Source organism: Acinetobacter lactucae (assembly GCF_001605885.1).
GTDB classification, from domain to species: Bacteria; Pseudomonadota; Gammaproteobacteria; order Pseudomonadales; family Moraxellaceae; genus Acinetobacter; species Acinetobacter lactucae.
Genome location: NZ_LRPE01000010.1, coordinates 1 through 115,343, shown reverse-complemented (window position 1 = coordinate 115,343; position 115,343 = coordinate 1). Strand labels below are relative to the sequence as shown.

At 38.8% G+C, this 115,343-nt stretch carries 107 protein-coding genes and 3 pseudogenes (1 of these 110 running past the window's edge); 37 read left to right on the top strand and 73 right to left on the bottom strand.

Annotation, left to right across the window (positions count from 1 at the left end):
* From AWW73_RS05165 to AWW73_RS05150, 4 genes are all read right to left on the bottom strand, one after another.
* Nucleotides 1-387, bottom strand: the start of a protein-coding gene (locus tag AWW73_RS05165) for an acyl-CoA dehydrogenase family protein (protein WP_016144017.1). The gene continues 741 nt to the left of window position 1, outside the view; the window shows 387 of its 1,128 coding nt (coding positions 1-387); it begins with the start codon at nucleotides 385-387; the stop codon falls past the left edge of the window.
* Between the two features lie 11 nt (nucleotides 388-398).
* The gene (locus tag AWW73_RS05160) at nucleotides 399-2,048 is read right to left on the bottom strand and encodes an AMP-binding protein (RefSeq protein WP_062848973.1); all 1,650 of its coding nucleotides are present in this window, start codon (nucleotides 2,046-2,048) and stop codon (nucleotides 399-401) included.
* A 77-nt stretch (nucleotides 2,049-2,125) separates the two neighbouring features.
* Nucleotides 2,126-3,016, bottom strand: a complete 891-nt coding sequence (gene mmsB, locus AWW73_RS05155) for a 3-hydroxyisobutyrate dehydrogenase (protein ID WP_016144015.1) — start codon at nucleotides 3,014-3,016, stop codon at nucleotides 2,126-2,128.
* An 11-nt stretch (nucleotides 3,017-3,027) separates the two neighbouring features.
* Nucleotides 3,028-4,545, bottom strand: a complete 1,518-nt coding sequence (locus AWW73_RS05150) for a CoA-acylating methylmalonate-semialdehyde dehydrogenase (RefSeq protein ID WP_062848972.1) — start codon at nucleotides 4,543-4,545, stop codon at nucleotides 3,028-3,030.
* 166 nt (nucleotides 4,546-4,711) lie between these two features.
* Here AWW73_RS05150 and AWW73_RS05145 point away from each other — a divergent pair, with 166 nt between their 5' ends.
* Nucleotides 4,712-5,593, top strand: coding sequence for a LysR family transcriptional regulator (locus AWW73_RS05145; RefSeq protein WP_016142532.1), 882 nt, complete (start codon nucleotides 4,712-4,714; stop codon nucleotides 5,591-5,593).
* 332 nt (nucleotides 5,594-5,925) lie between these two features.
* The gene (locus AWW73_RS05140) at nucleotides 5,926-6,579 is read left to right on the top strand and encodes a TetR/AcrR family transcriptional regulator (RefSeq protein WP_062848971.1); all 654 of its coding nucleotides are present in this window, start codon (nucleotides 5,926-5,928) and stop codon (nucleotides 6,577-6,579) included.
* Nucleotides 6,580-7,350: 771 nt separating this feature from the next.
* On the opposite strand, the gene AWW73_RS05135 is transcribed toward AWW73_RS05140, so the two are convergent.
* The gene (locus tag AWW73_RS05135; RefSeq protein ID WP_062848970.1) at nucleotides 7,351-8,730 is read right to left on the bottom strand and encodes a flavin monoamine oxidase family protein; all 1,380 of its coding nucleotides are present in this window, start codon (nucleotides 8,728-8,730) and stop codon (nucleotides 7,351-7,353) included.
* 480 nt (nucleotides 8,731-9,210) lie between these two features.
* Nucleotides 9,211-10,401: a saccharopine dehydrogenase family protein gene (locus tag AWW73_RS05130; RefSeq protein WP_050589392.1), complete on the bottom strand. Its 1,191-nt coding sequence runs from the start codon at nucleotides 10,399-10,401 to the stop codon at nucleotides 9,211-9,213.
* Nucleotides 10,402-10,704: 303 nt separating this feature from the next.
* On the opposite strand from AWW73_RS05130, the pseudogene AWW73_RS18400 reads away from it, so the two are divergent.
* Nucleotides 10,705-10,911 (top strand): annotated as a pseudogene (locus tag AWW73_RS18400) (LysR family transcriptional regulator); the annotation flags it as partial.
* A gap of 55 nt (nucleotides 10,912-10,966) precedes the next feature.
* On the opposite strand, the gene AWW73_RS05125 reads toward AWW73_RS18400, so the two are convergent.
* From AWW73_RS05125 to AWW73_RS05105, 5 genes are all read right to left on the bottom strand, one after another.
* Nucleotides 10,967-12,400, bottom strand: a complete 1,434-nt coding sequence (locus AWW73_RS05125) for an amino acid permease (protein WP_062848969.1) — start codon at nucleotides 12,398-12,400, stop codon at nucleotides 10,967-10,969.
* A 371-nt stretch (nucleotides 12,401-12,771) separates the two neighbouring features.
* Nucleotides 12,772-14,211 carry an amino acid permease gene (locus AWW73_RS05120; protein WP_062848968.1) on the bottom strand — a complete coding sequence of 480 codons (1,440 nt, stop codon included), beginning with the start codon at nucleotides 14,209-14,211 and terminating at the stop codon, nucleotides 12,772-12,774.
* 162 nt (nucleotides 14,212-14,373) lie between these two features.
* Nucleotides 14,374-14,733 carry a RidA family protein gene (locus AWW73_RS05115; RefSeq protein WP_062848967.1) on the bottom strand — a complete coding sequence of 120 codons (360 nt, stop codon included), beginning with the start codon at nucleotides 14,731-14,733 and terminating at the stop codon, nucleotides 14,374-14,376.
* A 10-nt stretch (nucleotides 14,734-14,743) separates the two neighbouring features.
* Complete coding sequence (gene alr / locus AWW73_RS05110) at nucleotides 14,744-15,847, bottom strand: alanine racemase (protein ID WP_062848966.1); 1,104 nt, start codon at nucleotides 15,845-15,847, stop codon at nucleotides 14,744-14,746.
* A 19-nt stretch (nucleotides 15,848-15,866) separates the two neighbouring features.
* Nucleotides 15,867-17,132, bottom strand: coding sequence for a D-amino acid dehydrogenase (locus tag AWW73_RS05105; RefSeq protein WP_031947066.1), 1,266 nt, complete (start codon nucleotides 17,130-17,132; stop codon nucleotides 15,867-15,869).
* 136 nt (nucleotides 17,133-17,268) lie between these two features.
* Between AWW73_RS05105 and AWW73_RS05100 the strand changes: the two genes are divergently transcribed.
* A complete protein-coding gene (locus tag AWW73_RS05100) occupies nucleotides 17,269-17,736 on the top strand; it encodes an Lrp/AsnC ligand binding domain-containing protein (RefSeq protein ID WP_001247568.1) in 468 nt (155 codons plus the stop codon).
* A 40-nt stretch (nucleotides 17,737-17,776) separates the two neighbouring features.
* Here AWW73_RS05100 and AWW73_RS05095 read toward each other — a convergent pair whose 3' ends face one another.
* Nucleotides 17,777-18,922, bottom strand: coding sequence for an acetyltransferase domain-containing protein (locus AWW73_RS05095; protein ID WP_062848965.1), 1,146 nt, complete (start codon nucleotides 18,920-18,922; stop codon nucleotides 17,777-17,779).
* Between the two features lie 74 nt (nucleotides 18,923-18,996).
* Between AWW73_RS05095 and AWW73_RS05090 the strand changes: the two genes are divergently transcribed.
* Complete coding sequence (locus AWW73_RS05090) at nucleotides 18,997-21,087, top strand: TonB-dependent receptor (RefSeq protein ID WP_062848964.1); 2,091 nt, start codon at nucleotides 18,997-18,999, stop codon at nucleotides 21,085-21,087.
* Between the two features lie 45 nt (nucleotides 21,088-21,132).
* Here AWW73_RS05090 and AWW73_RS05085 read toward each other — a convergent pair whose 3' ends face one another.
* The 6 genes from AWW73_RS05085 to AWW73_RS05060 form a co-directional block, all read right to left on the bottom strand.
* Nucleotides 21,133-21,510 (bottom strand): nuclear transport factor 2 family protein, encoded by a 378-nt coding sequence (locus tag AWW73_RS05085; RefSeq protein ID WP_057067789.1) that lies wholly within the window; start codon nucleotides 21,508-21,510, stop codon nucleotides 21,133-21,135.
* Nucleotides 21,511-21,538: 28 nt separating this feature from the next.
* Nucleotides 21,539-21,916, bottom strand: a complete 378-nt coding sequence (locus AWW73_RS05080; protein WP_062848963.1) for a ribonuclease E inhibitor RraB — start codon at nucleotides 21,914-21,916, stop codon at nucleotides 21,539-21,541.
* A gap of 128 nt (nucleotides 21,917-22,044) precedes the next feature.
* Entirely contained in the window at nucleotides 22,045-22,710 is a 666-nt protein-coding gene (locus tag AWW73_RS05075; RefSeq protein WP_062848962.1) for an RluA family pseudouridine synthase, read from the bottom strand.
* Between the two features lie 111 nt (nucleotides 22,711-22,821).
* On the bottom strand, nucleotides 22,822-23,523 hold the full coding sequence (locus AWW73_RS05070; protein ID WP_062848961.1) for a DUF1003 domain-containing protein: 702 nt from the start codon (nucleotides 23,521-23,523) through the stop codon (nucleotides 22,822-22,824).
* Between the two features lie 682 nt (nucleotides 23,524-24,205).
* Nucleotides 24,206-25,405, bottom strand: a complete 1,200-nt coding sequence (locus tag AWW73_RS05065; RefSeq protein WP_062848960.1) for an MFS transporter — start codon at nucleotides 25,403-25,405, stop codon at nucleotides 24,206-24,208.
* A 197-nt stretch (nucleotides 25,406-25,602) separates the two neighbouring features.
* A complete protein-coding gene (locus AWW73_RS05060) occupies nucleotides 25,603-26,187 on the bottom strand; it encodes a TetR/AcrR family transcriptional regulator (protein WP_062848959.1) in 585 nt (194 codons plus the stop codon).
* Between the two features lie 249 nt (nucleotides 26,188-26,436).
* Between AWW73_RS05060 and AWW73_RS05055 the strand changes: the two genes are divergently transcribed.
* The gene (locus AWW73_RS05055) at nucleotides 26,437-27,138 is read left to right on the top strand and encodes an SDR family NAD(P)-dependent oxidoreductase (RefSeq protein ID WP_062848958.1); all 702 of its coding nucleotides are present in this window, start codon (nucleotides 26,437-26,439) and stop codon (nucleotides 27,136-27,138) included.
* 79 nt (nucleotides 27,139-27,217) lie between these two features.
* On the opposite strand, the gene AWW73_RS05050 is transcribed toward AWW73_RS05055, so the two are convergent.
* Genes AWW73_RS05050 through AWW73_RS05020 form a run of 7 tightly spaced genes read right to left on the bottom strand, consistent with a single transcriptional unit; the run spans nucleotide 27,218 to nucleotide 33,400 of the window.
* On the bottom strand, nucleotides 27,218-27,676 hold the full coding sequence (locus tag AWW73_RS05050; protein ID WP_062848957.1) for a hypothetical protein: 459 nt from the start codon (nucleotides 27,674-27,676) through the stop codon (nucleotides 27,218-27,220).
* A gap of 25 nt (nucleotides 27,677-27,701) precedes the next feature.
* The gene (locus AWW73_RS05045) at nucleotides 27,702-28,058 is read right to left on the bottom strand and encodes a hypothetical protein (RefSeq protein WP_062848956.1); all 357 of its coding nucleotides are present in this window, start codon (nucleotides 28,056-28,058) and stop codon (nucleotides 27,702-27,704) included.
* A gap of 13 nt (nucleotides 28,059-28,071) precedes the next feature.
* Nucleotides 28,072-28,482 carry a hypothetical protein gene (locus tag AWW73_RS05040; protein WP_062848955.1) on the bottom strand — a complete coding sequence of 137 codons (411 nt, stop codon included), beginning with the start codon at nucleotides 28,480-28,482 and terminating at the stop codon, nucleotides 28,072-28,074.
* A 9-nt stretch (nucleotides 28,483-28,491) separates the two neighbouring features.
* Nucleotides 28,492-28,977 (bottom strand): hypothetical protein, encoded by a 486-nt coding sequence (locus tag AWW73_RS05035; protein WP_062848954.1) that lies wholly within the window; start codon nucleotides 28,975-28,977, stop codon nucleotides 28,492-28,494.
* A 27-nt stretch (nucleotides 28,978-29,004) separates the two neighbouring features.
* On the bottom strand, nucleotides 29,005-29,370 hold the full coding sequence (locus AWW73_RS05030; RefSeq protein ID WP_032064048.1) for a lipoprotein: 366 nt from the start codon (nucleotides 29,368-29,370) through the stop codon (nucleotides 29,005-29,007).
* The gene (locus AWW73_RS05025) at nucleotides 29,370-30,611 is read right to left on the bottom strand and encodes a hypothetical protein (protein ID WP_062848953.1); all 1,242 of its coding nucleotides are present in this window, start codon (nucleotides 30,609-30,611) and stop codon (nucleotides 29,370-29,372) included. The genes AWW73_RS05030 and AWW73_RS05025 overlap by 1 nt, the downstream gene beginning before the upstream one ends.
* An 8-nt stretch (nucleotides 30,612-30,619) precedes the next feature.
* A complete protein-coding gene (locus tag AWW73_RS05020) occupies nucleotides 30,620-33,400 on the bottom strand; it encodes a DUF2345 domain-containing protein (protein WP_062848952.1) in 2,781 nt (926 codons plus the stop codon).
* A 261-nt stretch (nucleotides 33,401-33,661) separates the two neighbouring features.
* Here AWW73_RS05020 and AWW73_RS05015 point away from each other — a divergent pair, with 261 nt between their 5' ends.
* Complete coding sequence (locus AWW73_RS05015; RefSeq protein ID WP_062848951.1) at nucleotides 33,662-34,354, top strand: tetratricopeptide repeat protein; 693 nt, start codon at nucleotides 33,662-33,664, stop codon at nucleotides 34,352-34,354.
* Nucleotides 34,355-35,033: 679 nt separating this feature from the next.
* Nucleotides 35,034-35,318 carry a hypothetical protein gene (locus tag AWW73_RS05010; RefSeq protein ID WP_062848950.1) on the top strand — a complete coding sequence of 95 codons (285 nt, stop codon included), beginning with the start codon at nucleotides 35,034-35,036 and terminating at the stop codon, nucleotides 35,316-35,318.
* Between the two features lie 103 nt (nucleotides 35,319-35,421).
* On the opposite strand, the gene AWW73_RS05005 is transcribed toward AWW73_RS05010, so the two are convergent.
* Nucleotides 35,422-35,841, bottom strand: coding sequence for an NUDIX hydrolase (locus tag AWW73_RS05005; protein ID WP_062849000.1), 420 nt, complete (start codon nucleotides 35,839-35,841; stop codon nucleotides 35,422-35,424).
* A gap of 115 nt (nucleotides 35,842-35,956) precedes the next feature.
* Between AWW73_RS05005 and AWW73_RS05000 the strand changes: the two genes are divergently transcribed.
* Nucleotides 35,957-36,301 carry a hypothetical protein gene (locus tag AWW73_RS05000; RefSeq protein ID WP_062848949.1) on the top strand — a complete coding sequence of 115 codons (345 nt, stop codon included), beginning with the start codon at nucleotides 35,957-35,959 and terminating at the stop codon, nucleotides 36,299-36,301.
* A gap of 230 nt (nucleotides 36,302-36,531) precedes the next feature.
* Here the strand turns inward: AWW73_RS05000 and AWW73_RS04995 are convergent, their stop codons facing one another.
* The 12 genes and pseudogenes from AWW73_RS04995 to AWW73_RS04950 form a co-directional block, all read right to left on the bottom strand.
* A complete protein-coding gene (locus tag AWW73_RS04995; RefSeq protein WP_062848948.1) occupies nucleotides 36,532-37,032 on the bottom strand; it encodes an NUDIX hydrolase in 501 nt (166 codons plus the stop codon).
* Between the two features lie 268 nt (nucleotides 37,033-37,300).
* Nucleotides 37,301-37,810 carry a GNAT family N-acetyltransferase gene (locus AWW73_RS04990; RefSeq protein ID WP_062848947.1) on the bottom strand — a complete coding sequence of 170 codons (510 nt, stop codon included), beginning with the start codon at nucleotides 37,808-37,810 and terminating at the stop codon, nucleotides 37,301-37,303.
* Nucleotides 37,811-38,217: 407 nt separating this feature from the next.
* Nucleotides 38,218-38,793, bottom strand: a complete 576-nt coding sequence (locus AWW73_RS04985) for a DUF4126 domain-containing protein (RefSeq protein WP_062848946.1) — start codon at nucleotides 38,791-38,793, stop codon at nucleotides 38,218-38,220.
* 122 nt (nucleotides 38,794-38,915) lie between these two features.
* Nucleotides 38,916-39,050, bottom strand: coding sequence for a zinc ribbon-containing protein (locus AWW73_RS19065; RefSeq protein WP_001983336.1), 135 nt, complete (start codon nucleotides 39,048-39,050; stop codon nucleotides 38,916-38,918).
* A gap of 522 nt (nucleotides 39,051-39,572) precedes the next feature.
* On the bottom strand, nucleotides 39,573-40,172 hold the full coding sequence (locus AWW73_RS04980) for a hypothetical protein (protein WP_062848945.1): 600 nt from the start codon (nucleotides 40,170-40,172) through the stop codon (nucleotides 39,573-39,575).
* A gap of 106 nt (nucleotides 40,173-40,278) precedes the next feature.
* A pseudogene (locus AWW73_RS19310) lies at nucleotides 40,279-40,350 on the bottom strand (hypothetical protein); the annotation flags it as partial.
* 152 nt (nucleotides 40,351-40,502) lie between these two features.
* Complete coding sequence (locus AWW73_RS04975; RefSeq protein ID WP_062848944.1) at nucleotides 40,503-40,964, bottom strand: hypothetical protein; 462 nt, start codon at nucleotides 40,962-40,964, stop codon at nucleotides 40,503-40,505.
* A gap of 78 nt (nucleotides 40,965-41,042) precedes the next feature.
* Entirely contained in the window at nucleotides 41,043-41,261 is a 219-nt protein-coding gene (locus tag AWW73_RS04970; protein WP_062848943.1) for a hypothetical protein, read from the bottom strand.
* A 76-nt stretch (nucleotides 41,262-41,337) separates the two neighbouring features.
* Nucleotides 41,338-43,944 (bottom strand): Fe/S-dependent 2-methylisocitrate dehydratase AcnD, encoded by a 2,607-nt coding sequence (gene acnD / locus AWW73_RS04965; protein ID WP_062848942.1) that lies wholly within the window; start codon nucleotides 43,942-43,944, stop codon nucleotides 41,338-41,340.
* Nucleotides 43,944-45,101 (bottom strand): bifunctional 2-methylcitrate synthase/citrate synthase, encoded by a 1,158-nt coding sequence (gene prpC / locus AWW73_RS04960; protein ID WP_004795430.1) that lies wholly within the window; start codon nucleotides 45,099-45,101, stop codon nucleotides 43,944-43,946. The genes acnD and prpC overlap by 1 nt, the downstream gene beginning before the upstream one ends.
* A gap of 269 nt (nucleotides 45,102-45,370) precedes the next feature.
* Nucleotides 45,371-46,255 (bottom strand): methylisocitrate lyase, encoded by an 885-nt coding sequence (gene prpB / locus AWW73_RS04955; RefSeq protein ID WP_005071840.1) that lies wholly within the window; start codon nucleotides 46,253-46,255, stop codon nucleotides 45,371-45,373.
* Nucleotides 46,248-46,958, bottom strand: coding sequence for a GntR family transcriptional regulator (locus tag AWW73_RS04950; protein ID WP_001153627.1), 711 nt, complete (start codon nucleotides 46,956-46,958; stop codon nucleotides 46,248-46,250). Before AWW73_RS04950 ends, prpB begins: the two co-directional genes overlap by 8 nt.
* Nucleotides 46,959-47,003: 45 nt before the next feature.
* Between AWW73_RS04950 and AWW73_RS18385 the strand changes: the two are divergent.
* A pseudogene (locus tag AWW73_RS18385) lies at nucleotides 47,004-47,126 on the top strand (hypothetical protein).
* Nucleotides 47,127-47,473: 347 nt separating this feature from the next.
* A complete protein-coding gene (locus AWW73_RS04945; RefSeq protein ID WP_062848941.1) occupies nucleotides 47,474-48,688 on the top strand; it encodes an amino acid aminotransferase in 1,215 nt (404 codons plus the stop codon).
* 48 nt (nucleotides 48,689-48,736) lie between these two features.
* Here AWW73_RS04945 and dld read toward each other — a convergent pair whose 3' ends face one another.
* The 4 genes from dld to lldP all read right to left on the bottom strand — a co-directional run bounded on the left by dld (nucleotide 48,737) and on the right by lldP (nucleotide 54,348).
* On the bottom strand, nucleotides 48,737-50,443 hold the full coding sequence (gene dld, locus AWW73_RS04940; RefSeq protein ID WP_062848940.1) for a D-lactate dehydrogenase: 1,707 nt from the start codon (nucleotides 50,441-50,443) through the stop codon (nucleotides 48,737-48,739).
* 317 nt (nucleotides 50,444-50,760) lie between these two features.
* Nucleotides 50,761-51,912 carry an FMN-dependent L-lactate dehydrogenase LldD gene (gene lldD, locus AWW73_RS04935; RefSeq protein WP_002009553.1) on the bottom strand — a complete coding sequence of 384 codons (1,152 nt, stop codon included), beginning with the start codon at nucleotides 51,910-51,912 and terminating at the stop codon, nucleotides 50,761-50,763.
* Nucleotides 51,909-52,661: a transcriptional regulator LldR gene (gene lldR, locus AWW73_RS04930; protein WP_002120807.1), complete on the bottom strand. Its 753-nt coding sequence runs from the start codon at nucleotides 52,659-52,661 to the stop codon at nucleotides 51,909-51,911. Before lldR ends, lldD begins: the two co-directional genes overlap by 4 nt.
* A 19-nt stretch (nucleotides 52,662-52,680) precedes the next feature.
* A complete protein-coding gene (gene lldP / locus AWW73_RS04925) occupies nucleotides 52,681-54,348 on the bottom strand; it encodes an L-lactate permease (protein WP_171254632.1) in 1,668 nt (555 codons plus the stop codon).
* 372 nt (nucleotides 54,349-54,720) lie between these two features.
* Here lldP and AWW73_RS04920 point away from each other — a divergent pair, with 372 nt between their 5' ends.
* Nucleotides 54,721-56,091, top strand: coding sequence for a phosphohexomutase domain-containing protein (locus AWW73_RS04920; RefSeq protein WP_062848938.1), 1,371 nt, complete (start codon nucleotides 54,721-54,723; stop codon nucleotides 56,089-56,091).
* 27 nt (nucleotides 56,092-56,118) lie between these two features.
* Here AWW73_RS04920 and AWW73_RS04915 read toward each other — a convergent pair whose 3' ends face one another.
* The 19 genes from AWW73_RS04915 to tviB all read right to left on the bottom strand — a co-directional run bounded on the left by AWW73_RS04915 (nucleotide 56,119) and on the right by tviB (nucleotide 78,542).
* A complete protein-coding gene (locus tag AWW73_RS04915) occupies nucleotides 56,119-57,780 on the bottom strand; it encodes an LTA synthase family protein (RefSeq protein ID WP_081409498.1) in 1,662 nt (553 codons plus the stop codon).
* A 394-nt stretch (nucleotides 57,781-58,174) separates the two neighbouring features.
* Nucleotides 58,175-59,971 (bottom strand): acyltransferase family protein, encoded by a 1,797-nt coding sequence (locus tag AWW73_RS04910; RefSeq protein WP_062848936.1) that lies wholly within the window; start codon nucleotides 59,969-59,971, stop codon nucleotides 58,175-58,177.
* Nucleotides 59,972-60,311: 340 nt separating this feature from the next.
* A complete protein-coding gene (gene galE, locus AWW73_RS04905) occupies nucleotides 60,312-61,331 on the bottom strand; it encodes a UDP-glucose 4-epimerase GalE (protein ID WP_062848935.1) in 1,020 nt (339 codons plus the stop codon).
* Nucleotides 61,324-62,994 carry a glucose-6-phosphate isomerase gene (pgi, locus tag AWW73_RS04900; RefSeq protein WP_062848934.1) on the bottom strand — a complete coding sequence of 557 codons (1,671 nt, stop codon included), beginning with the start codon at nucleotides 62,992-62,994 and terminating at the stop codon, nucleotides 61,324-61,326. Before pgi ends, galE begins: the two co-directional genes overlap by 8 nt.
* Entirely contained in the window at nucleotides 62,991-64,253 is a 1,263-nt protein-coding gene (locus AWW73_RS04895; RefSeq protein ID WP_062848933.1) for a nucleotide sugar dehydrogenase, read from the bottom strand. Before AWW73_RS04895 ends, pgi begins: the two co-directional genes overlap by 4 nt.
* A gap of 117 nt (nucleotides 64,254-64,370) precedes the next feature.
* Complete coding sequence (gene galU, locus AWW73_RS04890) at nucleotides 64,371-65,246, bottom strand: UTP--glucose-1-phosphate uridylyltransferase GalU (RefSeq protein WP_062848932.1); 876 nt, start codon at nucleotides 65,244-65,246, stop codon at nucleotides 64,371-64,373.
* 24 nt (nucleotides 65,247-65,270) lie between these two features.
* Nucleotides 65,271-65,891: a sugar transferase gene (locus AWW73_RS04885; protein WP_062848931.1), complete on the bottom strand. Its 621-nt coding sequence runs from the start codon at nucleotides 65,889-65,891 to the stop codon at nucleotides 65,271-65,273.
* A gap of 12 nt (nucleotides 65,892-65,903) precedes the next feature.
* The gene (locus tag AWW73_RS04880) at nucleotides 65,904-66,734 is read right to left on the bottom strand and encodes a glycosyltransferase (protein WP_062848930.1); all 831 of its coding nucleotides are present in this window, start codon (nucleotides 66,732-66,734) and stop codon (nucleotides 65,904-65,906) included.
* A gap of 108 nt (nucleotides 66,735-66,842) precedes the next feature.
* Nucleotides 66,843-67,943, bottom strand: a complete 1,101-nt coding sequence (locus AWW73_RS04875) for a glycosyltransferase (RefSeq protein ID WP_062848929.1) — start codon at nucleotides 67,941-67,943, stop codon at nucleotides 66,843-66,845.
* Nucleotides 67,944-67,952: 9 nt separating this feature from the next.
* Nucleotides 67,953-69,017 carry an EpsG family protein gene (locus tag AWW73_RS04870; RefSeq protein ID WP_062848928.1) on the bottom strand — a complete coding sequence of 355 codons (1,065 nt, stop codon included), beginning with the start codon at nucleotides 69,015-69,017 and terminating at the stop codon, nucleotides 67,953-67,955.
* Nucleotides 69,017-70,153: a non-hydrolyzing UDP-N-acetylglucosamine 2-epimerase gene (wecB, locus tag AWW73_RS04865; RefSeq protein ID WP_062848927.1), complete on the bottom strand. Its 1,137-nt coding sequence runs from the start codon at nucleotides 70,151-70,153 to the stop codon at nucleotides 69,017-69,019. The genes AWW73_RS04870 and wecB overlap by 1 nt, the downstream gene beginning before the upstream one ends.
* Before the next feature lie 20 nt (nucleotides 70,154-70,173).
* Nucleotides 70,174-71,280, bottom strand: coding sequence for a glycosyltransferase (locus AWW73_RS04860; protein WP_062848926.1), 1,107 nt, complete (start codon nucleotides 71,278-71,280; stop codon nucleotides 70,174-70,176).
* 93 nt (nucleotides 71,281-71,373) lie between these two features.
* A complete protein-coding gene (locus AWW73_RS04855; RefSeq protein WP_062848925.1) occupies nucleotides 71,374-72,774 on the bottom strand; it encodes a lipopolysaccharide biosynthesis protein in 1,401 nt (466 codons plus the stop codon).
* Nucleotides 72,761-74,014, bottom strand: a complete 1,254-nt coding sequence (locus tag AWW73_RS04850) for a glycosyltransferase (RefSeq protein WP_062848924.1) — start codon at nucleotides 74,012-74,014, stop codon at nucleotides 72,761-72,763. The genes AWW73_RS04855 and AWW73_RS04850 overlap by 14 nt, the downstream gene beginning before the upstream one ends.
* Nucleotides 74,015-74,113: 99 nt before the next feature.
* Nucleotides 74,114-74,602, bottom strand: a complete 489-nt coding sequence (locus AWW73_RS04845; RefSeq protein WP_062848923.1) for an acyltransferase — start codon at nucleotides 74,600-74,602, stop codon at nucleotides 74,114-74,116.
* The gene (locus tag AWW73_RS04840) at nucleotides 74,599-75,687 is read right to left on the bottom strand and encodes a DegT/DnrJ/EryC1/StrS family aminotransferase (RefSeq protein WP_062848922.1); all 1,089 of its coding nucleotides are present in this window, start codon (nucleotides 75,685-75,687) and stop codon (nucleotides 74,599-74,601) included. The genes AWW73_RS04845 and AWW73_RS04840 overlap by 4 nt, the downstream gene beginning before the upstream one ends.
* A gap of 1 nt (nucleotide 75,688) precedes the next feature.
* On the bottom strand, nucleotides 75,689-76,267 hold the full coding sequence (wbpD, locus tag AWW73_RS04835) for a UDP-2-acetamido-3-amino-2,3-dideoxy-D-glucuronate N-acetyltransferase (protein WP_062848921.1): 579 nt from the start codon (nucleotides 76,265-76,267) through the stop codon (nucleotides 75,689-75,691).
* Complete coding sequence (locus AWW73_RS04830) at nucleotides 76,264-77,214, bottom strand: Gfo/Idh/MocA family protein (protein WP_061874714.1); 951 nt, start codon at nucleotides 77,212-77,214, stop codon at nucleotides 76,264-76,266. The genes wbpD and AWW73_RS04830 overlap by 4 nt, the downstream gene beginning before the upstream one ends.
* A 32-nt stretch (nucleotides 77,215-77,246) precedes the next feature.
* On the bottom strand, nucleotides 77,247-78,542 hold the full coding sequence (gene tviB / locus AWW73_RS04825; RefSeq protein WP_062848920.1) for a Vi polysaccharide biosynthesis UDP-N-acetylglucosamine C-6 dehydrogenase TviB: 1,296 nt from the start codon (nucleotides 78,540-78,542) through the stop codon (nucleotides 77,247-77,249).
* A gap of 360 nt (nucleotides 78,543-78,902) precedes the next feature.
* Here tviB and AWW73_RS04820 point away from each other — a divergent pair, with 360 nt between their 5' ends.
* The 5 genes from AWW73_RS04820 (at nucleotide 78,903) to AWW73_RS04800 (ending at nucleotide 84,300) form a co-directional block, all read left to right on the top strand.
* Nucleotides 78,903-80,003, top strand: coding sequence for a polysaccharide biosynthesis/export family protein (locus tag AWW73_RS04820; RefSeq protein WP_062848919.1), 1,101 nt, complete (start codon nucleotides 78,903-78,905; stop codon nucleotides 80,001-80,003).
* A 4-nt stretch (nucleotides 80,004-80,007) separates the two neighbouring features.
* Nucleotides 80,008-80,436 carry a low molecular weight protein-tyrosine-phosphatase gene (locus tag AWW73_RS04815; protein ID WP_062848918.1) on the top strand — a complete coding sequence of 143 codons (429 nt, stop codon included), beginning with the start codon at nucleotides 80,008-80,010 and terminating at the stop codon, nucleotides 80,434-80,436.
* Between the two features lie 18 nt (nucleotides 80,437-80,454).
* Nucleotides 80,455-82,638 (top strand): polysaccharide biosynthesis tyrosine autokinase, encoded by a 2,184-nt coding sequence (locus AWW73_RS04810; protein WP_062848917.1) that lies wholly within the window; start codon nucleotides 80,455-80,457, stop codon nucleotides 82,636-82,638.
* A 191-nt stretch (nucleotides 82,639-82,829) separates the two neighbouring features.
* Nucleotides 82,830-83,555, top strand: coding sequence for a BamJ family beta-barrel-assembly machinery protein (locus AWW73_RS04805; protein WP_062848916.1), 726 nt, complete (start codon nucleotides 82,830-82,832; stop codon nucleotides 83,553-83,555).
* A 49-nt stretch (nucleotides 83,556-83,604) separates the two neighbouring features.
* On the top strand, nucleotides 83,605-84,300 hold the full coding sequence (locus tag AWW73_RS04800; RefSeq protein WP_061874709.1) for a BamJ family beta-barrel-assembly machinery protein: 696 nt from the start codon (nucleotides 83,605-83,607) through the stop codon (nucleotides 84,298-84,300).
* 48 nt (nucleotides 84,301-84,348) lie between these two features.
* Here AWW73_RS04800 and murJ read toward each other — a convergent pair whose 3' ends face one another.
* Both murJ and ampD read right to left on the bottom strand, forming a co-directional pair.
* The gene (gene murJ / locus AWW73_RS04795) at nucleotides 84,349-85,899 is read right to left on the bottom strand and encodes a murein biosynthesis integral membrane protein MurJ (RefSeq protein WP_171254631.1); all 1,551 of its coding nucleotides are present in this window, start codon (nucleotides 85,897-85,899) and stop codon (nucleotides 84,349-84,351) included.
* Nucleotides 85,900-85,971: 72 nt separating this feature from the next.
* Entirely contained in the window at nucleotides 85,972-86,541 is a 570-nt protein-coding gene (gene ampD / locus AWW73_RS04790; protein ID WP_016143958.1) for a 1,6-anhydro-N-acetylmuramyl-L-alanine amidase AmpD, read from the bottom strand.
* A 171-nt stretch (nucleotides 86,542-86,712) separates the two neighbouring features.
* On the opposite strand from ampD, the gene nadC reads away from it, so the two are divergent.
* Entirely contained in the window at nucleotides 86,713-87,558 is an 846-nt protein-coding gene (gene nadC, locus AWW73_RS04785) for a carboxylating nicotinate-nucleotide diphosphorylase (protein WP_062848914.1), read from the top strand.
* Here nadC and AWW73_RS18380 read toward each other — a convergent pair.
* The 6 genes from AWW73_RS18380 to AWW73_RS04765 form a co-directional block, all read right to left on the bottom strand.
* Nucleotides 87,555-87,722 carry an ABZJ_00068 family colistin stress protein gene (locus AWW73_RS18380; RefSeq protein WP_057104676.1) on the bottom strand — a complete coding sequence of 56 codons (168 nt, stop codon included), beginning with the start codon at nucleotides 87,720-87,722 and terminating at the stop codon, nucleotides 87,555-87,557. The genes nadC and AWW73_RS18380 overlap by 4 nt on opposite strands.
* A 463-nt stretch (nucleotides 87,723-88,185) precedes the next feature.
* A complete protein-coding gene (locus AWW73_RS04780) occupies nucleotides 88,186-90,354 on the bottom strand; it encodes a phosphocholine-specific phospholipase C (protein WP_062848913.1) in 2,169 nt (722 codons plus the stop codon).
* A 21-nt stretch (nucleotides 90,355-90,375) separates the two neighbouring features.
* Nucleotides 90,376-90,600, bottom strand: a complete 225-nt coding sequence (locus AWW73_RS18900) for a hypothetical protein (protein WP_050589390.1) — start codon at nucleotides 90,598-90,600, stop codon at nucleotides 90,376-90,378.
* Between the two features lie 42 nt (nucleotides 90,601-90,642).
* Complete coding sequence (gene rph / locus AWW73_RS04775; RefSeq protein WP_002120794.1) at nucleotides 90,643-91,359, bottom strand: ribonuclease PH; 717 nt, start codon at nucleotides 91,357-91,359, stop codon at nucleotides 90,643-90,645.
* Nucleotides 91,360-91,534: 175 nt separating this feature from the next.
* The gene (locus tag AWW73_RS04770) at nucleotides 91,535-92,698 is read right to left on the bottom strand and encodes a fatty acid desaturase family protein (protein ID WP_062848912.1); all 1,164 of its coding nucleotides are present in this window, start codon (nucleotides 92,696-92,698) and stop codon (nucleotides 91,535-91,537) included.
* 33 nt (nucleotides 92,699-92,731) lie between these two features.
* Nucleotides 92,732-93,757 carry a ferredoxin reductase gene (locus AWW73_RS04765; RefSeq protein ID WP_062848911.1) on the bottom strand — a complete coding sequence of 342 codons (1,026 nt, stop codon included), beginning with the start codon at nucleotides 93,755-93,757 and terminating at the stop codon, nucleotides 92,732-92,734.
* A gap of 173 nt (nucleotides 93,758-93,930) precedes the next feature.
* Here AWW73_RS04765 and AWW73_RS04760 point away from each other — a divergent pair, with 173 nt between their 5' ends.
* The gene (locus tag AWW73_RS04760) at nucleotides 93,931-94,569 is read left to right on the top strand and encodes a TetR family transcriptional regulator (protein WP_057104679.1); all 639 of its coding nucleotides are present in this window, start codon (nucleotides 93,931-93,933) and stop codon (nucleotides 94,567-94,569) included.
* A 136-nt stretch (nucleotides 94,570-94,705) separates the two neighbouring features.
* Nucleotides 94,706-95,353: a TetR/AcrR family transcriptional regulator gene (locus AWW73_RS04755; RefSeq protein ID WP_002120773.1), complete on the top strand. Its 648-nt coding sequence runs from the start codon at nucleotides 94,706-94,708 to the stop codon at nucleotides 95,351-95,353.
* Between the two features lie 87 nt (nucleotides 95,354-95,440).
* Here AWW73_RS04755 and AWW73_RS04750 read toward each other — a convergent pair whose 3' ends face one another.
* Complete coding sequence (locus AWW73_RS04750; protein WP_062848910.1) at nucleotides 95,441-96,058, bottom strand: thiol:disulfide interchange protein DsbA/DsbL; 618 nt, start codon at nucleotides 96,056-96,058, stop codon at nucleotides 95,441-95,443.
* Between the two features lie 180 nt (nucleotides 96,059-96,238).
* On the opposite strand from AWW73_RS04750, the gene ubiG reads away from it, so the two are divergent.
* The 12 genes from ubiG (at nucleotide 96,239) to AWW73_RS04690 (ending at nucleotide 107,191) form a co-directional block, all read left to right on the top strand.
* Nucleotides 96,239-96,952: a bifunctional 2-polyprenyl-6-hydroxyphenol methylase/3-demethylubiquinol 3-O-methyltransferase UbiG gene (ubiG, locus tag AWW73_RS04745; RefSeq protein WP_005804826.1), complete on the top strand. Its 714-nt coding sequence runs from the start codon at nucleotides 96,239-96,241 to the stop codon at nucleotides 96,950-96,952.
* Nucleotides 96,949-97,650 (top strand): HAD family hydrolase, encoded by a 702-nt coding sequence (locus AWW73_RS04740; RefSeq protein ID WP_081409491.1) that lies wholly within the window; start codon nucleotides 96,949-96,951, stop codon nucleotides 97,648-97,650. Before ubiG ends, AWW73_RS04740 begins: the two co-directional genes overlap by 4 nt.
* Before the next feature lie 69 nt (nucleotides 97,651-97,719).
* Complete coding sequence (locus AWW73_RS04735; protein ID WP_009387635.1) at nucleotides 97,720-98,466, top strand: YciK family oxidoreductase; 747 nt, start codon at nucleotides 97,720-97,722, stop codon at nucleotides 98,464-98,466.
* Nucleotides 98,467-98,684: 218 nt separating this feature from the next.
* Nucleotides 98,685-99,098, top strand: a complete 414-nt coding sequence (locus AWW73_RS04730) for an RcnB family protein (RefSeq protein ID WP_009387402.1) — start codon at nucleotides 98,685-98,687, stop codon at nucleotides 99,096-99,098.
* Between the two features lie 239 nt (nucleotides 99,099-99,337).
* Nucleotides 99,338-99,667 (top strand): RcnB family protein, encoded by a 330-nt coding sequence (locus AWW73_RS04725; protein ID WP_057104754.1) that lies wholly within the window; start codon nucleotides 99,338-99,340, stop codon nucleotides 99,665-99,667.
* Between the two features lie 121 nt (nucleotides 99,668-99,788).
* Nucleotides 99,789-101,144 carry an amino-acid N-acetyltransferase gene (gene argA / locus AWW73_RS04720; RefSeq protein WP_031947001.1) on the top strand — a complete coding sequence of 452 codons (1,356 nt, stop codon included), beginning with the start codon at nucleotides 99,789-99,791 and terminating at the stop codon, nucleotides 101,142-101,144.
* 334 nt (nucleotides 101,145-101,478) lie between these two features.
* Nucleotides 101,479-102,447, top strand: a complete 969-nt coding sequence (locus AWW73_RS04715; protein WP_062848908.1) for a sulfonate ABC transporter substrate-binding protein — start codon at nucleotides 101,479-101,481, stop codon at nucleotides 102,445-102,447.
* Nucleotides 102,448-102,519: 72 nt separating this feature from the next.
* Nucleotides 102,520-103,503, top strand: coding sequence for a sulfonate ABC transporter substrate-binding protein (locus AWW73_RS04710; RefSeq protein WP_062848907.1), 984 nt, complete (start codon nucleotides 102,520-102,522; stop codon nucleotides 103,501-103,503).
* 24 nt (nucleotides 103,504-103,527) lie between these two features.
* Nucleotides 103,528-104,703, top strand: coding sequence for an FMNH2-dependent alkanesulfonate monooxygenase (gene ssuD, locus AWW73_RS04705; RefSeq protein ID WP_005071784.1), 1,176 nt, complete (start codon nucleotides 103,528-103,530; stop codon nucleotides 104,701-104,703).
* On the top strand, nucleotides 104,700-105,497 hold the full coding sequence (gene ssuC / locus AWW73_RS04700) for an aliphatic sulfonate ABC transporter permease SsuC (RefSeq protein ID WP_002120785.1): 798 nt from the start codon (nucleotides 104,700-104,702) through the stop codon (nucleotides 105,495-105,497). The genes ssuD and ssuC overlap by 4 nt, the downstream gene beginning before the upstream one ends.
* A gap of 13 nt (nucleotides 105,498-105,510) precedes the next feature.
* Nucleotides 105,511-106,311 (top strand): ABC transporter ATP-binding protein, encoded by an 801-nt coding sequence (locus tag AWW73_RS04695; protein WP_062848906.1) that lies wholly within the window; start codon nucleotides 105,511-105,513, stop codon nucleotides 106,309-106,311.
* Nucleotides 106,312-106,570: 259 nt separating this feature from the next.
* Complete coding sequence (locus tag AWW73_RS04690; RefSeq protein WP_005071782.1) at nucleotides 106,571-107,191, top strand: TetR/AcrR family transcriptional regulator; 621 nt, start codon at nucleotides 106,571-106,573, stop codon at nucleotides 107,189-107,191.
* A 36-nt stretch (nucleotides 107,192-107,227) separates the two neighbouring features.
* Here AWW73_RS04690 and AWW73_RS04685 read toward each other — a convergent pair whose 3' ends face one another.
* Complete coding sequence (locus tag AWW73_RS04685; RefSeq protein WP_062848905.1) at nucleotides 107,228-107,794, bottom strand: 5'-methylthioadenosine/S-adenosylhomocysteine nucleosidase family protein; 567 nt, start codon at nucleotides 107,792-107,794, stop codon at nucleotides 107,228-107,230.
* A gap of 80 nt (nucleotides 107,795-107,874) precedes the next feature.
* Nucleotides 107,875-109,008, bottom strand: a complete 1,134-nt coding sequence (locus AWW73_RS04680) for a TDT family transporter (RefSeq protein ID WP_062848904.1) — start codon at nucleotides 109,006-109,008, stop codon at nucleotides 107,875-107,877.
* Between the two features lie 207 nt (nucleotides 109,009-109,215).
* On the opposite strand from AWW73_RS04680, the gene ribF reads away from it, so the two are divergent.
* From ribF to AWW73_RS04655, 5 genes are all read left to right on the top strand, one after another.
* Nucleotides 109,216-110,217 carry a bifunctional riboflavin kinase/FAD synthetase gene (ribF, locus tag AWW73_RS04675; protein ID WP_062848903.1) on the top strand — a complete coding sequence of 334 codons (1,002 nt, stop codon included), beginning with the start codon at nucleotides 109,216-109,218 and terminating at the stop codon, nucleotides 110,215-110,217.
* 61 nt (nucleotides 110,218-110,278) lie between these two features.
* Nucleotides 110,279-113,116 (top strand): isoleucine--tRNA ligase, encoded by a 2,838-nt coding sequence (gene ileS, locus AWW73_RS04670; RefSeq protein ID WP_062848902.1) that lies wholly within the window; start codon nucleotides 110,279-110,281, stop codon nucleotides 113,114-113,116.
* Nucleotides 113,109-113,639 (top strand): signal peptidase II, encoded by a 531-nt coding sequence (lspA, locus tag AWW73_RS04665; RefSeq protein WP_031946992.1) that lies wholly within the window; start codon nucleotides 113,109-113,111, stop codon nucleotides 113,637-113,639. The genes ileS and lspA overlap by 8 nt, the downstream gene beginning before the upstream one ends.
* A 1-nt stretch (nucleotide 113,640) precedes the next feature.
* Nucleotides 113,641-114,123, top strand: coding sequence for an FKBP-type peptidyl-prolyl cis-trans isomerase (locus AWW73_RS04660; RefSeq protein WP_016142606.1), 483 nt, complete (start codon nucleotides 113,641-113,643; stop codon nucleotides 114,121-114,123).
* Nucleotides 114,124-114,260: 137 nt separating this feature from the next.
* Entirely contained in the window at nucleotides 114,261-114,803 is a 543-nt protein-coding gene (locus tag AWW73_RS04655) for an NADPH-dependent FMN reductase (protein ID WP_062848901.1), read from the top strand.
* Nucleotides 114,804-114,847: 44 nt separating this feature from the next.
* On the opposite strand, the gene AWW73_RS04650 is transcribed toward AWW73_RS04655, so the two are convergent.
* Nucleotides 114,848-115,159, bottom strand: coding sequence for an ankyrin repeat domain-containing protein (locus AWW73_RS04650; protein WP_062848900.1), 312 nt, complete (start codon nucleotides 115,157-115,159; stop codon nucleotides 114,848-114,850).
* Nucleotides 115,160-115,343 lie beyond the last annotated feature (184 nt).

Genomic DNA, 115,343 nt, shown 5'->3' with positions numbered 1-115,343 from the left:
GCCAGTATGTGGTTCAGTTAAAGCAAAAGCACCGATCATTTCACCTTGTGCCAAAGGCTTTAAAAAGCGCTCTTTTTGCTCATCGGTACCAAATTTTAAAATAGGTACACAGCCAACCGAGTTGTGTACGCTCATGATGGTCGAGGTTGCACCATCGGCTGCGGCAACTTCTTCAAGCGCCAGTACATAGGCTAAGTTACCCGTGTCAGAACCACCCCATTGCTCTGACACAAGCATACCCATAAAACCGAGTTGACCCATTTGAGCCAAGGTGTCTTTCGGGAATGTTCCGTCTCGGTCCCAATCACTGGCATTGGGTTTGATTTGTTCTTGGGCGAAACTTTTCGCCATATCACGAATAAGTAATTGTTCTTCGGTAAATTGCATTATTATTTCCTTTACCCTGCTTTAGCTTGTTGTTTAGCAATTTCTTGATTACGCAATAAAAAGCGCTGAATTTTGCCACTTGGAGTTTTAGGTAATTCACTCACAAATTCAACTAAACGTGGGTAAGCATGTGCAGAAAGTCGTTTTTTTACAAACTGACTGAGTTGTTCAGCAAGTGTCTCAGAAGGTTGAGAATCTGCGGCTAAAATCACGAATGCTTTAACGATTTCTGTACGGTCTGGGTCAGGCACTCCAATCACTGCTGCTTCAACCACCGCTTCATGCTCGAGTAATGCACTTTCTACATCGAAAGGCCCAATACGATAGCCCGATGTGGTGATTACATCATCACTACGACCCACAAAGCTCATGCTGCCATCGGCATGAAGCTCGGCAGTGTCGCCAGTTAAATAGTAATGACCAACGAAAGGTGATTTACGGCTTTCTTTATAGCCGCCGAACCACATCATTGGAGACTGGCTAATATCGACTGCTAAAATTCCTGGGGTGTCGGCTGGAAGTTCTTCACCTTGTTCATTGACAATCGCAACGCGATAGCCCGGACTTGGGAAACCTGCTGAACCGGCATGAATTTCATGTTTTAAACCATGATGATTACACACCACCATGCCGACTTCAGTTTGCCCATAGTGGTCATAAATCGGAGCATCAAGCACTTGTTTAAACCAGCGAATTACTTCTGGGTTGAGTGGCTCGCCTGCACTACTCACCACACGGAACTGACCTTTTAACGGCGCCATTTGTGCTGGGTCAGCTGCCATCATCATGCGATAAGCCGTTGGTGCACCTGCCAAGTTGTTAATTTTATAATCTTTCACAATTTGGCATAAACTATCTGTGCTGAAACCACCTTCATAGAACAAGGTAGCGTGACCCAAGAATAACGGCCCAGTAATCGCATAGTACAGACCATAAGCCCAACCCGGATCGGCAATATTCCAAAACGAGTCTTCTTCGGTTAAACCAATGGCATCTTGCATATATCGACCAAAGGCAATCAGTGCTTTTAAAGGCACTTCCAATGGTTTAGCAGGACCTGTAGTACCTGAAGTAAACATGAGCAAGAAAGGATCTTGGATGCTACGCATAACCAAATCACATTGATCGGACTGCTGCTTCACTTCATTCCAGAAATTAAAATCACCTGCTTTGAGCGGAGTACCTGGTGCATCGGCCACCGTCACAATTGCAGGGCAATTTTCAATTTCATCAAGCTTGCTACGGTTGCCCATGTCGGTCACCACCAGCTTACTTTGTGCAAGCTGAATACGGTGCTCAATCGCTTTTGGGCCAAATGCAGTAAATAGTGGTTGATAGACTGCACCAATTCGCCAAGCCGCAAAAATAGTCACGATCAGTTCAGGTGTTCTTGGTAATAGCCCTGAAATACGGTCGCCTGCTTTTACACCTTGTGATTTTAAAAAGTTGGCAAATTGACTCGACCATTCTTTTAGTTCACGGAAGGTATATTGCTCTTTTCGTCCGTCTTTTCCTTGCCAATACAGCGCAATTTTGTCGCCATCTGCGTGTCGATCACAGCATTCATAACAAGCGTTTAAGGCATCAAGTGAACCTGATAACATTTTTTTTGCAGTACTTTCCAAATCGAAAGCCTGTGCAGCATTTTGATAATCCATCATATCTTTTCCCTCAGTCCGGATTTGTTGTTATTCACGACAGGGTTTAATTTGTTTAAAGCCATCCTTTGGCTTTACCGTTATGCCTCTTGGGGCAGGTATTGCTGAATAATGCTCGAAAAATCAAGATTGGCATTACCGCGCATACACATTTGCTGATAAAGCTGCTGTACCATACCACCCAATACAACTGGCTGTTTAACTTGGCCTGCGGCTTCAACCGCGAGTCCTAAATCTTTCAGCATCAGCTGAGTCGCAAAGCCATCTTGGTAACCTCGAGATGCTGGTGCATTTTCATTAATATGCGGCCACGGGTTACATACATCCGAGCTCCAGCAACGACCGCTTGAGGTGTTAATGACGCCGGCCAATGCTTGGGGGTCGATGCCGAGTTTCACACCAAGTGCCATACCTTCGGCCACCGCAGCCATTGAAATACCCAAAATCAGGTTATTGCAGATTTTGGCAATTTGGCCTGCACCGACATCACCACAATGAACTATGTTTTTGCCCATGTGGCTAAGCACAGGTTTTACTTCGTTAAAGGTTTGATCATCGGCACCCACCATAAAGGTTAAAGTTCCTGCTTGAGCACCAATGGTTCCACCAGAGACGGGTGCATCACAGATTTTAATATTTTTGCTTTGCGCAACAGCGGCAATGTCTTTAATAGTCTGCGGGTCAATGGTACTGCTATCAATGCATAAGCTACCTGCTTTTAGCACTTCCAATACACCATTTTCACCCAAGTAAACTTCTTTAACGTGCTTTGCCGCAGGCAACATACTAATGACCACATCAGCTTGTTTTGCTGCTGCCTGCGGGCTGTCACATACCACACCACCTGCCTCGGCGAAGTGCTGAATCGCGACTTCACTGAGGTCATAACCATAAACTTTGATTCCGGCTTTGAGTAGGTTTTGGGCCATTCTGCCGCCCATATTACCTAGACCGATAAAGGCGATATTCATCCGTGATCCCCTTAACGTAAACTAATAGTTGTATTTACACCGCCAACTTCATGGCTATCTTCAAACCAGCGACTGGTAATGGTTTTGGTCTGAGTATAGAACTGCACAGCTTGTTTGCCGTATGGTCCCAAATCACCCAGTTTCGAACCTCTTGAACCCGTAAAACTAAAGAAAGGCACTGGCACAGGAATTGGAATGTTGATGCCGACTTGACCAATATCAATTAAGTTTTGGAAAGTACGTGCAATCGCACCGCTTTGTGTAAATAGACCTACACCGTTACCAAATGGATTGGCATTGATAAGCGCAATGGCTTCATCAAGTGTGTCTACACAAATAATTGAAAGAACTGGACCAAAGATTTCTTCTTTATAAATACGCATGTCGGTATTTACGCCACTAAAAATCGTTGCACCCACGAAGTTACCTGACTCATAACTTTGTACTTGAACATCACGACCATCGAGCAGCAACTCTGCCCCTTGCTCAACACCGCTATTAATTAAGTCAAGCACTCGCGCTTTAGCACGTTTTGAAATGACTGGGCCAATGTCAGTATTTGGTTCATGGCCTGCGTTTACTTTTAAAGTTTTAGCTTTTTCAACTAACTCTTGAATCCACTGTTTGCTGTCGCCAACCATGACTGCAACAGACAATGCCATACAACGTTGCCCTGCTGCACCAAACGCTGCGCCGACTAGAGCATTTAAAGTTTGCTCTTTATTGGCATCAGGCATGACCACAACATGGTTTTTTGCACCCATCATCGACTGCACGCGTTTACCATGTTCTCCTGCAAGGTTATAAACATGTGTGCCAACCGCAGTTGAACCTACAAATGAAATCGCTTTAATGTCTTTATGTGTACACAAACGATCAACCACTTCTTTGCCGCCATGCACAACGTTGAGTACGCCCGCTGGAATACCTGCTTGAATCGCAAGTTCAACCAGCATCATTGTTGATAACGGGTCTTGTTCTGATGGTTTTAAAACAAACGTATTGCCGCACACAATTGCCATTGGGAACATCCAAAGCGGAATCATGGCAGGGAAATTAAACGGCGTAATACCCGCACAGACACCCAAAGGTTGTTGCAAAGTATACGTGTCTACACCACGCGCGACACCTTCAACATATTCACCCATTTGTAAGGTGCCGATCGAACAAGCATGTTCAACCACTTCTAAACCACGTTGAATATCACCCTCAGCATCTGCCAAGGTTTTGCCCTGTTCAGCAGTCAGTACTTGTGCAATTTCTTTCATGTTGGCACGGATCAAGTCTTGTAACTTAAGCATGATGCGCATACGTGTCTGAATTGGGGTTTGACGCCAAGAAGCAAAAGCATCCTGTGCAGCTTGAATAGCAGCGTCAACTTCTTTAACCGTTGCAAATGGTACACGACCAATCACTTCCTGAGTTGCAGGGTTAACAATGTCTTGCCATTCCTGCGTTTCAGATTCAATAAAATTTCCATTAATGAGTAATTTAGCGGTTTCCAATTCGATTTTTTGGATTGTGTTCATAACCTCTCCGTAGGCCATATTTTTATTGTGTTCAATTATTAGAAAATACTTTTTAATCGTATTTTCTTTATTCCAGTTTCAATTGAGACTAGCAAAGAAAACTTTGACCACCAACGGAAATTCATGCACGATTGTTGTGCAAATATGCACAAGGATGACAACAAAAATGAAAGTGGATTGGGATCATCTACATTTTTTTCTGGTTTTAGCTCGGACTAAAACCCTAACCAATGCTGCGCGGATTATTGGTGTCGAGCACAGTACGGTGGCTAGACGGATTCAGGCACTAGAACTTGCTTTGGGTACAACGTTGTTTAAACGTGAAGCGACGGGTTATGAGCTAACACTCGAAGGGATGGCACTTGTTCCTCGAGTTGAGCAAATGGAACAAGCTTTCTTACAAATTGAGAAACCGCATCAACCCTTGCAAGGTCGTGTGCGAATTGGCACACCGGAAGGTTTTGGTACTGCATTTTTAGCTCGGTTATTGGCTGAGTTCTCTATTCAATATCCATTACTCACCATCGACCTGATTCCTGTACCTAAAATGATTAAGCTCTCACACCGTGAAGCAGATATTGTGGTGTCAATTGACCGTCCCACTTCTGGGCCATATATCATTACGCGGTTATCAGACTATTGTTTAAAAATTTATGGTAGCCAAAATTATCTGGCTCAGAACCCACCTATTCGCGGTTTAGAAGATTTAACCCAACATCGCTTTGTGAACTATATTGATGATCTGGTGTATAGCCCTGAGTTGTACTGTCTAGAACGTTTACCTTTAAAGTTGAATGCCAACTTCCGTAGCAGCAGTATTTTGGCCCAACAAATTGCGGTGAGTGCTGGTGCAGGGCTTGCGATTTTGCCCAAGTTTTTAGCAGATGATAAGCCTGAACTCGAAGAAGTATTAGAACAGCAAGTTCGCTTTACCCATACGTTTTGGATGCTGACCTTTGTTGATTTACAGCATGAACCGCGCATTAAGTTAGTTTGGGATTATTTACGCAAACAAGCCGATAAATACCAACATTTGTTAGTTGATTAAAGATTTAAATACCTATTAGAAAGTTTTTTAAAACATTTGAGCAAATGGGCTGCTCGCACAACACAAATCTCTTCAAGTAGGCGCAAAGTTTGGTCTAGATGATAGTGCTTACTGAGTGTAGGTTTATCACCGCTTAGGATTGATTTGTCTAAATCGTATCGACGTAATGTATACTTTTTATAGTATGTCAGAAATTACTGTCACGGTTTACAGTGGTCTGAGCTATAGATACTTGATTTCTGCCAAATCGATAGTGCGTATCTTTAAGTGACTGTTAGTCTATAATAACAGTTGTTTTTTTATAATAGTCAAATGATGAGTTGCCAGATTTTATGAAGGATTCACCGTCTCGTTCTAAAAAAGTTTCTACTTCTGCAAAAATGACTCGTAGAGGAAGACCTGTAGAAGATAGGGAGGCAAAACGAGCCGAGCTACTCAAATCAGCCATATCTGTCATAGCTAGCGAAGGTTATGCTGGTACCTCCATTCGAAAGGTGGCTCAGCATGCTGGCTGTACAACAGGGGCTGTAACTTATAATTTTGCGAATAAAGAAGAAATGGTCGTAGAGGTGACGAAGTGCCTATTTGATGAATTTGATATCCTATTGGATGCTGGAGAGCATAGCACAGATATATTTGGCATGCTTCAGGGCTGGCTTGATAGGTCTAAAGCGGATAATCCTGAGTTGTGGTCGGCGCTATTTCAGCTCTTTGCCCATGCTAGACATGAGTCAGCGTTCTCCACTATTATTCGCAAGCGTTATTCCCAATTTAAAAAAGTATTGGCATCTAGGCTTGAAAAAGGTCAAGAGACTGGAGTAATCAGAGATGATATTCCTGCTGAGATTCTTGCTGATCAGATCTCTGCTATTAGTGATGGTTGGATGCTGATGCTGCCTTTAGAACCGCAGCGTTTTTCTGGTAAACAAGGTCAGGCATTGCTTGATGCAGTGATCACTTTAATAAGCCCATATAAACAACAATAAGCCTATTTTTTAAAAAGCAGCATGGAATAAGCAAAGTTGAAAGCTGAACTAATAGTTGATCTGTTGAACCCTCGCCAACGTCTTAATTGATCAGTTACTTTCAGTAATTTTTGCGGATAGGCTGACTACTTAGGATGGCATGATCAAGCAAACCATCCCATAAAATCTTAGTAAAAAATATCCTGCTCTCCTGAGTTGTTAATCATTCTAGAATCACAAGCTCTTAACACTTGATAATTAGCCTTATTAGTACAGTCTGTTTGTGTATTTAGAGCGTTCAAGCACAGTAAGCGTAGTACAAGACCACCACAATCAGAGCCCAAGTTGAAAGAGCTGCAATATAGAAAATTGTATGTTATTCATCGTCATCAGGGATGTGGAAGAAGTCGTAAATAGTAGAGATTGCAACAACCCAGCATTCAAGCCCAAGGAGAGTGTTTTTCTTTTTGAAAAACTTCCAGCCATAAACCGCAGCAGTCAGTATAAGTAAAAAAATCAGCGGCTAGGAAAATAAGGATTTTGGTGTTTTCCATAACTATTTCGTCATTATTTTCAATAAGAAAAATTCAGATTGAAGAGTGTTTTCTGTAAATTGCCATCAATGAGTCGGGGTTGATGGCAGGACAATTTTATCCAGCTTTCACTAGCTTGGATGAAACCGTCCAAACACTGATGAATACTACCTTCAGACTTGAGATCTAGCTGGCCATATTTATATCCATATGGCCAGATTAGTCTAATGAGGCGGTATTGATAAGTTCTCACTCGCTTTTAACCAGCGGTTCCAGAAATCAATGAAGCGACTCGCTCTGCAGTGCGTTGGCCGGTTAGTACCGCGCCATTCATAGTGCCGGCCCATTCGCCAGCGGTTTCCGTTCCTGCCCAATAGATTCTCATATGAGGTTCGATAAGAGCACTACCATGGGTCACTGTTGCGTAGGGAGCTACCGCAGGATTGGGACCACCTGGTGCGAATGACTCTTCACCCCAGCAATGATCAACATAATCAATGGGATTACAAGCTTCAGGACCATATAGGTCGTTAAGTTGCTGGATTACTCGGTTGCGTCGAATCTCGGGACTGAATCGGTCAAACACTCTTGGATCACAGAAGGCCATTAGAATGCCAGGTCCGTTGTTGTCAGGCGAAACATCAAATGTGATAAATACTGTTCCGGTATCCGTGACCCCTTCTCCTGATAAATCATTAGCACGCCAGAAAGGCTTTTCATAGGCGATAAAAGCCTTACTGAGCACACCCATATGCCAAGACTTTGTTAAGCCTACGGCTTTGTTAGGTAGCATTGGCTCAAACTCAATATTGGCACGATGAGCGGGGGCAGTGGTAACAATGGCATATTTGGCGTTAATCACTTTAGTGTCTGTAAAGACCGTTACTCCATTGTCATCTTGGCTGATTCGTCGAACAGGAGTATCAACAATCACTCTGTCACCGAGGTGAGAAGCAAGGCGTAAGGCGATCTCTTGAGTGGTTTCAGTTATCCGATCTTGTTGTTGCCCACCTTCAACGTCCAACATATGGTCAATGCTACCTGCTGCGCGGATATAGCGTAATGCGTGCAATAGAGAAACATCCCCTGGACTACAGCCCCATTGAACTTTGCTAATAACGGCCATCATTGCTCGGGTGCCACTTAGTGCATGCTTCTTGTCGAGCCACTCGCCAAAAGAAATCGAATCAAGCTGGTCAGCACCAGGGGTATTCCAGGGTGCATCGACGTCAATTTTGGCGATCAGTTTCTCCACGGCCTTCAAAATCCTAGCTGTATCGAGTATGGTCAAAAGCGAGGCTTTAGGAACTGAACCTTTGTAAGTATGGCGGCACCCTTTCATCCACAGAAGGTTTTTGCCTTCGTTAAACTGGCTGGTTGTGGTGCATCCCATTCTCTTGGCAAGATCATTAATCGCTGTGTGTTTTGGTGATACCCATGTGGCGCCAAGGTCGACTTTGACGCCTGCAACTTCGCCGGAGAAGGAACGACCACCGACACGATCACGACCTTCTACAACCAAGACAGATTTTCCTAGGGACACTAGTCGCTCTGCTGCGCTCAAACCAGCAAAACCGGCACCAACGATAACGACATCTACTGAAGCAGCTTCTGAGTTAGGATTAAGTGATTTGGACATTGCGCTCTCCATTATTTGCATCGTCATGATCTTTTTGAATAGCAATTGGCTTAATTGAGGGCAAGAATTAGGATAAGGCCTTTCCAACCGCTTATTGTTTGATCAACCTATCATTTATTTTTAATTATCACAACAACTGTTTTTAAAATTAAATATCGGTATCTATCTATTGTTAATAGTTTAAAAAATTGAATAGTAATATGGATTTACGACGAAATTTTATAGTAGATAGAAAAACTTTCTAGGGCTTGTCGGGCATCAACCTTAGTTGATGTGATAGCTGTAGTATAGGAATCGCTTGCCCTTTTCCTAGCAAAAATAGGACAAGCCATGAAATTCATTGAGAAGACACCGCGATGAAAAAGGAAACATATGAAAAACGTGTATAACCCTTCACCCTTCAGTTATTCACTGTTCTCCTCTCCTTCGAGGTCAAATTGCATCTGTTTTGTGTTTCACTTGTATGACACAATCTCCGTTCTAGCTTCGCCGAACCTCTAACAACTCTTCAATAGAAGTCGGTATAAAAGGTACTCGACAATAAGGCAGAAAGGCCTTAAAAAAGTCATCGGGATCAATAATGGTTTCTGGAGCATGAACACCCGGTTGACTGATTTTTTTATCTAGATAAAGGCGCAAAGCCACTGCCATTGGTATACCTGTACAAGCCCCCAAATCGAAAGTAGGAAGAGACATTACTGCACACGCCACAGTAGAGGGTTTACCGTTCTTATGCCCTTCAGCCAAGGCAAATGCCTCAGGTAAATCTATCTGACGCTGTAGCTTGCCAAGAAAAATGCGTAAAAACCCTCCTAGGCTGATTATTCCAGCAACACGTTGCTGTGCAAGACAATCAGCAGCCTCATCAACAGTTAGTTCACCCTTGTCCACTTTTTTGGCCAGAGACTCTAAAAAAATACGTACTTCTGTACCCAACACCATAAGGTTTGGTGCTTCGGTAAGTTCGGTGAAGTTATATCCGAGTGTTATCGCCTCAGGGTGGCCAACACGATACAGTTTTCGTTTCCCAAGACCAGGATAGTTCACTAGCACAGGTTCAAGCGGTTTTCGATACTGTGGCTTACCATGCGAAAAAACAGGAATACTACCAGTTAACTGTTCTAGCCAATGCACAAAAGCAGCAGGAGTTTGCTCCTTTTTCTGTTTAAATTCTTCCTCAGCAATCTTACCGTCGACGTTCCAGCCAGTGATCAGACGGTCGACAGAATCAAGCTCTCTATATGCCTTGACAGCCAACAAGTTAGTTATCCCTGGACTAGCCCCAATTCCAACTACGGCGACAGTACCACTTTCACGTGCCTGATGGTCGAGCTTGAGCATGTCCAGTGTGGGCTCAGCATCGTCACAAATATCAAAATATGGACGGCCGGCCGCAATTGTCGCCTTAAGCACATGGAGACCAAACCGGAAAAAAGGACCTGACGTGTTAAGCACTACATCGGCAGTGCCTATAGCACGAGCCAAGGCTTCCTCGTCCATGATGTCTAGTTTCATGGGAACGGCTTTAGTACCGATGTCTTTTGCCGCTGAGTTTGCTGCTGATAAGTTAATATCAGCAATCGTAATTTGGTCAACTTCGGGAAAATCTCGTACTGCATACAGCGCAGCGCGCCCCATTACGCCTGCACCTCCTATTGCAAGAACATGCATAACATTATCCTTTAAAAAAACAGTTGTTATGATAAATCTATCAGCTTCCAATAATTATCGCAACACATGTTATTTTAAATTAATAAATATTCCCGTACTCACTTATCTAGGTAGGATGTTGTAGAGTGAATGGGGGCAAAACGCTTGATGAGGGCATTACCCGTCTGGAAGATGATACTTAGTTCTGTGGTAACTAGGTTTTTGCACTAGCTCTGTTCACCTATGAACAAAGTGTTCAATTACCTAGCCACTATCGAGTATGCCAATGAGTAGGCCCGCGCATGAAAAAAGAATCACTCGGAAAGTGCAGGTGTAGGTTTAGCCATATTACCCAAATTTCTAGCAGAGGATAAATCTGAGCTTGAAACCGTTTTAGCTGAACAAGTCCGCTTTACCCACACGTTTTGGATGCTGACCTCTGTTGATTTACAACATGAACCATGCATTAAGTTAGTTTGGGATTATTTACGCAAACAAGCCGATAAATACCAACATTTGTTAGTTGATTAAATATCAAATAAAAAAGCCAATCACTGATGATTGGCTTTTTTGAAACTATGAATCATTAATCAAAAGTTTCTTGACCCAATTTTCTTATACGTGGCTTATAGAACACAAAATAAGTTACGCTTAAAACCACTAACCATAGTGGACTCACATATACCGCTTTTAATGTATCTGGCTCGAGTGCCAAAATCACCAAAGTAAACAAGAAGAATGCAATCACAGCATACGCCATTAGCACACCACCCGGCATTTTAAAGGTTGATGCTGCATGAAGCTCAGGACGCGTTTTACGATAACGTAAATAGCACGCCATGATCAAAATCCAGACGCTAATAAATAAAATGACACAGAGTGAACTTGCCAGAGTAAATGCTTCCATGGTGTTTGGAACAAAGTACTGAAGCACTGCCCCGCCCATAATGAAAATACATGAGAAGATTAAACCATTTGATGGCACTGCACGTTTTGATAAACGTCCCAAGGCACTTGGTGCCTGACCATCTTGCGACAAACCGAACAGCATACGACTGGTTGAAAACACGCCGCTGTTCATTGAAGACATCACCGAAGACAGTACTACCAAGTTCATAATGATGGCTGAAACAGGAATACCCGCATTTAAGAACAACTCAACAAACGGGCTTTTATCTGCACGGATATGATTCCAAGGTGTCACTGACATTACGACAAAGAGCGCCAACACATAGAACAGGATAATACGTACCGGAATCGCATTAATCGCTTTTGGCAGATTCGTTTGCGGATCTTTCGTTTCAGCAGCAGTAGTACCAATCAGTTCAACGCCAATGAAGGCAAACACGGCAATCTGAAAACCTGCCAAAAATCCGCTTACACCTTTTGGAAAGATACCGCCATGAGACCAGACATTACTGATGCTCACAACATCACCGTGAGGAGCTTGGAAATGAGTGAGGATCATGTAACCGCCCACTCCAATCAAGCCAATAATCGCCAAAATCTTAATCAGCGCAAACCAGAATTCAACTTCACCAAATAGCTTAACGGTAAGAAGGTTAAGCCCTAAAATGAATAGTACACAGCCTGAACTAATCATGGCTTGTTGCATGGGTGAGAAACTGGCGCCTTCGGGCAGCCAGAAACTTAAATAGTTAATGACCGCAGACAAATCAGCAATACCGACCAGTACCCAGCCTAACCAATAAGTCCAGCCTATATAATAGCCAGCCCATGGTCCGATCAAATCATAAGCCATATCGACAAATGATTTGTAATGTAAGTTGGCAAGCAGTAGTTCACCCAATGCACGCATCAGAAAAAAGAACATACCACCAATTATCATGTAGATAACGAGGATTGAAGGACCTGCGAGGGAGATGGTTTTGCCCGAGCCCATAAATAAGCCGGTTCCAATTGCACCGCCAATTGCAATCATTTGTAGATGGCGATTATTTAATTTCCGTTGTAAATGATCAGGGGAGCTTGCCTCATCAGAATGATGAACCATTGTCATATTAGAAGTCCTTTTTATATTTTGCTTAATTAAAATCAGCAACCTATAGGGAGAAAAACGAACCGTATATCGTGGGTTGCTGAGTCTATACCTCAGGACAAGATGTTCAAGTATATTTTTTCCTTAATTGATAAATCGTTTGTCCTGATTTTTTTAAGTGACATTATTTATGTACTGCCTTCACGGCAATTTTAATTAATCGATCTGGGTACTCCAGATTAGCCGAAGTGTAGCATGTGATCCTGCTAGATGTACTTGTGCCACCCCCTCCAAATTGCTCTATTGATCCAAAAATAAACAATATTATTCCGATAAAAAATCCAATAAAAATAAAAAAAGCCAATCATGATGGATTGGCTTTTTAATAAGACTTAATGATCGTTGACGAGTTCATGTCCTAGCTTTTTCATGCGTGGTTTATAGAGCACATGATATGTGACGCCTAAAATAACCAACCATACTGGACTGACATATAAAGCCTTTAAAGTATCTGGTTCTAGCGCCAAGATGACTAAAGTGAAAAGCATAAATGCCAAAACAACATAACTCATCCAAACGCCACCCGGCATTTTGAAGGTTGATTTTTCATGTAATTCAGGACGTAATTTACGGTAGCGCAAATAGCACACCATAATGAGACTCCAGACACTAATGAATAGAATCACACAGAGTGAACTTGCCAAAGTAAATGCTTCCATGGTGTTTGGAACAAAGTACTGAAGTACCGCCCCGCCCATGATAAACGTACAAGAGAAAATCAAACCATTTGAAGGGACTGCGCGTTTTGATAAACGACCAAATGCTCCCGGTGCCTGACCATCTTTTGATAAACCGAACAGCATACGACTGGTTGAAAACACGCCGCTGTTCATTGAAGACATCACTGAAGATAGAACCACCAAGTTCATGATGATGGCAGAAACAGGAATACCCGCATTTAAGAACAACTCAACAAACGGACTCTTGTCTGCACGAATGTGGTCCCAGGGGGTTACTGACATCACAATAAAAAGTGCCAACACATAGAACAAAATAATACGTACCGGAATCGCGTTAATTGCTTTCGGTAAGTTCTTTTGGGGATCTTTGGTTTCAGCAGCTGTTGTGCCGACCAATTCAACCCCGACAAAAGCAAATACGGCAATCTGGAATCCTGCCAAAAAGCCGTCTGTACCTTTCGGGAATAAACCACCATGCGACCAAACGTTACTAAAACTTGCAACAGCGCCTTGTGGAGCTTGGAAATGACTGAAAATCATATAGCCACCCACTCCGATCAGGCCAATAATTGCCAAAATCTTAATGAGTGCAAACCAGAATTCGATTTCACCAAATAGGCGTACAGTCAGTAGGTTAAGCCCCATCACAAACAATACACAGCCTGCACTAATCATGGCCTGCTGTATTGGTGAGAAACTTGCACCATCTGGCAACCAGAAGGACAAATAGTTAATGACTGCTGAAAGGTCCGCAATACCGACCAGCACCCAACCTAACCAATAGGTCCAGCCCAAATAATAACCAGCCCAAGGACCGATCAGGTCATGAGCCATATCAACAAAAGATTTGTAATGCAGATTTGCAAGGAGCAACTCACCCATTGCACGCATTAAGAAAAAGAACATTCCTCCAATAATCATATAGATCAAAAGGATTGAAGGACCTGCGAGGGAGATAGTTTTGCCCGAACCCATAAATAGGCCGGTTCCAATTGCACCGCCAATAGCAATCAGTTGTAAATGACGGTTAGACAGTTTTCGTTGCAGATGATCAGGAGAATTGTCTGTATCTGAATGACGAGCCGTTGTCATATTAAAATTCCTTTTTGAATTCCTTTGTTAAGATCAGCAACCTATGGCGAAAATCGAACCGTATGCCATAGGTCACTGAATCTGTTCACCAAAAAATGACTGGATAAACCGTATCTATCTTCCTTCTGTTAGATACATCATCATTTTTGGAGTAAAAACGAATTACTTTTGTGCTGCCGTCACGGCAATTTCAATGAGCCAGTCTGGATTAACCAAATCGGCCTGAATTGTGGCACGCGATGGCGCAACACACCCTTTTAACCAGTCAATCCAAATGGCATTTACAGTTGAAAAGTCAGAAAGATTTTTCAAATAGAGCTGTGCAGAGAGCAAGCGAGATTTGTCGGTATTGGCTAATGCCAAAAGTTCATCAATCGTTGCAAGAATTTCACGAGTTTGGCCTGCCACGTCTTGCTCGATATTTTTAGGTACTTGACCTGACAGATAAACCACTTTGTTAAAAACAGTCACGGCGCTCATGACTTCGTTAGTGTTAATCTTTTGTATATCTGAATTTGACATTCGGATTTCCTTATACCTGATTAATAAATTGAACACGGGCGGTGACGGCACACATCAGCTCATAGCCCACCGTACCGGATGAAACTGCGACATCATCAATAGGTAAAACGACGCCTGTACTTGATTGGCCCCAGAGCACGACTTCACTGCCAACTTTGGCACTGTCAATGCCCGTTAAATCGACTGCCAACATATCCATGCTGACACGGCCAATTGTGCGAGTGCGAACAGAGTCCACTAAAACAGGCGTTCCTGTTGGTGAAATACGCTGATAACCATCGGCATAGCCGCAAGCGACAATCCCAATCGTCATGGGCTGCTCTGCGACAAAGTTTGAGCCATAACCTACGCTTTCATTCGGTTCTAAATGTTGAACAGAAATAATTTCACTGCGTAAGCTCATGGTCGGTTGTAAGCCCCAATCCGCAATACTATGCGTCGGGTAGTCTGGCGAGCTGCCATAGAGCATGATGCCGCTACGTGCATAGTCTGATTTGAGCTGATCTTGATAACGCAGAATTGCCGCACTATTACTTACCGACCTTTCACCCGGTAAATCTTTAATAATTTCTTCAAATGCAGTGATTTGATAATCGATGCCCTTCTGGCCAAAACGATCGCCATCTGCATCTGAAAAATGCATCATGTGGGTAATCTTGGATACGTTCGCTAAATTGTTCAAACGTTCCCATGCCTGAACATAGTGTTGTGGTTTAAAACCAAGACGGTTCATACCACTGTTCATTTTTAGGCAAACATCAAATTGGGCTGGATAAGGATGCTTTTCTACCCACTCGATTTGCGCTTCACTATGAATAGTGAAACTGAGTTGATACTGCACACAATCAAATAAGTCTTGAGGAGAAAAAATCCCTTCGAGCAACAAAATTGGACCTGTCCAACCTAGAGCACGAATTCGTTTTGCTTCATCAAGATCAAGTAAAGCAAAGCCATCTGCTGCTTTAAGTGCTTCATAAACACGTTCAATTCCATGTCCATAAGCATTGGCTTTTACAACGGCAAAGACCTTACTGTTTGGCATAGCCTTGCGTACCACTGCTAAGTTATTTTGTAAGGCTTGACGGTGGATCACTGCGGTAATAGGACGAGGCATAATTAATTCCTAACGCCCGTTATGCAGCATGCGCGTGTGAATAACGCTGAATTGAAAGACCATCGGTACTGATATCAGTCTTATGATTCAATACGATGTCACTAATTAATTTTCCTGAACCACACGCCATGGTCCAACCTAAAGTACCGTGACCTGTATTCAAGAACAGATTTTTAAAGCGAGTTGCGCCAATAATTGGGGTACTATCTGGAGTCATTGGACGTAGACCAGTCCAGAAAGATGCCTGTGCCATATCGCCGCCCGGGAACAAGTCCTGAGTCACCATTTGCAAGGTTGCACGGCGGTCTTCATTTAAACCTAAATTGAAACCGCTTAGCTCTGCCATTCCACCTACGCGAATACGTTGATCGAAACGAGTAATCGCAATTTTGTAGGTTTCATCAAGCACTGTAGATTGTGGAGCAAAAGCAGGGTCAACAATAGGAATCGTCAACGAGTAACCTTTCACAGGATATACAGGTAACTGTAGATCGAGTGGTTTCAAGAAATCACGTGAATAGCTACCAAACGCTAGGACATAACGGTCAGCAGTTAAGACCTTACCATTGACCTGAACGCCCTTAATTTCATCGCCTTCTACAATCAATTTTTCTACGTTTTGGTTGAACTGGAAGTTAACACCCAACTCTTTGGCAATTTGAGCTAAAGCATTGGTAAATAAATAACAGTCACCTGTCTCGTCATTTGGCAAGTGTAAACCACCAACCAGTTTATCTTGTGCATTTGCCAACGCTGGTTCTACACGACCAAGTTCGTTGCCATTTAATAATTCGTAGCTTACGCCGCACTCTTGTAGCACGCTAATGTCGCGTTGAACCGCTTCCATTTGTGCTTCTTTACGGAATAACTGTAACGTGCCTTTAGCGCGGTTTTCGTAGTTAATACCTGTATCTTTTCTTAACTCACGTAAACAATCACGGCTGTATTCAGCCACGCGCATCATACGTTCTTTGTTCACAGCATAACTTTGTGGATTACAGTTTTTCAGCATTTGAGCCATCCACTGTAACTGCCACATGCTGCCATCTAAATTAATCGCAAGCGGTGCATGATGTTGAAACATCCATTTCACAGCTTTAAAAGGAATTCCTGGTGCTGCCCAAGGGGTCGAATACCCTGGCGAAATTTGACCTGCATTACCAAAGCTTGTTTCTTCAGCAGGGCCTGCCTGACGATCGAGAACAGTGACCTCAGCTCCTTGTTGAGCTAGATAATAGGCACTTGCCACTCCGATAACGCCGCTACCTAATACAATTACGCGCATTTCCATTCCCTCACGCACACCAGTTTATTTAACTAGTATATTTCTGCTTCAATAGTTTATTTCACTGTTTTTCAGGGTATAATCTAGGTAAATTTATGTTTTTCTCGCGAGAATTTTAAAAAAAGAGGAAATATCTATGCGCCCCTTAGATCGTATAGATCGCATGATTCTGGACATTTTGCAGCGCGAAGGACGAATTGCGATTAGTGAATTGGCATCGAGAGTCAACCTGTCTACCACCCCCTGTTCAGAGCGTGTAAAACGCCTTGAGCGCGATGGTATTATCATGGGTTATTACGCCCGTCTAAACCCAGCTTACGTAGACCGTAACCTACTGGTCTTTTTAGAAATTAAGTTATCTGCCAAATCTGGTGATGTATTTGACCAAGTGGCTAGAGACTTGGTTGAGATTCCTGAAGTGCTCGAATGTCACCTCATTTCAGGCGAATTTGACTACCTTGTAAAAGCACGTTTAAAAGAAATGAGCGCATACCGCCGTTTATTGGGAGATCTATTAAAAAAGCTCCCCGCTTCGGCGTCTTCACACAGTTATGTCGTCATGGAAGAAGTGAAAGAAACTCTGTATTTAGATGTAAGCAAGTAAAGCGAGCATTATTGAACTCGCTTTACCCACGTTTTGGAAATTAAAAATATTTTAAAATCGAAATATGCTTGTTTTGATGTTTAAATTTCGAGAACCACTTAACCGCTGGATAAAGTGCAAAAGACAGCGCAATCGTAATTAGCCACAGCATCCACACATGGTCCACCGACAAATAATTTCCATAGTTAGCTCCCCAGACACTGAGTGCGAAAACATACATCAGTTTCAACACATATAAGTGCAATAAATAAAAGAACATCGGCACCGAACCAAATACGACCAATGGCTTTAAAAACGAGTATTGCTGCATACGTTCAAAAGCAACGAGCACTAGCAAGCCAATTCCAACATTTAGCAAAATAAATAATAAAGATGGTGGATACTTAGTGAGGTTAAAAAAGCTCATTAACGTTAGTTGTAATGACTCAAAATGTTGCCATGGCTGGTCACCATAGACATTGATAAAACGCAGTAAAACAAATAATCCGATACTTGCTAAACCAATACTGAGTAAAGCGCGGGTTCTTTGCTTTGCAGTATATTTTGAGCTAAAGAACTGACCTAAAGCATAGCCCAGTAAAATCACACCAATCCAAGGTAAAACGGGATAGCTTGTACGCAGTTTTATGCCCGCAAACTCAAGCCAGCCACGATCATGTAAAACGAACCATATATTTTGTAAGACGCCTTGTGAGAAGTGTACTGAATCTAATAAATTGTGCCCAAAAACAATCACCAACCCTGCGCCCGCAATGACTGGTAACGGTAAACTCACACAGCACGCTAGCACCACCATGCTAATACCAATCGCCCAAATCACCTGTAAATAAATGACTTCAGGTGGAAAAGTCGCTGTCCATGCAAAATTCACAAGCGTAAGTTCTAGCACAATCAAAAATAAGCCACGTTTTAATAGAAAAGCACGCGTTTGCTGTAAATCTTGTTTTTTTGATTGAAATAAAAAAGCGGAAATTCCGGTTAAAAGTACAAAAACCGGAGCGCAAATATGTGCCAATAATCGACTGCCAAATAAAGCCGGTTCTGTTACTGTTACGTCCATTGGATCGATAACTTGTTTATGTAAATAGAAAGTTTCCCTTACATGGTCAAGCAACATAATGATGATAACCAAACCACGCAATGCATCAATCGACTGTAAACGTTCAATATTTTTTTCTATAGGCATAGCGGTAATCAATAAAATAATGTAACGTTATATTATTACATTTATTTCCTTTTGTCTTTTATGGCTGATGATTTATGCGACACAAATTAGGATTGTTGTCTTCGTTGGGTCTTTCTTTTATATCAACACTCACTTGGGGAGAAGAAACATCAACGGTACTTGAGACCATACGTGTTCAGGCGGAAAGCACCCGAGAAGATGTGAGCCAAAATAGCTCGGCGACTAAATTTACTCACGATGTTTTAGATGTCCCTTTTAACCGTGCTTATCTTTCTAAACAAATAATGGAACAACAAGACGTTCAACGGATTGATGACGCATTAACTTTAGTGAGTGGAGTTTTTCATCAAAATAGTTTTGGTGGCGGCTTTTGGGATAATTACTCTTTCCGTGGTTTTAGTACCGACCCCAATTTAGGTGCCTCTATGATCCGTAACGGTTTGAGTGTCAACCGAGGGATTAGTGCTCCAAAAGATGTCGTCAATATTGAATCTTTAGAGTTTTTAAAAGGGCCAATGGCGGCTTTATATGGCCGCGGAGAAACAGGAGGTTTGCTTAACCTCAACAGTAAAAAACCACAGTGGGAAAGCGAAAGTGAACTTAATCTACGTGCCAATACTCAAGAACAATATCGAATTAGTCTGGAACACACCGGACCGATTAACGATGAACTTGCCTATCGTGTAGCAGTGGCTCATGAAGATAATCAAAGCTTTCGTGATCATGTCAGCAGTGAACGCTGGTTCTTTTCACCACAGCTCACATGGAAAATTTCAGACCAAACGCAACTCGACTTTGACAGTGAATTTACAGAGCACAAAGGAACCTTTGACCGTGGTGTAAGCACCGTCAATCATAAGTTTGTGATGGACCCGAAAACCTTTACAGGTGAACCAAACGATGGTGATTTGAAAATAAAAGATTACTTTTACCAATTACGTCTGAGTCATGAATTCAACCCTGACTGGAAGCTAAATAGTGCTGTCAGTTATAAAGACGCCCAAATGGTCGGCTTTGCAACCGAACCTCGCCGTATGCAAGCCGATGGACGTACTTTAGAACGTCAACGTCGCTATCGTGATTATACAAGTGAAGATGTTCTGGCTCAGACAGAGTTACTTGGCAAGGTTGATACCTCATGGGCTCGCCATGAAATTTTGCTTTCAACTGAGCTTGGTCAACTCGACTATAAGCAAAACCAGCTTCGTCGCAATCACAGCACAAGCTCAACAAACACAATTGATATCTACCAATCTGAATACGGCAAATATTTACCCAACCTCGACCCTTTTACCAATACTAAAGAGCGTCAGCGTTATTTTGCACTGAATGTACAAGACCAGATCTTTTTCAATGATCAATGGAGTGTGCTATTTGGCAACCGTTTTGATCAGGTCGAACAAGACTTTAAAAATCACCTGACGCAGACTGAAAGCAACCAGACGCTTCACCAAAATAGTCCGCGTTTTGGAGTAAATTTTAAAGCTTCTGACCAATGGGCGTTTTATACCAACTATGGCCGCTCATTTGCCATGAATAGTGGAATGAACAGAAATGGGCAGACTTTTGCTCCTGAAAAAGGTGAAAGCTACGAAGTTGGCACCAAATATAAAATAAACGACCAAAGTGTGCTGAGTCTCGCTTTGTTTAAAATGAAAAAACAGAATGTACTGACAACCGATCCAATCGACAGTAATTTTCAAACCGCAGCAGGTGAAGTGAGTAGTAAAGGGATTGAGTTTGACTTAAATAGCCAGATCAATGATCGCTGGTTCGTCAATGCTAACTATAGTTATACCGATGCTCAAATAGAAAAAGACCAAGACTTGGCAAAAGGCGCCCGTCTGAGCAATGTTCCAAAACACCAAGGCTCCGTAAGCACCAATTATGAGTTTCTACAAGAAGGCACAAGAAAAGCTGGTGTGGGTGCTAACCTCACCTATGTTGGTGAGCGCAGCGGACATAATCTTGATAATGGCTTTAACTTACCGAGTTATACGTTGGTGAATTTAAATGGCTACTATGCCCCCTCTGACCGCTTACGCTATCAGCTGAACGTAAACAACCTGTTTGATAAAACTTACTATGTTTCAAGCTATAGTGATTTATGGGTTCAACCAGGTGAACCACTTAATGCTTCAATCTCGGCACAGTGGAAATTTTAATTCATCCATAAATAAAAAAGCCCGAATTATTTCTCGGGCTTTTCATTAAAACATACCATTTTCATTGATGAGGGGGTCGGGCTGTACTTGACCGATATCCCAAAACTCAGCAATTTTACCCTTTTCAAAACGGCAAATATGAACCACGGCCAAGGTGGTTAAACCATTCATTTGCATTTCAAGTTTTGAATGCACAGCAACCAAATCACCCTCTTCAATGACATGTTGAACATCAAAGACTTTGTTAGGCGTTTCAATTGCACTTTCACGCATCCCTTCCTTCAAAGAAGTCGCATCACCTGCAAAATAAGGGTTGTGATGCTTGAAGTTCGGCGCAGTGTAATTGCTATAGGCTTCATCAACTTCACCAGCTGCGGCAAGCTCTAAAAACCGTACTGCAATTTGCTTTTGAGATAAGTTCATATTTATCTCCTACTCTTTATTTTAGACCTTACTGCAACAGGTCATCTTCTTCGTCTTCCTCGAAGATATAAGCCATACAGCCCCAGCCATCATATTCGCCCTGAAATTTCTCAGCGATGCTAGCAAACCATTGTTCCAAATCAACAATATCTGAGTACTCAGGTTCCATGTTGACAAAGATGGTAATCACCCATTCATTTGGCTCAACAGAATCATCTTGGAAAAGTGAAACTTTTTGTTCTTGGTAAAGCAAATAGAGTGCGCATTGCTCTGCATTTTTCTGATCTTGAAAAGCAATAGAAAATTCAATTTCATGCAGCTCGGTTAAATCATCCCCATCTTCAGCCATTTGCCAAAGTACGTTGCCGTTATCGTCATCTGGAAATTGTTCGTAGTCACGAGTCATAAAGTGATCCTTGTTGTTGTCGCAGTATTAATATTATTCGACATCCAGAATACCCGACTTTTATTGCAGTTTGGGTATATATTCCGTTCCCAATTGCATCAAATTAAATTTTTAATTGTATATAAATTTTAAAAAGGCACCTGTGATTCAATCGCCACATCCGTTCCATTTAATGGATGCTGGAAAGCCAAATATGCAGCATGTAAGGCCATTCGGTTTAAGTGAAAACGTTTAGGCTCAGGATGATAAAGCTTATCACCCATAATCGGATGACCAATATGCATCATGTGGACGCGTAGCTGATGCGAACGCCCTGTTACCGGTTCAAGTAATACTCGACTTTGATCAGTATTTTCATCATAAACCAAAGGCTGAAATAAGGTTTTGGCATGTTTGCCTAACTCAAAATGTACAATTTGTCTTGGACGATTTTCCCAGTCGGTAATGAGTGGAACTTCAACGCTGCCCTCTTCTGCGACTTGGCCTTGTACCAAAGCAATATAATGTTTTTTGACTGTTCTGGCCTGAAACATTTTACTTACCGCAACTTCTGCATCACGATGTTTAGCAAACATAAGTAAGCCTGATGTCGCCATATCTAAACGATGAGTGACCTTAGCCAAAGGGAACTTTTCCAGCACCCGTAAATAAGCGCTGTCATGATGTTTAGGTAAACGACCCATGACCGACAACAGGCCAGCAGGTTTATCAACCACAATTAAATCGTCATCTTCAAATAAAATTGAAAGCGGATCTTGTGGCGGAGCGTAAACAAAATTGTCGTTTAAAGGCATGGTCGTAGAAACAGCAATGGAGCATGGCGTCAAATCATAAAGAAATTTCGGACCTACCGCAAAATAATCTATAGCGCTCTACTCATGTTCCACGTGAAACTCGGAAAAACTTTATCGTTTTTTATTCATTTCAGCCAAAAGATCAAGCTGAATTTCTTGAATATGTGCAAGCCTTTCCCACTGATGCGACAAAAGGTGATCCATTTTTTCATGCAAATGGCGAATTTCAAGCTCAGCTTTTAAATTAATTTGATAGTCATGTTGGGAACGCAGCCGATCTTTAGCTTCTTGGCGATTTTGGCTCATCATAATAATAGGCGCTTGAATTGCAGCTAAACATGACAACACTAAATTCAGCAAAATAAAGGGATAAGGGTCAACAGGACGTACGACCATCACCACCGTGTTTAGAATAATCCAACCTGTCAAAAATAAAGCAAAACAAATCAGGAAAGCCCAACTACCACCAAAGGTTGCGATCTTATCTGCTAGCTTTTCTCCAAATGTCCAATTTTGATCAAAATCTGATTCGGTATTTCGGCTAATTAGCTCGTGGCGTTGCATACTGCCAATGACTTCATTTTCTAAATTAGATAATTCACCCTTTTCCGAGCGTAATAGCGACTGCACATATTTAATTCGATAATCTGCCAGATCGGCCCGACAAATAAAGCTTAAGTAATTCCAATCTGGATAGTCTTTTAAAATTTCGTCACTGATCACATTACGAATGACTTCACCAGACACCAGATCTTTTAAAGGAAAATTTTTCCCACAAACGGCGCACTGCCGAAATTGATTTTTATTCTCCATATTATTCAGCTCGTTATTATGATAACAAGGTTATTATATAAACAATTTTGGCTGATCACATCGTAAATAAAAATAGCGCTCTAACCTAAAATCTGTAAAGTCGCTGGTACTATTTTTCGAGAGACAGACATCACAGGCTTCATATGATGAGATTTGAATGTCAGGAGGTAGCGCAGAAAGATAAGGCTTATTAATATATTATATTTTTGCAAATTATTATTTTTATTATAGAGAATTTTTTAGGGTGTCAAGGGAAACCATCTATGGTTTACTTCAACAATTATAACTTTGTAAGTTAGAACCTTTTGCCTATAAACTTTTGATCTATAGCGTCCTAAGCCGAATCGAGACCTTTTGGGTGAGTACACACTAACGTTATACGTTTTGGTGCATGCTACTCTTTTCGATCCCTATCACACCCTTGAGATATAGTTTAGCCAGCACCCTGCGGGATTGTTTTTCTAAGAAAAGCTAATTTTTAATATTTTTGGGAATTTTTACGTCATTATACAAATTTAAAAGAAATTATTCCCATTTACCTATAATTAGTTATATTTAAATTCCACTTTATTTGTGTTTTTCGGTTTATTTTACCAAGTCATTAATTATTTTGAGCGACAGTACATCAAGCTATAAAAATTAAGTTACCCTTCACTTTTTAACCATGAAGGGCAAAAATCTTTTATGAAGAAATAAAATCATGTTTACGGGCATGGTAAACAGTACATAACGCAATCAGGGCAAAAGCCAGCATGAACCACGGAAAATAGGCTGCCCCAAAACTTTCAAGCAATCCACCACCAACCATTCCACCGAATGCGATAGCAAAGTTAAATACCGTGACCAACATAGACTGCGCCACATCTGCTTCGTGACCCGCAGTATTTGCCAGAGCTGTTTGTAATAGTGTGGGTGCCCCACCAAAAGTGACTCCCCATAACACAACACCCACCAATACAACAAAACTTGAATAACTATAAACACCTAACAGCACTGTTGCGATAGCAAAGATAAATAAGCTTAAAAGCGTTATTTTTCTTAATGAACGATCAATAAACATCCCTGTAATGAGAATGCCTACAATTGAAGAAATGCCGAATATAAACAGGATAGTCTCAACGTTGTATGTCTGCCCTGTCGAGACCAAAAAGGGTGAAATATAAGTATAGAGAATGCTATGTGCCAATATCCAAAGAAAGACGACTGCTAAAACAGCTCTAATGCCCGGCATTAAAAGAACTTTTAAAATGGGTAACCTTTTTTGCGCTGACTGCCCTACAAAATCAGGAATGCTAAAACGAATCCAGACAAATAAAATCAATGCCAATAAAGACATGATCCAAAACACGCCACGCCATTCAAACAATGTTCCCAACCACGCACCCAAAGGAACTCCTATTGATAAAGCTATCGGTTGCCCAACCCCAGCGATTGCTAAAGCTCGTCCCTGATACGATGCAGAGACCATGCGTCTTACATAACCCGCTAAAAGCCCCCAAATAACACCCGCTGCCATCCCTGCAATAAAACGAGCAATTAAAGTCAGAGTATAGTCATTTGATAAGGCAGTAATCGCGTTAAATAAAAGTAACCCTGCAATAGCACTGAGTAATAAGGGTCTCCGATTCCAACTACGGGTAAGGCTAATCAGCGGTATTGCTGCTAAAACAGAACCTAAGGCATACGCTGCTATAAACTGCCCTGCATAAGCTTCTGAAATATGTAAGCCTTGACTGATTTGGGGCAAAAGCCCTGCTGGCATGGTTTCTGTCATGATGGTCAGAAAGCCTGCAACTGTAAAAGCCAATAGTTTCCAAATTGGTAATTGAGTAGAGAATTCATCAGTTAACTGATGAGATGTTTCATTACTCTTAGTATTCATAAAGCTTTACTCTCAAATTCTTTTACAGCGTACTTACTCTGCTCTGCATCGCTATATGTTTGTTTTATCAGGTTAGGATGGGAAGACATTTGTTCCCCATGTGAACTAAAGTCATCATTATGGAATGATCATTCCAATTTAAGTTAAATAAAAACCTTAACTATTCAGCTCAACCATAGTTAAGGTTTAAATGAGTTTTATAAAACGTTTAAAGCAACCTCGACCACATCCATTAAACATTGCTTTCTTTGTTCAAGTGGGCTGCCTTTCCCTAAAACACGTAAACCTTGCATGGTGTTTAGAAAGAAACTTGCTAATGCGCGTGGATTTTGGGTAGAAGAAATTTCACCAGATTGTTGAGCTTTAATTAACAAACTCTCTAAAGCATGTTGAAGTTTCTGTAGGTTACTTGCAACGAATTGAGAGACATCTTCATCATGTCCAGCCAGTTCCAAACAAGCATTTGCAACGAGACAGCCTTTGTGTTCTGGATCACTTAGCTCATCTTCAACAATATTAAGAAGTAATTGTCGAATAAGTGCTTTCGAAGAACCTGAACCAGACAATAGCTTCACATTGTTAAGCGTGGTTAAAAGCTCATAACGCTGTAACGCTTTTTGATAAAGACCCTGTTTGTTTTGAAAGGTGCTGTAAAGGCTACTTCTTGATAGTCTCGTACCGTCAACCAAATCTTGCACTGAAGTTGCAGCATAACCACGACGCCAAAAAACTTGCATTGCAGCATCAGCAATTTCATCAGTTTCAAATTCTTTGGTTCGCATAAATACACTTAACAGGAACGATCGTTCCAATTAATTTATGACAGGAAGATAGAGAAGTCAAATTAATAATTCTTTCAACAGCGCATGTTTAGCCGAATAACTCATGTAAAGTTGACTCCCTAATCCCCGCTTTTAAGCATTTTTATTCTTTGGGCACTATTCTTAGAGATAACTTTTGCGCTTGAATACATTATAAAAACATATTATAAACTATTCCTAACCAAATGATTGGTTTTTTGGAACTTTATAATGAACAACAATATTATAATTTTTGGTTATGGAACAGGTATTTCCAAAGCCGTGGCACATAAGTTTGGTAAAGAAGGCTATAAAATCGGTTTAGTGGCACGTAATGCTGAAAAACTCGGAAAAGCCATTTTAGAACTTAAAACACAAGGTATTGAAGCTTACGCTTTTACATGTGATTTAGCAGTTCTTGAAGATATACCAAATCTTATTAAACGTATTAAAGATCAATTCGGAGAGATTAAAAATATTCATTGGAATGCTTTCCATGATATTGAAGGCAACATATTAAAAACCCCTCCACTAGAGCTTACCAAAAGCTTTCATATTCGCGTTTCAAGCTATATTGCTACGGTACAAGCTTGCCTACGTGATTTAGAAAAGAATAACGGTAGTATTTTATCAACCAATGGAATTTTTGCATTCGATGCAGTGGGAATAGATTTAGTTGCCAAAGAATATTCATCTTTAGCAATTGCCGCTGCCGCTCAATATAAAACCACTAATTTACTTGCTCATAGTCTTGCTGACTCAAATGTTTACGTAAGCCAAGTGATTGTGAATGGCTTCGTAGATGGAACAGCAGGCGCACAAGATAAGACCTACACAGTACATCCAGAAACCATTGCGGAGCAGTTTTGGTACTTACACCAGCATAAGCAAGAAACTGTCTCTCTTTGTGGTGAAGCAATTCAAGCTGCTTAAAATTGTTTGTTAGGAAAGAACAAGCGTAATCAATTACGCTTGTTCTACTTTTTGAAATTTATACTTTTTGGGTGCAAAATTATTTTTCATACTCTGAAGGATCAATTTTGTATTTTTTAAATAAAATAGAGCGTACAGAATCATTGATACTGTCATCATATTTAATGATTAAATAAATATCTTTCTTGGTTAAAGGAATAGTTTTTAAAATATCATTTAGCTCTGTACTTCTAATGGAGCGTACTTCACTTGGTTGCTTAGATATTTCTGGATCTTGTTCTTCAAACTTAAAGTCTACACCTTGTAAGTTAAAATAAACCATAACTCTTCTATTTAAAGAATCACTATCATCATATAAAACTGTTCCTGCTGGAAGGATTGTATATGATGCATAGTTATCAAAATTTGATGCTATCCGCAAAGGTTTTTCTAGAACATGAATTTCTGGTGTTTTTGCAAGCTTCCAAAAGTAATAGTTTAATAAGGACTGAATGATGAAAAGTAAAATTAGTATGGTAATTAATAAATTCTTTTTCATATCTACTTCTTATTAAAAATATCTTTTATTCTTTAACTATAAATTCATAGGTTTTATTTAGCTTGTCATCGCCTCGCCCATAAAAATATGCATTCACTACAATTTTGTATCTTCCTTTATATTTAGGAATACCCTCTATTTTTATATGATTGTATCCATCTATATCATCTACTGGAGCAATCTTAACTCCATGATTTTCTGGAATATTAGAGGTTAATTCAAAATGTTGCTCAGAGACTTTACCACCTGTAATTTTTAATTGCTGGGTATATGTTTGCCCTACGTAAGCAACTGGAAGACTTTCAGGTTCAACCGTATATTTATCCCGACATCCGCCTGTAAGTAAAAATGGAATTACGCAAACTATCCAGAAAAATTTCATAGTCTTAATCAAATTATTTTTCTTCCCATACAATTGGAAATTTTTCCGATTTAGAGACATTACCAATCATTGTAGAAAAAATTGCTTGGCATTCTAAGTTAATTTTTTTAACTGAACTTATATCTATAGGTTCACAGCTTCTATTATCACTATTTGAGCAGAATTCTACAGATACATCAATTTTGTTATTTTCAATTTTATCTATATAAGCATCCAATATTTGATTGTTATTAGCAGTATTTTTGCAAACAATTTTTTTTGATGAAGATTCTTTTACTTTATCTAGAACCTCATTATTTTTAAAATTAATAGAAAAATTTAACTTTTCATTACTTTTCAGGATATGATCTATTGTGAAATGTGAAATTTCTTCACTACATCCAGTTAAAAAAATTAGCCCGGATAAGTAAAGAATTTTTTTCATTTAAATATTCTATTTAAAAATGGATTTTCTTATAGTCTCTTTTGATATTAAAATATCATCTGCTACAACTTTACTACTTTGTAGTAAGCCCCCAAAAATCACTCTACAAGACATATTGTTAGTTAATAATTTTTCCAATTGATTCTTATCGATACATACATTCATTGATTCATCTTCGCAAACTTTGAAGTATCCAGACAAAATATGTTTTCCATTCTTTAATTTTTCTCCTTCGACTGAGATAGCACCTACAATAAGATAATTTTTAATATTATTGCACTTAAAATGTGAATATTTATAATTTCCGTCTTGATAAATATTTTTTAAATCATCAGTTATGTCTAAATTAAATTTAAAAATATCACCACTCATACCATCCATATGAGAATAAGTTAAGTTCTTAAGGGCTATATCCTTAAAATTTTCTTTCTCATTTTTGGCTAAAGGACTACAACCTGACAATAAAATGGATAAAATAATTAAAAAATTTCTCATAAATTATTTATAAATCTTTGAAATATTTTATTTAGAATTAACCTTGTAAGTATATTCCTTTGTAAATTTTCCATCGCCACTACCATATATTCCACCAGAGATTTTAATTTTAAAATCACCACTATATTTTGGAACCCCATAAATAACTAAATGATTATATGCATCAGAAACATCTTGATTTATTGGTTTAACAACAACTCCCATATCCTCTTTAAAATCTGTAGTTATTTGTACAGTATAAGGTATAACCACACCTCCACTTACATCTATTTTTTGATTATATAACTTACCCACTGTACCTGCAGGGATTTGATTAGGCTCAACTGGATAATCCTTCTTACCACACCCAGAAAGTACAATAGTAAGAAATAAAAATATAAAAGACTTATTCATTAAAAAATTTCCTTTTTAATAATCATCGCAAAAAAAACTTTTTTTTCAAAATTATACAATGATAATTTTGACTTAATCACTTGAGTGTTTACTCCCCATGAGAATGCTTTGAGTTTTACATCAGTTTTATAGGGGTCCGTTGAAGAAGTTATAGCTTTTCCATCAGGTTGTTTTAACTTATCTGTCCAAACAATCCAGTGGTCTGGTAGACTTTGTGTTCCTGAACTTGAACCACTATTTAATAAGCTTGCGGATATCAAAGTAACTATATAATAATCTGGACCAGCATACTTATTAATCTCACCAATTAAAGTAGGATTATAGCCAGTTATATAAAATGGAAAAGTCTTTAGAATTTTAAACCCTGAACTTTTAAACCAACTTTCCATTTCCCACCAAGCGGTGATACCTGCAACTTCTTGACTAGGATCTTTTAATTGGAATGCTTTATTCTCAGATTCTCTTAAGCTAGCTAAAGTTATCCAATCAATTGGTGGAATTTTAGGTAATTCACCATCATAAAAATTCTTTACTCGCCGACACCCACTTAAGGATGGCTTAATCTCTAAATTACCAATTTTTGTAAGTCCCTTCTCCCAAAGTTGTTTTACTGCTAGTTTATATTTAGTAGGGCTTAAATTAATAAGGCAGAAAAAATATGCAGCAGGACCACATAAAGAAGCATAAGATTGGTCAGGTAATGGTTCATTTAAACGGGCCTGTAAACCTGCTTCAATCTGTATCTTTGAAAATGGATCCTTAGCTTCTCCAGGCTTACAGCCCGGATCTATACATTGAAAAATTCTTTCTCTACTCAAATTGAGCTGGAATGTGTTTTTCGAATTATTGTCTTTGATGACTTTAGTCACATAATTAGCTTCATTATACTGTAACTTACTTATATTATTATTCTGGCTAAAATTTGCGGAAGTATAAGATTCAACCTTATCTGGCACAATATAATTACTTAATACTAAAGCTTCTTTTCCACTGATACTTAATCTATATAAGTCAATAATAATTACACAATCTCTTATACCTTCAATACCTAACTTACTTCCATCTATCTCAGCAGATCTTGTTTGATAAAGATTATTTCCTACTTTTTTGAATTCATTACTCGTAAAAAGTATCGAAGTTTCTGCTTTATTTTTTACAGTATTGTAAACGTACAACCTATACTTTAATAAGCTAGGTTTTACATTTGTTTCCAAAACAACATACGGATAATACTTTGCCATTATTATTTTTACTCTATATCAATTTTTTCATCTTTAAATAAATGAAGTGATATCTCTTCCGGTTGGTAGGATTTAAATAGATCTGTATATCCCTTTTCATCCGTACGACCTTCTACAATATCCCCATTAGGTAAGAAAGCGATATATTTGTGATTTGCAAAGTTATTGCCATCTTTATCTTGCAAAAAATATCTCAAGTTATATTTATTAATCTCACCTAATACAGGTAACGCAGGAACATTAGCATTCGCACTCCCGCCTCCCATAAACAAATGCTGCCCAGCCTTCACCTCAAACTTGCCACCAGTAGTCATAAAAATGCCTGAACCAGTAATTTTGACTTGAGAGCCGCCTGCGGTGAGTACAATTTCTTTCGCTGCTGTGGCCTCAATTTTGTCTTCTGCTGAAATAATCTGAACAGCTTTTCGGGCTATTAAATCTGCTCCGTCACCTTGTGCTTGTATTTCAACTTTGCCTTTACCTGCATAGAGTCTCGCCCCTTCTTGCGCGGCAAAAAGGCTGATCTTGTTTTGGGCATGTGCAATCAAGTTCTTTTGGGTAGATAGGTTGATGCTGTCTCCGGCAGTTTGGTTGAGCTGCCCATCTGCACTTAAGTGAATGTCTTCGTTACTGCTCAGCGCGATGCTATTTGGGCTCGCCAACAACATAATCGCCTCTTTAAAGGTTTTGGCTTTTGCGTTGTCTTGCTGTTCAAGTTTTTCAATAAAGGATTTTAGGTTTTCTAAATTTTCTAATGGGTCAGTTTGCTGATTTTTAGCAACTTCACTGAGTGCCTTGGCATTGCTAAGGCCTCCTTCGATTTGCTGTTTAGCCTCAGCCGCGTCTAGGTGTACACCTTGAGCTTGGTCTTGTTTATGGGTACTGATGAGTAAGCCACTGCCTGCTCGAACTGCACCCCACTGGTCTGTTCGTAGCTCGAAACCCTCACCTCGACCATCACTTTCGGCTTTGTCTTTTGGGTGGCTTAAGTTACCCAAGTTGAGTTGGCTAGCCGCATGGCTGCTTTGGAGCTGGGCACTGATCTGACCTGTAGTGTCGTCAAAACGTAACTGGTTAAAGCCTTTGCCATCGACTTCTTCGGAGCGGATGCCGCTGAGTTTTTTGGTGTCAGGTAGCTGCCCTTTCTGGTCGAACTGGGTTGGGTGACGTTCAGCTTCGTGAATACGTCCCACCACAAATGGACGGTCAATATTGCCGTCAAAAAAGTCGATGACCACAATCTCACCGACACGTGGCAAGAAGCGTGCGCCATAACCTGCACCTGCCCATGGGGTGAGTACATCGACCCAAGCGGAGTCGGTGTCATTGTCGTTACTTCCCGCTCCACCGTCATGACTATGGTCGTCAGCTCGGGTAAATAGGAAGCGGACTTTAATGCGTCCCCACTGGTCGACATGAATGCTTTCACCTTCCAGCCCCACCACTCTAGCGCGCTGTGGGTAAGCTGCTGGTCGGTGTTCTAGTGGGCTATATTCAGGCACAGCTTTAATGTTGCGACGAACCACGTTCAGCTCAGCATAGTGGCGCTGCTCAGGGTTTTGGCTATCGAGTTGGGCTGCCTTAAGCTTGTCTTTTGGTAATAAGTGCTCAAGTTGCTGTTGTAATTCTTTCGGTAAATTATTCTGGTTGTAGTAGTGCTTGCTTAAGATTAAGAACTCTTTATCAGCACTGTCATGCTGGTCGAGTTCGGGATGGTCATTCAGCTCAAACCAGTAACCCACTTGTGCATCGCGGACGTTGCCCGAAACCATAAACTGTTTAGAACTCAGGTGATGATAAGCATTGATGTGTTGGTTTAACTGTTCGATCTGGCTATTGCCCGATGCTGTCGCTTGGTCTTCACCGTTTAAGTCTTGCATCCAAGCGGGGCTGACGTGCCATGCATCTTCAAGGTTCAGGCTGGCATTGTCATAGTGTTCACTGTGCTGCTGCTTACCTTGAACACTGCCACTGCCTTCTTCTTGTTGTAGGGCATCGGCTTGCCAGCGTTGTACATGTACCGAAGTCGGTTGTAAGCGGCGCTCAGCTTTAACTTGGGTAATGGTATCGAACTGTTCTGTGGCACTGCTGCGTTGATAACGTAGGCTACGACGGTCAAGCGCCTGATAATTTTGGTTATCGTCAATTAAACGTAGTACTTGTGGCTGAATAGAAGCATTTGGATCTGCAACAAAAAGCTGAGATTCATCGACCAGCCAGTTAATGCCTTCACTACGCCATAGACGAGTTAAAAAGTCATAATCGCTTTCATTTGACTGCATCACAAATGGACGCACATCGTAATCTTTCGTTAAACCTGCTGTGTCGAGCGTTAAACTTGAGGCAAATAACGGGCTTTTGCCTTGCCATTCTTTAAACAGAATTTCGCTAATATCTCGCACGCTTTTGTTCATAAACACGCGGCTATTACGGCGTTTATGCCAAAGTGCAGTTGGATCTTTTAAAGTTAAATTATAAATGGTGAGTGAGCCGTCGCTTTGACCTTGGCTCGCTTCGGTAATAATGCCCGTGGTTCTAAAAAACTGACCTGTGTCAGTGACCTGATCGACAGCAACCTGACAACCAATAAATTGTTTTAATGCAATATGCGCGTTTGTCGACAGACACAGCAACTCAGCAACGCTGCCTTTGTTGAGGGTATGTTCGCCCTCAATGCGTTGCAAGAAGACTTGCTGATTTAAAGACTGATTTGAGAATTGGATATGAACAGCGCGATTTTGTGAAACAAGGCCTAAACGCTCCAATATACTCGACACACTCATCTGCATTTTTATTATCAATCAAACTTATATTTAGACCGCATTTTAATTAAAAAAAGACTAATCTGTCTATCTATACTAATTTTCAAAATGTAACTAGTCTAAATATGCTGTTTTAGGTTAATTTGTTATTAAATAGGTATTTAAACTGTAAAATCAGATCATTTTAAAGCCCTATAAACCACCAAGATACATTTAATATTTTTCATGCATAATCAAACAGATAGCAAGAAAAATAAATATTCAAATTAATAAAATTCAGGATGAGATATGAAAATAAAAAAGTCTGCTTTTTATATATTTACCGTGATTTTCTCATTTCATTCTTCAGCATTTGCGGAACCGAGTGTCGCCGATATTCAATATCGTGCACAGCAAGGACAACCGATTGCGCAATATCATCTTGGCATCATGCTTTTAACTGGTGAACAAGGTGTTGTTAAAAACTATGAACAAGCTTTTAAATGGTTAACTGCTGCTGACCAAAATGGAAGCGTGGGGGCAAAATATAGTTTAGGAATGATGTATTTCACGGGTACAGGCGTGGAAAAAGACATGAAACGCGCTTTTGACTATTTTGCTAAAGCTGCGGACAAAGGCCATGCCAAAGCGCAATATAACTTAGGGGTGTTATACGACAGGGGCGAAGGAACAGCGCAAAATTATGTGCAGGCGTTTGAATGGTTTAGTCGTGCTGCCGAGCAAGGCTATCCACCCGCAGAATATAATTTAGCTCAGCTATATAATAAAGGTCACGGCGTCACCCAAAGTGATGAGCAAGCGCTTAAGTGGTACACCAAAGCGGCTGAGCATGGCGAAAGTGATGCCCAGTACAACTTGGCCCAGATGTATTTAAATGGTGAAGGCACGCCGAAAAACCTACAACTGGCAAAGAAATGGTTCCAGCAAGCTGCCGATGCAGGCGATGTAGATGCCAAAGAAGTTCTTAAAAGTTTAGAATAAAGGTGCACCCATAATATTTTTGTTTATAAGATGATGAATTTCCATTATTAATAAAACTGCACATACAATTCATTTTATTATTTATTTTTTCTAATTAAATATAAACATTAATTCTATTATTTTTAAAATACATTTAGTTTTATTATTAAATCAAAAATATTTTAAATATTAAATTGACGCAATTAAAATCACCGATTATTATCTCGTTGCTGGCCTACATTTGCCAGTCGGTTATGACAGACCGCGAATAACAAAGACGATATGCAAAATTCTTATTTTGTGTGTCGAGAACTCGTTCGCCCCCTTTTTCTCTATGGTAGGGCGGAAGGGGGACACCTTTGTGTGTGCTGGTTCCTTTGTTTCCAGTCTGTCAACCCTCTTTCGTTCTACCACCATAATCAATTGACGGTGATCTGGTGGTAGGACTCCATTTTTTAAGGAGTTGACCATGATACTTATCAAATTTATTCCCTATCCAATTTAATCATTTTATTTATTTAAAATTTGGGTTTTCTATTGCCTATTTTTTTAAATTTATAAAGTATTTTTATTTTAAAACTTAAATTATTTTATTTTCCTGTGTTTATGGGAGGATTAATTATTACCTAAAAATTATTTTAAACCCTAAACCAATTATATTCTTATTCTACTCATAGATATAAATCATTATGAGAATAATATGACAATTTATAAACCTATTTTGGCTTTAAGTTTCATTCTAGGTAGTTTGGGTGTTTCGGGTTGCAACCTCCACACTCAGCAGGAGTTTGAAAAAATTTGCCTGTCGGGTGGGCACAGCAAGACCAGTTGCGAATGTATTTACCAGCGACTTGAACAAGCTTACTCCCCTAAGCTTATGCAGCACCTAGAACATGTCAGTTTGCAAAGCCCTGTTCTCCCACAGGACTTTGCCCCTACTTTTTTCAGCGTCATGCAGCGGTGTGACAAAAGTAGTCTGGGTTAAGCGTTTGGCTTGACCCCTTTATCTCTGTGTTGCAATGGTGTTTTACTTTAAATCAGCGCAAAAGATTAAAGTCTGTTGTGGCACAGAGGCCTAAGTTGTTTAGTTAGTTGAGCTTATATTTAGATTTAATAAATTCAAATAATTCTTTAAAAAGAGGATGCCATTCTTCTGTTGGAGGACTCAAAAAAGAGTGCCAGAAAAACTCGAAAGTTAATCCATTATCATCTTCACAAAAATGTGACCATTTATCTTTTAAAGCCTCATGTGTACTACATACAAAAACATGCCAATCAGGCCCTACCTCTGAAGGAATATGCTTACCTAGGTATGAATGAATTTGAGCATTCTTTATTCCAGATTCTTCATAAAGTTCGCGCAAAGCGGCATGTTCTAACTTTTCTTGATGTTCCACAGTACCTTTAACGATTTGAATTCCTGCTAAGGGATGTCTAAATACTAAAATCTCCAAATTATTATTTATTTCCCTAAATACCACAGGAACCACTTTTTCTATTAAAGCCATCATTATTTTCTTCTTTAAATTTAAGTGGATATTATAAAACGTAGTAAAATCTCAGCAATTTTATAATCAATCAAGCTATTCTGTGCTTACATTAAATTTTTGAACATTTATTAGAATGAACTATACATGGGATGAATTTGAGCAAAGACTCATTACCTATAGAGATGTAACTATTGATCTTGCAAGAATCTTAGATGCGTATGAACTTCAAATAAAAGAACTTCTTCAACAAATTCAATTATTAACTTATGAGGATTCTCTACCTATATTTAATCAGTTATATGAGATACAGGCTCATTTAGCTACAGCTAAGTTTCGCTATGACCTCGAATTAAACGAAACTTTAGATATATTTGTTTATCATTTCGATAGAGACGACAAAGAGCTTATAAGCCAATATTGGTATCAAAAATTAAAACAAAACAAGGATATTCTTTGGCCTTTACCTCAAGACGAATAGTCTCTTGTACGTTTTAACCTACAAACTTTTAGGGATTTTGCGGATTGGCGACTTACCGCTTTTTTCCTATGATGAGTTCATACAGGAACAGGATGTTCCGGAACACAAAACAACAATAATAGGTTCATGCATCAGGATCGTGAGATACGACAGGAGTCATATCTAGCAACCAAATACGAAAAAGCTCGACAGGATGTCGGGCTTTTTTTATATCGGAATGTTGGGAAATTTTAGGGATTAAAAATTTCAGGCAAGCTATCTGCAAGAATATTAGGGATATTGTTTGGATAAACAATCTCATCGGTTTGGCTAAGCTCATCAAACGTCCACCAACGACTTTTACTAATCACAAGCTTTTCATGTTCTGACCAGTTTGCTGTATTCACTTCTTCATTTTTAATAAAAATAATAAAAAGCCTTTCTTCAGAAATCACAACTTCTGCACTTGGTAGCATCATTTCAAAATTGCGTGTTGCAACATGAGCACCTACGTTTTGCCTGACTACACCTAGTTCTTCATAAAGCTCTCGGCAAGCTGCTTGCTCGAAGGTTTCCCCTTCTTCAAGCCCACCACCGACGGTTGCCCAATATGATTGTCCGGCCAAAGCATCATTTGTATGAGTGAATTGAAATAACAAAATTTTATGATTTTCATTAATCACTAATAGTCTTGAAGATTTTCTAATACGCATTTGATTTTTTCTTAAAGTAACAAGGTGGCTATTATTCATATTCAATTTGAAAAGTTAAATCATTTCTGAATGTACGTTTTAACCTACAAACTTTTAGGGATTTTGCGGATTGGCGATGCCCTGCTTTTTTTCTATGATGAACTCATACAGGAACAGGATGTTCCGGAACATAAAACAACAATAATAGGTTCATGCATCAGGATCGTGAGATACGACAGGAGTCATATCTAGCAACCAAATACGAAAAAGCTCGACAGGATGTCGGGCTTTTTTTATTGCCATTTAAAAATGCTCTAAAAGAAAATTCTTATACTGTTTTATTCACCACATACCGTTGAACTACTTGGTTGAGAGTAATTTCAGAATGAAGACGACCATTGTTTGCTTGAATGGTTTTTGCAGAAGCTAAATTAGATTTATAGCAATGTATATGTAACTCCGTTAGGCCTAACTTCCATGCCTCCTGAATTGTAAGCTCTAACAATTTCGAGCCAAAATTCTGTCCACGTTTAGAAGGACGAATACCTAAACCAATATGCCCACCGCAATATTCAATCTGTTCATTGAGTTTAAGTCGCAAGTTAGACGCGCCAATAATTTCATTACCTTCTACTAACCAATATGTAATGTTGGGAACATGCCCTTCTTCTAGGAATTCCCCTTTTTCATAATCTCTCAGTTTATTCAAAAATGATTCAAAATTTGTATGGTCAAACTCCGTTGTCAAAGGATGACGATCTTCATCTGCTAATTCATTAATATAGTTGTTATAGCTCTCTTTAAATCTTAAATGAGGTTTTACCAACATAACGGTCATTTATTTATTACTCCCGATAAAATTGTTCTTTTTACAACCAAACTTAAACATAACATATTGTTATCAATAGCAACTCTTATTCCTCTCAACATCTTAAATGATTAGGTATAAAAGTAAGCCCCTTATATTCGCCCCTGTTGTAACTACAAAATGCCCTACACCACATTTTTAATGTACGTTTTAACCTACAAACTTTTAGGGATTTTGCGGATTGGCGACATCCTTCTTTTTTCCTAATATGAACTCATACAGGAACAGGATGTTCCGGAACACAAAACAACAATAATAGGTTCAAGCATCAGGAGCGTGAGATACGACAGGAGTCATATCTAGTACCCAAATACGAAAAAGCCCAACAGAACGTTGGGCTTTTTTTATTGCTATTTAAAAATATATTTAGGCTAAACCTATAGAGGACTATGCGCCTGTTCTTGCTTTTTATGGCGTATCCAACGTACCGCTAAAATAACCGCAATCAGCACCACTACGGCAACAAGCGCAGGCACTACCATGGCTGAAACTGAAAGCAAGATTGCTCCAACCCACTCTCCTGTCGCAACGACAAAATTACCCAAGCCACCCGTAGTTGCAGTTGAAACACCGCGTGCAGCAACGGTACTCATTTGCACCACACCTGCCGTACCACCACCGACAATTATGGCTGCTGCCCAACTGGCAAACTGAGACATTTCTCCGCTGCTAACCGCCATTGTCGCTAATGTACCCGCAATCATCGCCGCAGGAGTTGCAACTGTGTCTAAGGCATTATCGACCCACGGAATATAGTAAGCTGCTACTTCACACACCGTTGCCACGCCTAAAGCCAAACACACCGATGGCAGAGCTAACCATTCAAAACCTTTTGATGGCTCAAACCATCCCATCATGGTTGCAATGCTCATGACCAGTAGCGGCACAAACACCCGAAAACCGCAGGCAGCGCTCAGCCCCACGCCAATACATAAACCCAATATAGTTTCCATAACGGTTTCCTTCTCATGCCCATCACGGGTCTTGTTATGTAAGTCTTATTTTTAAATTAACAAAAAGCCCCATCAGGTGACAGGGCTTTTTGTTAAATGCGAACGCAAATATTATTTCATTCTTAACGTTTAAATTGCGTGCAGTAGCATTTCGTGCAAGGTGGTAAAGGGTCGGTGTTAATTTCTAAAAACACTCTATGTCCGCACTGAGCACAGAAATAGAAGCCTGTTCCGGGTTTTTCGCCAGCTGTTACCATGATTACATTCCTATAATCGTATATATATTAAACAGGAATATAACCCACTTAAAGTGAATGTCAATTGTCCATTTCGCCCGATGATGATGGCATAAATGCAAAAAATGTTATTTGTACGATTTATCTTACACAGATTTAGGGATTTAGCGGATTGGCTGTCCCCTGCTTTTTTTCTATGATGAACTCATACAGGAACAGGATGTTCCGGAACATAAAACAACAATAATAGGTTCATGCATCAGGATCGTGAGATACGACAGGAGTCATATCTAGCAACCAAATACGAAAAAGCTCGACAGGATGTCGGGCTTTTTTTATTGATATTTAAAATGATGTTTAGGCTAAACCTATACAGGACTATGGGGCTGTTCTTGCTTTAATTTTGATTATTTATTGACTTTTTTGACTGGTAATAGCAACGAAAAAGCCAAAATATTTTATAAAATTTTCTCTAATTCAGAAAAATCTATTTAACTCTCTACCCTACAAATAATTGAATAGAAAACATACTAGTGAATTTCATCATTTGTAGACAGATACAAATATCTTTTCACTTCTTTTTGATACATTTAATGCCATAGATTGAGTTTCAGGAAATTGCTGAGTTATAAAACTTCGGGCAGATTCATATGTTGAATAATCAAAATCAACTAATGAAATAGTATCATCAAATATCAGCCCATTAGGATATTTCTTTTTATTAAATTTTATATAAAACCATAAATCACCCTCAGAATTTGGAGGTAATATATAACTACTTTTTTCATCCGGAAAACTTATATCAAAACCACCATTATATCTTTTCTCAGAAATATCATTTTTATTGGCTAATTGTATTTTATCATTTATTTTAACTCCCACATGATATTGTCCTAAGTTTTTATTATTACATGCTATTTTTAAAGTAAATCTATCAATAGGTTGAGCTCTACATTTTGTCATCACATTTGGTATAAGCAATAAAATCTGTTTATTTGCTTCAATTGCGATCTTTTTCTTTTCTAATATTAACTTAGGCTCTTCGATTCTTTTGAATGTAATCTCATATGTTACAACAACAGTTACGACTGAAGCTATTAATCCACTTATTAATCCAGATAGCACAGATGCGCCGATACTCATAATTCTATTCCATATCTTTATCAACAAAAAAGTATTTATATAGTGATAAAAACCCCATCATCAAGACAGTATTTTTATTCAATTTCAATTATTTACATACTAAATATCAAGCCACTCGGCCTTCTAAAAAGTCCTGTGCAAAACGCTGTAATACACCACCCGCTTCATATACAGAAACTTATTCTGTATCTAAATACATTCAAGTATCAGGATCGTGAGATACAACAGGTGTTGTATGTAGTAACCAAATACAAAAAATTCCGACGGGATCTCGTTTTTTTATTTATCAAAATTATTTATTACATTAATAGTTATTTGTCATTTTCAAACTCACCACATTGAATTAATACACACTACAGTTAAAAAAAACATTGCAAAGAAGAAACAATAATTATTACAAACAATCTTAATTCCATTCTTTTTGAAATTAAAATATCTATTTTCAATATCAACTAACTTATTTAAGGCTTTACTTTTCTCATCTACTGACAAATCACTTCGCTCAACTTCATTTTTATATTTAAAAATCAGTTTTTTAAATGGCTTATTTTTTTCCTCTTCCGATAACTCTCCTGACTTTTTCCATAACTCAGAGTTTGAAATATAGTAGAAAAAGAAAAGAATAATTCCTATAAATGCTAATATCTTTATAAACTTTTGCTCATTAGGAATACCTATCCAACCGATTGTTGAAATAAATAACCAGATACTATGTTCATTTAATTTTTCGTAATAATCAATTACAGCCTTATTTAATAATTCAATTTTTTCAAAAATATTTTCAACAGACATATTTTTACTTAGCCCAAAATTAAACTTAATATTAAAAACTCTTACCCTGAATACTTTTATCGAATTTTAATAATTAAATTATTCATATAAAGTTTTAGCGTATCTCATAATATAAGAATTTAGACCATCTCCATTTCTAGCTAGTTGTTTCATATCTTCAACTCGGGCAGCTCCCGCACTTCGATAACTATAAGTATAAATTTTAAAAGTTCTATCAAACTGCACTCTTATATATGTATCACCAATTTCATATGCAAAAACGCCAGAATCACCGTCTAAATCTAAGTATCTTTCCATTCTTATTCTCAACAAAAAACCCCATCATCAAGATAGGGCTTTTTTTGAACAATATCAATAATGTTTAACTAAGGTATTAAGCCACTTGGCCTTCTAAAAAGTCTTGCGCAAAACGCTGTAATACACCGCCCGCTTCATATACAGAAACTTCTTCTTCTGTATCTAAACGGCAAGTCACAGGCACTTCAACAATCTCTTCTTTACCATCCGCTGTGGCACGTTCAATCACTAAAGTTAAAGTCGATCGTGGTGCAATATTACCAATTACGCTATAAAGCTCTGTACCATCTAGTTTTAAAGTCTTGCGGTTTACACCCGGTTTAAACTCAAGCGGTAACACGCCCATACCCACCAAGTTAGTACGGTGAATACGCTCAAAACCTTCTGCCACAATCGCTTCTACACCTGCAAGGCGTACACCTTTCGCAGCCCAGTCACGGCTTGAACCCTGACCGTAGTCAGCACCCGCGATAATGATTAACGGTTGCTTACGGTTCATGTAGGTTTCAATTGCTTCCCACATACGCATCACTTCGCCTTCTGGCTCTACACGCGCTTTTGAACCTTGCTTAATGGTACCGTCTGAACGAACCACCATTTCGTTATAAAGTTTCGGGTTGGCAAATGTTGCACGTTGTGCAGTCAAGTGGTCACCACGGTGCGTTGCGTATGAGTTGAAGTCTTCTTCTGGTACGCCCATTTTGTGAAGATATTCACCCGCAGCCGAGTCCATCAAAATCGCGTTTGACGGCGACAAGTGATCGGTGGTGATGTTGTCACCCAAAATCGCAAGCGGACGCATGTTCGCCAAAGTACGTGGTGCAGCCAACGCCCCTTCCCAATATGGTGGACGGCGAATGTAAGTACTTTGCGGACGCCAGTCATAAAGCGGACTTTCAGCTTCTTGAGTTACACCTAAGTCAAACATTGGAATGTAGACTTTACGGAACTGTTCAGGTTTCACGGCTTCTTTTACTAAGGCATCAATTTCAGCGTCAGATGGCCAGATGTCTTTGAGGTAAATCGGGTTACCTTCTTTGTCATGACCTAACGCATCTTTTTCGATATCAAAACGAATCGTACCTGCAATTGCATACGCCACAACAAGCGGTGGAGATGCCAAGAACGCCTGTTTTGCATATGGATGGATACGACCATCGAAGTTACGGTTACCAGACAATACTGCTGTTGCGTACAAGTCACGGTCAATAATTTCTTGCTGAATAGCTGGATCTAACGCACCCGACATACCATTACACGTCGTACAAGCGTAAGCCACAATACCAAAACCAAGTTGCTCTAAGTCTTTTAGAACACCCGCTTCTTCAAGGTAAAGTGCAGCCGCTTTTGAACCCGGTGCAAATGATGATTTCACCCAAGGTTTACGAACTAAACCTAGCTCATTTGCCTTACGTGCCAACAAACCTGCCGCCACAGTGTTACGCGGGTTAGAAGTGTTGGTACATGAAGTAATTGCAGCAATAATAATTGCGCCATCTGGCATTAAACCATCAGAACGGTTTTCAACAACACCTGCAATACCTTTTTCCTTAAGGTCCGCAGTTGAAACACGTGCATGTGGGTTTGATGGGCCAGCAATGTTACGTGTGACTGTTGATAGATCAAAACGAAGTACACGTGGGTACTCTGCTTTGGTCATATCAGATGCCCAAAGGCCAATTTCTTTTGCGTACTGTTCAACCAATGCCACTTGAGCATCTTCACGGCCTGTTAGGCGTAAGTAGTCAATTGTGTTTTGGTCGATATAGAACATCGCAGCCGTAGCGCCATATTCTGGTGTCATGTTCGAAATGGTTGCACGGTCGCCCACAGACATGCTGTCAGCACCTTCACCAAAGAATTCAAGGTATGCACCCACCACGCGCTCTTTACGCAAGAATTCAGTTAGAGCAAGTACGATATCTGTTGCAGTAATGCCTGCTTGACGCTGACCTACAAACTCAACACCAATAATGTCTGGCAGACGCATCCAAGATGCACGACCCAACATTACGTTTTCAGCTTCTAAGCCACCCACGCCCACAGAAATTACGCCCAAAGCGTCTGTATGTGGTGTATGTGAGTCTGTACCAACGCAAGTGTCTGGGAATGCTACGCCATCACGCGCCTGAATGACCGGAGACATTTTCTCTAGGTTAATCTGGTGCATAATGCCGTTCCCCGCAGGGATCACATCGACATTTTTAAATGCGGTTTTAGTCCACTCAATAAAGTGGAAACGGTCTTCGTTACGACGGTCTTCAACAGCACGGTTTTTTTCAAAAGCGTCTGGGTCAGCACCACCATATTCCACTGCTAAAGAGTGGTCGACAATGAGCTGAGTCGGCACAACGGGGTTGACTTTAGATGGGTCACCGCCTTTGTCGGCAATCGCATCACGCAAACCTGCAAGATCAACCAGTGCAGTTTGCCCCAAGATGTCATGACACACAACGCGCGCTGGATACCAAGGAAAGTCCAAGTCCTGACGGCGTTCAATTAACTGCGTTAAATAGGCAGTTAAGTTCTCGGCATCGGCACGGCGTACCAATTGCTCTGCGAGTACTTTAGAGGTGTAAGGCAGTTTTTCGTATGCGCCTGGCTGAATATCTTCAACGGCTTGACGCACGTCATAATATTCGAGCTGGGTACCTGCCAGCGGTTTACGGTATTTTGTGTTCATTAACCACGCTCCGCCAATGGTTTAAATTCGAGGTTTTCAGGGCCTGTGTAGTTTGCGCTTGGACGAATGATTTTGCCGTCTTGGCGTTGTTCAATCACGTGCGCTGACCAACCTGCTGTACGTGCAATCACAAATAACGGTGTGAACATTGCAGTTGGAACACCCATTAAGTGATAGCTTACTGCACTGAACCAATCGAGGTTCGGAAACATGTTTTTCACTTCTTTCATCACTGCTTCTAAACGCTCAGCGATAAGGTACATTTTGGTGTTCTCTTGCGCTTCAGCCAAGTCGTGCGCCACTTTCTTGATCACTTCGTTACGTGGATCAGAAACTGTATAGACAGGGTGACCAAAACCAATTACGACTTCTTTATTTTCAACACGTTTACGGATGTCAGCCTCTGCTTCATCTGCGTTGTCGTAACGTTGTTGAATGACGAATGCAACTTCGTTCGCACCACCGTGCTTAGGTCCGCGAAGCGCACCAATACCGCCTGTAATTGCCGAGTACATGTCAGAGCCTGTACCTGCAACCACACGTGACGTAAATGTTGATGCGTTGAACTCATGCTCAGCGTACAAAATAAGAGATGTATGCATTGCTTGAATCCATTCTTCAGATGGCTTTTCGCCATGAAGCAAATGTAAGAAATGCGCTGCAATTGAGTCGTCATCTGTTTCAACTTCAATACGACGGCCGTTGTTGCTGAAGTGATACCAATAAAGCAACATTGAGCCTAGGCTTGCCATTAATTTATCAGCAATGTCTTTTGCGCCAGCTTCATTGTGGTCTTCGTGTTCTGGTGTTAAACAACCTAAAACTGAAACACCTGTACGCATCACGTCCATTGGGTGTGCAGACGGTGGTAATTGCTCAAGTGCTGTTTTAAGTGCTGCTGGTAAGCCACGAAGTGCTTTTAATTTTGCTTTATAGGCTTTCAACTCAGCTTTGTTTGGCAGTTTGCCATGTACGAGCAAGTGAGCAACTTCTTCAAACTGGCTACCCGCTGCAAGGTCAAGAATGTCATAGCCACGATAGTGTAAGTCGTTACCGCTACGTCCTACGGTACAAAGTGCTGTGTTGCCTGCAACTTGTCCGCTCAGTGCAACTGATTTTTTTGGTTTGAAGCCTGTTGTTGTTTCATTTGAGCTCATAAGATTTTCCTTTCCTATCTATCTGAATTTATTTATTAAGCACGACGGAGTCGTACCATTTTCACTTCTTATTTCAGGATTAACCTTCGGTTCGACCTATTTTTGTTTTGGCAAAAGTAGGCAAAACCATTGTCATCTGCAAAACTCGTCCACAACCATCGAATATCCTATCCATCGCAGAACCATTTTTAAAAAATGTAGTCCTGTCTCAAACAGTTGCAGATGACGCCTCCGAGTATCAGATTCCAATTAATCAACTTTTTAATTTATTACTTCTTTTTAGCAAAAGCGTTGTCTAAGTAGTCTTCAAACGCATAGTAGTTGATGCGTTCATATAACTCTTTACGCGTTTGCATAATATCAATCACATTCTTTTGTGTGCCTTCTTTACGCAAGGTTTCATACACAGTTTCGGCTGCTTTGTTCATGGCACGGAAAGCAGAAAGCGGATAAAGCGCAAGGCTTACATCGGCAGATGCTAACTCTTCAGTGGTAAACAGTGGCGTAGAACCGAACTCGGTGATGTTTGCCAAAATTGGTGCGCCAGTCTTCTGAGCAAATTGCTTGTACATATCAAGCTCAGTAATTGCTTCAGGGAATAACATGTCTGCACCCGCTTCAATGTACGCACCTGCACGGTCAATTGCAGCTTGTAAGCCATCTACAGCCAATGCATCGGTACGCGCCATAATTACGAAGCTATCATCACCACGCGCATCAACCGCAGCCTTAATACGGTCAACCATTTCTTCTTGAGTCACAATGGCTTTGTTCGGACGGTGACCACAACGTTTTGCGCCCACTTGGTCTTCAATGTGCATTGCCGCAGCACCAAACTTGATAAGTGCTTTTGTAGTTCGAGCAATGTTAAATGCAGAAGCACCAAAACCTGTGTCCGCATCGACCAATAAAGGAAGATCACATACATCGGTAATACGGCGTACGTCGGTCAACACATCATCAAGGTTACTGATTCCCAAATCAGGTAAGCCTAAAGAACCAGCGGCTACACCACCACCTGATAAGTAAATCGCTTTATAACCTGCACGTTTTGCCAAAAGTGCATGATTGGCGTTGATGGTTCCAACCACTTGTAATGGCTTTTCTTGGGCTACTGCATCGCGAAATAGCTGACCTGCGGATTGTTTAGCCATTGTTATGTTCTCCTTGTGCTTGTAGCAGTGTTTGCTCAATAATTTTGTAAGAAGCATTGATATGTCGATGCATGAGCAGCTCGGCAAGTTCACCATCGCCTTCTGCAATTGCATCTAAAATACGGATATGTTCGTCCCAAGCTTTGCTCGGTCGATCAGGCGTGTTTGAAAACTGAATTCGGTACATACGGATGAGGTGATAAAGCTCATCACATAGCATTTTTTCTAGGGTTTTATTGCCACTACTTTTGATAATGCAGTAGTGAAAATCGTCCTGCCCTTCTTGCAAGTAATATCCTTTACCTGCTTTAAAGTTTTCATCTTCGGCATGCATACGCAAAACATCACGTAACGCCAAAATTTGCTTTTTATCAATATGCTGTGCAGCAAGTTTGCAAGCCAAACCTTCTAAAGACGCACGAATCTGGTAAAGCTCTTTAAATTGTTGCAGTGACAGCGAAACCACGCGCGCGCCCACATGTGCAGTACGCTCAACCAAACGTTGCCCTTCAAGGCGATGAATCGCCTCACGCAAAGGCCCGCGGCTAATGCCATAAGTCCGTGCCAGTTCAGGCTCAGAAATTTTGCTACCTGCCGGAATTTGACCCAAAACAATCGCCGTCTGTATTTGTTTAAATACATTCTCGGTCAGTGTTCTTCCCTGACTTTGTAGAGGCTCTGGTGCGAAGGTCAAATCTTGCATATTGTCGACAATTTTTAATCAATTATGAGTTTTATAGCGGGGTGAATGAAAAAAATCAAGGTGATTGTTGACACTTTATAGAACGCATCAGGTCAATTTTTATCGTTTGACCACTTATATCACCTTATATTTAAACCATTAAATCACTTTCAATTTAATATTTATTAGACAATAACTTAGATTCAATTTATCTATGGTTTTATGGCTCTTTTTCAGTTGCTTTTCGGCCTCTAATCTTTTGTTTCAAACTTTAGTCTACAACCAATGTATTACAGCAAGATTGTAGACAATCTGCTTGAATGAAAGCATAAGTTAGAAATTAGTATCTATTTACCGTAATTTCTTTTAAATCTTTTTATCATTTTCAGCCAGAAAATATCGATATTAGTGAAATTATCAGGTGCTTCACGGTAGCTTTATTGATACATTATTGAGCATCGACATAGTTATGGCGTATTTTTCGAGACAGAAAAAACCCAGCACTATGCATATTGTTGAATGAAAGGACTTTTTTGATGTTTCAACATATCCCCCCATACGCAGGCGATCCAATTCTCTCTTTAATGGAACAGTTCAATGCTGATACTCGTTCTGAAAAAGTAAACTTGAGTATTGGTCTTTATTATAACGAAGACAGTATTGTTCCTCAGTTAGAGACCATTATTGAAGCGCAAAAACGTATCGAGCCTAAAAACGGTAAAACCAAACTTTATTTGCCAATGGAAGGCTTCAAACCTTACCGTGAAGCAATTCAAGCACTTTTATTTGGTGCAAACAGCCCAGCAGTTAAAGCTGGTCGTGCTGTAACCATCCAAACACTTGGTGGTTCAGGTGCATTGAAAGTTGGTGCGGATTTCTTAAAAACTTATTTCCCAAATTCAGACGTTTGGGTAAGCCAACCAACTTGGGACAACCACGTTGCGATTTTCAATGGCGCTGGTATCAAAACTCATTTCTACCCATATTTCGATAACGAAACGCGTGGTGTAGATTTTGACGGTATGCTTTCTACACTTAAAACTTTGCCTGAGCAAAGCATTGTGTTGTTGCACCCATGCTGCCACAACCCAACAGGTGCTGACTTAAACCCAGCGCAATGGGATCAAGTGATTGCAGTATTAAAAGACCGTAACCTTATTCCATTCCTAGATATCGCTTACCAAGGTTTTGGTGACGGTATGGAAGAAGATGCGTATGCAATCCGTGCTTTAGACCAAGCGGGTCTAAACTTCATTGTGAGCAACTCGTTCTCTAAAATCTTCTCTTTATATGGCGAGCGCGTTGGCGGCTTAACTTTCGTATGTGATGATGCAGAAGCTGCTCAGTGCACATTCGGTCAGTTAAAAGCGACTGTACGCCGTATTTACTCTAGCCCTCCTACAACAGGTGCTTGGTTAGTTGATGAAGTGTTAAATGACGCTGCACTTAACCAGCAATGGCAAGGTGAAGTGAAAGAGATGCGTGAGCGTATTATTAAAATGCGTAGCATCTTGAAAGACGAACTCACTAAAGCATTACCAGACCGTGACTTTAACTACCTTGTAAACCAAAAAGGTATGTTCAGCTACACTGGTCTAACCGCTGAGCAAGTGGATATCTTGCGTGAAGAATATGCAATCTACTTAGTACGTAGTGGTCGTATTTGTGTAGCAGGTTTAAACATGAACAATGTTTACACTGTTGCTAAAGCAGTTGCAGAAGTGCTTGCTAAATCAACAGAAGCGGCATAATACATCTATTAAAAAAGGCGCTTCGGCGCCTTTTTTTATGTCTCGATATTAAGATTTAGCTTTGCCCCAATACTTCAGTTTTGAGGTATGTCCAATACCCACATTAAAGCTATTGGTTGGGTCGAGTTTTTGGTAGAAATTGGCCAATGCAGGTTTAGCAATGTAGAGATGCCCGACATTATGCTCTGCCGGATATTCAGCACGGCGTGCATTGAGTAATTTCCACATTTGATGTTCCATTTCTAAAGGGTCATGGCCTTTTTTAAGAATATAGTCTTGATGGAAAACATGACAAAAGAAATGCCCATAATAGAGTTTATGGAGAATTTTCTTTTCCATCTCGGCTGGCAGTTGCTCTACCCATTCGCGGTCATTACGACGTAACGCAATATCAAGCGCGACAATATCTTCCACTTCACTACGGTGCGTATCGCGATAACGAATTGCCGCTCCTGCAATCGCAAAACGGTGTAAAAAGGCTTTTCGCCCTTCCTCTTCGCTACATACGAAATAGTGACCTGACTGATGCACTGCAAAATATTCTTTTAAAAACTGCTCGGTCTGTGCTTTTGAATTATTTTCGACACGTAAAACTAAATGGTGCTCATAACGATCCCGATATTCGGTCATACGTTTAGGCAAATGACTCGGTAAAAAGAACGTAATGGCCTGTAAAATATGATCTGTTAAGCCTTTAATTTTAAATTTTTCTAAGAAGCCATCGACTTTATCTTTCATCGCAAAAGCTTTGGGAACATTGGCTGTACCGAACTTTTCAATAAATAAGAACGTGTCTTTTCCGTACTTTTCACCAATCAAGTAAGCATCTCGGTGAATATATTCTCCCGCAATCGGTAGGCTTGGCAGTGAGGTCAGTAAATAACGACGAATGGCTGTTAAGTCATCGGCATCATTAGTACCAATATAAAAGACATTGCTCTCTACTTTTTCATAGGTATCAAGGCGTACGGCAAACACACAGACTTTACCAGCCGAACCTGATGCTTCAAACAATCGTGACGGGTCTGCATTAAAACGAGCAGGCGTATCCTCATCCACTTGCGTCACATCGTGGGCATAGCGATGATCTGATGCCTGCTTTTCACTATCATCTAAAATATCTACGGCTTGGTATTGCTGCTTCTCTAAACGAGTCAAAATTTCTTCGGGTGTCGAGCCTAAATTTACGCCTAAATGGTTCACCAGTTCTAATTGACCAGCAGCATTGACCTGAGCATATAACGCCAGTTCAGTGTACGCAGGACCACGGCGCACCAAGGCCCCCCCAGAGTTATTACACACACCACCCAGTACCGATGCACCAATACAAGATGAACCAATTACTGAATGCGGCTCGCGGTCATAACCTTTTAAAATTTGCTCTAAATTATCTAAGGTTGCACCCGGTAAACAAATCACTTGCTTACCATCATGAATAACTTGTATGCCCTTTAAGCGACGCGTACTCATGACTAAAACAGGACGGTCATAGTCATCGCCATATGGCGTTGAACCACCGGTGAGTCCTGTATTTGCCGCCTGCATAATAACAATACAATCTGCATCAATGGCAGCTTGAAGCACCTGCCATTGTTCTAGCAAGCTCCCTGGCACCACTACAGCAAGCACTTTCCCCTCCCCAAAACGGCGGCCTTGACGGTATTGACGCGTGCTTTGATCGTCGGTCAAAACATGAGAACGCCCTACAATATTTTGTAAGCGTTCGATCACTGCTTGAGGAGAAGATGTTTGCATGATGGTTTCCTTTTGGTCATCCATATAATATCTAGCTGTAATCCACGCTAAAACCAGATCAGCACGACGGAGCTTACTATTTGTAATTTATAATTTAATTAGCTCATTCTCTAATTCGAATCAGCCCTATATTTACTATCGTGGTTGGCGGCAGGGATGCCGCCTGTTGAGCAACCGTACAAGGAAGTGCGGTTTGCTCAACAAAAGGTTTTTGGTTACTTTTGACCTTTCAAAAGTGACAAATGCCTATACACAAAATATTAGCAAATCATCAAATTTTGAGGCTGTGCTTATTACTTCACTTAAAAAGTTATTTCTTAAAAACCTTGTTTCATCGCTTGCACTAAACAATCCGCATTAATATCCGAAATAGACTTAGCACCCGTGAGCGTCATCGCAACACGCATTTCTTTATCAATCAAATCAAGTAAGTTCGACACACCTTGCCCACCTGCTGCTGCCAAGGCATAAACAAACGCACGGCCAAGTAAAACCGTATCCGCACCGAGCGCCAACATCCGCACCACATCTAAACCATTACGAATGCCTGAGTCAGCCAAAATCGCCAAATCACCTTTTACCGCATCAGCAATTGCAGGCAATGCACGAGCAGAAGACATCACACCATCTAACTGACGACCACCGTGATTCGATACCACAATGCCATCTGCACCAAAACGCACAGCATCTTTGGCATCTTCAGGGTCTAAAATACCCTTAATCACCATTGGGCCATCCCAAAACTCACGAATCCACTCAAGGTCTTTCCATGAAATTGATGGGTCAAAGTTTGAGCCTAACCAGCCGATATAGTCTTCAAGTCCAGTTGGTTTACCTAAATATTTAGAAATATTGCCCAAGTCGTGCGGACGCCCCATTAAGCCCACATTCCATGACCAGTGCGGATGGAACACAGACTGCATATAACGACGCATCGCTGCATTTGGTCCACTCATACCGGAATGAGCATCACGGTAACGCGCCCCTGGCACAGGCATATCTACAGTAAACACCAGTGTTGAACAGCCTGCCGCTTTTGCACGCTCCAAAGCATTACGCATAAAACCGCGGTCACGTAACACATAAAGCTGAAACCACATCGGGCGATTAATTGCAGGTGCAACTTCTTCAATCGGACAGACAGAAACCGTTGAAAGCGTAAATGGAATGCCCTTTTTATCGGCTGCCATCGCAGCTTGCACTTCACCACGGCGCGCATACATGCCCGTTAAACCTACAGGCGCTAATGCAACCGGCATCGACAAAGTTTCATTAAACAGTTTTGTCTCTAAACTCAACGCTGACATGTCATTGAGCACACGTTGACGCAATGCAATTTCTGACAAATCTTGTACGTTCCGCTTTAAGGTATATTCCGAATACGCTCCACCATCAATGTAATGAAATAAAAATGGCGGTAAGCGACGTTGTGCCGCCGCACGATAATCATTGCCAGAAGAAATAATCATTTTGAATCAACTCTATTTAAACGATTTGCACGTTTCTGGCGAGCTTCGTCTTCATCCAGAGAACGTACATGATTAATCACAAATTCAATATGACCGCAGACAGCTTGGCGTGCGGCCTCGGGATCTTTACGATCAATAGCATCCATCACTTGAAAATGCTGCTCGCTCAGCAAGTCACCATTGACTGGGTCGTTATAAACTTTTTTACGTCCCAACAAGACGTTGTATTGCAGCAAATCAAACAAACTACGCATCATTTGAATCAGCACCACATTGTGAGATGCTTCAGCAATCGCTAAGTGGAATTCAGCATCCGCCACCGCAGCCTGTGCTGAGTCACCCGCATTTTGGTGGCGACTAATTTCATTAAAATAATGATGAATTTTGGCGCGGTCTTCAGGCGTTGAGCGTAATGCGGCATACCAAGCAGTGCCGCCTTCAAGTAATAACCGCGCCTCTTGCACATCAAAACGGTAGAGCGGATCTTCTTCAATCAGGTTACTAATCGGGTTCACAATCAGTTGCTGTGGCCACTGTTCAGGTAACTGTTGAATATAAGTCCCATCGCCACGGCGGCTACTGAGCACCCCTTGACTATTGAGCTGTTGAATCGCTTCACGCAAAGAAGGACGAGAAACTCCTAAGCTTGTTGCAAGCTGGCGCTCGGCAGGCAAACGGTCACCTTTTTTCATGTGACGCTCTTCAATTAATGCCTGCAATTTCATGACCACTTGATCGGAGATTCTCATTGCGTTTCCTTCACTAGAGTTATGGAATCATCCACGGAACCAGATAAGCCTGAACCGTAATAATGATGCCAACAAAGACAGTGAATATGATGCTATGTTTTACCGTGAAACGGAACAAGTCAGATTCTTTTCCAACTAAGCCTACCGCTGCACAAGCAATGGCAATCGATTGTGGAGAAATCATCTTACCTGTTACACCACCGCTGGTATTCGCAGCTACAAGCAACACTTCTGGAATACCAATTTGCTGAGCCGTAGTCGCCTGTAGTGCCGAGAACAGAGCATTTGAAGAGGTATCTGATCCCGTAAGGAACACACCAAGCCAACCCAAAAATGGCGAGAAGAAAGTAAACGCATGACCCGTATGCGATAAAGCCAAAGCTAAAGTTGCAGATAAACCTGAATAGTTCGCAATAAAAGCAAATGCCAGCACCATACCAATTGAATAAATCGGTGTTTTCAACTCATTGAGTGTTTCGCCAAAAGTCGTTACAGCTTCACTCGCTTTCATTTTCAAGAAAATAGCAGTGATGATTGCGGCAATAAAAATGGCAGTACCTGTAGCAGAGAACCAATCAAACTTATAAATCGCTTCGTATGGCTTCATCTCTGCCACAATTGGTGGCATTTTTTCGACCAATTTATGCAAATACGGCACTTCAAGTTTAAAAATCCAGTGCTCAAGAGCACCATCTTTTGCAAATAAAGCTTTAAATGGCTTAACACTCCAGATGGTGACCATCACTGTTAAGATGGCAAATGGAGACCACGCCTTTACAATTTTTCCAATGCTATAACGTTGAACCGTAGTAGATTGCTGAGTCAATACTTGACCTGCTTCAGGTTCAAAACGGAAAATATGTTTTGGTTTCCAAACGCGGAATAGTAAAGTCAGGCTCACCAAGGACGCAATTGCTGCGGTAATATCTGGTAACTCAGGGCCAATGAAGTTAGATGTAAGATATTGGGCAATCGCAAAAGCACCACCACCCACTAACACTGCAGGCCAAGTTTCCTTAACACCACGCCAGCCATCCATAATCGCCATAATCCAGAACAATACGATAATGACTAAAAATGGCAACTGACGACCCACCATTTGGCTAATTTCCATGGTGTCTACACCAGAAACCTGCCCCGCCACAATAATTGGAATACCCATTGCACCAAATGCCACTGGCGCCGTATTTACAATCAAACATAAACCAGCAGCATAAAGTGGTTTAAACCCTAAACCTACAAGGAGTGCAGCCGTAATCGCAACTGGAGCACCAAAGCCTGCAGCCCCTTCTAAGAAAGTACCAAAGGCAAAACCAACCAATAACATTTGCAGACGTTGGTCTTCGGTAATCGACAAAATGCTTGAGCGAATAATCTCAAACTGGCCTGTTTTTACCGAAATTTTGTATAAAAAAACTGCCCCAATAATAATCCATGAAATTGGCCATAGACCATAGAAGAAACCGTAAATGATTGACGCAAAGGCCATTTGACCCGGCATTTGATAGAAAAAGAGAGCAATCAATAATGCAATAATGACTGTGCCTGTACCCGCAATACTGCCTTTCAAACGAAATACAGCCAATGCCAAAAAGAAGAAAATAATCGGGATTAATGCAACCGCACTGGACAGCCAAATATTATTTAAAGGGTCATAAAGTTGTTGCCACATATTGAGCATTGTCATCTCCTTGAAATGCCGGGGCGAATTTTTGTACCTTAAAATTTTAAACATTTATCACAATTGGTATGACCAATTAAAATTTAAGTGCAAATGTTATTCCTTAAACCACAGATCGCATCATAAGAACAATTATTTTGGAGGTCAATAATTAAATAAACTTCAAAATTGGTATTACCAATAGAAATAAGTAAAATCAAGCTATTTTGAACTTATGGATTTTCTTATTAGACTAAAGTCGTAAAAACATTCTTACAAATTTAGATTGAGCCTATAGAAATGAAGCGTAAAACTTGAATATAAAAACTATAAACATCCCTGTTTCATGATCTATGTATAATGTGCACACAACTCAAACCACATGTATTGAATTGAATAATGACTACTTTAACGTGTTTTAAAGCTTATGATATCCGAGGCAAACTCGGCACCGAATTGAATGAAGAAATCGCCTATAAAATTGGCCGCGCTTACGGACAAATCTATAAACCAAAGACTGTTGTTGTAGGTTGTGATATTCGTCTAAGCAGTGAGTCTTTAAAACAAGCGACCATCCGCGGTTTAAATGATGTGGGTGTGAATGTGCTTGACTTAGGCATGACGGGTACTGAAGAAGTTTACTTCGCTGCTTTTCATTTAGATGTACAAGGTGGTATTGAGGTTACTGCTAGTCATAACCCAATGGACTATAACGGCATGAAACTGGTTCGAGAAAATGCTCGTCCAATTAGTGCAGATACAGGTCTAAAAGAAATTCAGGCTTTAGCAGAAATTAATAACTTTGAGGAGGTTAGCCAAAAAGGTACAACACAAAGTTATAACATTTTGCCTGAGTTCGTTGACCACCTAATGACTTATATTGAACCTGCAAAAATCCGCCCCCTTAAATTGGTGGTAAACGCAGGTAATGGTGCAGCTGGTCACGTCATTGATGCTATTGAAGAAAAATTTAAAGCGCTTAAGGTACCTGTTGAATTTATTAAAATTCATCATGAAGCAGATGGTACGTTCCCAAATGGGATTCCTAACCCAATTTTAATTGAAAACCGTGACAGTACCCGAAATGCTGTAATTGAACATAAAGCCGATATGGGAATTGCATGGGATGGCGATTTTGACCGCTGTTTCTTGTTCGATGAAAAAGGTCAGTTCATTGAAGGCTACTATATTGTTGGTCTATTGGCTCAAGCTTTCTTGATTAAACAGTCAGGCGAAAAAATTGTTCATGACCCACGTTTAGTGTGGAACACATTCGATATTGTAGATGAATTCAAAGGCATTGCCGTACAGTCAAAATCTGGTCATGCATTCATTAAAGATGTCATGCGTGAACACAATGCTGTATATGGCGGTGAAATGAGTGCCCATCACTATTTCCGTGACTTTGCTTACTGCGACAGCGGTATGATTCCGTGGTTACTCACCGTTGCCCTACTCTCTGAAACAGGACAATCTCTTTCAACCCTCGTTGAAAATATGATTACCAAGTTTCCTTGCAGTGGTGAAATCAACTTTAAAGTGGCTGATACACAGATCACTATTCAAAAGATTTTTGATTTCTATGCTGATCAAAATCCACAAATTGATCGTACCGATGGTGTAAGCCTCGACTTTGGCGCATGGCGTTTTAACGTCCGTGCTTCAAATACTGAACCCTTATTACGTCTCAATATTGAAAGCCGTGCAGACCGCCAAGCTCAGCCAATGCAGCATTATATAGATGAGTTAACTGGGCTGATTCAATCTTAATAATTCCTCCATATCAGAGATGGAAAATTATTTTTCCATCTCTTCTTGAGTATTCTGCATAATCTTATATGTATGATTATGCCCATCTAATACATCCTTATTTAGATTTTCATAATCTTTTAATAATGCTTTCTTATCAAAATTACATGTAGGATTTTCATTAATAAATTTTTGATGGATAGCACTATAACAACTCGAAAAGTCATCAACAAATTGATAGTAATCTGGCAACTGTAGCCCTGCTAGCTTTAACAATTTTGGAGCAACGAAACTTGCAGCAAGATAAGGTTGCTTTAAAGACTTCTTATCTAATTTATAATTACTCCACACTACAAATGGTGTCTGATAATTTTTTAAATTAGTTCGCTCAGGATCATCTTTAAAAAAATCATAACTATCATAAACTTCTTGTAGATTCGGCAAATGATCGCCAAAAGCAATTAAAATTGTTGGTCGATCTACTGTCTTTAAATATTCAGCGAGCTCTTTTAGCTTTTGGTTAGCACGCGCAGTTCCAGCAGTATAAGTACTTAATTTTTGCTTTTCAGTTTCAGATAGCTCTTTATTAAGTTTATAATTTTGTTTACCAAATCGATCATCGTTGTACATTGGGTGATTTTCAACAGTAATCGCATAAATAAACTTTGGCTGTAGCTCATTCTCTTTTAAAGTAGACTTAATTGAATCAAAAATAAGATCATCAGTAACCCAGCCACCCAAATTAATAACTTTCCCTAGATCTTTATGGGCAATCATATTTTCAAGCGATATAAATTTCTCAAACCCTAAATCTGGATATACCTTATTACGATTATAGTAGTAACTATAATTATTATGCATTGCAACTGTTTGATAACCAATTGAATTTAAATAATAAGGTAGAGCATAAATTGGCTTCTTTAGCTTAGAGACATATAACAACTCATTTGGGAAAAAAGTTGTATTGAGACTCGTCAGGACTTCAAACTCGACATTAGCAGTACCTCCCCCAAAAGAAGGAGACAATAAATTAGAGACCTGATTTTGATGAACAAAAGATAGTAAATCTTTGGGTAAACCACTATCTAAATGATGAGAATCCCAAAAAGACTCTTCCATAATAACAACAATATTCGGATATTCCCTCTTATTCTTCTCTAATGATTGAACCAAATGATGTTGTTGCAAAATTTGCTGTATTTCATGTTCAGACACTTTTTGATTAGGCAATAATACACTCGTTACATTATCCAATACTTTAGAAATGTAAAAAGTCACAAAACCATAATCTTGAATTTTCCGATAATCACCGATCCAGTCATTTCTAGTATTTGGAAATTCCTGTAGGCTTGCACAAATCATAGGCTTATTTTCAGAAAAACAAGCACCCATAGGATTCCTAATGAAATTTAAATAAATTAAGCTACTACTCAATAAACTAAAAATAATAATATTTGGTACATAGGAATGAAATGTCGCCTTACTTTCTTTTCTTATTGCGATTAGCAGGGTAATAAGAAAGAAAATAATTGAACTAAAGAAAATAACTTGTAAATGCCACGGTGTTGCTTTCATTGCCTCAGGCACAAGAAAAATATCTTCAGGACTTAAATTACTAAATAAATATTGTTGCTTCTTTTTATTAATAAAATTTAAAAATATAACAAATAATTGGCTCAGCAATAAAGCAGTATATCTCCGGCCCGTCACTATAAAAAATAGCTGAATGACTGCATAATTAAATAAGATTGAAAACAAAGCCCTATCTGAACTCAAATATGTATAAAACTTAATTAGGCTCAATTGCATATCCCATGCAATATACAATCCCAAACAAGTTGAAAGAAAAGCAACGAAAACAAAGAGAAGCTGTTGACGCAGAAAAACCATAACTTAAGCGAAAGGACAAAAGGCAATGGCGAATATTACCATAAAAATTAGTTGCTCACTTGGTAGGTTTATGAGTTTTCAAGAACGAAAAAATATACAAATATTTGAATTATAAAGAAATAAATATGAAATTTTAACTAAAAAATAAGCCTATAGCTACTAAGTAGCTATAGGTAGTTAATGATATTAAAAAAATAATTTATTTTAAGTTAATTCATTTTTCCTTATCTGAATAAGAAGAAAAGATTTTTTCAAACACGGGGATTAGCAATTTAGCTCCAGTGAGGTTCAAGTGATTACTATCAAAGTAATATGGATATTTATTTTCATCACTAATTATACAAGTAGGCTTACAAAGTATTTGCTTCACATGATCTATTTTTAAATTGCTATACTTAGATTCTAAGACTTCAAGTTTAGTAAAGAAGATAGCATTATCATCAAGGTACTTATGTACATCATATTGTGCAGTAGCATTATTCTCATAAAGAATTTTTGGTACTGGTTCTTTATAAATAGGTACAGGCATAATAAAATCAATTGAAATATTTTTATGTTTAAGAAGGCTTTCTATTTTTTCAAGTAACTTATCATCTAAGGCTGGTGATGAATAATGCATTACAATTCGCCCTGTCTTTAGTCGAGCAGCTTCTTTAAGTAAAACATCTACAGTGAAAGGTCCTTCAATTAGAGGAGTATTAGAAACTACAAAATAAGTATTATATTTGTTCTTGGCAGCTTCTTCAGAAAATGCCATTTTAATTGAATCTGAATGACTGTTTCCTACCAATAAAATTGATTTTTCAAAATTTTCATTGTTGATTTTACATGTGACAGCTTTGGGATCAGAAATACGTTTAAGTTTGCCACAGCGATACGTTGCACGGTCTTTTAAACCTGCAAAAATATTTTTCTCTTGCTGATTATAAAAATAGGTTTGAGTAATTTTCGTTATACCAACCAATGCAACTATTGAGATGATAGAAACTAGATATTCTCTCTTTATATTCTTAAAGTTTCTAGTTTCAATCAATTTGTGCATTAGAATTGAAGCTACTACAATTAGAATAAATAAAGAAATCTTATCTAATAAATTTTCAGGATGTAAATTTGTACCCGTAAAAGGTTTGTATAAATAGAGAACAATAATGGGAAAGTGAACAAGATAAATAGAGTAGGAATAGTCACCAATTTTTGAAAGAAGTAAACCTAATTTACTATTTTGTAAAAATTTAGGTAATCCAAAACTCAGAACTAGGGCTGTTGCAATACAAACAATTAATGCGTGTACACCAGGATGTGCATTTAATCGATTTACAGAATTTCCATCAATATGAAGAAATGGTACGGCACAAATTATAGCTAAACCAATTAATCCCAAAAAACTGTAATTATTAAATTTAATATTACCATTAATGGTTAAATAATAAGCTACCACAAACCCAATTAAAAACTCCCAAACACGTAATGGCATCATAAAAAATGATGTTTGAGGAGCAATACCTAGGATAAAAATACAGCTTAGAAGTGAGCCAATTAGTGCAATCGGAAGTAAAAATTTAGACTTTTTAAAGAAAAATACTAAAAGAGGTACTATTAAATAAAACTGGATCTCAGCACCAAGAGACCACAGATGAAGTAGGGGTTTAAAATCTGATTTACTAAAATACGAGTTTTGTAGCCAGAAACCAAAATTGTTAGCAAAGAATATACTGTATATTGATTGAGTTAAAACGGCTTCCTGTTCAGAAGGAAGAACAACAAATATAGCTGCGATTAATGTAAGAATTACTGTTGCAAAATATGCAGGTAATAAACGCTTAGCTCGTCTTTCAAAGAACTTTTTTGCCTCTCCAGGTTTGTATAGAATGGCCATTAAAAAGCCACTTACTACAAAAAAGACATCAACACCAAGAAAACCACTTTGTATACCAGTAACTTCAAGATGGAACAGCACGACAAAAATAACAGCAAAAGCTCTTAAAATTTGTATATCAATTCTTTTATTCATATATCAATATCAATTATAAAAAAATATTTTCAGAATTCTATCAACTACCTTGTTCTTTTTCACTAGATTACTTAACCTAGAACAAGCTTTATGGAATAGATTTAAAAGATATAAGTAAAACGTTAAGTCGTCCTACTCGATTATATAGAGTTGCTTAATCTAGAGTCATACTATCGAAATTTGTCATTTTTGAATCTCTAAGAGTGCTCCTTTACGCCTAAAACTATATTCGTATAAGTAAAATATTGTTTTAAAAGCCTAGATGGAATAAAAATGTAGTGATAAAGCAAATCTCATAACTATCTAAACTCTATCACCATCATTATTTAAGCAATATAAACTAATTTTTATAACCTGTTGGATTCTGCTTCTGCCAATTCCAGCTATCCTTAAGCATATCTTCTAAACCATATTGCGGCTGCCAACCTAGCTCAGCAATTGCACGAGCGTTATCAGCAAATGATGTTGCTACATCGCCTGCTCGACGTGGTGCAAATTCAAAAGCAACAGGCACACCGTTAACTTGCTCAAATGTATTTTTAACTTGCAAAACTGATGAACCATTACCTGTGCCAATATTCCATGCACGGCAACCTGTCGCTTCTAATCGATTATTTAGAGCACATAAATGAGCATTCGCTAAATCGACGACATGGATATAGTCACGTACCCCAGTCCCATCTACAGTATTGTAGTCGTTACCATAAATAGATAGCTTTTCACGGCGACCTACAGCAACTTGAGTCACATAAGGCATTAAATTATTTGGAATACCTTGTGGGTCTTCACCAATACGGCCACTCTTATGTGCACCAACTGGGTTAAAATAGCGTAGTAAAGCTATCGACCATTTAGAATCTGAATTTGACAGTTTTTGCAGCAATTGCTCAACAATCAGTTTAGTATAGCCATAGTTATTACTTGGCATACCTGTTGGCATATCTTCATTTAATGGAGATATATTGGCCTCGTCATATACTGTCGCAGAAGAGCTAAACACAAGCGTATAGACACCTGCTTTTTCCATCGACTTAACGAGTTGAATACTACCAGCAATATTATTATCAAAATAAATCAGCGGTTTTTCCTGACTTTCACCTACTGCCTTTAAACCTGCGAAGTGAATTACAGCATCAATTGAATGATCTTGAAACACGCGATCAAGTTCATTTGCATTACGAATATCACCCTGAACAAAAGCTAAACTCTTTTGGGTGATATCTTGGACTCTCGTTAACGACTCTTCAGAACTGTTTGATAGATTGTCAAAAACAATAACTTCATGACCAGCGTTTAAAAGCTCTACACAGGTATGTGAACCAATATAACCAGCACCACCAGTAACTAGGATTTTAGCCATCTACTTTTCCTAATAATATTTTAATTAATCCACGTGTTGAGGCATCTAATGATGAAAGATCATTTTGAACCCCATTTAAAATAGGTAATAGTTGATCAGCAATCTGTTTGCCTTTTTCGACGCCCCATTGATCAAACGGGTTAATATTCCAAATTACAGACTGCACAAAAACTTTATGCTCATATAAAGCAATTAACATTCCCAAACTATATGGATTCAACTCTTTCAATAACAGGGTTGAACTCGGTTGGTTACCTTCATATTGTTTGTAAATCGGCAGTTTTTCTAATTCAGTTGAGTCTAAAGCTTCATTACCAAAGGCCAATAATCTGGATTGGGCCAAACAATTCGATAATGCAAGATGATGCTGCTCGACTAAAGCCTCTGCATTTTCAACATAGGTAAAATGGTCAGCGTTATAGCGTTGGACTGGGGCAATAAAGTCACAGCTTACTGCTTGAGTTCCTTGGTGTAATAACTGATAGAAGGCATGTTGAGCATTTGGTCCAACTTCACCCCATACAATTGGGCACGTATCGAGTTCGACTTTTTGACCATCACGTTGTACCGATTTACCATTAGATTCCATTTCAAGCTGCTGCAAATAAGCAGCAAAATACTTTAATCGACCATCGTAAGGTAATACGGCATGAGTTTGGATATTTAGAAAATTATTATTCCAAACACCTAATAATCCCATTAAAACAGGAATATTTTGCTCATAACTTGTATTTTGAAAGTGCTCATCTATTACATGAGCACCCGCCAAAAGTTGTTGGAAGCCTTCAACACCAATCGTTAGAGCAATAGGCAAGCCAATACAGGACCATAAGGAATAACGGCCGCCGACCCAATCCCAAAGTAATAACTGATTTTCTGGGGCAATTCCCCATTCAGTCATTTTATCGGCCTTTGTTGATACCCCAACAAAATGACTTTTTAAAACTCGGGCATGTGTTCCCAAAGTTTTTTCAAGCCACTGTCGTACCGTTTGGGCATTTGATAAAGTATCAATCGTTCCAAAAGATTTTGAAGAAATAATAAATAGTGTTGTTTCTGGACGAAGTTGGTGGAGCAACTCCGACAACTGACTACCATCCATAGTCGATACAAAGTGAACATTTAAAGGTTTAGCCGTTTTCACTTTAAAATCTGACAACGCATGGGTGACCATTTGTGGCCCTAAATCAGAACCACCCACACCAATGTTCACAACATCTTGAATCACTTCACCGGTTGCACCGCGATATTGACCAGCATGAATCTTTTCCACTAAGGCATACATACGTTGTAACTGGTTATGGACTTGAGCCGTTAACTCTGGAAACTTCGAATAGTCAACTGGCAAGCGTAGTGCCCAATGCATTGCTGCACGTTGCTCTGTACAATTTACTTTGTCTTGTGAAAAAAGACGTTCAATCCACTGATTTAATTGCTTAGTTTTTGCAAGAGCAGTCAATTGTTCCAAAATATCTTTAGTAACACGATGCTTACTATAATCAAAAAATAATGGATCAAATTTTATAGAATATTGTTGAAAGCGATCTGGTTCTGAAGCGAACAATTCTTTTATGTGTAATTTTGAATTTTTCTCGCCCATTAACTGTAATTTTAGTAAAGGTGAAACCAATTCTTTAGGAAATTTCTCGATAGATTTACTCATAATCGACCTACTCCTTCATAAGCAAAGCCCTTAGCCTTTACATATGCTGGGTCATAAATATTACGCCCATCCAAAATTAAAGGATGTTGCATCAATTGTTGTAACTTCTTAAAGTCAGGACTCCAATACTGCTTCCATGCCGTAACCAAACATAAGGCATGTGCGCCTTGAGCAGCCTCATATTGATCATGACAAAGTACTAAATCTTTACGGTCACCATATGTAGCGGCAATTTCATCTAATGCTTGAGGATCATGCAAACGTACTGTTACACCTTGCGCCCACAATGCAGCTAATAAAATATGAATTGGCGAGTTATGTATGCTTGAGGTATTTTCTTTGAAGGATGCACCCCAAATAGCCACGGTTTTACCATTCAAATTACAATGATAATAATTCCACAGCTTACGGAATAAAATTTCTTTTTGTTGTTCGTTGATCGCCCATACCTGCTCCAACAGTCGACTTTTCGCCCCAGTTTCAGAAACAGTACTTGAAAGTGTTAAAATATCATGCGAAAAGTTTTCACCACCAAAACCGACTCCAGCGGACAAATAAGCCGCACCAATACGTGTATCGGCCGCAATACCATGCTTCACATTAGCGATATCAATACCGAGTTTCTCTGCCACCATAGCTAAGTCATTCATATAACTAATGCGGGTCGCCAACATGCCTGAAATACTAAGTTTAGTAAACTCAGCGTCCAAGATCGGCATAAATAAATATTGATAACTAAAACGGAAAAATGGGCGTAACAGCTCTTGCATTGTATCCCGTGCATGATTGGACTCAACACCAACAATGACATGCTTTACATGCAATACACTATTAATAGCATTTCCTTCTTGAATTACATCTGGGAAATAGACCCACTCGTCTTTTGGTAAATATTGTTTTAACTGATCAGTTCCATGTAAGCCAAACGTAGAACCATTTACCATTAATCTAGGGTGAACGATAGGACGTTGGCTTAGCTTCTCAACTGTATTTAAAGCAAGCTGAATTTGTGTAGGACTAAAACAGAATAAATAAACTTCAACATCAAGTGGAATAGCAGAAAAAGGACTTTCTTGTAGAAAGCCCGATTTTCTTTGTTTATTCAAATAATTATTAACTTCTTGATCTTGATAAGAAAGTACAGAAATATTTTCTTCGCAGGTGACACTTGTGCACCAATAAATCTGATTGCCATATTCAGCTAGTAATGCTGCCATTACACCAGCGTGTAAGGTAGTTCCAAACACTGCGATTTTCATTGCACACCTGATTTTTTAATATTCTATAGATTTCTCTTCCCATACAGGGAAGAGAATATATTGATTGTTTATTATATTCAGCAGTTTTTACAAATACTTAAGCAGAACTACACAATACTACAACTTAAGCTCTTGAATTAGCTGTTTAAATTCTGGGCCTAATTTAGGATGTTGAATGCCATAATGTAATACAGCTTTTAAATATCCAAGTTTACTACCACAGTCAAATGTTTGGCCTTGCATACGATAGGCTTCAACAGTATCTGTTTCTTGTAACATCGCAATCGCATCTGTTAACTGAATTTCATTACCTGCACCTTTTGGGGTGTTTTCCAAAAGCTGCATAATTTTTGCAGGTAATATATAGCGACCCACCACAGAAAGATTAGAAGGTGCAGAACCAACAGCAGGTTTTTCAACAATGCCTTGCATAGCAATACTTTCGCCCTCATTAGGAGTATGCGCTACATCTACAATCCCGTATTGATCCACAAGGTTATCAGGTACTGCTTCTACCATAATCTGTGCAGCTTGAATTGCATTATAACGTGCAATCATACGAGATAAATCATTTCGGCCCGAGTCGTCTTTCACCAAAACATCCGGTAATAACACAGCAAAATCATCTTGACCAACAATACTCTTTGCACATAAAACCGCATGCCCTAACCCTAAAGGCTGGGGTTGTCTTACACTTACAACACTCACGTGGGGTGGAACAATTTGTGTAATTTCTGCAAGTAAATCAAATTTCTTTTTTTGCTCTAATGTAGTTTCTAATTCAAAGTTTCGATCAAAATAATTTTCAATCGATGCTTTTGAAGAGTGAGTCACTAAAATAATCTGCTCTATTCCAGCATCAACTGCTTCACGCACTACATATTCAATGGCTGGACGGTCAACAACGGTTACCATTTCTTTTGGAATTGACTTACTTGCTGGTAAAAAACGTGTACCTAAACCAGCTACTGGTAAAACTGCTTTTTTGATCATACGGTAGTTTTCAAGATATAAAATTTACTTTACAGACGAGTCGATATTTTCTTGGGTATTATTGCCTTTAAACAAAGAAGGTCCAACATGCCCTGGTGCATTAATGCCTTCACGCTTAGTCATCACTTTGACTGTTTTAAACATAATTTTAAAGTCGACCCAAACATTATGATTATCGACATACCAAACATCACATTTAAATCGTTCCTCATAATCTAGTTCATTACGGCCACTTACCTGAGCCAAACCAGTCATTCCAGGACGTACTTCTAAACGACGTGCCTGCTCTGGTGAATATAATGCAACAAAGTCTTTAAGCATTGGACGAGGTCCAACTACGCTCATGTCACCTTTAAGTACATTAATCAATTGCGGCATTTCATCTAGGCTTGTAGAGCGCAATTTTTGACCAAATGGAGTAATGCGGGCTTCATCTGGTAATGGATTTCCTTGTTCATCAAAAGCATCTTTCATTGAACGGAACTTAATCATTTTAAATAATTTTCCGTCTTTCCCAGGCCTTTCTTGATAAAAGAATATGGGTGATCCTAAATTTTTACGGACCTTATAAGCAACAATCAGAAATATTGGCGACAGAACGGTTAAAGCTATTAAAGAAATGACTATGTCTACTAAACGCTTCATATTTTCATTCACTCATTTTTTAATATCTTTACGAAGAAAGGTATTATAAATTTTACCCAATAAATTTGCTGGTAGCAGTCTAAACGCAGACCGTACCAGAAACAGCATGTTAGCATATAGAGGATTTTGTAACTTTAGTTGTTTTTTTAAATCTAGTAACTGTTTTTCACTTTTAATATATTGGAAACCTTTACGGCGTCCATGCATACCATTATCGATACGAGCATAGACCAATACGTCTTGTACATTCTGAACCTTATAATCTTTGGCAATCACACGTAAAAAGAGATTGTAGTCTTCCATCCATAAATGGTGTTGATATCCACCTACCTCTAAAATCTTCGATTTTCTATAAGCAATTGTCATATTATTAAAAGGACTTTGTTTTTTTGCGTATTGGCGAAGCTCTAAGTTTGTCAATGGAACATTTCGCATACCAGAAGGTGAAGAGATATCATCAATAAACTCTATAATTTGACCACCTAAAATTACTAATTCAGGATCACTTGATAAAATTTTAATTTGCTTTTCAAAACGATCCGGAACACTGATATCATCAGTATCCACAATACAAACTATTTCATTAGTGCATTGCTTTAGACCAATATTTTTTGCTTTACCTGTACCTACATTTTCAGCAAGTTTAGTAACTTTTAAAATATCTTTTAATTTCTCTTCCCAATATTTAATTATTAGATCTAACTCAGGAGTTAATGGGCCATCTTCTACCATGATAATTTCAGAAGGTTTCACTGTTTGATTATTCCAAATACTTTCCATACACGCATTAAAGTGATCTGGCTGCTCTTTAAAATAAATGGAAATTAGTACAGAAAATTTCATTAATTAATATCCTGATAAACATAGATAATGGTACATAGCATTCATATAAAACCTAAGAAGCAAACTTAAATGGAATTTAAACTTAATAAATTTCATTTAATTAAAAAATTACAATACCTTTTTTATAGAATCAATAAGCTTATCCTCTTGATCCTCCCAAGTCATGTCATTTTCATATTTACTATATTTATTAAAAGAAACTTTAGTATTGAACTGTAATTTCTCTTTAATATCATTAGGTGAGTATTCATCAACAATAATAACACTAGAATTATCTTGTAAATCCTCAGCCATTTTTGTCTTTTTAGATAAAACAATTCTTTTTTCAAAGAAAGAACATTCAAAATACTTATTAGAAATTGCATAAACAGCATTGAAATCATTTGTAGGATAAGCCGCCCAAACTAAATCCGACTTTTCATAAATATATTTAAGATCAGAAGGCTTATATCTTCCAAAAAAGAAAACCTGCTTTTCCAATTTATAAAAGTTAACAGCCTTCACTAATTTATCAAGATCCGGACCATCTCCAAAGACAAAGAAACAAATATTTGTATCTTTTATCGCTAATAATATATTTTCAATAATATCAAAATACCGAACCACTCCAATCCACGCTACATTTTTAGAGCCTTTAGGAATTTTATCATCATAACGCTTTATCCAATCTGGTTCAGTTGATGTACTATTAAGCAATTCAGTCGATGGATAATTTTCAAAGATATAAGACTTTACTTTTTTTGAATAGAGAGGTTTAAAGTGTCGTGAAGCAAAAATTGTCAAGTTTACGAACTTTAAACATATTTTCTCAATATAGAGAATTATTTTTCTTATTATATTATTGGATAAAGTGGGTAAATCTAAACAGTCATAGATTATCTTTACTTTCCAATTCCAAATGAGCTTTAGCATCACGGCACAAATTAATGAGTCCCAGTGACTTGCAAAAAAGACATCAGGCTTTTCTTTCTTACAAACTGAATAGATATGAATAAAAAAAAGAGGAAGTTTTAATAATTTTTTTAGTTGATTTCCATAACCTATATTGGTATCTAAAATATAAGTTCCTTCTAATTTCTCGTTTAGGTCTACTGAACCTCGATTCCAAGCGACTACAATAACGTTAAAGTATTTCTTAAAAGAATTTTTAAATCGCTCAGTTCTAGAGTTAATTGGCCAAGTTGTATCTATCAGTAAAAATTTTTTCATCTTTAGTTTCTACCAAAAAAATGTATAAGGTTGGGCTTTTAAAATCAAAGATGCTGTATATAAAAAATACAGTAAAATAAATACTGAAGACATTACTCTTTTTGAACCCATATTTTTTTCAATTAAAAGATTGTAAACTTTAGCCAACCATGGAATAGTAACTACACTTATAAGCAAAAATAAATAACTAACACGCCAAGCCATAATTACAACATGGGAAAAAATAACCATCAGCAAGGCCCCAATTATATATAATTTGCAATAATACATATCAAAATATTTAGGAATATGCTGTTGACATTTAAAGATCAAAAAGACCACCCCCATAGCTAATATAATACGAGGATCATATATAGCCATAGGATACCCATAATCATCTGAAGCAAGATAACTTAATAGAAAATCTGACAATCTAGTTAAATGTAAAATTTCGAATATTTTTAGCAAAATTTGAAAGGGAGAAACAAAGACTAACATTGCAAAAGCAATGATTGTGGCATAAAATAATTTTTTCAAACTCACTCTAGCTAAAAATACTAAAACCAATATTAAAGCTGAAGAGTGGAATGAAGCGGCAATAACCAAAGCCAATAATGCTATAAGCCATCTTTTTTTATAATAAAGAATCATAAAAAGCAAACCAAAAGCCGCTGCAACAGAAGTACGACTTGTTTGCATATTCATTGCTAAAAAATATGGCATCCAAATTAATAAAGATAATATTTTATAAGGTGAGTATTTATAAATTATATATGTAACTGGAATTAATGCTAAAGTAGCCATGGCGACAATAATATATTGCTCACCAAGACCCAAAGAATGACCTAAAAAAGAAAGTAGTCGAAAGCCAATTTCTGCATGTATCTCAGGATCTATTACCTTTTCAAAAGTATCCGTTGCTGAATATAACCGTAAATAAGCATCATAGTCACCTGTACCAGTTCCTCCTACCCTAAAAGCAGAGAATATCAACATCCATAAGCTTAAAATAATGAAGAAAATTTTATCTATTTTTTTACCATCAAATAGAGTACCAAACATGACGGCAAATAATAAGGTAAAATAAGGTACCATTAAAAATTTTCCTTAATAAAATCAATTATTCTCTGGCTCGCCAAACCATCTCCATATGGATTATTTGCACGAGACATTTGCTGATAAATTTTAGGATCATCTAATAATTCTTGGACAGCCAAGGTAATTGCCTGATAGTGTGTGCCCACCAATTTTACTGTACCAGCATCAACAGCTTCTGGACGCTCTGTTGTATCACGCATCACTAAAACTGGCTTACCAAGTCCTGGTGCTTCTTCTTGTACTCCCCCACTATCTGTAAGTACTAAATAAGCATGCTGCATCAGATAAACAAAAGGCTCATAACTTAATGGAGCAATGAGATGAACATTATTCAAACCACCTAATAATCGCTTCACAGGTTCTTGTACATTCGGATTAAGATGAACTGGATAAATAAAATGAGTTTCAGGGTTCACCTTAGCAAGTGAAGATAAAGCTTTACAAATATTCTCGAATCCTTCTCCAAAATTTTCTCGACGATGACCAGTAATTAGAACATAGCGTTTATCTATAATTGTGTCTTTTAAACCTGCTTGTTCTAGAATTGAACGAATAGAGATCTTCATTTCACTAGAGTTTTCTATTTTCTTTACCACCCACTGCAAAGCATCTATTACAGTATTTCCTGTAATTTTAATTTTTTCTAAAGATATATCTTCATGTAATAAAGCTTTTTGATTTCGCTCTGTAGGAGCAAAATGAAGTGCAGCTAGTCGTCCCGTTAATACACGATTTGCCTCTTCTGGCCATGGTGAATACATATTGCCTGTACGTAAACCAGCTTCTACATGTCCAACAGGAATTTGCTGATAAAAAGCAGCTAAGGATGCTGATAGAGTAGTTGTTGTATCTCCATGTACTAAAATCAAGTCTGGGCGAAAATCTTTGAGAACATCGCGAAGACCTAGCAAAGCACCCGCTGTAACATCATACAAATCTTGTCCAGCTCTCATTAAATTTAAATCATAATCAGGTTGAATTTCAAACAACTTTAAAACTTGATCAAGCATTTCTCGGTGCTGGGCAGTTACAGCAACTCGAGATTCAAAATAATTATCTCCAGCTAATGCTTTAACTAATGGAGCCATTTTAATAGCTTCTGGACGGGTACCAAATACTGATAGAATCTTCATAATGTATCAAAGCTCAATAACTAATATAGATGTTTAGAAAGTTTTTCTTTCCATAAATCAAGTGAGAAGTCTTTTTTAATCTTAAGATGAGCAGCATCAGACATCTTTACATACTCAGTTTGAGAAAGGGATAGTGCACGCATCATAGCTTTAGCTAAATCAAAATCCGTAGCGACAATACCATTCACACCGTCTTCTATTATAACTTCATAACCATCACCTGGATAAATAATTGGTACAAGACCAAAAGACATTGCTTCAAGCAAAGCATAATTAGCTAATATTACATCTGCAGGTAAAATAAAAAATTTATAATCTTTCATTATATCTTTAATATTTTTAACAAACCCATAAACATCAACAAAATCATTTAATTTTAACTCATTATATAATTTCAATGTTTTTTCAGAATATGGGGTACCTCGTGGAGCATAAACATTATTTGAAATGGAATTAAATCCATATATAGCCGCCGAATAGTCCACCCGATTATCCCTTAAATCAGCCAAAGCCTGTACCAAAGACATAACGTGTCTACCCTCAATTACCGCATTAGCATATAAAAAACTTTTCCTTTCTTTATTAACTAGGGCAGGATTAATTTCCGAGACCGGAACGCAGTTATATATTTTTTCTATTTTATCCAACAACTTAGGATTTATATCTTTTATTGTTCTTATATGATGATGTTCTTTTGCATAAATGGTATTTGCGAATACCAAGCAAAGCCTTGATAAATGCATCTTCGCATTAATAATAAGGCGCAAAAATAAAGAATTATTATTTGCATCTTGTTTATCGCCAACGAGCTCTCCACCAATAAGCCAAAATCTGACATTAACACTCAACAATCTAGCAACTAATATATAAAAGATTGATAATATAGAATAATCATAACAATCAATATTTTTCGGACGAAACTTATATAATACAGTTAAATAAGTATATACTCGTTTAAATTTATTTGTTCCTGCATAATAAAATTCTTCAGTAATAGAGGAATCATTATTATTGCTATCGGCATTTAACAGCACCTTAGCATTAACGCCTATATCTTTATATGAATCTAATAAATACTGATATTTATGCGGAAAAAAAGGTAATCCAACAATTAGTAACTTTTTCATAGCACAAAAGCCTTAATGAACTGACGTCTAGTACCTAATACAGTCAGAATTTTCATAACACGGTTCTCTAACAGAATAACTAGAACTTCGAAATTAACCCAACCGCAATAAAGATTTTAACTTTATGTTTTTAAACAAATAAAAACCAAAGAGTAATGCGAAAAGCCACATCCCTATTCGCATATAAATATCAAATGGAGCAAAAACATTGATTATAGACAAAACCATCAACAAAGCTGTAACAACATAGGCTTTCTTGGTAACGAAATCTCTCCAAACTTTTTTAGAAAGTTCAGTTCTAAATAGATAGAAACACCAAAAAGCCAAAGCAGTCGATATAGCAGCCCCACTAGCACCATACATAGGTACTAGAATATAATTACTCACTAAACTGACTAACATCGCCAAAATAGAAGCTAGCATAGAGAATTTTGTCTTACGCGCAATAGTGATCCCTATTGCCGTTGTTTCCGATAAGGTAAAGAATAACGGCCCCAACAAGCAGATACACATTAAAAATTGAATTTCTACATAGGTTTTAGGTAATAAGAATGGTAGTATCCATGAAAACATACCTGCGAGAACAACGACAAAATAGATCGCAGCGAGAACATATTCTGAAATATCATCAATTTTCTTATAATCGACATTTCCCTCACTAATCCATTTAAAAACCATTGGTGACCAGATGGTATTAAAAATACTAGAAATAAGTGTTGCAACAGCAGCAATACTCATTGCAACAGAATAGACACCCAACTCTGCATAAGTTGACATACTACGTAAAAATAGCCTATCCATTACATTTAAGCCCCAAGATGCCAGTCCACCTACAACTAGAGGTAATCCGAAAGCTAAACTTACTTTAAACTGATGCCAATCAAATTTAACTTTTATCGCTGGCAACCACTCTTCTCGTGTATTCCATACATATACAAAAAAAGCAGCCATTAATGACAAAGCATTTGCCGTTAAAAGCGTATAACTATTTTTATCAAAATTAAACCAGACGACGCTAAGCACAAATACCAAAAATAGTATTTTAGGTAACAACTGACTCATAGAAAAAGCTAGAGCCTTTTCTTGCATTCGTAAAATAAGAGACAGAAAACGTGCTATTAAAGCGACAAGAAAACAAATAATACTTAATACACTTAAATATATACTTGGTATGCCATACAATAATTTAGATACAATAGATGTATCATATAAAGTTATAGCTAAAAGCGATATAGAACCAAGTAATAAGCCTGGCCAAATTACAACTTTAAATAATAAAAATTTATTATCTAATTCATGATACTCGCGTACATAAGCCTGATCTAGCCCTAAACAAAATAGTAATATAAAAAAACTAGTACAGACTTGGAGCATTGAAATACGACCAACATCTTCAACAGAATAAAACCATGTAATCATTGGCAAGGTAATTAAACCGATGAGTCCTGAACCGATTGGCCCAATAGCGTATGCTAAAATCTTAGATTTGTTCATTTAAAGCCAATTCTTCAATAATATGAACAAATTCATGATAATTCTTCTCTGAATTGAACCTATCTTCAACTGTTTTACGTGCATTCTCTCTATATGAAGTAATATTCTTTGAAAATAAAACAGTTTCTAAACCAGTTATTATTTCTAAAATATCCGCCTTTGAAGACATTAAAAAACCATTCTGTTCATTAACCAAATCGGAAATACCACCAATATTAGGTGCTATAGTTGGAATTCCATAACTCATAGCTTCCATAATTGAAACTGGCACTCCTTCAGATTCACTAGCATTAATAAAAACACTAATATGATTTTTAAGTAACCAATTATGCACTTCTCTATTACTTAATTGACCTAAAAAATTAGCTTTTAAATTCCCATTTTCTTTGACTATATTTAATGCTCGTTGTTTTAATTCATCAAATAAATCACCACCACCTATATGTGTCCACTTCACTTTTATATTATGTTTAATTGAAAAATCATTTATAGCATCCATAATCTTATCAATTCTTTTTAATGACACACAATATGATAACGACAAGATATTTAATTCATTATAAATATTAGTATATTCAAAATCCTTTATAGGCAAAACAACACCTAGCCGCGCCACTGCCAACCTATTCAATGGGTAATTATATTTATCTTTATAATAATTACGAGCGCGATCTGACAATAAAAATACTCTATCGACATCATGCCTAAATTGTCTTTTTAATGGCATATAATTATTAAGATTACGCTCCTCATAGACATCAAATCCATGTGCTCTAGATATAACTTTACTAACCATACCTTTACGTTTTAAACAACAAGCAGCGTAATAAGAAACATCATTCCAGTAAGAATAAATTATAATTTTACCATCAATATTTTTAATACTTTCCTTAAGGTACTTACTATACTTTAATGTACCTGAAACTTTAGCTAAAGCATAATATATATTAGTAAAATTAGTTTTCTTTGAAAAAAAAAGGTATTTGAGTTCTTTCCAAAAAATTTTAGAGAAAAAACCTAATAAAACAAAGTATAGCTTCTCTAATTTACTAACATTAGGAGGAAGGTCGTTCAAAATACTAATACTTTTAGGATATAAACGTTTTAAACCTTGTCTATTACTTGGGTATATTAATACTTTTTCGAATTTTGTATTATCCCAATAAGAAATCTCTGACTCTATAAATTGCTCTCCTCCCTCATACGGAAAGTTCACTGTCAATATTACTAAACTTGTCATTCGATATTACCGTTGAATATGCAGAAAACAATAAAATTTAATCTTGTTTTTTATATAAAAGGATTTATAGAATTCTTTATAAATCCTTTTATATGGCAATCAATTAGAAATAATTTTTGCTGGAACCCCTGCTATAATTAAATTATCGCCAAAGGATTTCGTTACTACAGAATTGGCTCCAACGATAACATTATTACCCAAACTTACTCCTTCACGGATAAAAACATTATCCCCAATCCAACAATTATCCCCAATTTTAATATCTTTCTCAATATGTTGACTATTTCCGTCTATATTTGTAGTTGGTTTTTCTTTTGAGTGAGTAATAGCTTTAATAGAAACATTATATCCAATTGCACAACCTTGCCCAATAGTAACTGTTGAATTTTCTCCTGAAGATAAATGAGCCTGATTTAAATAAGTATAGTCACCTATAAATAAATTTTTCGGCGATATATTAAGAATACAATTTATACCAATAGTTGCTTTTTTGGATACACCTGTAAACTTTGAAATTCTATATTGATGTGTTTTATACTGAGCCCATGTAATAATTTTTACAATTAGACGTGCTATTAAAGTACTCATACTGTACCCTTTAAACTTTTTACAATAATTTTTTGCTCTTGCTCACTCAAATAAGGATGCATAGGCAAACTCATCACTTTTTCCGCAATCGCATCCCCAATAGGGAGATGAATCTCACTATCAGCTACAGCAGGTTGCTTATTTAGTGGAATCGGATAATGCACAGCGGTAGGAATACCTTGAGCTTTTAATTTCTCTTGTACTTCTGCGCGGTTATCAACTTGAATTGTATATTGTGCCCACGCACTGGTATTATGCGCTTCAAGATACGGCGTTGTATGAATACCAGCCTGATTAAATAACTGATTATAAATTTCAGCTACTTTTTGACGTGCTTGCATTTCATCATCCAAAATTTCCAATTTTGGTAATAAAATAGCTGCTTGCAAGGTATCTAAGCGACTGTTCACCCCAACACGAATATGGTGATAACGCTTATCTTGGCCATGACGTGCAATCTGACGAATCACTTTAGCTAGTTCATCATCATTGGTAAAGATAGCACCACCGTCACCATAACAACCTAATGGTTTGCTTGGGAAGAAACTCGTGCAAGCAACAGTACTTAGGTTACAGCTTTTACGACCTTTATAGGTTGCCCCAAAACTTTGCGCAGCGTCTTCAATTACAGGAATGCCATATTTTGCAGCAATCGCATTGATTGCATCAAAGTCTGCACACTGCCCATATAAACTTACAGGAATAATAGCCTTAGTTCGAGGTGTAATTGCAGCTTCTAATTTTTCAACATCTAAATTATAAGTCTTCGGGTTTACATCAACATAAACAGGTTTTGCACCTAAGAGTGCAACTGTTTCAGCAGTAGCAATATAAGTGAAACCTGGAGTAATCACTTCATCACCAGGCCCAATACCAAAAGCCATTTGTGCAATTTGTAGGGCATCTGTACCATTTGCACAAGTAATACAATGTTTAGCACCCACATACGAAGCTAGCTTTTCTTCTAGCTCAATTACTTCCGGCCCTAAAATGTATTGACCATGTGTCAATACATTTTGAATGCCCGCATCAATTTTATCTTTAATTCGATTTTGTTGTGCTTTTAAATCAATAAAGTCAATCATATTAACCTTGCTTTGTTAGTGTCGTTCCATCGAGTTGATAAACCGCTCCTGTATGAGAACAGATAGCCTGAGCTTGCCCCTGTAAAGGTAAATCAAGCTGCTCACCGAATTCACTCATCCAACCGATCTGTTTAGCCGGTACACCCACCATCAACGCATAAGCTGGTACATCTTTATTCACTACAGCACCAGCCCCAACGAAAGCATAAGCACCAATGGTAACACCGCAGACAATAGTGCAGTTTGCGCCTAGCGTAGCGCCCTTTTTCACTAAGGTATCTCGGTATTGGTCTTTACGTTCTATGAGAGAACGTGGGTTATATACATTTGTAAACACCATACTTGGGCCACAAAATACACCCTCTTCCAAAAAGACATTATCGTAAACCGATACATTATTTTGGACTTTACAGTGGTCACCAATTACAACGCGGTTACCCACAAATACATTTTGGCCTAAAGATACACCTTTACCGATTTTGGCTCCTCCGCAGACATGAACAAAATGCCAAACACGGGAGCCCTCACCAATTTGTGCACCATCATCGACTATGGCAGTTTCATGTTGATAAAAGCTCATGCTTTTTTCACCTTCGCCAATAATGGATGTGGATTTGCAGGATTTTCTACAATTGGAGAAACGCGAATCACTTCAACCGTCTCAATCGCTGCACGGTTTTCTTCAACCCCATAACCTTTACCTTCCAATACACGTTGGTAACTCTGTGTATGTAAATCGGTAAAGCCACCTGAAAACTCAAGCTCTTCATTTTCAATGGTAATACTACGATAAGTCAGCTTTTCACCTTGTACCGCATTTTCTGGTAGGTTATTGGCATCAATTGACAAGAACCAACGTACACGCGCACGCTCATATTCTAAATAACCCGACGCAGTTTTTTCATCACGGAAATGCACTTCATTTTTAACAATTTTGCCAAAAATAAAATGCAACATGTCGTAAAAATGCACACCAATATTAGTTGCTACACCACCTGATTTATTATCTACCCCTTTCCATGATTTTAGATACCATTTACCACGAGATGTAAGATAAGTAAGGTCTACGTCAAATACTTTATCTGCTGGTGCAGCTTGAACTTTATCACGCAAGGCAATAATTGAAGGATGAAGGCGTAATTGTAAAATTGAATTTACTTTAGCACCATATTGCTTTTCATATTCAGAAAGCATATTTAAGTCTTCTGAATTAAGCACTAATGGTTTTTCGCAAATGACCTCAATGCCATTTTTCAAAGCATATTTCATATGCGGAGCATGCAGATAGTTTGGTGAGCAGATTGCCACATAATCTAGCTTTTCACCTTTTAGTTTTTGGTCTTCTACATAAGCTTCAAATTCTTCAAACTCGGTAAAAAACTCAGCTTCTGGAAAATGGCTATCCATAATCCCAACCGAGTCATTTACGTCCATAGCAACTGCTAAGGTATTACCAGTTTCTTTAATAGCTTTTAAATGACGTGGTGCGATATAACCAGCAGCACCAATAAGTGCAAATTTTTTCATGATCAAAACTTCAATTCAATAATAAGATAAAATTAGAGACGGAATACAGTAAAACCAGCATCTGACATTTCAGTGCGGTCAAAAAGACTCTTAACATCAGCCAACACAGGCTTTTCACCTTTCGTATAATCACGCAATTCACTTGCTGAAAGTGAGCGGAATTGATTGTGACCTACCGCAACAATGACACTATCTACAGGATTTTGAGCGTCAACTTTTCCAAGCTCAAAACCATATTCATTTCTCACTTCATCTGCATCTGCCCACGGGTCTGCCACTACAACTTGTGCACCCCAGAACTCTAACTCTTTAATAAGATCTGCTACTTTACTATTACGAATATCAGGACAATTTTCTTTAAAAGTTACTCCGAGTACACCAACTTTTGCGCGGGGCACATCAATACCATTTTGAAGCATAAGCTTAATAGTATTACGAGCAACATAACGCGCCATATTGTCATTAATACGACGACCAGCAAGAATTACTTGTGGATGATAACCAACTTCTTCTGCTTTATGAGTCAAATAGTAAGGATCTACACCAATACAATGCCCCCCCACTAAACCAGGACGGAATGGTAAAAAGTTCCATTTACTACCTGCGGCCTCTAACACATCTAAAGTATCAATACCAATACGATCAAAAATGACAGACAGCTCATTTACTAAAGCAATATTTAAGTCACGTTGCGTGTTTTCAATTACTTTGGCAGCTTCTGCAACTTTAATACTAGATGCTTTATGAGTGCCAGCAGTAATAATGCTTGCGTACACTGCATCTACAGTATCTGCTACTTCAGGTGTACTACCACTCGTAATCTTTTTAATTTTAGTCAATGTATTAACTTTATCACCGGGATTAATACGTTCTGGGCTATAACCAGCAAAGAAATCTTGATTAAATTTTAATCCAGAGATTTTTTCTAAAATAGGAATACAAACTTCTTCTGTAGCACCTGGATATACCGTCGATTCATATACAACAATATCACCTTTTTTTAAAGCTTGCCCGACAGTTTCACTCGCTTTTTTTAAGGGAGTTAGATCAGGACGGTTCACTTGATCTACGGGAGTAGGAACAGTTACAATAAAAAAATTACTTTTTTCTAAATCCGCTAGATTTGCACTAAAACTTAATTGTTCTGCTTTTTGAAGTTCTTCTGGTGTCACTTCCAGCGTATGATCTTGTCCACTCTTTAATTCATTAATACGATTTTGATTAATATCAAATCCAATTACTGGCCCTTTTTTGCCAAACTCAACTGCCAATGGCAAGCCTACATATCCTAAACCTATAATCGCTATTCTTAAATCGGCAAGTTGCATAAAAGTTAGCCTTATTCCTTACAAATTGTATATATTAAATAATGATACATGTTGACCGAATATCGTCGTGCGTAACTATATCAGTTTTTTTTTAATCCCCGTAACTCATTTGTATAAATGTGTTTACAATACAAATGCCGCCTGTTAAAGAATATATTTTTAGTCTCCCTTTTTAACATTCCAATCGATTTTTTATACTCAACTTGACCTATATATATAAACTAAACATACAAAGCTCTACTATTTTTCGGTGTTTTTTGATTTCTTTTCAGCTAGAATCTGTTCATCCTGCGTTTAATAGATACTTGTTACTATGCAGTGGACGATATCAATTAAAGATAAATACACAAAGGGTTGCGTGTGAAGTATTGCCAGTTTTTTTCTATTCTTGCCTTAAGTTTGAGTGCTGCCAGCTGTGCGGTTACTTCGGGTTTACAAACTTACGATATTCCAAGTGAAGGGATTTATAAAACAGATCTCGGCACCACAGTTAATGTCGTTAAAATTTCTCAAGAAACAATACCAGCAATTCAACCTGCTCAAATTGACTATCAACGCGACTATGCAAGCTTATTTAAAACTCAGCAATCTATTTATCGCCTGAGTCCAGGAGATGTTCTCTCTATTCAACTGTGGGCGTACCCTGAAATTACTCCTCCTATTAATGGGATTAGTAACGAGCAATCTATTCAAGCTAACGGCTATCCAATTGACCAAACCGGTTACATTCAATTCCCTCTAGTTGGCCGTTATAAAGCTTCTGGAAAAACGCTTGCTCAAGTAAACCGCGAGCTTCGTAGTCAGCTTGCTCGTTTTTTGAAGAATCCAGACGTTGTAGTTCGAGTAGTCTCTTATGAGGGTCAGCGCTTCTCAGTACAAGGTAGTGTTACTAAAGGTGGTCAATTTTATTTAAGTGATCAACCTGTTAGTATTTATACTGCATTAGGGTTAGCTGGTGGTGTAACTACAACTGGCGATAACACTTATATTCAACTCATTCGAAATGGCCGAACCTATAACTTAAATACGATCGATTTAGAAAAAGCTGGATATTCCTTACATAAACTACTCGTTCAACCGAACGATACCATTTATGTAAGCAGTCGTGAAAACCAGAAGATCTATGTAATGGGGGAAGCTGGAAAAAGTCAAGCCTTACCAATGCGTGATCAAGGTATGACTTTAAGTGATGCATTAGGTGAAAGTTTAGGTATTAATCCAGCTTCTGGTAGTGCAAGTAAGATTTATGTAGTTCGTACTAATCCAAACGATCATACTACTGAAATTTATCATTTAAACCTATTAAGTATTGGTGACTTTGGTTTAGCTAATCAGTTTAGACTACGTAGTAATGATATTGTCTATGTTGATGCGACAGGCTTGACACGTTGGCAGCGCGTGGTTAACCAGATTATTCCATTCTCAAATGCTTTATACAATATAGATCGTTTGGGACAATAAAATTATGCAAATCAAAAATATTTTGGTGGTTTGTATTGGAAATATCTGCCGTAGCCCTATGGCTGAATACTTCTTGAAACAACAATACCCCCAATTAAATATTGAGTCTGCTGGCATCTCTGGACTCGTAGGGCATCAAGCAGATAATAAAGCGCAACTTTGTATGCAGCGCCTTGGTATCGATATGATGCCTCATATCGCAAGAAAGCTAAATGCCGAACATATTAAAAAAGCTGACCTTATTTTGGTCATGAGTCTCAACCAGCAAAAGCATATTGAACAAACTTGGCCCTTTGCAAAAGGTAAAATCTATCGCTTAGGGCATTGGCAGAACAAAAATGTGCCAGATCCTTATCAGCATGATCAAGCGGTTTTTGATGAAACCTGCCAACTTATTCAACAGTGTATTGCTGACTGGAAACCTTATATTTAACGCCAAGATTTTAAGCTTATGAACCAAAATACCAATACCGAAGATACAATTGATTTAAAAGAATTGTTTTTTTCACTAATTGCCCAATGGAAACTAATTGCGCTCTGCATTATTTTGAGCCTCGTATGCGCTTTATTGTATTTACGCGTAACGCCAGATACCTATTCGGTAGATGCTTTGGTTCAAGTTGAAGATAGTAAAGGGGCTTCTGCCGCTCTTTTAGGTGAACTATCGAATGTTATGGAGCAAAAATCACCGGCCCAAGCAGAGATTGAAATTTTACAATCACGTCTGGTTTTAGGCTCTGTAATTAAAAACTTACATCTTGATATACAAGTTTCCAGTACGGACGATACCCTTTCTCATCGCTTATTAAGTGATACTGATTATAAAACTGAATACACTAAAGACGCTGTTTTATTTAAAGATGGGCTAAAAAGTTTTGAAATACGTCAATTTGAAATTCCAGCTTACTATTTAGATAGAAATTTAATCCTTAATTTTGATAAACAATCCGTGCGTTTAAGTGATGCTAGTACTGAGCAGACAATTCTAACTGTACCACTTAATCAGTTAAATCAAGTCACAGGACCACATGGTACTTGGAAAGTTGCTGTTTTTACTAAAGATCAATTTGATACTCCTTATAATATTAAGCATTTATCTTTACCTGCAGCAGTAGGGTCAATTAGTTCAAATTATTCTGTAGCAGAGCAAGGCAAACTAACAGGTGTTCTAGGACTGACTTATCAAGGGCAAGATAAAGAACATATTACTAAAGTTTTAAATGCGATTTTGGCAACTTATAGTGCTCAAAATATTGAGCGTCGCTCAGCAGAATCAGCTCAAACATTAAAATTCTTAGATGAACAACTGCCCGATTTGAAGAAACAACTAGATGATGCGGAGCGTGAATTTAATAAATTCCGTCAACAATATAATACAGTTGATGTGACTAAAGAGTCTGAGCTATATTTAACTCAAAGTATCACTTTAGAAACTAAAAAAGCTGAGCTTGAACAAAAGCAAGCTGAAATGGTCGCAAAGTATACTGCCGAACACCCTGCAATGCGTGAAATTAATGGACAACTCGCAGCCATTAATAAACAAATTGGTGAGCTTAATAGCACATTAAAACAATTACCGGATGTACAGCGCCAGTATTTACAGCTTTATCGTGAAGTTGAAGTAAAAACTCAACTCTACACGGCTCTTTTAAACTCATACCAACAACTTCGTATTGCTAAAGCTGGTGAAATTGGTAATGTACGTATTGTTGATACGGCTATTGAACCTGTTCAGCCTATTAAGCCGAAAAAGCTTTTGATTCTTATTTTATCTGTTTTTGTTGGTGGAGTTATTGGAGCTATAATTGCGTTACTACGTAATATGTTACGTACAGGTATCAAAGATTCAGGACAAATAGAAAATGAACTAGATCTACCAGTTTATGCAACAGTTCCACGCTCTCCAATTCAAGAAAGTCGTATTAAAATTTTAAAGAAGAAGAAGAGTATTCCTATTCTTGCTGTTAAAAACAGTGATGATATTGCTATCGAAAGCTTACGTAGCATTCGTACAGCCATTCATTTTGCTTTAACAAATGCTAAGAATAATATCATCATGATTGCTGGCCCTTCTCCTGAAGTAGGCAAATCATTTATTTCGACTAACCTTGCAACGATTTTTGCGCAAGGTAATAAACGCGTCTTGCTCATTGATGCTGACATGCGCCGTGGTTATATGCATAAGTACTTCGATGTAGATGTAAAACCTGGTCTTTCTGAACTACTAAGTGGACAGGCAGACTTTCAGCAGGTTCTTCACAAAACTCAAGTTGCTAATTTAGATGTGATTACTCGTGGTAAGAGTCCAACAAACCCTTCAGAAATCTTAAGCTCTAGTCAGTTTAAAGATTTGCTAGAAAAGGTTCAAAGTGAATATGACCACATCATTATTGATACTCCACCTGTCCTTGCAGTAACCGATGGTATTATTATTTCGCAATATACAGGTGTAAACTTAATTGTTGCCCGTTATGCTAAGTCGCAAATGAAAGAGCTTGAATTAACGCTTAATCGCTTTGAACAAGCAGGTGTTAAAGTCAACGGCTTTATTCTCAACGACATTCAACGTGCGAGTGCGGGCTACGGTTATGGTTATAACTACGCTTACGCATATAAAGCGCAAAAAGAAGATTAACCGAAAAGTGGTAAGAGAACCGGATCAAATGATCCGGTTTTTTATTTAAGGTTTTTTTAAGTCTATCCCTACTAAAACTAACTAAAATATATAAAAAACCACTCGTTTTTTTTCTTAAACATTCTATGCTTAAGCATGCTAAGATCAAAAGCAGCCTTTTTAGACTCAAATGATTATTTTTGGAACCTTTTATGAGTAAAGCCTTACCCATTGCTGTCGCTGTAGTTTTAGGCGGTGCTGCACTTGTACCAGTTTATTATGCAAGCCAACATCCGACCACAGAAGTCGGAAGCAAAGCAAATAAAAATGCCTCTCCAATTGAAAAAATCAGTTATGTTCTTGGGTACGAAGTTGCTCAGCAAACTCCACCAGAGCTAGACACAAAATCATTTGTGAAGGGGATTCATGATGCTCGTAATAAGCAACCAAGTGCTTATACTCAAGAAGAGTTAAAAGCTGCTGTTACTGCTTATGAAAAAGAGTTGCAGCAAAAAATGCAACAAGAAGATAAACCAGAACAAGCTGCTGGAGCAGCGTCTGAATCTGCAGACGTTCAATTCCTTACAGAAAATAAAACAAAAGCTGGTGTAAAAACTACAGCGTCTGGTTTGCAATACATCATTACTAAAGAAGGCACAGGTAAACAACCAACTGCGCAATCTATGGTTAAAGTACATTACGAAGGCCGTTTAATTAATGGTCAAGTTTTTGATAGTTCTTATAAGCGCGGTGAACCAGTTGAGTTCCCACTCAATCAGGTTATTCCGGGTTGGACTGAAGGCCTTCAACTCATGAAAGAAGGCGGTAAAGCGACGTTCTTTATTCCATCTAATCTTGCTTATGGACCTCAGGAACTTCCTGGTATTCCAGCAAACAGTACGCTGATTTTTGATGTAGAACTCATTTCAGTGAAATAAAAACATTCAGGAGAGTAAAACAGTACTCTCCTTTTTTTTGGAAAACGGCATGAAAAAAATCGGTTTAATTATTGCAACATCAACAATGAGCTTATCTGTTTTTGCTGCTGCACCTATCACTAATAAAAGCCCAGCAAAAGAACAGTTTAGCTATAGTTATGGCTATCTAATGGGTCGTAACAATACTGATGCGTTAAAGGATCTAAATCTTGATATTTTTTACCAAGGCTTACAGGAAGGTGCTCAGAGTAAAACAGCACGTTTAACCGATGAAGAAATGGCGAAAGCGATTAATGATTATAAAAAAACTTTAGAAGCTAAGCAGCTGGTTGAGTTTCAAAAAGCAGGTCAACAAAATGCTCAGGCTGGCACTGCATTTCTAGCTGATAATGCAAAAAAATCGGGTGTAATCACAACTAAATCAGGTCTCCAATACCAAGTGTTAAAAGAAGGGACAGGTAAAAAACCAAAAGCCGCATCACGTGTGAAAGTGAATTATGAAGGTCGTTTACTCGACGGCACTGTATTTGACAGCTCAATCGCACGTAATCAACCAGTTGAGTTCCAGCTTAGCCAAGTGATTGCAGGCTGGACTGAAGGTCTACAAACGATGAAAGAAGGTGGTAAAACTCGTTTCTTTATCCCTGCAAATCTTGCTTACGGTGAAGTCGGTGCAGGTGACACGATTGGCCCGAATAGTACTTTAATTTTCGATATTGAATTACTACAAGTTTTGCCAAAATAAATGTATTAGATATAAAAAAAGCGATCATTTAAGATCGCTTTTTTATTTTTAGTGTTTTAAATCTCTAGGTCGAAAACCTGTAAGGATCAAACCGATCAGGTAAGCAATTATCCCAACCACGCATAGCCCTACAACTTCTGCAACACGAAGCCACTGTGAAAGCTCGCCGTTATACCAGTTTAGCCCAAACCAAAGTGCTGCAATCATGGCAAGGTTTGCTAAACCATATTGAAGTCCTAATTTTTTCCAATGTGAACCAAATCGGAAAATATTACGCTTATGCAAATAGAAGTAGAGTAGACCTGCATTCACCAAAGCTGAACCTGAAGACGCTAGTGCAAGTGCCATGTGTTCTGCATGCCAATCAATAAGCTTAAAGAAGCTAATAAATACAACGTTTAAAATAGCATTGGCTGCAACTGACATTAAGCCTACACGCACTGGTGTTTTCGTGTCTTGTTGTGCATAGAAACCAGGCGCAAATACTTTAATAAGCATGAAAGAAATTACACCAGCACTCATACACTGCAATGCTAGAGCTGTCATTTGGGTATCACGTAAATCAAACTCACCACGCTGGAATAATGCTTGAATAATCGGTGTTGAAAGCATAAATAAAGCAATACTTGCTGGTAATCCTACCAATACGATGACTTTTGCAGCCCAGTCGATCATACTACGAAACTTTGCTTGATCTTGCTCTGCATGACGAGCAGAAAGTGAAGGTAAAATTACTGTACCAATCGCAACACCGATTAAACCTAAAGGTAGCTCAGTCATACGCTCTGCACTATATAGCCAAGATACCGAACCATCTTGCATGAATGATGCCCAAATCGTATTTAACAGTAGGTTAATCTGAGTCACAGATACGCCAAATAATGCCGGAAGCATGAGTTTTAAAATACGTTCTACACCCTCATGCTTAAAATCAACTTTAGGTGGAATCAGCAGATTTTTACGCCACAATTCGGGAATCTGTATGGCTAACTGTAATACACCGGCCACAACAACTGACCAGCCTAATGCTTTGATTGGTTCAGCCATATACGGCGTAAGCCACCACGCCCCTGCAATCATCGCTACATTGAGTAAAACTGGCGAAAAAGCTGGTGAGGCAAATGAACCATAACTATTTAAGATACTACTGGCAAAAGCCGTGAGCGACATAAACATTAAATAGGGAATGGTCAAACGGAACATGCTGACAGCTAAATCGAACTTTGCAGGATCACTGTGAAAGCCAGGTGCGTACATATAAATGATTGCAGGTGCTAAAACCATAGCCACGAAAGTGAGTAAGGTCATGACTGTTAATAAACAGCCAAATACGCGACTAATTAAAATCTGTACTTCAGCGTGTGCTCGGCCCGTTTTATATTCAGTTAATACGGGAATAAATGCCTGAGAAAAAGCCCCTTCGGCAAATAGTCGTCGAAAGAAGTTGGGAATACGAAAAGCGACGACGAAGGTATCGAAATCTTTACCTGCACCAAACACGTTGAGCAATACGACGTCACGTACTAACCCTAATACTCGTGACAACATCGTCATTGCACTGACAATAAAAGTCGATCGCCACAATGCCATCGCACTCACCTACAGCTATATTCGAAAGACGCTATTGTAATGAAACTAAAAAATCTTTTCGTTGTGAAATGATGAACAAACTCAACTTTTTTTCTGAGCAAGTAATTGTCTAAAGTGCTGCCATTTAAAATGAGGACCCGGATCGGTTTTTCGGCCAGGTGCAATGTCTGAATGCCCGGCAATATGGTTTTTAATTTCTGGATAAGCTTGACGAATAACGGTAACAACATCTGTTAATACTTGATATTGTACTTCTTCAAAAGGTAAATCATCACTTCCTTCAAGTTCTATACCAATTGAATAATCATTGCATTCTATTTTGGATAAATAGCTAGAACGGCCTGCATGCCATGCCCGATCATTAAAATTAACAAACTGTAGAACTTCACCAGTTCGTAAAATCAACAAATGCGTAGAAACTTGCATGCCTTCAATGGTCTGAAAATAAGGATGAACTGACCAATCTAACTTGTTTTGAAAAAACTGCTCAATATAGCCGCCTCCAAATTGAGACGGTGGCAAACTAATATTATGAACCACAATCATTTGAATTTCGGTACCAGTCGGACGCTGGTTAAAATTTGGAGAAGGGATTTGTCTCGCCCCTTTTAATTGTCCATCTATAACTTCATACGCTGTGATTTGCTTCATTGAGACGCCAATAAATTGCTTGCCAATTATTCTAGTTTAAAACAGTTATCTACTTTTCAAAGTAGTAAATGCGATTGTTTATCGCGATTAATCTCATAAAACAGCTTATTTTTCAGGTCGACGATGCTAATATATCGCAAGTTTTAGGGTCATCGACAAAATGGAAACCGTATGAGCATACCTCAGTCTTTGCTTGAACAATCAATTCAAATCAATATTCAACAAGCATTACAAGAAGATATTGGGGACGGTGACATTACCGCTATGCTCACACCTGAAGAGGAGCAAGCCACTGCAACCATTATTAGCCGTGAAGATATGGTTTTAGCTGGTCAACCTTGGGTAAATGCACTCATCTCAGCTTATGACAATACTGTTCAGGTGACTTGGTTAAAACAAGAAGGTGAGTGTGTTGCGGCAAACGAAGCGTTTTTAAAACTTGCAGGTTCTGCACGTAGTTTACTTACTGTAGAGCGCCCTGCTTTAAATTTTATTCAAACTTTATCTGCTGTTGCCACTAAAACAGCCGAATATGTACAGCATCTTGAAGGCTTAAATACAAAACTTCTCGATACGCGAAAAACCTTACCGGGCTTACGTATTGCACAAAAATATGCCGTAGCTGTCGGTGGCGGACAAAATCACCGTCTCGGTTTATTTGATGCATTCTTAATTAAAGAAAATCATATTATGGCAGCAGGTGGTATTGCCCAAGCAATTGCAAAAGCACATCAAATTGCGCCAGGCAAACCTGTTGAAGTCGAAGTCGAAACTTGGGATGAACTAAACCAAGCGCTTGAAGCTGGTGCGGACATTGTCATGCTAGACAATTTTAGCCAACAGCAAATGATCGATGCCGTAAATCATGTGGCAGGTCGCTGTAAACTCGAAGCTTCGGGCAATATCACCATTGAAAACTTACGCGAAGTTGCTACCACTGGTGTTGACTATATTTCTATGGGTGTCCTGACTAAAGACGTTAGAGCTGTTGATTTATCAATGCGTTTTAATGCTTAGATAAAATCTGCGTCATTATTGGTATTTTTTTGCGACTTGGTCATGTTTGCCGCTTGTGTTTTTTGCCATGCTGACTGAGTCGCTTGTGCCCCACTATCACGTGGGTCGGCAGCCATTAAAACAAATGTAACTACTGCTAATAATACAATAAAACCTTGTAGCATAAATTTTCCCCATTACTTTAAAAAATCAGGGTTTCAAGGTAAAAGATAAATATGACGAGGCTTAGGAGATTCTGTTACAAAAGGTAAGCCTTTATTTTTATTATTCATCTGTACAACAGCCTCTCCCGCAAATAAAGTTTTATATCAACAGCCTAAACCCTGTATTCGCTATCGTGGTGTGGGTATCTCGTTTCTCTATTCAGCCTATGTGACAGAGTCTTACCGCTTAGAATTTTTTGCCACCAGCTCATTCTGTTACTTTGGTTTTGCCCTGAATGGCGGCTAAAGCCATGCAAGACCAAAGGCATTGTCATCTGCAAAACCTGCCCCACTTTCATCCTCTATCCTATTTTGTTGCAAAAATAAGATCCTTATAGATTATAGACAGGTTGCAGATGACTTTTAGCACCAGTTAATGAGGAATAAATTCTAATACCCTCATTAAGGAAAAAAACTTAACAGCTTAAGACTCTAAATAACCCATATACGGATCAGAAATTGAATCCTCTTGAGTTTCTATACGACCTGCGAAACGACGACTGAAAGTAGCATCATCAGCTAAAGTCACAGTGAAGTCATACCAACCACCAAATTCAGACATATCCCAAACTAATTCTTTTTCAGAACTATTCGTTTCAATAGTCCATGTCTTGTTTGGCAGATAAGCATTTGCCTTGACAGTGAGCTTGACTGACTTATTACCATCATGACGCACTTTTAAATACAAATTCGCATCACACTCTTCCACACATACTCTAATTTCCGGTAATGCTTGAGTCTGGTTAGCTTGACTCAAATTACCTTTAAATGCACGGTGGAAACCATTTGGTCCAAGTACCCACAAATCATACTGCCCATTTGTAGCATTCCATACATCATCGAGTTGTTTACCCGCCTCAACCATATAACGACGTGGAATTGCTGTTAGATCTAATCGGTTATAAACATGGAAAACGGCTGCCTGTTTACCCGTATTTGAGAACATCAGCTTAACCGTTTTTTGAGTAGCATCGACTTTGGCACTAGTGTGCAAAATATATGGCAAAGCACGTGATGGCCGAATTCCCATTTCTTGCTGAGGAAATTGCTGCTGAATTGGAACAGGAACTTGTGGCAATAAAGCTTGAGCAACACGAATCGCATCGGCTTCGGCTTTGGTTTTCTTCCCATCGAGTTCAGCAACAGGCAGAAGGTTCGGTGTTTTAAAATTAAATGCTGTCGTTAAATCACCACATACAGCACGGCGGTATGGACTAATGTTAGGCTCTTGCACACCAAAGCGTTTTTCTAAGAACTGTAAAATAGAGGTATGATCGAAGACCTGAGAGTTCACCCAACCACCACGGCTCCACGGTGAAATCACATACATTGGAACACGTACACCCGGCCCATACACTCGACCGTCTGGCTTAGGTTGAGATTTTGAAGTCGCTACTGCTGGATGGTTAAAGTATTCATAAGATACTTGCTGATCATTTAAAGTCGTTTTCCCATATACAACACCGTTTACATCTTTAGACGGCGCACTTGGTGATGGAACATGGTCAAAGAAACCATCATTTTCATCGAAGTTCACCAATAAAACGGTTTGGCTCCACAGCTCAGGGTTTTCAGTTAATGCATTTAATACTTCCTGAATATACCAAGCACCTTGTACAGGACTAGATGGCCCTGGATGTTCACTGTAAGTTGCAGGAGCGACCAGCCAACTCACTTGCGGTAATTTACCTTGAGCGATATCTGCTTTAAAACTACCTAAAAAACCACCGTCTGGCATGGTATTAGCAATACCTTTGTAAAGTGGTTGAGTCGCATCAATCTTTTCATTATATGCTGGACACGTTAGTGTATCGTTACTGACAGGTTGTCCAGATTGCTCATTTGCACGGCGATATTGTTTGAAACCAGCTAGGGGGTTATCAGTAAAGTTATCCGGCATATTTTGATAAACTTTCCATGTCACACCTGCCTGCTGTAAACGCTCAGGATACGTCGTCCATTCATAACCTTCTGTTGATGCCCCAATCCCATCAAATTCATTTACCACACTCGCAACACCTGCGCCTGTAGGTCCATTGGTTCCCGTCCAGATAAATTTACGGTTCGGGTTAGTTCCCGCGTGCATAGCGCAGTGGTAGGCATCACAAATGGTAAATGCGTTGGCTAAGGCAAATTGATATTCAACTTCTTGTTTTTTGTAATAACCCATCGACTGCGGTTTTTTATAAGCGACCCAATCGCTCATGCGACCATTGTCCCAAGCTGCTTGGCCATCAGACCATGAATGAGGTGTACCTGAAACGCGCTGTGCGTTTCCTAAACGGCTATCTAAATGGTAAGGCAATACTTTCTTTTTATTCGCATCATATTGTTCCCAAACCTTGCGGCTTTCTGTCATTGGAATCGTAAAACGATCACCAAAACCACGTACACCTTTTAATGTTCCGAAATAGTTATCGAAAGAACGGTTTTCTTGGGTCAAAATCACGATGTGTTTAACATCTTGAATAGTTCCACTTTCAACTTTGGCATCAATAGCTAAGGCTTTTTGAATACTCAGCGGGAAACTCGCTAAAGCAGCTGTCCCAAACATGGTTTTTGTAGAATTTAAGAGAAATTCGCGACGATTCATTAGTTCTATCCTGAGTTCTTATTATGGTGCACAGTGCATTTTGCAATTACTGGTCGGCGGTGTTGTAGGCGATGAATTATCTGAGTCGTTATCATCGTTACAAGCACTGAGCATGAGTGCTAAAGATGTAATTAATAAAAGTGAAAGTTTTCGCATTGGTTTTTCCAAACGGTTTAAATGCGAACTACTAATAAAGCGTAAAAGTGACAGGCAAGTGATGTTTTTATGTCGGTTTGATGAAGGCATAAAAAAACGCATCCAAAGATGCGTTTTTTAGAAAGCGTAAAATTACCAGCCTAAAGCTTCTTGTTGCTTTTTAATGAGCTCGGCAATTCCTTTTTCAGCCATTTCTAACATGGCATTGCTTTGAGCACGGGTAAATGGTTTGTCTTCGGCAGTACCTTGAATTTCAATAAACTCGCCAGCTTGAGTCATCACCACGTTTAAGTCAGTTTGACAGTTCGAGTCTTCTTCATAGCAAAGATCAAGCAATACTTCGTCTTGATACATACCGACAGAAATTGCAGCAACCAACCCTTTAAGCGGATCATGCTTAATTTTCTTTTGAGACAATAAAACATTCATTGCATCAACTAATGCTACAGCCGCACCAGTGATTGAAGCAGTACGTGTACCACCATCAGCCTGAATTACATCGCAGTCGATCGTAATCGTGTTTTCACCAAGCTTTTTCAAATCAACCATAGCACGTAAGCTACGACCAATTAAGCGCTGGATTTCCTGAGTACGACCAGTTTGCTTACCACGAGCCGCTTCACGATCACAACGTGAATGTGTTGAGCGCGGTAACATGCCATATTCTGCTGTTACCCAGCCTTGACCTTGGCCTTTTAAAAAGCGTGGCACTGAGTTATCAATGCTTGCAGTACAAAGGACTTTGGTGTGACCAAATTCGACCAGCACAGAACCTTCAGCATAACGGGTGTAGTTGCGTGTAATTTTCACTTCACGTAATTGGTCTAATGCACGTTGGTCAATACGCATAATCCTTCCTAACTTCTCTTAAATACAAACTTGGGCATAGTATAGCAAAGGATTTTGACAGGTTGAGTTTATTCCCTACTTTCAAATGTAAGTCTGCAATTTTCATGACTCGAAAAATAAAAATAGCCCCTAAAAAGGGGCTATTTGAAATGCTTTAAATAGTGCTCTATCTTTATTAAGCAGCTTTGCCAAACATGCCTTTCACCACCTCAACAAAGGTCCGTTTGGTCGCTACCAAACGATCAACTACATTGTCAGGTAAAGAGTGAACAGCCAGACGTTTATAAACACTCACAATTTGAGATCCAAAGGGTGCGGTATTGTACTGTTGACCGAACTCTGCACAAACTTCACGTACTTTAGGTGCCATCTCTTGATAGCGGTTGGCAGGTACATCAGGAAACAAGTGATGCTCGATTTGATGGCTCAAGTTACCGCTCAAGAAATGCATGATTTTACCGCCAGTAAAGTTTGCTGAACCGCGAATCTGACGCAAGTACCACTCTGCTTTAGTTTCATTATCAATATTGTCAGTGATAATTTCAGAGTCTTCTGTGAAATGACCACAATAAATCACGGTCGATGCCCAGTAGTTGCGGATCAAATTAGCAAAAAAGTTACCAACCAATACTGGCAAGAACATTGGTCCTGCAATTAGTGGGAATAGCACATAATCTTTACCAAATTGACGTACCATTTTTTTACGTAGATTTTTAGATTCTACATACACTTCTTTCCAAGTTTTGGTGCCATCAAACAACACTTTTTCCATCTCTAGACGTTGCAAAGCCAGTAGCCATTCAAAACCCGTTGACAATACAAAACCCATTGGCACGTTGAATAAAAAACGGGGTTCCCACTTTTGCTCACGACTCATGCGCATCACACCATAACCGCTGATATCATGATCCATGCCAAACACATTGGTATAGGTATGATGCTTATAGTTATGGGTATATTTCCAGTCTTCACCAGTACACACCGTATCCCAGTCATAGGTTGCGCCGTTAAGCGTTGGGTCATTTAACCAGTCAAACTGACCATGCATCACATTATGACCGAGTTCCATGTTTTCAACGATTTTAGATATACCTAGCATAGCCGTACCCAACAACCATACTGGTGGAATCCAACCACCAAACATCAACATGCCACGTGATGCAATTTCGGTGTAGCGTACAAAATTACGTACTTTGTAAATATATTTTGCATCTTGCTCACCCAGACTTTGCATAACATCTTGACGAATCTGCTCAATACGGCGACCAAAAGCTTCTGTTTGCTCTGGGGTTAAATGTGCCGATTTCGATGTTGCTTTAAGTTCCACTGCCATATTCATAAGGGTATCCTCAAATCTCTTTTATGTTTGTTTTTATAGATCAATCGTGACTGGGCTAAGGGCTTGGTTCACGCATAACTTAATTGCACGATTTGGTTGATCGTCAATTTCACCTGTTAATATATTCTGGGTGACACCACTGACTTTGGTACACGTACATTGGTTACATACACCCATACGGCAACCATGCTGTGGACGTAAGCCAGCTTGCTCTGCACTGCTTAATAATGTTGTCGTGGCAATAAAGTTTTGTTGCGAACGACGAAATACGATGGGTTGTGCTTCATTAGACTGTTCGATTTGAACAGGCATGAAAAACTCTTGATGAAGCTGGGACTCCGCACTTTGCTGAACATAAATTTCATTTGCCTGCTGCATCATGCCGTGATGACCACACACATACGTTGCAGTCTGCGCGTAGTCAGGAACCAACTTTTGCAGTAATTTTTCAGTTAAATGCTGCTTTTGCTCGGCTGTATTAAAAAAATGATAGTGAAGCTCGGGATGCTTTTCTGCCAAAGCTTTTAATTCAGCATGAAAAATTTCAGCACGATTAAAATAAATGACATGAATTTGGTTAAGCTGCTGTTTCAACGCTTGCTGTAAAAGTGAATAAATTGCAGTAATGCCACTACCTGACGCAATTAAAATTGCAGGATGCTGACCTTGGTGCAAAGTAAAATCACCTTGTGGCTGGGAAATCTCAATGCATTCTCCAACATGTAATCGTTGAGCTGCACTCGACACTAAGCCTTGTACTTTAATACCTAAAGCGATTTCACCTTGAGGAGTTACTTCAATAATTGAGTAACTACGTTGTTGGTAAACGCCATCGATGAGCAAAGTCAGCAAAATACTTTGACCTGCGCGGACCTGATCGAAATTAAAATTACGATTCGGTTTAAGCTTGATAAGCACCATATCGGTATGCAGTGGCTGAACTGCAGTAACTTCTGCAAGTACCCTTTTCCACGCCCAAGTCACGTTAATTTTCTGTAAGACAAAATCAACGAAATCTTCTCGAACCCAATGTGGCTGATAGCTAAGTGTTGCGTTCATACGTTCCTCTTTTGTATCTGGCTATTTATTTGAGTGAACACATGTTCGTATAGTGAACATATGTACACTATATTTATAACTGTTCACTCAGTCAACACTTGTTCACTATTTTTTTTATGAAAGTTTGCTCTTTTTTGTTAGACTTTGGCTCACGGTTTAAATAGGTTCTTTTAATGTCGATACGGGATGAACGAAAACAGCAAAGTCGTCAGGCACTTCTAGATGCAGCCTTGCATCTGAGCACGTCTGGGCGTTCGTTCAGTAGTATCAGCTTGCGTGAAGTTGCACGTGAAGTAGGTTTAGTACCGACAGCCTTCTACCGCCATTTTCAGGACATGGATGAGCTCGGCAAAGAACTGGTTGATCAAGTTGCCCTACATTTAAAAAGTGTTTTACATCAACTAGGACAAAGTTACTTACAGCATAAATCTGCTAAAACCCAAACCAGTATTGAGCTATTTGTGCAGGCGGTGAATCATAGCCCTAAACAGTGGCAATTTATGATTGCTGAACGTTGGGGAGGTTCAGAAACGGTTCGTGCAGCAATTGCGCGAGAAATCGAATTTTTGATTGAAGATCTAACAACTGATCTTACCAAACTCGAAAATTTTAAACATATTCAAAATCCTCAAGACCTAAATGTCTTATCTACCATCTTGACTAATATGTCATTTACATGGGCAATGACGTGGTTCAACCTATCGAAACAATATCAAGGTGAACAGCTCAAGCTGCAACAAACTGCCTTTATTGAAAATGCTTCTACACAAGTTCGCTTACTCTTTAGAGGGATTGCAAACTGGGAACGATAGAAGCGGCAAATGACAAAAAACAGGTTATGTGGTAATACGTAAAGGGAGAAAGAAAAAGGCTAAAATTTCGAGAAAAGTCTTTTTCTTTTTACAGGAAGTAAACTATTAGTTAGGCCAAACTGGTGTGGGAATACCTATGAATCTTGATCGTCATACACAGTTTTTGATGCGTAAAGAAAAAATTCTGAGCGTGGCAGAAAAGTTGTTATTAGAAAACAATCAGGAAATTACTCTAGATGAGTTAGTGGCCGAGCTAGATATTGCTAAAGGCACACTTTACAAGCATTTTAGAAGTAAAAATGAGCTTCTACTTGAGCTCATTATTCAAAATGAAAAGCAAATTTTAGAAATTTCTAAAAAATATAATACAGATTTCAAAGAGTATGCTCCTCATTATATGCTTCATCATTTGCTTGCACCAGGTAAAACGATTCTATTGCATCAACTTGAAGAAAATCTGACGATGACAGAATCTAAGTTGAAGCATCTTTTCGAAGAGCTGTATGAAATTCGTCAACAGCGTATTTTAGCCATTAAAGATATTACCGAAAATTATTTAAAATCATTGAATTATGACATGTCGATTCGTGATTATTTATCTTATATCTGGTCACTGACTTATGGTGCATCACTGCTTTTAAATTCTACCTATTACCAACGTTCGATTGGTTCTCGCCAAAAATTAATTAATTTATATATTAATCAGGCATTATCGCTACCGACTCAAACAGCTAATTTTGACGTTTTAAATTTTCAGATTGAAGATGAAAATCAGCAAAATTAATTGAATTATTTCGTGATAGTTAACGATAAATTAAATATAAAAATGGGCTTCATATGAAGCCCATTTTTGAAGTAAAGCCTAAACAACTTATTTTGCTTTACGTTCTTTCTCAATTAAATAATTAACAACTTGAGTGACTTTACCATCTTCACCCTGCACAACATATTTACCATTCACGACAACTGCTGGTACGCCTGTTAATTGGTACTGTTGAGCAAGTTTATTTGACTCGGCAACTTTTGCAGTCACAGCAAACGAGTTATAAGTACTATTAAATTTCTGTTCAGGTACGCCATAACGAGTAAAGAACTTCGCAGCAGAAGCCTGATCAAAAATTTGTTGACCGTTCACCTGAATCGCATGGAATAGTGGTAAATGCGTGCGTTTACGTACACCTAATGCCTCAGATGTATAATATATACGCGCCCCTTGTTCCCACATTTTATTCATTGCAGCAGGTGTACGTACAAAACGCACATCTTTAGGAATCTGTTTTAACCACGTTTGCATATGCGGTTCAAGTTTAAAACAGTGCGGACAGCCATACCAAAAGAACTCTCGAACTTCGATTTTCCCCGGAACTTCCACTTTGCTTGGATTGGCAATCACGGTGTAGTCTTTACCAGCAACAAAATCTGCTGCCATTGCACTACCCGATACGGCCATAATTGCTGCACTCAAACCACCCAAAACCAATTTTTTCATTGCTACAGCTTTTCCTCTAAGTTGTTATGCATTAGCTTATGCTCTAAATATAAAACAAATATGCTAAATTCGTTTTGCTTGTGTGAAGTTTTTTATTGGGTTTATCGCTTTTTTCCCAATAATCGCTACACTAACGGCGAACTACATCCAAAAAGATAACTCAAGTTTAGAGGTAGCACCATGTCGCAATTGAATGTTGATTTACAAGAAATCGCAAAGTTTGAAGCACTTGCTGCCAAATGGTGGGATCAACATTCTGAATTTCGCCCACTTCATCAAATTAATCCACTACGTCTAAACTGGATTGATGAACGTGCAGGCGGTCTTGCTGGTAAAAAAGTACTTGATGTCGGCTGTGGTGGTGGCATTTTGGCCGAAAGTATGGCACGTCGTGGCGCAGATGTACTCGGCATCGATATGGGTGAAGCACCTCTAGCTGTTGGACGTTTACATGCTCAGCAAGAGAATGTTCAAAATATTGAATATCGTCAAATTCCTGTTGAAGAATTAGCCCAAGAACAAGCAGGCCAATATGACGTGGTGACTTGTATGGAAATGATGGAACACGTTCCAGACCCGGCATCTATTGTAAAAGCGTGTCAGGCTCTGGTTAAACCAGGTGGCCATGTGTTCTTCTCGACCATTAACCGTAACCCAAAATCTTATTTATTTGCCATTATTGGCGCAGAGTACGTACTACGCATGTTGCCAAAAGGTACACATGATTATCATAAATTTATTCGACCATCTGAAATGGCACATGACATTCGTAATGCAGGCCTTACGTTAAAAGAAATGACTGGACTACATTACAACCCACTGACCAAGCATTACTGGTTAGCGCCAAATGTTGACGTTAACTATATGGTTCATACGATTAATACAGGTGCATGATGAAAGCTGTTTTATTTGATTTAGACGGTACTCTTATCGATACAGCTGCGGATTTCATTCGTATTATTCAGCAAATGTGCCGTGATGAAAGACGTCCTGTGGTTGATGCAGACTTAATTCGCACTCAAGTTTCTGAAGGTGCGCGTGCGATGGTGAAATTGGTCTATCCAGAGCTGGATGTGGCCAATCCAATTTTCTTGGCTCATCGTCAAAACTTTTTAGATCTGTACGGCAATAATATTGTGGTTGATACAGATTTGTTTGAAGGCATGTATCCACTTTTAGAAGAGTTAGAAGCTGCGCAAATCCCGTGGGGTATTGTGACCAATAAACCACGCGGTTTAAGTGAATCTCTTTTAGAAAAGTTAAATCTGACAGAACGCTGTGCGGTTTTGGTATGTCCTGAAGATGTCAGTAAAACAAAACCAGACCCTGAACCCATGTATTTAGCTGCCAAACAGTTAAATATCCAAGCAGATGAAATTATTTATGTGGGCGACCACCCACGTGATATTGATGCTGGTCGCAATGCCAATATGTACACTATTTTAGCCGCGTACGGCTATCTACCTATTGAGCACCGTGATGATCTCGCTGCTTGGCAGGCTGATTCGATTGTAAATACGGTGACAGAATTACACGATATGTTACGTCAAAAGCTTCCTGCTCTACAGGAAAATCAGCGTATGATAAGTTAACATCAGAGTTTTATAGACTTTTTTTAACGGCTATTCGTTTTATCAATATAAAAAGAAGGAGGTTTACCAATGAAATATTCAGAATATCAACCTCGTCCGGATCTACTCAAAGATCGTGTTATTTTAATCACTGGTGCTGGTGATGGAATTGGGCGAGCTGCGGCTCTAAGTTATGCCCTACATGGTGCAACCGTTGTCCTGCATGGTAGAACCTTAAATAAACTTGAAGTGATTTATGATGAAATTGAGAGTCTAGGTGCACCTCAGCCCGCGATTTTACCGCTACAACTTTCAAGTGCCTCTGATCGTGATTATGACTTTTTAGTCGATACGCTCGAAAAGCAGTTTGGACGTCTAGACGGTATTTTGCATAATGCGGGTATTTTGGGTGAACGTGTAGAGCTAGCACATTATCCTACAGAAGTATGGGATGATGTGATGGCAGTTAACTTACGTGCTCCTTTTGCTCTCACTCAAGCCTTATTACCACTTTTGCAAAAGTCAGAAAACGCCTCTGTCGTGTTTACCAGTTCAGGTGTAGGCCGTGAAGCACGTGCTTTATGGGGCGCCTATTCTGTCTCCAAAATTGCAATTGAAGCAGTGAGCAAAATTTTTGCAGCAGAGAATACTTATCCAAATATCCGCTTTAACTGTATTAATCCAGGTGCAACACGTACTGCAATGCGTGCGAAAGCTTACCCACAAGAAGATCCGAAGACACTACCTACACCTGAGTCAATCTTGCCTGCCTACCTCTATTTAATGGGTGAAGACAGCTTGGCGCTCAATGGTCAAAGTATTGATGCACAGGATTAAAAAGTTAAAGATGAAAAGCTAAATTAAATTACGGCCAATCATCAAATCTGGCTTGCCTATACCTGAAAAGATATATACAAGCCTTTTTTACGATTGATAAAAAACTCTTGATCTATCCGTAATTTTAATTGAACCATTAAATGATCTTCACAGTTTCTCTGCATTTTGCGCGTAGAGTATTCAACATGAGAGACATCAGATGTAAACGAGGATGCATCATGAAAAAGTTGTTCACCATCTTAGCCCTATGCATAACCGTACTGACCACCAGTATGGCGAGCTTTGCTGATCCCCCTTTTGACCGAGGCCATGGCCCTAAAGGTCCTAAAGGCGGAGGACCACGTGGTGAGTGGAATGATCGTGGGCCAGGATTTGGACGTGATCATGATGAAGATCGTATCCGTGACGAACGCCGTATGCGCGAAGAACGTGGCTTTGAACGGTTGAAACAGCATCGCTGGCAGCCGGGTTATGTTATGCCACAGCACTATCGTGGCAATGGTTATAAAGTCGACTATAAAGACAGCAACCTACCTAAACCGGGCCGTAATCAGCAATGGTACAAAATCAATAATGACTATATTTTAGTCGATACAGATTCTAATAGCATTGTTAGTATTCGTGGTTTTTAAAGCGATAGAGCCTCGCTATCGTTGAATAAAAAGGATAAAGCCTTCGAGTTTTATCCTTTTTTTATTACTTATATATTTTAAAAATAAAAACTTTTTATATTTTCATATTAAGTATTTTCTTAATTTCTTCTTATTTCATATTGGGTTTTCACATTTATTCTTCTTGGTCTCCACGATTTATCTGCAATTGTTCACTAATCTTTAGTTATTGAAATTTAGCTCATCATTCGAGGTTCATAATGAAAAAATTAACAACAGCAATTGTTCTTTCACTTACTGGTTTAGTTGCAACGACAGCAATGGCAGCACCTAACGATCATAATCACCATGGCAACTATCAAAACCATGAAGTAAAAACAGTTAAAGTGATTAAAAAAGATGACCATCGTAATGAATGGCGAGTGGGTCAGGTTGTACCACATGAATATCAACACTCACGTTACGTGATTGACTATCGCCAACATCAAAAATTGACTAAACCGGGTCGCTATCAAAAATGGTACAAAGTGAACGGAAATTATGTACTGGTAAATGAACAGAGCCATAAAATCATTAGAGTTATTTACTAACTCTAGAACTCTTTAAACACCCAAACTTAGATTTGGGTGTTTTTTTATCTAAAACATGCGGCTTTAATCTTTTTTGTTTAGAATCATCTTTATATCTTTTTGCTGTTGATTCGAGATCGGTATGCCAAGTAAGCCTGAAAGTAAGTCGCATAATAACACCCAGCATTATGTACACTGGTTTCGACACTCAGCACCCTACATTAATGCACATCGCGATAAAACTTTTGTCTTGATGTTTGGCGGCGAAGCAGTTCGTCATCCTAATTTTGAACATATCATTCATGATATTGCTTTATTGCATTCTCTTGGCATTCGCTTAATTCTTGTGCATGGCGCACGTCCGCAAATTAATCAAAATCTTAAAGAGAAAGGAATTGAAACTCCTTTTTATGACAACAGCCGTATTACTACACGTGAATCTTTAAGCTGCGTCATGAGTGCAGTAGGTTCTATTCGCCTAGAAATTGAAGCATTGCTTTCTATGGGTTTGGCAAACTCTCCCATGTACGGTGCTCGAATAGATGTCGTATCAGGTAATTTTGTGACTGCTAAACCTTATGGCATTCGTGAGGGCATGGATTTCCAGCTTACAGGTGAAGTTCGCTCTATTGATACCGATGCAATTGAGCGACACCTCGATAACCATAATATTGTGCTATTAGGCCCAACAGGTTATTCCACTACAGGCGAAGTATTTAACTTGCGGGCGGAAGAAGTCGCAACTAAAACCGCAACTTACTTAAAAGCAGATAAACTCATTTTTCTAGGTGAGCAACAAGGGCTGCTGAACGAAGATGAGCAAATATTACGTGAATTAAGTCCGCATCAACTGGACTACTATATTCAACAATACCAAACCATTAGCCCAACACTCACTTTACATCTGCAACAAGCAAAAAAAGCGTCTTTATCAGGCGTACACCGTGTTCATCTCATTTCTTATGCTTATGATGGTGCACTAATTGAAGAGCTGTTCACACGTGATGGTGTTGGTACCATGATTACCGATGCGCATTATGAAGAAGTTCGCATGGCCAACATTCAAGATGTGGGCGGTTTAATGAATTTATTACGTCCGCTAGAAGAAGAAGGTATCTTGGTGTATCGCTCACGTGAACGTTTAGAGCAAGAAATTAGCCAGTTCGCTGTTATTGAACGCGATGGTACAATTCTAGCGTGTGCCGCCCTTTATCCAATTCCGACCGAATTTAATGAAACACGTTCCGCAGAAATTGCCTGCGTCGCAGTACACCCAAGTTATCGTAAATCGAATCGTGGTAGCCAGATTTTGCAATTCCTTGAAGAAAAAGCCAAAGAACAAGGTATTCGTCAGTTATTCGTTTTAACAACACGTACTGCTCATTGGTTTTTAGAACATGGTTTTCATCAGGTGAGTGTTGATGACTTACCAAATGCTCGTCAGGCGCTTTATAACTACCAAAGGAATTCTTTAGTCTTTAAGAAACTGCTTCCCTAGCCTTTGCTCTTTTTAAGATATTCTTATTTCAGATAAGCTTAGTTAAAAAAGTACATCCATAAATACGATTAATTTATGGTTGTACTTTTTTTAAATTTTTATTTTTAGTGTTTTTAATATTTTTTTATTTTATTACATCAACTTACTCAAAACTCATTAAATATATTCCTAATAAATAAATCATTTTTTCACCTAAGTTTATTACCTATTGTGTTTAGCTTTTTTTCGCATAAATAAAGACCGAATACTTATTTTTTCTGAAATAAAAATCCCTTTAGGGTATCTGCTCATCCAATTATTTTTTCTTTTTCTCTTTCGGGGAGCACGAAATCTCATGGCACGTTTCAACACCACTTCATGGGCAAAATATTCAGTCATCGCGGCCAGCCTTGCAGGAGTGATGATGTTAAGTGGTTGTGCCAAAAAAGAGGAACAAGCCACCACAACCTTAAATATTGGCTATCAAAAATATGGCATCCTTCCTATTTTAAAGGCTCGTGGTGACTTAGAAAAAGCATTAAAAGAACAAGGCGTGCAAGTAAAATGGGTTGAGTTTCCTGCTGGACCTCAATTGCTTGAAGGTTTAAACGTAGGAAGTGTTTCACTAGGTGAAGCTGGTGAAGCGCCACCGATCTTTGCTCAAGCGGCCAATCCAAATTTAGTTTATGTCGCAAACCAACCTCCTGCGCCAAAAGCTGAAGCACTATTGGTACAAAAAGACTCTCCTATTCACTCTATTAAAGATTTAAAAGGCAAACGTGTTGCTCTTAATAAAGGTTCGAATGTTCATTACCTATTATTAAAAGTTTTAGAAGCCAACAACTTAAGCTTAAGTGATATTCAACCTGTTTATTTACCACCATCAGACGCACGTGCTGCCTTTGAAAAAGGTGCTGTCGATGCATGGGTGATTTGGGACCCGTTCTTTGCTGCAGCTGAACATCAAATTCAGGCCCGAGTTTTAGCAACAGGTGAAAACTTGGTGAGCAATCATCAGTTTTATTTAGCTGACCGTAAATTTGCAGAAAATAATCCGAAAGTACTTAACACTGTTGTACAGACACTTAATCAGACCACTGAGTGGGTAAGTTTACATCAGGATGAAGCGGCCAAATTACTCGAAAAACCTACCGCACTTGAGTTTGATGTACTCAAAACTTCCATTTCACGTATGGGTTTTGGAGTTCAGCCAATCTCTGACAAGGTGGCACAAGAACAACAACAAGTAGCTGATGCCTTTTATACGCAAAAGCTCATTCCTAACAAGCTCACTATTCAAAATGCCATTTTAAAACTGAAATAAACCCAGCTTGGGCACGGCTTAAATAACGATATAAATGCTGTGCCTGACCTCAAGGGGAACAAGGATATCAATATGCAACATCAGTCATTATTTAATAAGAGTCAGTGGGCACAATTAGCTAAACGCATCAATACAGTCACTGTATTAGGTTTAACAATCGCAGCGCCAGCTTGGGCAATTGATCCAACTGTAAAAGAACTTCGTATTGGTTTTCAAAAAAGTTCAATTAACTTTGCGATTGCCAAACAGCAAAAACTATTTGAACAAGAATTTCCAAATGCCAAAGTTACTTGGAATGAGTTCCCTGCTGGCCCACAAATTTTAGAAGCTTTAGCTGTCGGGTCCCTTGATGTAGGCGTTACTGGAGACACGCCTCCTGTCTACGCACAAGCGGCTGGCAAGCCTTTATATTACATTGCTTATGAAGCGGCAAAGCCATTGGCATCGGCAATTTTAGTTCCAAAAAACTCGCAACTCAAACAGCTTAAAGACCTTAAAGGCAAACGTATTGCGCTGCAAAAAGGTTCGAGTTCACATTACTTACTTGTACAGGCTGTGCGTAAAGCAGGCTTAAAATGGAGTGATATTACTCCCATTTGGCTTACTCCAGCCGATGCTCGCGCAGCATTTCAAAAAGGTGCTGTAGATGCATGGGCAATTTGGGATCCTTACTTCGCTTCAGCACAACTTGAAGATCAAGCGCGTGTTCTTGCATCGGGTAAAGGCTTAAGCCCGAACTATACCTTTTATTTAGCCGCTCCAAATTTTGTTAAACAACATTCGAAAGCTGTTTCAGGGCTCATCAAACAAATCAATCAAGCTGATAAATGGGTTCAAAGCCATCAAGCAGAAACGGCAGGTGCGATTGGGCAAAGTACAGGTCTTAAACCTGCAACCAGTGATTTATTCATTAAACGTCGTCCGCGCCCTTCATCGGCAGCTCCTCTTAACAGCAAAGTGATTGCTGAGCAGCAGCAACTCGCAGACATCTTTACTCAACAAGGCATCATTCCAAAACCAATCAGCATTAAACAAGCTGTTTGGATTGCCAAGTAATTTCAATAGATATAGGTAATGCACATGAAAATTTTCTGGTTTATTCCTACCCACGGTGATAGTCGCTATTTAGGTACAAGTAAAGGCGCTCGTCAGGTTGACCATGCCTATATGAAGCAAATTGCTGTGGCAGTAGATAATTTAGGTTATGAAGGTGTACTTATTCCAACGGGCCGTTCATGTGAAGACCCATGGATTACGGCGGCTAGCCTAATTGATGCAACTCAACACCTTAAATTTCTAGTTGCATTACGCCCAGGGGTTACCACCCCAGCTCTGGCAGCTCGTATGGCTGCAACATTTGACCGCTTGTCGAATGGTCGTGTATTGCTCAACTTAGTGACTGGTGGTGATGAGGCCGAACTACGTGGCGATGGTTTATATGAAGATCATTCGACCCGTTATCAAACAGCCAATGAATACGTAAAAATCTGGCGTGAAATTTTGACGCGCTCACATACAGGTGAAGCATTTACATTTCACGGCGAACGTTTACAAGTAGATGATGCAAAACTACTTTACCCACCTGTTCAAAAGCCTTATCCACCACTTTGGTTTGGCGGTTCTTCAGACGTCGCTGTCGATTTGGCTGCTGAGCAAGTCGATACTTACCTTACGTGGGGTGAACCACCTGAAGCAGTTAAACAAAAGATTGAACATGTTCGTGCCAAAGCTGAGGCTAAAGGTCGTAAATTAACTTATGGCATTCGCTTACACGTGATTGTTCGCGAGACCAACGAACAAGCTTGGGCAGCAGCGAACGAGCTTATCCAATATCTTGATGATGCGACTATTGCTGCGGCACAGAAAAAATTTGCACAAATGGACTCTGTGGGCCAACAACGTATGGCAGCTCTCCACGGCGGTAACCGAGACAAACTAGAAGTATCTCCAAATCTTTGGGCGGGTATTGGTTTAGTGCGTGGTGGTGCAGGTACAGCACTTGTAGGGGATCCTGAAACAGTTGCTGCTCGTATTCAGGAATATGCCGATTTAGGTATCGATACTTTTATTTTCTCAGGCTATCCACACCTTGAAGAATCAATTCGTTTTGCAGAGTTAGTATTCCCGTTATTACCAATTGAAACTCGCGCTAAACTTGCTCAGCCAAATTTAACCGGTCCATTCGGTGAAATTATTGCCAACAATTATGTTCCAGACGAGAAGAAGCAAAATAGTTCCGTCAAGGAGCCTGCATGAGCAAAGCTGAAAGTGTTGTTTCACGTGGAACAAAACAAATCGGGCAGCGTTTGCTGCCTTGGATTTTCCCTATTCTTCTATTGGTTGTTTGGCAAATTGCCTCAAGTTCGGGTCTTTTAGAAAGCCGTATTTTACCTGCACCTACTGCTGTAGTTTCCGCTTTTTGGCATCTACTGGTGAGTGGCGAACTCTGGCAGCACGTTAAAGTCAGTGCAGGACGTGCTTTACTAGGGTTGTTGATTGGCGGTGGCTTAGGCTTGTTATTGGGTCTACTCAACGGGTCTTCGCGTTTCGCTTCTACTCTGCTCGATACGACCTTGCAAATGATTCGTAACATCCCAGCATTAGCACTTATCCCACTTGTCATCTTATGGTTCGGCATTGATGAAACAGCGAAATTATTTTTAGTCGCAGTAGGCGTTTTCTTCCCTATCTATATCAACACCTATCACGGTATTCGATCAGTTGACCCTCAATTGATTGAGATGGGTAAAAGCTACGGACTTTCACGTTGGCAGCTCTACAAAGAAATTATTCTACCGGGTGCGATGCCTTCTATTTTAGTAGGTTTACGCTTTGCTTTAGGTTTGGTTTGGGTATTGCTCATTGTTGCTGAAACCATTTCAGCTCAAGCAGGTATTGGTTATATGACCATGAATGCACGTGAGTTTTTACAAACAGATGTCGTTCTGGTCGGTATTCTTCTGTACGCCTTACTAGGCAAACTGGCAGATGTTTTAGCACAGCTTTTAGAACGCTATTTACTACGTTGGCACTCTGGATATCAGAAATAAGGGAGCTTAGAACATGACAAATCTGAATTTAAATATTAATCAGAATGAAATGCAGCTGATTCCGGAAGAACCAACAGAATCTCAAGAACCTGTATTAGGTGCAGAGATTCTGATTGAGCAACTTTATAAATTCTATGGCGAGGTAAAGGTCCTCGAAGATCTTGACCTACACATCCAGCCGGGTGAGTTTTTAGCAATTGTTGGTCGAAGTGGTTGTGGCAAAAGTACGTTACTACGTTTAATTGCTCAACTTGAAAAAGCCAGCTTTGGGGAAATCAAATTTAAATCTGCCCGACATTTACGGGAAGGCATTACGAACGATGATATTCGAGTCATGTTCCAAGATCCTCGTTTACTTCCTTGGAGGAATATTCTTCAAAATGTGCAACTGGGTTTACCTAAAGCGCAACATGCTTTAGCAGAAGAATTACTGGAAAAAGTTGGTTTAAAAGAAAAATCAGGACAATGGCCTTCACAGCTTTCAGGTGGCCAACGTCAACGTACTGCCTTAGCCCGTGCGTTATCTCATACTCCGCGTATTTTGCTGTTAGATGAGCCATTAGGGGCTTTAGACGCGTTAACTCGTCTTGAGATGCAAAGCTTGATTGAGCGCTTGTGGAAAGAGCAAGGCTTCACTGCAATTTTAGTCACCCACGATGTGAGTGAAGCAGTGCAATTGGCTGATCGTATTATTTTATTAGATAAGGGAAAAATCGCTCAAAGTTTCCAAGTTAATTTGCCGCGCCCACGTAAAAAAAGCATTACTTTTGCTCAACTTGAGCAACAAGTACTCGATGCGGTTTTGGCAACTTAAGGTTGCTATAAGTAATGAGAACCGTTCAACCGGAAAATGCCCAATTTACGAGCAATAAAACTGCTGTTTTATTGCTCTTTTTTAGGGCGAAATTTAAAAAATATTTTTAAGAATAACAATAAACTAGTGAATCTCTCTATTTTTTGCACAATAGTATATCTATTACGCAAATAACTAGCCGTTTTTTGATTAAAAAAGCAAGACACCTGTGCACAAATCAAACAATTTCCCTTACAATGGGAATATTATTTTTTTAATTATGCAGCAGATGGAACAAAAAAAGAGTACCCAAAAGCGCAATCAGCTTCTTGCTGCCGCCCTTGACGTATTTTCAGTCTATGGGTTCAGTGGTGCAAGTCTGGATGAAATTGCCCAACTCGCCGACATGCATAAGTCGAATATTTTCTATTACTATGAAAATAAAGAGTCTTTATATGTAGAAGTGCTCACAACCGTTTTACAAAAATGGTTAGCTCCCTTACAAACTTTAGAAGCTGAATTAGAACCAGCCGAAGCCTTATCGCACTATTTAATACAAAAAATCGAACTGTCTCGTAGCCAACCGAAAGCCTCTAGATTATTTGCATTAGAAATCATTCAAGGTGCTCCGCATATTTTACCTATTCTCAAAGGACCATTAAAAAAACTATTTAAACGCAAAGCTAAAGTCATTCAGACTTGGCAAGAAGAAGGAAAAATTTCTCCAGATATCGATCCTGAATTATTAATCTTAAATATTTGGGGCCTTACGCAAAACTATGCAGATTTTGCAACCCAAATGGAAATGGTGACCGGCAAAACACTTCGTAACCGCAGTATGTTCCAGCGTTCGATTGAGCATACGGTACATATGATGCTCTATGGCGTATTGCCTCGTTAAAACAAAAAAAAGATCGGCAAATTTGCCGATCTTTTTTTAGAAATGATTTTGATAAAGTGCTAGGAGTTTCTGGGCCCCTAACAATAAATTTTCTTCCCAATCCAGATGTGCAGTGTCATCTGCCCCATCAGTAATATACTTCACCGAAATTAGTCGTACACCTAACTTGTGGCACACTTTAGCTAACGCATAGCCTTCCATATCAACCACATCACAAGCTACTTTTGGCTGACCCGTTTCAAATGAATCACCAGTTCCACATACTGCTTTTGGCAAATCAATAAAATGTGGTTGAAGATGAATCTCTGCCGCCAAATGATCATCTAACGGTGTTACACCTACTTCAAAACCTAAGGGAGAAACATCCATATCCCGTTGTACAAAAGTTTTTACTTCAACCAAATCATGTCGATTAAATGCAGAGCTTCCCGCTGTACCTAGGTTAATTAAAGTTTTGCATCCTGTTTTTTGAATAACTTCAAATGCTTTAAAAGCAGCATTAATCTTACCAATACCACTGTAATGGACTTCAACACCTGCTTTTTCAAATAAACCCTTAGATTCATTAGGAAGTGCCATAATTAAAGCAATATCAGTGTTCATTCAAAAAGCTCAAATCACAATTAAATAAGTTAGAAAATAAGTATAAATCAGGTGCAAAAGCTTTTTGCACCTTTTCATCATTACTGCACTTTTTGTTGTAAAGCGATTAAACACGGAGAGAAGAACAGTTGGCCGCTATATGCGCCTGCTAGCGTCTTCTTCATTACCACGCCCCACATTGCCAATAATAAAAGACTCAATGCCACAGCAACGTACTGTAAAAATAAAATTTCAACCTGATGCCCTAAATTAAATAGTGCCAAAATAAATACACCTAATGGAAAAGTTAAGCCCCACCACCCTAAGTTGAATGGAATACCTGTCTTTGCATGACGAAGCGTTGTTAAAATCGCAAGACCAAGCCACCATAACCCAAAACCTAAAAGCACTAGACTGCCTACAATTCCTAAAGCTTGAAAGATATTCGCGAACTCATGAAAGCCCACACTAACAAAGACTCTTTGCACCTGCCCACCTAGCAACAATAAACCTAATGCACCTGTACCAATCGGGCCTAAAGAGAGCCAGCTAGAAATGGCGACTTCTTTTTCAGGTAACTGATGCAAAGCCATACGCAACATTAAAATCGTTAAAATAGCGAATGCCGGTAAAACAGAGATTCCCCAGAGTACATAGCCAGCCATTAATAAATGAAAGCTATGCACATCTGCTGGTAAATGTGCAACCAACATGCCCGCAGAACTTGCCGCTACTTCACAAGCAACCACAGGTAAAAGCCAGATTGCAGTCATCGTATGTAGCTGATGGTTCTGACGACTAAACATACAAAATGGCACGATCCACGCAATTGCCAGTGCTAAAAAGACATCGATGTACCATAAAGCTTGAGCAATATGGATTGCAACTTCACCGTAAAGCCCGACACCGAAGCTTAGAAACCCGTTTAATATCGTTGCGAGCCCCATCGGGATAGCCCCTAAAAACAAGCTCATATTTGGATGATTAAAAATTTGCTTAGCTTCATGAGGGAAAAGAAACCACCGCAATAAATAAAGAACTGAAAAAACGCTGAATAAAACAATATTAAATTGCCATAACAAAGTTGCTAGCGTAAATAAAAATGCTTGAGCAAATGGCAGCTGAATCAAAATCATACTAACCACGCCAGTACCCATAGTTGCTGTAAACCAATTTGGGGTAAAATGTCGTATAACATCTTTGCTATGATTTAATTGGTAAAAGGGTTTTTTCATCTTAGTTCTCTAATCAAAGAGTGGATAAATATATAGTAGAGCAAAGTATTAATAAGAAAAATTGATTTATTTTTATTTAATTCATCATTATTATTGATATATAGAAATTCATTTTGAAAAATAACTGAGTAAAAACACAACAACAAGACGAATCTGTGAGATTATGGCAATATATAGCCCTTGCAAAAATAGCCATATTTTAAGTTCATGAAACTGCTTCGTCTTAATGCGTTATCGCCCAATTTTCAGTTACCTCAAACAGCGGTGACTATTGGTAATTTTGATGGTGTCCATTTAGGTCACCAAGCGATGATTGCTCAACTCAAAAAAATTGCTGCAGCACAAGGCTTAAAAACACTGGTCATGATTTTTGAGCCACAACCTCTTGAGTTTTTTAAAGGTTACGATGCTCCTCCTCGTATAAATTCATTACGGGAAAAAGTCGAATATCTAGCGGAACTTGGAGTTGATTACATTGCAGTTGCTAAATTCGATCAGCATTTCCGTAGCATGAGTGCGTCTGAGTTTGCAGATTTATTAAAAGAAAAATTAAATGCGCAGTCTTTAGTTTTAGGGGATGACTTCCATTTTGGCAAGGACCGTCAAGGTAACAGCGAATTTTTAAAAGATTATGGCTTCCAAGTCACAAATTTACATACCATTGAACTTGAAGGTGAACGCGTCAGTTCAACTCGTATTCGCCAAGTACTTCAAGTGGGTAATCTCGCTTTAGCAGCTAAATTATTAGGCCGTCCGTACAGTATTACTGGACGTGTCCAATATGGCGACCAGATCGGAAGAACTCTTGATTTTCCAACGATTAATGTACGTCTCAACCGCCACAAACCTTGTTTAAACGGTATTTATGGTGTTGAAGTCATTTGCGAAACGACGTCGCTCACCGAAAAAGTGTGCCAAGAAACACCAGAGAAACCGGGAATTGCCGGATATCATGAAAATAGCCTCTATGGCGCAGGTCATGTCGGTACACGTCCAGCCATTCAGCAAGAACATCCAGAGTGGAGATTAGAAGTACATTTCCCTGATGTTTCTGCTAATCTGTATGGCTTATTTATGCGGGTGACTTTTCTTCACTATCTTCATGGTGAACTGAATTACCCTTCGCTTGAAGCACTTAAGGCAGGAATTGATAATGACGTGCAACAGTTACGACAATATCGTAACGACACGACACAATTTCCTTTTTAATTCGAATTTTGATTGTAAAACATGTCAGCTCCCAAGCTGATTAAACTGGAAGAAAACTTGCATGAGCGATAAGCAAACTCCTGAGAATGCAGTGGACTACAAAGCCACGCTAAACCTGCCGGATACTCAATTTGCAATGAAAGCAAATTTGGCAGTACGTGAAGTGAAATGGTTAGAAGAGTGGTATACCGACAACATTTATCAGCAGATTCGTGCATCGCGTATTGGCAAGAAAAAATATATTTTGCATGATGGCCCTCCATATGCGAACGGTACAATTCACTTAGGCCATGCGGTCAATAAAGTACTCAAAGACGTTATTGTAAAAAGTCGTACTTTGTCAGGTTTCGATGCACCTTATGTTCCAGGTTGGGACTGTCACGGTTTACCAATCGAGCTAAAAGTCGAAGAAAAAGTGGGTAAAGTAGGCGAAAAAGTTGATGCTGCGACTTTCCGTAAACTTTGCCGTGAATACGCGCTAAAACAAATTGATTTACAACGTACTGATTTTAAACGTCTTGGTATTTTAGGTGACTGGGATAATCCTTATCTCACCATGAATTACAAACAAGAAGCTGATATTGTTCGTGCTCTAGGTCTCATCCAGAAAAATGGCCATATCCAGCCAGGCTTAAAGCCAGTGAACTGGTGTATGGACTGTGGCTCTGCTCTTGCTGAAGCAGAAGTTGAATACGAAGATAAAAAATCTGACGCAATTGATGTTGGTTTTGGCGTTGTAGATCTCAAAGATTTAAGTACCCGTTTAAATGTAGAAATCCAAGATCCAACAGATATCGTGATCTGGACAACTACACCTTGGACATTGCCAGCTAACCAAGCTGTTGCGTTGCATGCCGAAATTGAATATCAATTGGTACAAGTGACGACTGAACGCGGTAAGCAAAACTTCATTCTTGCTAAAGACTTAGTTGCTTCAGCAATTGAACGCTATAAACTTGAAAACCCAGTTGTTTTAGCAGATTTTACTGGTTCAGCTCTTGAAAAGCTTACTTTACAGCATCCTTTACTTACTGATCGCCAAGTTCCAGTTATTTTGGGTGAACATGTTATCGCAACAAGCGGTACAGGTGCCGTACATACAGCACCTGGCCATGGTGCAGATGACTATAAAGTAGGTCTTCAATACAACCTAAAAGTAGATAACCCAGTCGGTGGTAACGGTGTTTATCTCCCAACTGCTCCAATCTATGCTGGTGAACACATCTATAAAGCCAATCCAAAGATTATCGAAGCTTTAGGTGCGGTAGGCCGTTTATGGGCTCATCAGCCAATTAAGCACAGCTACCCACACTGCTGGCGCCACAAAACTCCAATTATTTTCCGTGCTACACCACAATGGTTCATTAGCATGGATCAAAAAGGTTTACGTGACGGTGCACTTAACGCGATTGAAAATGATATCGAGTTTGTACCGAACTGGGGTAAAAACCGTATTGAATCAATGATCGAAGGCCGTCCAGACTGGTGTATTTCACGTCAACGTACGTGGGGTGTTCCAATTCCATTCTTCGTTCATAAAGACACGAACGAATTACACCCGCGCACACCTGAACTCATCGAAGAAGTTGCTCAACTGATCGAACAAGAAGGTATCGAAGCATGGTTCAAACGTGAAGCAAAAGACTTCATCGGTGAAGATGCTGAACAATATAATGCTGTTCGCGATACACTCGATGTATGGTTCGACTCTGGTACAACGCATTACGCTGTACTTGAGCAACGTGATGAATTAGAAAGCCCTGCTGACTTATATTTAGAAGGTTCAGACCAACACCGTGGCTGGTTCCAATCTTCTTTATTAACATCAATGGCAATTCACAATCGTGCACCATATAAAGCCTTGTTAACTCATGGTTTTACCGTCGATGAAAATGGCCGTAAGTTATCGAAATCTTTAGGAAACTATATCCCGCTTGAAGAAATCATCAAACAGCTTGGTGCTGATGGTTTACGTCTATATGTAGCTTCTAGCGACTATCGCTATGAAATCGCAGCATCGAAAGAAATCTTCAACCGTGTAAGTGATAGCTATCGTCGTATTCGTAATACTCTACGCTTCTTGCTTGCGAACCTAAATGGTTTCAAACCAAGCACAGATGCTTTAGCAGTAGATGACTTAATTGCGCTAGATCAATACATCTTGCAGCGTGCGAATGAAGTACAACAAACCATTATCACTGCCTATGAAGAAATGAACTTCCATGTAGTATGTAGTGCGTTAACAAGCTTCTGTATTAATGACTTAGGTGGTTTCTACCTTGATATCATCAAAGACCGTCAATACACCACTAAAGCGGATTCTCAGGCACGTCGTTCTGCACAAACAGCGCTTTATCATATTGTTCAAGCATTTATCCGTTGGATGAGCCCAATCTTAAGTTTTACCGCACAAGAAGCATGGCCACTCATTCCAGAACAAACTGAAAAGTATGTATTTACTTCAGAATGGTATGACTTGCCTGTTTCATCAAAAGCAAACTTGCTTTCTGAAGAAGATTGGCAAACATTGATTAGCGTAAAATCTGCAGTAAATAAACAGATTGAAGCAGCGCGTAACGCTAAACTTGTCGGTAGTAATCTTTCAGCCAAAGTTGAACTTTGGGCAAATGAATCATTACAAACTGTTTTAAACCAACTGGCTGATGAACTCCGTTTTGTTCTTATTACTTCAGAAGTAGTAGTACATCCATTTGCTGAACAAGGTGAAGCAACTGAGATGGAAGGCTTACGTGTAAAAATATCTGCAGCTGAAGGTGAAAAATGCGCACGTTGCTGGCATGTCCTTCCAGATGTAAATACACATGCCGATCATCCTGGTTTATGTGGTCGTTGTATTGTGAACGTCACTGGTCGTGGCGAAGTGAGAAAATATGCCTAATTCACAAGCTAAAAAAGGCTTATTCCAGTTTTATCCACACAATCTGATTTGGCTTGGACTTTCCGTCCTTGCCATTGTATTGGATCAATGGACAAAATGGATTGCGAGTACACATCTAAACTATGCAGATCCTGTACCTGTACTTCCATTTTTAAACTGGACACTATTGCATAACTATGGTGCAGCTTTTAGCTTTTTATCTGATGCAGGAGGATGGCAGCGCTATTTCTTCACATCTTTGGCGGGCTTAGTTTCAGTACTTTTTGTGTTTTGGTTAATGCGTATGCCTAAAAAAATGGTGGTGCTACCTGTAGCCATCGCTTTAATTTTAGGTGGAGCTTTAGGCAATTTAATTGACCGTATTACCCTAGGTTATGTAGTCGATTTCATTCATGTTTATTACCAAAATCATCACTTTCCAGCTTTTAATATTGCAGACAGTGCCATCACTCTAGGTACGATTTTGCTACTCATTGATACATTCTTCCTTGAGAAGAAACGTAACCAAAATTCGGATGCATAATATGACCGAAATTATTCAACCTAACGAAGAAATTCGTATCCAAGAAGGTTCTAAAGTCGACCTACACTTTTCTGTATCTATCGAAAATGGTGTAGAAATTGACAATACACGTAGCCGTGAAGAGCCAGTTAGTCTGACTATTGGTGACGGAAACCTTTTACCAGGTTTCGAAAAAGCATTATTCGGTTTACGTGCAGGTGACCGCCGTACAGTACACCTTCCACCAGAAGATGCTTTTGGTCCGTGGAATCCAGAAAATGTTCAAACTTTCGATACAGTTAAGTTTGAGCAACGCCCTATTCCTGGTCATATGATTGAGTTCGAAGATAAGGCAAAAACAACTTTATTCGGTGTAGTTAAGTCAGTTAATGATGACATTACAGAAATTGATTTTAATCATCCGTTAGCCGGGAAAAATATTACCTTTGAAGTAGAAATATTCAAGGTTACTCCCGAAGGCCAACAAGGCATTAAGCTAATGTAAATAAAAAAGCCCTCTCAATGAGGGCTTTTTTATGATACGGTTTTTATTAGTGACATAACAATCCTTACAAATTCTATATTCTCTCCTACCTATATAATGAATTAAGTTATAAAGATAAAAATTCTTAGGAAAAATACATGCTGGTCTATATTATTGTAGGAAGTGTTCGTGAAGGGCGCACAGCTATTAAAATTGCTAATTGGTTAGAAACAGCAATTCGATCATTTAATCTAGAAGATTTTCAGATAGAAGTAATTGATTTAAAAGAGTGGAATTTACCGTTATTTTCAGGCTCTCACCCACCTGCTACCGGGATTTATGATCAACCTAAACAACAAGAATGGGCAGACAAAATTGCTCAAGCAGACGCATTTATCTTTATTAGCCCAGAATACAACCATGGTTACAGCCCAGCTTTAAAAAATGCACTTGATTATGTCGGTAAGGAGTGGGGTGGTAAACCTGCTGCATTTATTGGCTATGGTTCAACAAATGGCTCTCGTTCTATTAGCCAAATACGTCAAGTCACCTCAAGTTTAAGTATCATTGATCCCAACGCAGTAATAGAGATTCGGGATATATTTAAACGTAATAAAGATGAAAAATTCGAAGGTAATGAGTTTGAAGTAAAAGGTCTTCAATCCATTGTTGAGAAACTACAGAAATATCATTTGTCTTAATTGAACCAAAGGCCTCTTTTCTAAACAAAAGAAGCCTTTTAATTTTATAAACTCTTTAAATATTCCACTACATTAGTATTACCCGCCATTTCTGCAAGCTCTAATGCTGTGTATTCACTTTTGTAAGCGACATGCGCACCTTTTTCAATTAAGAGTTGAACTATCTCTAAATGATCATTTTCAGCAGCTGCTTGTAGAGCACTATATCCCTCATCATCTGTCTGATTAGGATCTTCTCCATCTATTAGTAATTCTTTTACTTGATCTATATCACCTAAAGATGCCCAATAAATCAATGCAGGTAAAGATAGTTCTTCATCATCTTCAGGTATTGGAGAGAAAGAATTGATTTTCACGTAAGCACCTAAAAATAAGAAACTTCATCGTTATTATATTCATAGAACAGAGCTAGTATACAAATCTGATTTTGAATCAGTATTTTTATTTCACTTTTCCTTTACTTCCTAAGGTGTTACTCCGTTATTTCCAAGCACAAAAAAACACCCCCGTTCATTCGAACGGGGGTGTTTGTAATAATGA

Bases quoted from the DNA above. Each gene is read 5' to 3' on its own strand.
- AWW73_RS05160 (WP_062848973.1), bottom strand. From the start codon at position 2,048: ATGATGGATTATCAAAATGCTGCACAGGCTTTCGATTTGGAAAGTACT.
- mmsB (WP_016144015.1), bottom strand. From the start codon at position 3,016: ATGAATATCGCCTTTATCGGTCTAGGTAATATGGGCGGCAGAATGGCC.
- AWW73_RS05150 (WP_062848972.1), bottom strand. From the start codon at position 4,545: ATGAACACAATCCAAAAAATCGAATTGGAAACCGCTAAATTACTCATT.
- AWW73_RS05145 (WP_016142532.1), top strand. From the start codon at position 4,712: ATGAAAGTGGATTGGGATCATCTACATTTTTTTCTGGTTTTAGCTCGG.
- AWW73_RS05140 (WP_062848971.1), top strand. From the start codon at position 5,926: ATGAAGGATTCACCGTCTCGTTCTAAAAAAGTTTCTACTTCTGCAAAA.
- AWW73_RS05135 (WP_062848970.1), bottom strand. From the start codon at position 8,730: ATGTCCAAATCACTTAATCCTAACTCAGAAGCTGCTTCAGTAGATGTC.
- AWW73_RS05130 (WP_050589392.1), bottom strand. From the start codon at position 10,401: ATGCATGTTCTTGCAATAGGAGGTGCAGGCGTAATGGGGCGCGCTGCG.
- AWW73_RS05125 (WP_062848969.1), bottom strand. From the start codon at position 12,400: ATGACAATGGTTCATCATTCTGATGAGGCAAGCTCCCCTGATCATTTA.
- AWW73_RS05120 (WP_062848968.1), bottom strand. From the start codon at position 14,211: ATGACAACGGCTCGTCATTCAGATACAGACAATTCTCCTGATCATCTG.
- AWW73_RS05115 (WP_062848967.1), bottom strand. From the start codon at position 14,733: ATGTCAAATTCAGATATACAAAAGATTAACACTAACGAAGTCATGAGC.
- alr (WP_062848966.1), bottom strand. From the start codon at position 15,847: ATGCCTCGTCCTATTACCGCAGTGATCCACCGTCAAGCCTTACAAAAT.
- AWW73_RS05105 (WP_031947066.1), bottom strand. From the start codon at position 17,132: ATGCGCGTAATTGTATTAGGTAGCGGCGTTATCGGAGTGGCAAGTGCC.
- AWW73_RS05100 (WP_001247568.1), top strand. From the start codon at position 17,269: ATGCGCCCCTTAGATCGTATAGATCGCATGATTCTGGACATTTTGCAG.
- AWW73_RS05095 (WP_062848965.1), bottom strand. From the start codon at position 18,922: ATGCCTATAGAAAAAAATATTGAACGTTTACAGTCGATTGATGCATTG.
- AWW73_RS05090 (WP_062848964.1), top strand. From the start codon at position 18,997: ATGCGACACAAATTAGGATTGTTGTCTTCGTTGGGTCTTTCTTTTATA.
- AWW73_RS05085 (WP_057067789.1), bottom strand. From the start codon at position 21,510: ATGAACTTATCTCAAAAGCAAATTGCAGTACGGTTTTTAGAGCTTGCC.
- AWW73_RS05080 (WP_062848963.1), bottom strand. From the start codon at position 21,916: ATGACTCGTGACTACGAACAATTTCCAGATGACGATAACGGCAACGTA.
- AWW73_RS05075 (WP_062848962.1), bottom strand. From the start codon at position 22,710: ATGCCTTTAAACGACAATTTTGTTTACGCTCCGCCACAAGATCCGCTT.
- AWW73_RS05070 (WP_062848961.1), bottom strand. From the start codon at position 23,523: ATGGAGAATAAAAATCAATTTCGGCAGTGCGCCGTTTGTGGGAAAAAT.
- AWW73_RS05065 (WP_062848960.1), bottom strand. From the start codon at position 25,405: ATGAATACTAAGAGTAATGAAACATCTCATCAGTTAACTGATGAATTC.
- AWW73_RS05060 (WP_062848959.1), bottom strand. From the start codon at position 26,187: ATGCGAACCAAAGAATTTGAAACTGATGAAATTGCTGATGCTGCAATG.
- AWW73_RS05055 (WP_062848958.1), top strand. From the start codon at position 26,437: ATGAACAACAATATTATAATTTTTGGTTATGGAACAGGTATTTCCAAA.
- AWW73_RS05050 (WP_062848957.1), bottom strand. From the start codon at position 27,676: ATGAAAAAGAATTTATTAATTACCATACTAATTTTACTTTTCATCATT.
- AWW73_RS05045 (WP_062848956.1), bottom strand. From the start codon at position 28,058: ATGAAATTTTTCTGGATAGTTTGCGTAATTCCATTTTTACTTACAGGC.
- AWW73_RS05040 (WP_062848955.1), bottom strand. From the start codon at position 28,482: ATGAAAAAAATTCTTTACTTATCCGGGCTAATTTTTTTAACTGGATGT.
- AWW73_RS05035 (WP_062848954.1), bottom strand. From the start codon at position 28,977: ATGAGAAATTTTTTAATTATTTTATCCATTTTATTGTCAGGTTGTAGT.
- AWW73_RS05030 (WP_032064048.1), bottom strand. From the start codon at position 29,370: ATGAATAAGTCTTTTATATTTTTATTTCTTACTATTGTACTTTCTGGG.
- AWW73_RS05025 (WP_062848953.1), bottom strand. From the start codon at position 30,611: ATGGCAAAGTATTATCCGTATGTTGTTTTGGAAACAAATGTAAAACCT.
- AWW73_RS05020 (WP_062848952.1), bottom strand. From the start codon at position 33,400: ATGCAGATGAGTGTGTCGAGTATATTGGAGCGTTTAGGCCTTGTTTCA.
- AWW73_RS05015 (WP_062848951.1), top strand. From the start codon at position 33,662: ATGAAAATAAAAAAGTCTGCTTTTTATATATTTACCGTGATTTTCTCA.
- AWW73_RS05010 (WP_062848950.1), top strand. From the start codon at position 35,034: ATGACAATTTATAAACCTATTTTGGCTTTAAGTTTCATTCTAGGTAGT.
- AWW73_RS05005 (WP_062849000.1), bottom strand. From the start codon at position 35,841: ATGGCTTTAATAGAAAAAGTGGTTCCTGTGGTATTTAGGGAAATAAAT.
- AWW73_RS05000 (WP_062848949.1), top strand. From the start codon at position 35,957: ATGAACTATACATGGGATGAATTTGAGCAAAGACTCATTACCTATAGA.
- AWW73_RS04995 (WP_062848948.1), bottom strand. From the start codon at position 37,032: ATGAATAATAGCCACCTTGTTACTTTAAGAAAAAATCAAATGCGTATT.
- AWW73_RS04990 (WP_062848947.1), bottom strand. From the start codon at position 37,810: ATGACCGTTATGTTGGTAAAACCTCATTTAAGATTTAAAGAGAGCTAT.
- AWW73_RS04985 (WP_062848946.1), bottom strand. From the start codon at position 38,793: ATGGAAACTATATTGGGTTTATGTATTGGCGTGGGGCTGAGCGCTGCC.
- AWW73_RS19065 (WP_001983336.1), bottom strand. From the start codon at position 39,050: ATGGTAACAGCTGGCGAAAAACCCGGAACAGGCTTCTATTTCTGTGCT.
- AWW73_RS04980 (WP_062848945.1), bottom strand. From the start codon at position 40,172: ATGAGTATCGGCGCATCTGTGCTATCTGGATTAATAAGTGGATTAATA.
- AWW73_RS04975 (WP_062848944.1), bottom strand. From the start codon at position 40,964: ATGTCTGTTGAAAATATTTTTGAAAAAATTGAATTATTAAATAAGGCT.
- AWW73_RS04970 (WP_062848943.1), bottom strand. From the start codon at position 41,261: ATGGAAAGATACTTAGATTTAGACGGTGATTCTGGCGTTTTTGCATAT.
- acnD (WP_062848942.1), bottom strand. From the start codon at position 43,944: ATGAACACAAAATACCGTAAACCGCTGGCAGGTACCCAGCTCGAATAT.
- prpC (WP_004795430.1), bottom strand. From the start codon at position 45,101: ATGAGCTCAAATGAAACAACAACAGGCTTCAAACCAAAAAAATCAGTT.
- prpB (WP_005071840.1), bottom strand. From the start codon at position 46,255: ATGGCTAAACAATCCGCAGGTCAGCTATTTCGCGATGCAGTAGCCCAA.
- AWW73_RS04950 (WP_001153627.1), bottom strand. From the start codon at position 46,958: ATGCAAGATTTGACCTTCGCACCAGAGCCTCTACAAAGTCAGGGAAGA.
- AWW73_RS04945 (WP_062848941.1), top strand. From the start codon at position 47,474: ATGTTTCAACATATCCCCCCATACGCAGGCGATCCAATTCTCTCTTTA.
- dld (WP_062848940.1), bottom strand. From the start codon at position 50,443: ATGCAAACATCTTCTCCTCAAGCAGTGATCGAACGCTTACAAAATATT.
- lldD (WP_002009553.1), bottom strand. From the start codon at position 51,912: ATGATTATTTCTTCTGGCAATGATTATCGTGCGGCGGCACAACGTCGC.
- lldR (WP_002120807.1), bottom strand. From the start codon at position 52,661: ATGAGAATCTCCGATCAAGTGGTCATGAAATTGCAGGCATTAATTGAA.
- lldP (WP_171254632.1), bottom strand. From the start codon at position 54,348: ATGACAATGCTCAATATGTGGCAACAACTTTATGACCCTTTAAATAAT.
- AWW73_RS04920 (WP_062848938.1), top strand. From the start codon at position 54,721: ATGACTACTTTAACGTGTTTTAAAGCTTATGATATCCGAGGCAAACTC.
- AWW73_RS04910 (WP_062848936.1), bottom strand. From the start codon at position 59,971: ATGAATAAAAGAATTGATATACAAATTTTAAGAGCTTTTGCTGTTATT.
- galE (WP_062848935.1), bottom strand. From the start codon at position 61,331: ATGGCTAAAATCCTAGTTACTGGTGGTGCTGGTTATATTGGTTCACAT.
- pgi (WP_062848934.1), bottom strand. From the start codon at position 62,994: ATGAGTAAATCTATCGAGAAATTTCCTAAAGAATTGGTTTCACCTTTA.
- AWW73_RS04895 (WP_062848933.1), bottom strand. From the start codon at position 64,253: ATGAAAATCGCAGTGTTTGGAACTACCTTACACGCTGGTGTAATGGCA.
- galU (WP_062848932.1), bottom strand. From the start codon at position 65,246: ATGATCAAAAAAGCAGTTTTACCAGTAGCTGGTTTAGGTACACGTTTT.
- AWW73_RS04885 (WP_062848931.1), bottom strand. From the start codon at position 65,891: ATGAAGCGTTTAGTAGACATAGTCATTTCTTTAATAGCTTTAACCGTT.
- AWW73_RS04880 (WP_062848930.1), bottom strand. From the start codon at position 66,734: ATGAAATTTTCTGTACTAATTTCCATTTATTTTAAAGAGCAGCCAGAT.
- AWW73_RS04875 (WP_062848929.1), bottom strand. From the start codon at position 67,943: ATGAAAAAATTTTTACTGATAGATACAACTTGGCCAATTAACTCTAGA.
- AWW73_RS04870 (WP_062848928.1), bottom strand. From the start codon at position 69,017: ATGGTACCTTATTTTACCTTATTATTTGCCGTCATGTTTGGTACTCTA.
- wecB (WP_062848927.1), bottom strand. From the start codon at position 70,153: ATGAAGATTCTATCAGTATTTGGTACCCGTCCAGAAGCTATTAAAATG.
- AWW73_RS04860 (WP_062848926.1), bottom strand. From the start codon at position 71,280: ATGAAAAAGTTACTAATTGTTGGATTACCTTTTTTTCCGCATAAATAT.
- AWW73_RS04855 (WP_062848925.1), bottom strand. From the start codon at position 72,774: ATGAACAAATCTAAGATTTTAGCATACGCTATTGGGCCAATCGGTTCA.
- AWW73_RS04850 (WP_062848924.1), bottom strand. From the start codon at position 74,014: ATGACAAGTTTAGTAATATTGACAGTGAACTTTCCGTATGAGGGAGGA.
- AWW73_RS04845 (WP_062848923.1), bottom strand. From the start codon at position 74,602: ATGAGTACTTTAATAGCACGTCTAATTGTAAAAATTATTACATGGGCT.
- AWW73_RS04840 (WP_062848922.1), bottom strand. From the start codon at position 75,687: ATGATTGACTTTATTGATTTAAAAGCACAACAAAATCGAATTAAAGAT.
- wbpD (WP_062848921.1), bottom strand. From the start codon at position 76,267: ATGAGCTTTTATCAACATGAAACTGCCATAGTCGATGATGGTGCACAA.
- AWW73_RS04830 (WP_061874714.1), bottom strand. From the start codon at position 77,214: ATGAAAAAATTTGCACTTATTGGTGCTGCTGGTTATATCGCACCACGT.
- tviB (WP_062848920.1), bottom strand. From the start codon at position 78,542: ATGCAACTTGCCGATTTAAGAATAGCGATTATAGGTTTAGGATATGTA.
- AWW73_RS04815 (WP_062848918.1), top strand. From the start codon at position 80,008: ATGCAAATCAAAAATATTTTGGTGGTTTGTATTGGAAATATCTGCCGT.
- AWW73_RS04810 (WP_062848917.1), top strand. From the start codon at position 80,455: ATGAACCAAAATACCAATACCGAAGATACAATTGATTTAAAAGAATTG.
- AWW73_RS04805 (WP_062848916.1), top strand. From the start codon at position 82,830: ATGAGTAAAGCCTTACCCATTGCTGTCGCTGTAGTTTTAGGCGGTGCT.
- AWW73_RS04800 (WP_061874709.1), top strand. From the start codon at position 83,605: ATGAAAAAAATCGGTTTAATTATTGCAACATCAACAATGAGCTTATCT.
- ampD (WP_016143958.1), bottom strand. From the start codon at position 86,541: ATGAAGCAAATCACAGCGTATGAAGTTATAGATGGACAATTAAAAGGG.
- nadC (WP_062848914.1), top strand. From the start codon at position 86,713: ATGAGCATACCTCAGTCTTTGCTTGAACAATCAATTCAAATCAATATT.
- AWW73_RS18380 (WP_057104676.1), bottom strand. From the start codon at position 87,722: ATGCTACAAGGTTTTATTGTATTATTAGCAGTAGTTACATTTGTTTTA.
- AWW73_RS04780 (WP_062848913.1), bottom strand. From the start codon at position 90,354: ATGAATCGTCGCGAATTTCTCTTAAATTCTACAAAAACCATGTTTGGG.
- AWW73_RS18900 (WP_050589390.1), bottom strand. From the start codon at position 90,600: ATGCCTTCATCAAACCGACATAAAAACATCACTTGCCTGTCACTTTTA.
- rph (WP_002120794.1), bottom strand. From the start codon at position 91,359: ATGCGTATTGACCAACGTGCATTAGACCAATTACGTGAAGTGAAAATT.
- AWW73_RS04770 (WP_062848912.1), bottom strand. From the start codon at position 92,698: ATGAATATGGCAGTGGAACTTAAAGCAACATCGAAATCGGCACATTTA.
- AWW73_RS04765 (WP_062848911.1), bottom strand. From the start codon at position 93,757: ATGAACGCAACACTTAGCTATCAGCCACATTGGGTTCGAGAAGATTTC.
- AWW73_RS04760 (WP_057104679.1), top strand. From the start codon at position 93,931: ATGTCGATACGGGATGAACGAAAACAGCAAAGTCGTCAGGCACTTCTA.
- AWW73_RS04755 (WP_002120773.1), top strand. From the start codon at position 94,706: ATGAATCTTGATCGTCATACACAGTTTTTGATGCGTAAAGAAAAAATT.
- AWW73_RS04750 (WP_062848910.1), bottom strand. From the start codon at position 96,058: ATGAAAAAATTGGTTTTGGGTGGTTTGAGTGCAGCAATTATGGCCGTA.
- ubiG (WP_005804826.1), top strand. From the start codon at position 96,239: ATGTCGCAATTGAATGTTGATTTACAAGAAATCGCAAAGTTTGAAGCA.
- AWW73_RS04740 (WP_081409491.1), top strand. From the start codon at position 96,949: ATGATGAAAGCTGTTTTATTTGATTTAGACGGTACTCTTATCGATACA.
- AWW73_RS04735 (WP_009387635.1), top strand. From the start codon at position 97,720: ATGAAATATTCAGAATATCAACCTCGTCCGGATCTACTCAAAGATCGT.
- AWW73_RS04730 (WP_009387402.1), top strand. From the start codon at position 98,685: ATGAAAAAGTTGTTCACCATCTTAGCCCTATGCATAACCGTACTGACC.
- AWW73_RS04725 (WP_057104754.1), top strand. From the start codon at position 99,338: ATGAAAAAATTAACAACAGCAATTGTTCTTTCACTTACTGGTTTAGTT.
- argA (WP_031947001.1), top strand. From the start codon at position 99,789: ATGCCAAGTAAGCCTGAAAGTAAGTCGCATAATAACACCCAGCATTAT.
- AWW73_RS04715 (WP_062848908.1), top strand. From the start codon at position 101,479: ATGGCACGTTTCAACACCACTTCATGGGCAAAATATTCAGTCATCGCG.
- AWW73_RS04710 (WP_062848907.1), top strand. From the start codon at position 102,520: ATGCAACATCAGTCATTATTTAATAAGAGTCAGTGGGCACAATTAGCT.
- ssuD (WP_005071784.1), top strand. From the start codon at position 103,528: ATGAAAATTTTCTGGTTTATTCCTACCCACGGTGATAGTCGCTATTTA.
- ssuC (WP_002120785.1), top strand. From the start codon at position 104,700: ATGAGCAAAGCTGAAAGTGTTGTTTCACGTGGAACAAAACAAATCGGG.
- AWW73_RS04695 (WP_062848906.1), top strand. From the start codon at position 105,511: ATGACAAATCTGAATTTAAATATTAATCAGAATGAAATGCAGCTGATT.
- AWW73_RS04690 (WP_005071782.1), top strand. From the start codon at position 106,571: ATGCAGCAGATGGAACAAAAAAAGAGTACCCAAAAGCGCAATCAGCTT.
- AWW73_RS04685 (WP_062848905.1), bottom strand. From the start codon at position 107,794: ATGAACACTGATATTGCTTTAATTATGGCACTTCCTAATGAATCTAAG.
- AWW73_RS04680 (WP_062848904.1), bottom strand. From the start codon at position 109,008: ATGAAAAAACCCTTTTACCAATTAAATCATAGCAAAGATGTTATACGA.
- ribF (WP_062848903.1), top strand. From the start codon at position 109,216: ATGAAACTGCTTCGTCTTAATGCGTTATCGCCCAATTTTCAGTTACCT.
- ileS (WP_062848902.1), top strand. From the start codon at position 110,279: ATGAGCGATAAGCAAACTCCTGAGAATGCAGTGGACTACAAAGCCACG.
- lspA (WP_031946992.1), top strand. From the start codon at position 113,109: ATGCCTAATTCACAAGCTAAAAAAGGCTTATTCCAGTTTTATCCACAC.
- AWW73_RS04660 (WP_016142606.1), top strand. From the start codon at position 113,641: ATGACCGAAATTATTCAACCTAACGAAGAAATTCGTATCCAAGAAGGT.
- AWW73_RS04655 (WP_062848901.1), top strand. From the start codon at position 114,261: ATGCTGGTCTATATTATTGTAGGAAGTGTTCGTGAAGGGCGCACAGCT.